This window comes from Pseudomonas sp. NPDC089395, from assembly GCF_044749525.1.
Classification (GTDB): Bacteria; Pseudomonadota; Gammaproteobacteria; order Pseudomonadales; family Pseudomonadaceae; genus Aquipseudomonas.
This window is the reverse complement of sequence record NZ_JBIVID010000002.1, coordinates 452,293-564,731: the sequence shown is the minus strand read 5'-3', so window position 1 is coordinate 564,731 and position 112,439 is coordinate 452,293. Positions and strand designations below refer to the sequence as shown.

General features: G+C 63.6%; 103 protein-coding genes, 3 pseudogenes and 2 riboswitches (1 of these 108 running past the window's edge). Of the genes and pseudogenes, 48 read left to right on the top strand and 58 right to left on the bottom strand.

Annotated features, from left to right (window positions below; translation table 11 throughout):
• Positions 1-48 precede the first annotated feature (48 nt).
• The 5 genes from ACIPZG_RS07585 to ACIPZG_RS07565 all read left to right on the top strand — a co-directional run bounded on the left by ACIPZG_RS07585 (position 49) and on the right by ACIPZG_RS07565 (position 4,021).
• The gene (locus tag ACIPZG_RS07585) at positions 49-369 is read left to right on the top strand and encodes a hypothetical protein (protein WP_008093800.1); all 321 of its coding nucleotides are present in this window, start codon (positions 49-51) and stop codon (positions 367-369) included.
• Between the two features lie 221 nt (positions 370-590).
• Positions 591-1,187, top strand: coding sequence for a paraquat-inducible protein A (locus ACIPZG_RS07580; RefSeq protein WP_400640027.1), 597 nt, complete (start codon positions 591-593; stop codon positions 1,185-1,187).
• Complete coding sequence (locus tag ACIPZG_RS07575; RefSeq protein ID WP_400711783.1) at positions 1,184-1,828, top strand: paraquat-inducible protein A; 645 nt, start codon at positions 1,184-1,186, stop codon at positions 1,826-1,828. Before ACIPZG_RS07580 ends, ACIPZG_RS07575 begins: the two co-directional genes overlap by 4 nt.
• On the top strand, positions 1,812-3,452 hold the full coding sequence (locus ACIPZG_RS07570) for an intermembrane transport protein PqiB (RefSeq protein WP_400711780.1): 1,641 nt from the start codon (positions 1,812-1,814) through the stop codon (positions 3,450-3,452). The genes ACIPZG_RS07575 and ACIPZG_RS07570 overlap by 17 nt, the downstream gene beginning before the upstream one ends.
• Positions 3,453-3,478: 26 nt before the next feature.
• Positions 3,479-4,021 carry a membrane integrity-associated transporter subunit PqiC gene (locus ACIPZG_RS07565; protein ID WP_400711777.1) on the top strand — a complete coding sequence of 181 codons (543 nt, stop codon included), beginning with the start codon at positions 3,479-3,481 and terminating at the stop codon, positions 4,019-4,021.
• An 18-nt stretch (positions 4,022-4,039) separates the two neighbouring features.
• On the opposite strand, the gene ACIPZG_RS07560 is transcribed toward ACIPZG_RS07565, so the two are convergent.
• Genes ACIPZG_RS07560 through ACIPZG_RS07550 form a run of 3 tightly spaced genes read right to left on the bottom strand, consistent with a single transcriptional unit; the run spans position 4,040 to position 8,103 of the window.
• Positions 4,040-5,386 carry a c-type cytochrome gene (locus ACIPZG_RS07560; RefSeq protein ID WP_400711774.1) on the bottom strand — a complete coding sequence of 449 codons (1,347 nt, stop codon included), beginning with the start codon at positions 5,384-5,386 and terminating at the stop codon, positions 4,040-4,042.
• An 18-nt stretch (positions 5,387-5,404) separates the two neighbouring features.
• A complete protein-coding gene (locus ACIPZG_RS07555; protein ID WP_400711771.1) occupies positions 5,405-7,648 on the bottom strand; it encodes a molybdopterin cofactor-binding domain-containing protein in 2,244 nt (747 codons plus the stop codon).
• A complete protein-coding gene (locus ACIPZG_RS07550; RefSeq protein WP_400711768.1) occupies positions 7,648-8,103 on the bottom strand; it encodes a (2Fe-2S)-binding protein in 456 nt (151 codons plus the stop codon). Before ACIPZG_RS07550 ends, ACIPZG_RS07555 begins: the two co-directional genes overlap by 1 nt.
• Positions 8,104-8,416: 313 nt before the next feature.
• Here ACIPZG_RS07550 and ACIPZG_RS07545 point away from each other — a divergent pair, with 313 nt between their 5' ends.
• Positions 8,417-10,603, top strand: coding sequence for an OsmC domain/YcaO domain-containing protein (locus tag ACIPZG_RS07545; RefSeq protein ID WP_400711765.1), 2,187 nt, complete (start codon positions 8,417-8,419; stop codon positions 10,601-10,603).
• A gap of 217 nt (positions 10,604-10,820) precedes the next feature.
• The gene (locus ACIPZG_RS07540) at positions 10,821-11,633 is read left to right on the top strand and encodes a class I SAM-dependent methyltransferase (protein WP_400711762.1); all 813 of its coding nucleotides are present in this window, start codon (positions 10,821-10,823) and stop codon (positions 11,631-11,633) included.
• A gap of 131 nt (positions 11,634-11,764) precedes the next feature.
• Here ACIPZG_RS07540 and ACIPZG_RS07535 read toward each other — a convergent pair whose 3' ends face one another.
• Positions 11,765-12,064 carry a hypothetical protein gene (locus tag ACIPZG_RS07535; RefSeq protein WP_400711759.1) on the bottom strand — a complete coding sequence of 100 codons (300 nt, stop codon included), beginning with the start codon at positions 12,062-12,064 and terminating at the stop codon, positions 11,765-11,767.
• Positions 12,065-12,279: 215 nt separating this feature from the next.
• Positions 12,280-14,400 carry a TonB-dependent receptor gene (locus ACIPZG_RS07530; protein ID WP_400711756.1) on the bottom strand — a complete coding sequence of 707 codons (2,121 nt, stop codon included), beginning with the start codon at positions 14,398-14,400 and terminating at the stop codon, positions 12,280-12,282.
• A 219-nt stretch (positions 14,401-14,619) separates the two neighbouring features.
• On the opposite strand from ACIPZG_RS07530, the gene ACIPZG_RS07525 reads away from it, so the two are divergent.
• Together ACIPZG_RS07525 and ACIPZG_RS07520 are read left to right on the top strand one after the other, a co-directional pair.
• Positions 14,620-15,198: a hypothetical protein gene (locus tag ACIPZG_RS07525; protein ID WP_400640039.1), complete on the top strand. Its 579-nt coding sequence runs from the start codon at positions 14,620-14,622 to the stop codon at positions 15,196-15,198.
• 132 nt (positions 15,199-15,330) lie between these two features.
• Entirely contained in the window at positions 15,331-15,849 is a 519-nt protein-coding gene (locus ACIPZG_RS07520) for a DMT family transporter (protein ID WP_400711753.1), read from the top strand.
• Here ACIPZG_RS07520 and ACIPZG_RS07515 read toward each other — a convergent pair whose 3' ends face one another.
• Entirely contained in the window at positions 15,850-16,758 is a 909-nt protein-coding gene (locus tag ACIPZG_RS07515; RefSeq protein ID WP_400711750.1) for a LysR family transcriptional regulator, read from the bottom strand.
• A gap of 198 nt (positions 16,759-16,956) precedes the next feature.
• Between ACIPZG_RS07515 and ACIPZG_RS07510 the strand changes: the two genes are divergently transcribed.
• Positions 16,957-18,171 (top strand): YeeE/YedE family protein, encoded by a 1,215-nt coding sequence (locus ACIPZG_RS07510; RefSeq protein WP_400711747.1) that lies wholly within the window; start codon positions 16,957-16,959, stop codon positions 18,169-18,171.
• A 63-nt stretch (positions 18,172-18,234) separates the two neighbouring features.
• Here the strand turns inward: ACIPZG_RS07510 and ACIPZG_RS07505 are convergent, their stop codons facing one another.
• The gene (locus ACIPZG_RS07505; protein WP_400711744.1) at positions 18,235-18,438 is read right to left on the bottom strand and encodes a hypothetical protein; all 204 of its coding nucleotides are present in this window, start codon (positions 18,436-18,438) and stop codon (positions 18,235-18,237) included.
• 128 nt (positions 18,439-18,566) lie between these two features.
• Complete coding sequence (locus ACIPZG_RS07500) at positions 18,567-18,896, bottom strand: hypothetical protein (protein WP_400711741.1); 330 nt, start codon at positions 18,894-18,896, stop codon at positions 18,567-18,569.
• Positions 18,897-19,287: 391 nt separating this feature from the next.
• Here ACIPZG_RS07500 and ACIPZG_RS07495 point away from each other — a divergent pair, with 391 nt between their 5' ends.
• Positions 19,288-20,037 carry a FadR/GntR family transcriptional regulator gene (locus tag ACIPZG_RS07495; protein WP_400711738.1) on the top strand — a complete coding sequence of 250 codons (750 nt, stop codon included), beginning with the start codon at positions 19,288-19,290 and terminating at the stop codon, positions 20,035-20,037.
• Between the two features lie 66 nt (positions 20,038-20,103).
• Here the strand turns inward: ACIPZG_RS07495 and ACIPZG_RS07490 are convergent, their stop codons facing one another.
• The 11 genes from ACIPZG_RS07490 to ACIPZG_RS07440 all read right to left on the bottom strand — a co-directional run bounded on the left by ACIPZG_RS07490 (position 20,104) and on the right by ACIPZG_RS07440 (position 32,651).
• Positions 20,104-21,684, bottom strand: coding sequence for an aldehyde dehydrogenase (NADP(+)) (locus ACIPZG_RS07490; protein ID WP_400711735.1), 1,581 nt, complete (start codon positions 21,682-21,684; stop codon positions 20,104-20,106).
• Between the two features lie 134 nt (positions 21,685-21,818).
• Entirely contained in the window at positions 21,819-23,372 is a 1,554-nt protein-coding gene (gene garD / locus ACIPZG_RS07485; RefSeq protein WP_400711732.1) for a galactarate dehydratase, read from the bottom strand.
• Positions 23,373-23,451: 79 nt separating this feature from the next.
• The gene (locus tag ACIPZG_RS07480; protein ID WP_400711729.1) at positions 23,452-24,816 is read right to left on the bottom strand and encodes an MFS transporter; all 1,365 of its coding nucleotides are present in this window, start codon (positions 24,814-24,816) and stop codon (positions 23,452-23,454) included.
• A 103-nt stretch (positions 24,817-24,919) separates the two neighbouring features.
• A complete protein-coding gene (kdgD, locus tag ACIPZG_RS07475; protein ID WP_400711726.1) occupies positions 24,920-25,831 on the bottom strand; it encodes a 5-dehydro-4-deoxyglucarate dehydratase in 912 nt (303 codons plus the stop codon).
• A 352-nt stretch (positions 25,832-26,183) separates the two neighbouring features.
• Complete coding sequence (locus ACIPZG_RS07470) at positions 26,184-26,993, bottom strand: gamma-glutamyl-gamma-aminobutyrate hydrolase family protein (protein WP_008091374.1); 810 nt, start codon at positions 26,991-26,993, stop codon at positions 26,184-26,186.
• A gap of 351 nt (positions 26,994-27,344) precedes the next feature.
• Positions 27,345-28,127 carry an amino acid ABC transporter ATP-binding protein gene (locus ACIPZG_RS07465; protein WP_400711723.1) on the bottom strand — a complete coding sequence of 261 codons (783 nt, stop codon included), beginning with the start codon at positions 28,125-28,127 and terminating at the stop codon, positions 27,345-27,347.
• 22 nt (positions 28,128-28,149) lie between these two features.
• Complete coding sequence (locus tag ACIPZG_RS07460; protein ID WP_400711720.1) at positions 28,150-29,394, bottom strand: FAD-dependent oxidoreductase; 1,245 nt, start codon at positions 29,392-29,394, stop codon at positions 28,150-28,152.
• A gap of 15 nt (positions 29,395-29,409) precedes the next feature.
• On the bottom strand, positions 29,410-30,120 hold the full coding sequence (locus ACIPZG_RS07455; RefSeq protein ID WP_008091370.1) for an ABC transporter permease: 711 nt from the start codon (positions 30,118-30,120) through the stop codon (positions 29,410-29,412).
• The gene (locus ACIPZG_RS07450) at positions 30,117-30,836 is read right to left on the bottom strand and encodes an ABC transporter permease (protein WP_400711717.1); all 720 of its coding nucleotides are present in this window, start codon (positions 30,834-30,836) and stop codon (positions 30,117-30,119) included. The genes ACIPZG_RS07455 and ACIPZG_RS07450 overlap by 4 nt, the downstream gene beginning before the upstream one ends.
• Positions 30,837-31,013: 177 nt before the next feature.
• Positions 31,014-31,766: a transporter substrate-binding domain-containing protein gene (locus ACIPZG_RS07445; protein ID WP_400711714.1), complete on the bottom strand. Its 753-nt coding sequence runs from the start codon at positions 31,764-31,766 to the stop codon at positions 31,014-31,016.
• A gap of 21 nt (positions 31,767-31,787) precedes the next feature.
• Positions 31,788-32,651 carry a MurR/RpiR family transcriptional regulator gene (locus ACIPZG_RS07440; RefSeq protein WP_400711712.1) on the bottom strand — a complete coding sequence of 288 codons (864 nt, stop codon included), beginning with the start codon at positions 32,649-32,651 and terminating at the stop codon, positions 31,788-31,790.
• 142 nt (positions 32,652-32,793) lie between these two features.
• Here ACIPZG_RS07440 and ACIPZG_RS07435 point away from each other — a divergent pair, with 142 nt between their 5' ends.
• The 9 genes from ACIPZG_RS07435 to ACIPZG_RS07395 all read left to right on the top strand — a co-directional run bounded on the left by ACIPZG_RS07435 (position 32,794) and on the right by ACIPZG_RS07395 (position 49,015).
• Complete coding sequence (locus ACIPZG_RS07435; RefSeq protein ID WP_400711709.1) at positions 32,794-33,819, top strand: Ldh family oxidoreductase; 1,026 nt, start codon at positions 32,794-32,796, stop codon at positions 33,817-33,819.
• Positions 33,820-34,046: 227 nt separating this feature from the next.
• Complete coding sequence (locus tag ACIPZG_RS07430; RefSeq protein ID WP_400711706.1) at positions 34,047-35,243, top strand: aromatic amino acid transaminase; 1,197 nt, start codon at positions 34,047-34,049, stop codon at positions 35,241-35,243.
• 294 nt (positions 35,244-35,537) lie between these two features.
• Positions 35,538-36,818, top strand: a complete 1,281-nt coding sequence (locus ACIPZG_RS07425; protein ID WP_400711703.1) for a serine/threonine transporter — start codon at positions 35,538-35,540, stop codon at positions 36,816-36,818.
• A 169-nt stretch (positions 36,819-36,987) separates the two neighbouring features.
• Positions 36,988-37,488 (top strand): thiol peroxidase, encoded by a 501-nt coding sequence (gene tpx, locus ACIPZG_RS07420; RefSeq protein ID WP_400711700.1) that lies wholly within the window; start codon positions 36,988-36,990, stop codon positions 37,486-37,488.
• Between the two features lie 222 nt (positions 37,489-37,710).
• On the top strand, positions 37,711-39,012 hold the full coding sequence (locus ACIPZG_RS07415) for an MdtA/MuxA family multidrug efflux RND transporter periplasmic adaptor subunit (protein WP_400711697.1): 1,302 nt from the start codon (positions 37,711-37,713) through the stop codon (positions 39,010-39,012).
• Complete coding sequence (locus tag ACIPZG_RS07410) at positions 39,009-42,107, top strand: MdtB/MuxB family multidrug efflux RND transporter permease subunit (RefSeq protein ID WP_400711694.1); 3,099 nt, start codon at positions 39,009-39,011, stop codon at positions 42,105-42,107. Before ACIPZG_RS07415 ends, ACIPZG_RS07410 begins: the two co-directional genes overlap by 4 nt.
• A complete protein-coding gene (locus ACIPZG_RS07405) occupies positions 42,104-45,211 on the top strand; it encodes an efflux RND transporter permease subunit (protein ID WP_400711691.1) in 3,108 nt (1,035 codons plus the stop codon). Before ACIPZG_RS07410 ends, ACIPZG_RS07405 begins: the two co-directional genes overlap by 4 nt.
• A complete protein-coding gene (locus ACIPZG_RS07400; RefSeq protein WP_400711688.1) occupies positions 45,208-46,695 on the top strand; it encodes an efflux transporter outer membrane subunit in 1,488 nt (495 codons plus the stop codon). The genes ACIPZG_RS07405 and ACIPZG_RS07400 overlap by 4 nt, the downstream gene beginning before the upstream one ends.
• A gap of 232 nt (positions 46,696-46,927) precedes the next feature.
• Positions 46,928-49,015 (top strand): putative bifunctional diguanylate cyclase/phosphodiesterase, encoded by a 2,088-nt coding sequence (locus ACIPZG_RS07395; RefSeq protein ID WP_400711685.1) that lies wholly within the window; start codon positions 46,928-46,930, stop codon positions 49,013-49,015.
• Here ACIPZG_RS07395 and ACIPZG_RS07390 read toward each other — a convergent pair.
• The gene (locus ACIPZG_RS07390; RefSeq protein ID WP_008091349.1) at positions 49,012-49,272 is read right to left on the bottom strand and encodes a DUF1652 domain-containing protein; all 261 of its coding nucleotides are present in this window, start codon (positions 49,270-49,272) and stop codon (positions 49,012-49,014) included. The two genes, ACIPZG_RS07395 and ACIPZG_RS07390, sit on opposite strands and share 4 nt — an antisense overlap.
• 296 nt (positions 49,273-49,568) lie before the next feature.
• Here ACIPZG_RS07390 and ACIPZG_RS07385 point away from each other — a divergent pair, with 296 nt between their 5' ends.
• On the top strand, positions 49,569-50,798 hold the full coding sequence (locus ACIPZG_RS07385; RefSeq protein WP_400711682.1) for a pyridoxal phosphate-dependent aminotransferase: 1,230 nt from the start codon (positions 49,569-49,571) through the stop codon (positions 50,796-50,798).
• On the opposite strand, the gene ACIPZG_RS07380 is transcribed toward ACIPZG_RS07385, so the two are convergent.
• Positions 50,721-51,371 carry a DUF1345 domain-containing protein gene (locus ACIPZG_RS07380; protein ID WP_400711679.1) on the bottom strand — a complete coding sequence of 217 codons (651 nt, stop codon included), beginning with the start codon at positions 51,369-51,371 and terminating at the stop codon, positions 50,721-50,723. The genes ACIPZG_RS07385 and ACIPZG_RS07380 overlap by 78 nt on opposite strands.
• 160 nt (positions 51,372-51,531) lie before the next feature.
• Here ACIPZG_RS07380 and xerC point away from each other — a divergent pair, with 160 nt between their 5' ends.
• Complete coding sequence (xerC, locus tag ACIPZG_RS07375; RefSeq protein ID WP_400640067.1) at positions 51,532-52,446, top strand: tyrosine recombinase XerC; 915 nt, start codon at positions 51,532-51,534, stop codon at positions 52,444-52,446.
• Between the two features lie 15 nt (positions 52,447-52,461).
• Here xerC and ACIPZG_RS07370 read toward each other — a convergent pair whose 3' ends face one another.
• The gene (locus ACIPZG_RS07370) at positions 52,462-53,652 is read right to left on the bottom strand and encodes a type II secretion system F family protein (protein ID WP_400711676.1); all 1,191 of its coding nucleotides are present in this window, start codon (positions 53,650-53,652) and stop codon (positions 52,462-52,464) included.
• An 11-nt stretch (positions 53,653-53,663) separates the two neighbouring features.
• Positions 53,664-54,089: a type II secretion system major pseudopilin GspG gene (gene gspG / locus ACIPZG_RS07365; RefSeq protein WP_008091342.1), complete on the bottom strand. Its 426-nt coding sequence runs from the start codon at positions 54,087-54,089 to the stop codon at positions 53,664-53,666.
• A 191-nt stretch (positions 54,090-54,280) separates the two neighbouring features.
• Here gspG and ACIPZG_RS07360 point away from each other — a divergent pair, with 191 nt between their 5' ends.
• The 4 genes from ACIPZG_RS07360 to ACIPZG_RS07345 all read left to right on the top strand — a co-directional run bounded on the left by ACIPZG_RS07360 (position 54,281) and on the right by ACIPZG_RS07345 (position 59,592).
• The gene (locus tag ACIPZG_RS07360; protein ID WP_400711673.1) at positions 54,281-54,874 is read left to right on the top strand and encodes a lytic transglycosylase domain-containing protein; all 594 of its coding nucleotides are present in this window, start codon (positions 54,281-54,283) and stop codon (positions 54,872-54,874) included.
• Positions 54,875-54,951: 77 nt separating this feature from the next.
• Positions 54,952-56,409, top strand: a complete 1,458-nt coding sequence (locus ACIPZG_RS07355; RefSeq protein WP_400711670.1) for a sensor histidine kinase — start codon at positions 54,952-54,954, stop codon at positions 56,407-56,409.
• 290 nt (positions 56,410-56,699) lie between these two features.
• On the top strand, positions 56,700-58,199 hold the full coding sequence (locus ACIPZG_RS07350) for a sensor histidine kinase (protein WP_400711667.1): 1,500 nt from the start codon (positions 56,700-56,702) through the stop codon (positions 58,197-58,199).
• Positions 58,168-59,592, top strand: coding sequence for a sigma-54-dependent transcriptional regulator (locus tag ACIPZG_RS07345; protein WP_400711664.1), 1,425 nt, complete (start codon positions 58,168-58,170; stop codon positions 59,590-59,592). The genes ACIPZG_RS07350 and ACIPZG_RS07345 overlap by 32 nt, the downstream gene beginning before the upstream one ends.
• A gap of 157 nt (positions 59,593-59,749) precedes the next feature.
• On the opposite strand, the gene ACIPZG_RS07340 is transcribed toward ACIPZG_RS07345, so the two are convergent.
• The 3 genes from ACIPZG_RS07340 to ACIPZG_RS07330 form a co-directional block, all read right to left on the bottom strand.
• The gene (locus ACIPZG_RS07340; RefSeq protein WP_400711661.1) at positions 59,750-60,046 is read right to left on the bottom strand and encodes a hypothetical protein; all 297 of its coding nucleotides are present in this window, start codon (positions 60,044-60,046) and stop codon (positions 59,750-59,752) included.
• An 84-nt stretch (positions 60,047-60,130) separates the two neighbouring features.
• A complete protein-coding gene (locus ACIPZG_RS07335) occupies positions 60,131-61,483 on the bottom strand; it encodes a GntP family permease (RefSeq protein WP_008100622.1) in 1,353 nt (450 codons plus the stop codon).
• 112 nt (positions 61,484-61,595) lie between these two features.
• On the bottom strand, positions 61,596-62,135 hold the full coding sequence (locus ACIPZG_RS07330) for a gluconokinase (RefSeq protein ID WP_400711658.1): 540 nt from the start codon (positions 62,133-62,135) through the stop codon (positions 61,596-61,598).
• A 208-nt stretch (positions 62,136-62,343) separates the two neighbouring features.
• Here ACIPZG_RS07330 and ACIPZG_RS07325 point away from each other — a divergent pair, with 208 nt between their 5' ends.
• The 3 genes and pseudogenes from ACIPZG_RS07325 (at position 62,344) to ACIPZG_RS07315 (ending at position 64,810) form a co-directional block, all read left to right on the top strand.
• A complete protein-coding gene (locus ACIPZG_RS07325; RefSeq protein WP_400711655.1) occupies positions 62,344-63,363 on the top strand; it encodes a LacI family DNA-binding transcriptional regulator in 1,020 nt (339 codons plus the stop codon).
• Positions 63,364-63,490: 127 nt separating this feature from the next.
• A pseudogene (locus ACIPZG_RS07320) lies at positions 63,491-64,273 on the top strand (PAS domain-containing protein); the annotation flags it as partial.
• Between the two features lie 42 nt (positions 64,274-64,315).
• Positions 64,316-64,810, top strand: coding sequence for a methyl-accepting chemotaxis protein (locus tag ACIPZG_RS07315; protein ID WP_400712207.1), 495 nt, complete (start codon positions 64,316-64,318; stop codon positions 64,808-64,810).
• Here the strand turns inward: ACIPZG_RS07315 and ACIPZG_RS07310 are convergent.
• The 7 genes from ACIPZG_RS07310 to ACIPZG_RS07280 form a co-directional block, all read right to left on the bottom strand.
• Positions 64,785-68,060 carry a transporter substrate-binding domain-containing protein gene (locus ACIPZG_RS07310; RefSeq protein WP_400711652.1) on the bottom strand — a complete coding sequence of 1,092 codons (3,276 nt, stop codon included), beginning with the start codon at positions 68,058-68,060 and terminating at the stop codon, positions 64,785-64,787. The two genes, ACIPZG_RS07315 and ACIPZG_RS07310, sit on opposite strands and share 26 nt — an antisense overlap.
• Positions 68,061-68,073: 13 nt before the next feature.
• Positions 68,074-68,688, bottom strand: coding sequence for a response regulator (locus ACIPZG_RS07305; RefSeq protein WP_400640078.1), 615 nt, complete (start codon positions 68,686-68,688; stop codon positions 68,074-68,076).
• A gap of 217 nt (positions 68,689-68,905) precedes the next feature.
• Positions 68,906-69,148 carry a DUF1272 domain-containing protein gene (locus tag ACIPZG_RS07300; RefSeq protein WP_400711649.1) on the bottom strand — a complete coding sequence of 81 codons (243 nt, stop codon included), beginning with the start codon at positions 69,146-69,148 and terminating at the stop codon, positions 68,906-68,908.
• Between the two features lie 67 nt (positions 69,149-69,215).
• On the bottom strand, positions 69,216-69,968 hold the full coding sequence (gene cobM, locus ACIPZG_RS07295) for a precorrin-4 C(11)-methyltransferase (protein WP_400711646.1): 753 nt from the start codon (positions 69,966-69,968) through the stop codon (positions 69,216-69,218).
• A gap of 32 nt (positions 69,969-70,000) precedes the next feature.
• Positions 70,001-70,393, bottom strand: coding sequence for a cobalamin biosynthesis protein (locus ACIPZG_RS07290; RefSeq protein ID WP_400712204.1), 393 nt, complete (start codon positions 70,391-70,393; stop codon positions 70,001-70,003).
• A gap of 17 nt (positions 70,394-70,410) precedes the next feature.
• Positions 70,411-71,103, bottom strand: a complete 693-nt coding sequence (locus ACIPZG_RS07285; RefSeq protein WP_400711643.1) for a CbtA family protein — start codon at positions 71,101-71,103, stop codon at positions 70,411-70,413.
• A gap of 10 nt (positions 71,104-71,113) precedes the next feature.
• Positions 71,114-71,299, bottom strand: a complete 186-nt coding sequence (locus tag ACIPZG_RS07280; protein WP_008089280.1) for a CbtB-domain containing protein — start codon at positions 71,297-71,299, stop codon at positions 71,114-71,116.
• A 95-nt stretch (positions 71,300-71,394) separates the two neighbouring features.
• Positions 71,395-71,619: riboswitch (cobalamin riboswitch) on the bottom strand.
• 165 nt (positions 71,620-71,784) lie between these two features.
• Positions 71,785-71,997, top strand: a riboswitch (cobalamin riboswitch).
• 99 nt (positions 71,998-72,096) lie between these two features.
• Here ACIPZG_RS07280 and cobW point away from each other — a divergent pair.
• From cobW to ACIPZG_RS07260, 4 genes are read left to right on the top strand one after another with little or no spacing between them, the layout of a single operon-like run.
• Positions 72,097-73,164: a cobalamin biosynthesis protein CobW gene (cobW, locus tag ACIPZG_RS07275; RefSeq protein WP_400711640.1), complete on the top strand. Its 1,068-nt coding sequence runs from the start codon at positions 72,097-72,099 to the stop codon at positions 73,162-73,164.
• A gap of 3 nt (positions 73,165-73,167) precedes the next feature.
• A complete protein-coding gene (gene cobN / locus ACIPZG_RS07270) occupies positions 73,168-76,929 on the top strand; it encodes a cobaltochelatase subunit CobN (protein ID WP_400711637.1) in 3,762 nt (1,253 codons plus the stop codon).
• 1 nt (position 76,930) lies between these two features.
• Complete coding sequence (locus tag ACIPZG_RS07265; RefSeq protein WP_400711634.1) at positions 76,931-77,932, top strand: ATP-binding protein; 1,002 nt, start codon at positions 76,931-76,933, stop codon at positions 77,930-77,932.
• Positions 77,933-77,967: 35 nt separating this feature from the next.
• Positions 77,968-78,600, top strand: coding sequence for a VWA domain-containing protein (locus tag ACIPZG_RS07260; RefSeq protein WP_400711631.1), 633 nt, complete (start codon positions 77,968-77,970; stop codon positions 78,598-78,600).
• 105 nt (positions 78,601-78,705) lie between these two features.
• On the opposite strand, the gene ACIPZG_RS07255 is transcribed toward ACIPZG_RS07260, so the two are convergent.
• Positions 78,706-78,972, bottom strand: coding sequence for a hypothetical protein (locus ACIPZG_RS07255; protein WP_008089269.1), 267 nt, complete (start codon positions 78,970-78,972; stop codon positions 78,706-78,708).
• A gap of 123 nt (positions 78,973-79,095) precedes the next feature.
• A complete protein-coding gene (locus ACIPZG_RS07250) occupies positions 79,096-79,317 on the bottom strand; it encodes a hypothetical protein (protein WP_400711628.1) in 222 nt (73 codons plus the stop codon).
• On the opposite strand from ACIPZG_RS07250, the gene ACIPZG_RS07245 reads away from it, so the two are divergent.
• Positions 79,316-80,641, top strand: a complete 1,326-nt coding sequence (locus ACIPZG_RS07245) for a sigma 54-interacting transcriptional regulator (protein ID WP_400711625.1) — start codon at positions 79,316-79,318, stop codon at positions 80,639-80,641. The two genes, ACIPZG_RS07250 and ACIPZG_RS07245, sit on opposite strands and share 2 nt — an antisense overlap.
• A 114-nt stretch (positions 80,642-80,755) precedes the next feature.
• On the opposite strand, the gene ACIPZG_RS07240 is transcribed toward ACIPZG_RS07245, so the two are convergent.
• From ACIPZG_RS07240 to ACIPZG_RS07195, 10 genes are all read right to left on the bottom strand, one after another.
• Entirely contained in the window at positions 80,756-82,957 is a 2,202-nt protein-coding gene (locus ACIPZG_RS07240) for an LTA synthase family protein (RefSeq protein ID WP_400711622.1), read from the bottom strand.
• Between the two features lie 139 nt (positions 82,958-83,096).
• On the bottom strand, positions 83,097-84,377 hold the full coding sequence (locus ACIPZG_RS07235; RefSeq protein ID WP_400711619.1) for a hypothetical protein: 1,281 nt from the start codon (positions 84,375-84,377) through the stop codon (positions 83,097-83,099).
• A 48-nt stretch (positions 84,378-84,425) separates the two neighbouring features.
• Positions 84,426-85,172, bottom strand: coding sequence for a hypothetical protein (locus ACIPZG_RS07230; protein ID WP_008089261.1), 747 nt, complete (start codon positions 85,170-85,172; stop codon positions 84,426-84,428).
• A 32-nt stretch (positions 85,173-85,204) separates the two neighbouring features.
• The gene (locus tag ACIPZG_RS07225; RefSeq protein ID WP_400711616.1) at positions 85,205-85,885 is read right to left on the bottom strand and encodes a C39 family peptidase; all 681 of its coding nucleotides are present in this window, start codon (positions 85,883-85,885) and stop codon (positions 85,205-85,207) included.
• Between the two features lie 101 nt (positions 85,886-85,986).
• Positions 85,987-87,570 carry a heme utilization protein gene (locus ACIPZG_RS07220; RefSeq protein ID WP_400711613.1) on the bottom strand — a complete coding sequence of 528 codons (1,584 nt, stop codon included), beginning with the start codon at positions 87,568-87,570 and terminating at the stop codon, positions 85,987-85,989.
• A 60-nt stretch (positions 87,571-87,630) separates the two neighbouring features.
• A complete protein-coding gene (locus tag ACIPZG_RS07215) occupies positions 87,631-88,209 on the bottom strand; it encodes an adhesin (protein WP_400640092.1) in 579 nt (192 codons plus the stop codon).
• A gap of 1 nt (position 88,210) precedes the next feature.
• Positions 88,211-88,648, bottom strand: a complete 438-nt coding sequence (locus ACIPZG_RS07210; RefSeq protein ID WP_400711610.1) for a hypothetical protein — start codon at positions 88,646-88,648, stop codon at positions 88,211-88,213.
• Between the two features lie 296 nt (positions 88,649-88,944).
• Positions 88,945-89,496, bottom strand: a complete 552-nt coding sequence (locus ACIPZG_RS07205; protein ID WP_400711607.1) for an AAA family ATPase — start codon at positions 89,494-89,496, stop codon at positions 88,945-88,947.
• Positions 89,493-90,056 (bottom strand): nicotinamide riboside transporter PnuC, encoded by a 564-nt coding sequence (gene pnuC / locus ACIPZG_RS07200; protein ID WP_008089249.1) that lies wholly within the window; start codon positions 90,054-90,056, stop codon positions 89,493-89,495. Before pnuC ends, ACIPZG_RS07205 begins: the two co-directional genes overlap by 4 nt.
• Before the next feature lie 96 nt (positions 90,057-90,152).
• Positions 90,153-91,787, bottom strand: coding sequence for a methyl-accepting chemotaxis protein (locus tag ACIPZG_RS07195; protein ID WP_400711604.1), 1,635 nt, complete (start codon positions 91,785-91,787; stop codon positions 90,153-90,155).
• 298 nt (positions 91,788-92,085) lie between these two features.
• On the opposite strand from ACIPZG_RS07195, the gene ACIPZG_RS07190 reads away from it, so the two are divergent.
• Entirely contained in the window at positions 92,086-92,916 is an 831-nt protein-coding gene (locus ACIPZG_RS07190) for an undecaprenyl-diphosphate phosphatase (protein ID WP_400711602.1), read from the top strand.
• Positions 92,917-93,279, top strand: coding sequence for a DUF1294 domain-containing protein (locus ACIPZG_RS07185; protein ID WP_400711599.1), 363 nt, complete (start codon positions 92,917-92,919; stop codon positions 93,277-93,279).
• Between the two features lie 8 nt (positions 93,280-93,287).
• On the opposite strand, the gene ACIPZG_RS07180 is transcribed toward ACIPZG_RS07185, so the two are convergent.
• Positions 93,288-93,647 (bottom strand): MmcQ/YjbR family DNA-binding protein, encoded by a 360-nt coding sequence (locus ACIPZG_RS07180; RefSeq protein ID WP_400711596.1) that lies wholly within the window; start codon positions 93,645-93,647, stop codon positions 93,288-93,290.
• Positions 93,640-94,542, bottom strand: coding sequence for a LysR substrate-binding domain-containing protein (locus tag ACIPZG_RS07175; RefSeq protein WP_400711593.1), 903 nt, complete (start codon positions 94,540-94,542; stop codon positions 93,640-93,642). The genes ACIPZG_RS07180 and ACIPZG_RS07175 overlap by 8 nt, the downstream gene beginning before the upstream one ends.
• A gap of 134 nt (positions 94,543-94,676) precedes the next feature.
• Here ACIPZG_RS07175 and ACIPZG_RS07170 point away from each other — a divergent pair, with 134 nt between their 5' ends.
• Together ACIPZG_RS07170 and ACIPZG_RS07165 are read left to right on the top strand one after the other, a co-directional pair.
• Positions 94,677-95,288, top strand: a complete 612-nt coding sequence (locus tag ACIPZG_RS07170; protein WP_400711590.1) for an FMN-dependent NADH-azoreductase — start codon at positions 94,677-94,679, stop codon at positions 95,286-95,288.
• Between the two features lie 136 nt (positions 95,289-95,424).
• Positions 95,425-96,462, top strand: coding sequence for an alpha/beta hydrolase family protein (locus ACIPZG_RS07165; RefSeq protein ID WP_400711587.1), 1,038 nt, complete (start codon positions 95,425-95,427; stop codon positions 96,460-96,462).
• Here ACIPZG_RS07165 and ACIPZG_RS07160 read toward each other — a convergent pair.
• From ACIPZG_RS07160 to ACIPZG_RS07145, 4 genes and pseudogenes are all read right to left on the bottom strand, one after another.
• On the bottom strand, positions 96,433-97,626 hold the full coding sequence (locus tag ACIPZG_RS07160; RefSeq protein ID WP_400711584.1) for an MFS transporter: 1,194 nt from the start codon (positions 97,624-97,626) through the stop codon (positions 96,433-96,435). The genes ACIPZG_RS07165 and ACIPZG_RS07160 overlap by 30 nt on opposite strands.
• Positions 97,627-97,836: 210 nt before the next feature.
• Positions 97,837-99,423, bottom strand: a complete 1,587-nt coding sequence (locus tag ACIPZG_RS07155) for an ABC-F family ATPase (protein ID WP_008089163.1) — start codon at positions 99,421-99,423, stop codon at positions 97,837-97,839.
• A gap of 20 nt (positions 99,424-99,443) precedes the next feature.
• Positions 99,444-99,674 (bottom strand): annotated as a pseudogene (locus ACIPZG_RS07150) (site-specific integrase); the annotation flags it as partial.
• Between the two features lie 28 nt (positions 99,675-99,702).
• Positions 99,703-99,881 (bottom strand): annotated as a pseudogene (locus tag ACIPZG_RS07145) (Crp/Fnr family transcriptional regulator); the annotation flags it as partial.
• Between the two features lie 65 nt (positions 99,882-99,946).
• On the opposite strand from ACIPZG_RS07145, the gene ACIPZG_RS07140 reads away from it, so the two are divergent.
• The 6 genes from ACIPZG_RS07140 (at position 99,947) to ACIPZG_RS07115 (ending at position 104,202) form a co-directional block, all read left to right on the top strand.
• A complete protein-coding gene (locus tag ACIPZG_RS07140) occupies positions 99,947-100,180 on the top strand; it encodes a hypothetical protein (RefSeq protein ID WP_400711581.1) in 234 nt (77 codons plus the stop codon).
• 659 nt (positions 100,181-100,839) lie between these two features.
• Positions 100,840-102,027 (top strand): NnrS family protein, encoded by a 1,188-nt coding sequence (locus tag ACIPZG_RS07135; protein WP_400711578.1) that lies wholly within the window; start codon positions 100,840-100,842, stop codon positions 102,025-102,027.
• A 9-nt stretch (positions 102,028-102,036) separates the two neighbouring features.
• Complete coding sequence (locus tag ACIPZG_RS07130) at positions 102,037-102,477, top strand: CopD family copper resistance protein (protein ID WP_400711575.1); 441 nt, start codon at positions 102,037-102,039, stop codon at positions 102,475-102,477.
• A 218-nt stretch (positions 102,478-102,695) separates the two neighbouring features.
• Positions 102,696-103,124 (top strand): anti-virulence regulator CigR family protein, encoded by a 429-nt coding sequence (locus ACIPZG_RS07125; protein ID WP_400711572.1) that lies wholly within the window; start codon positions 102,696-102,698, stop codon positions 103,122-103,124.
• A gap of 168 nt (positions 103,125-103,292) precedes the next feature.
• A complete protein-coding gene (locus ACIPZG_RS07120) occupies positions 103,293-103,661 on the top strand; it encodes a hypothetical protein (protein ID WP_400711569.1) in 369 nt (122 codons plus the stop codon).
• 181 nt (positions 103,662-103,842) lie between these two features.
• Positions 103,843-104,202: a hypothetical protein gene (locus ACIPZG_RS07115; protein WP_400640108.1), complete on the top strand. Its 360-nt coding sequence runs from the start codon at positions 103,843-103,845 to the stop codon at positions 104,200-104,202.
• A gap of 22 nt (positions 104,203-104,224) precedes the next feature.
• Here the strand turns inward: ACIPZG_RS07115 and osmE are convergent, their stop codons facing one another.
• Complete coding sequence (gene osmE / locus ACIPZG_RS07110) at positions 104,225-104,587, bottom strand: osmotically-inducible lipoprotein OsmE (RefSeq protein ID WP_008095652.1); 363 nt, start codon at positions 104,585-104,587, stop codon at positions 104,225-104,227.
• A gap of 143 nt (positions 104,588-104,730) precedes the next feature.
• Complete coding sequence (locus ACIPZG_RS07105; protein ID WP_400640109.1) at positions 104,731-104,949, bottom strand: hypothetical protein; 219 nt, start codon at positions 104,947-104,949, stop codon at positions 104,731-104,733.
• Positions 104,950-105,140: 191 nt separating this feature from the next.
• On the opposite strand from ACIPZG_RS07105, the gene ACIPZG_RS07100 reads away from it, so the two are divergent.
• Together ACIPZG_RS07100 and ACIPZG_RS07095 are read left to right on the top strand one after the other, a co-directional pair.
• Positions 105,141-105,929 carry a lipopolysaccharide biosynthesis protein gene (locus tag ACIPZG_RS07100; protein ID WP_400711566.1) on the top strand — a complete coding sequence of 263 codons (789 nt, stop codon included), beginning with the start codon at positions 105,141-105,143 and terminating at the stop codon, positions 105,927-105,929.
• 86 nt (positions 105,930-106,015) lie between these two features.
• The gene (locus ACIPZG_RS07095) at positions 106,016-106,516 is read left to right on the top strand and encodes a methylated-DNA--[protein]-cysteine S-methyltransferase (protein ID WP_008095646.1); all 501 of its coding nucleotides are present in this window, start codon (positions 106,016-106,018) and stop codon (positions 106,514-106,516) included.
• A 19-nt stretch (positions 106,517-106,535) separates the two neighbouring features.
• Here ACIPZG_RS07095 and ACIPZG_RS07090 read toward each other — a convergent pair whose 3' ends face one another.
• Entirely contained in the window at positions 106,536-107,051 is a 516-nt protein-coding gene (locus ACIPZG_RS07090; RefSeq protein ID WP_400711563.1) for a DUF3016 domain-containing protein, read from the bottom strand.
• A gap of 74 nt (positions 107,052-107,125) precedes the next feature.
• Here ACIPZG_RS07090 and ACIPZG_RS07085 point away from each other — a divergent pair, with 74 nt between their 5' ends.
• Positions 107,126-107,815 carry a metallophosphoesterase gene (locus tag ACIPZG_RS07085; protein ID WP_400711560.1) on the top strand — a complete coding sequence of 230 codons (690 nt, stop codon included), beginning with the start codon at positions 107,126-107,128 and terminating at the stop codon, positions 107,813-107,815.
• A 141-nt stretch (positions 107,816-107,956) separates the two neighbouring features.
• On the opposite strand, the gene ACIPZG_RS07080 is transcribed toward ACIPZG_RS07085, so the two are convergent.
• Positions 107,957-108,097, bottom strand: a complete 141-nt coding sequence (locus ACIPZG_RS07080) for a hypothetical protein (protein WP_400711557.1) — start codon at positions 108,095-108,097, stop codon at positions 107,957-107,959.
• A 297-nt stretch (positions 108,098-108,394) separates the two neighbouring features.
• Here ACIPZG_RS07080 and ACIPZG_RS07075 point away from each other — a divergent pair, with 297 nt between their 5' ends.
• Entirely contained in the window at positions 108,395-109,018 is a 624-nt protein-coding gene (locus ACIPZG_RS07075) for a LysE family translocator (RefSeq protein ID WP_400711554.1), read from the top strand.
• Here the strand turns inward: ACIPZG_RS07075 and ACIPZG_RS07070 are convergent.
• The 3 genes from ACIPZG_RS07070 to ACIPZG_RS07060 form a co-directional block, all read right to left on the bottom strand.
• The gene (locus ACIPZG_RS07070) at positions 109,015-111,384 is read right to left on the bottom strand and encodes an autotransporter outer membrane beta-barrel domain-containing protein (RefSeq protein ID WP_400711551.1); all 2,370 of its coding nucleotides are present in this window, start codon (positions 111,382-111,384) and stop codon (positions 109,015-109,017) included. The two genes, ACIPZG_RS07075 and ACIPZG_RS07070, sit on opposite strands and share 4 nt — an antisense overlap.
• Positions 111,385-111,519: 135 nt before the next feature.
• Entirely contained in the window at positions 111,520-111,795 is a 276-nt protein-coding gene (locus ACIPZG_RS07065; RefSeq protein ID WP_009686637.1) for a peptidylprolyl isomerase, read from the bottom strand.
• A 36-nt stretch (positions 111,796-111,831) separates the two neighbouring features.
• Positions 111,832-112,439, bottom strand: the final stretch of a protein-coding gene (locus ACIPZG_RS07060; RefSeq protein WP_400711548.1) for an acetoacetate--CoA ligase. The gene runs 1,351 nt beyond the window's last position; only the last 608 of its 1,959 coding nucleotides appear in the window; the start codon falls outside the window, past its right edge — the gene reads right to left on this strand; it ends in the stop codon at positions 111,832-111,834.

Sequence of the window (112,439 nt, the reverse complement as noted above, 5' to 3'; positions counted from 1 at the left end):
GGTGATTTTCTTGCCCTGCTGCCCTGATTGAGAAACGGAGATTCGCCGATGACCGCCACCGACCGTCTGAGCCTGCTGCAGTTCGAGCACCTGGGCCTGGACGATGTTGCCGCTGCAGAATTCAAGATTGCGCTGAAGGAATTGCGCAATCTGGCGCTGGAAGACCGCTACGAGCACCATGCTGCCCTGCACCTGGGTGATATCGCTGACGCTGAAGACCACCAGCAACTGGAAGAAGCCCGCAACTGGGGCATCGGCTTCCTGCAGGGGCTGATCTGCTCCAGAGGCCTTGCGCAAGGCCAGATCGACGCCTTGCGGCGTGTCTTCCAGGCGGCAGCGGAGCGCTCGCTGGCGCGTATTCGCGGCTGATTCGAATTTCGCTCGGGCCTTGTTCCATCAGGGCCTGACGCGGCTGCAGGGCATCGACACGTCGCTCGATGCACCGGCCTGCTGGCTGCACCCTTCTCGGCACAAATCGTTTTCCTTTCCCCTGCACAAGTACATTTTCCTACTAGGCTTGCACGTGTCAGCGTGCGTGAAGGCCTGGAGTGACTGCCTGTAACAAGACGTCCTAGGGAAAGAGCATGAGCATGAGTGGGCCCCGGAACCTGATCATCTGCGAATACTGCGATGCGGTGTATGAGCGTGCGCCCGTGCAACGGCATCAGCGGGCGCTGTGCACCCGTTGTGGCGGCGTCCTGTACCGGCATTCCAGCCTTGGCATTCAGCAGCGTCTGGCCCTGAGTGTCACAGGCGCTGTGTTGCTGGTGTTCGCCAACCTGTACCCGGTCATGACCATCGGCATGCAGGGCCTGTCCAACTCGGCCACCCTGTGGGATTCGGTGTTGATCCTGAGCAGCGGCAGCATCACCTTCATTGCCCTGGTGATGGCCTTGGCCATCATCTTCGCCCCCATTTTGCAGATCGCCTTGCTGTGCTGGGTACTGAGCTTTGCCCTGGCCGGTCGTCGAGCGCCCGGTTTTGCCATGTGCATGCGCTGCCTGGAAGGCCTGCGCCCCTGGAGCATGCTGGAAGTCTGTCTGCTGGGGGCACTGGTGGCGGTGATCAAGCTGGCGGGCCTGCTCGATGTCATTCCGGGCATTGGCCTGATCGCGTTGGCCGCGCTGAGCGTACTCATCATCTATATCGCCGGGCGTGACATACGCGACCTGTGGGAGCAGGTATGAACACGCCCGCGCAAGCCGAGGACCTGGACCTGTGCCTGTGTCACGGCTGTGGCCAGGCCTGCGACCTGAGCGACGGTTCGCACAGCTGTGAGCGCTGCGGTGCTGCGCTGCACCCGCGCAAGACCAATGCCATCACCCGCGGTTGGGCCTTCCTGTTCGCCGCGCTGGTGTTCTATGTCCCGGCGAACCTGCTGCCGGTCATGCACACCGAAATGCTCGGCAGTGGCAGTGACAGCACCATTGTCGGCGGCGTGATCGAGTTCTGGGAGGCGGGCGCCTGGGATATCGCGCTGATCATCTTCATCGCCAGTATCGGCGTGCCGGCCATCAAGTTCTTCTCGCTCGGCCTGCTGTTGTTCACCGCTCAAAGCGGTTCCAGCTGGGCCCGCCGGCAGCGTTCGCAGTTGTATCGCGGTGTCGAGCTGATCGGCTACTGGTCCATGCTCGATGTGATCGTGGTGGCGCTGGTGGCGGCGCTGGTGCAATTGCGTGGCCTTGGCACCATCGAACCCCGGCCGGGCATCCTGTTCTTCGGCATGGTCGTGGTGCTGACCATGTTCTCGGCAATGAGTTTCGACCCACGCTTGATCTGGGATGACCCTGGCAACGACGGAGGCGGCACCGATGGCGCAAGCGAGTGACAGGCAAGAAGGTGCAGGGCAAGCGCAGATCCGTACCCGGCGCTGGAATGTGTCACTGGTATGGATCGTGCCGATCCTGGCGATCCTGGTCGGGGCTTCATTGGTAGTGCGCAACTGGATGGAGCAGGGGCCGGTGATCTCGATTTCCTTCCGTTCCGGGGAAGGCCTGGTGGCGCACAAGACCCAGGTCAAGTACCGCAGCGTGGTGATTGGCGAGGTGACCACGGTGGACCTTGCCGACGACCACAAGAGCGTGCTGGTCAAAGTGCAGCTGTCCAACGAAGCCAAATCGTTCGCGACCAAGGGCGCGCGGTTCTGGGTGGTCCGCCCACGGATTGGCGCGGGAGGGATTTCCGGGGTGGATACCCTGCTGTCAGGCAGTTTCATCGGCGCCGATGCCGGTGAGTCGAAGTCACCGGCGAAAAAATTCACCGGCCTGGAACTGCCGCCAGCGATCACCTATGGCGAAATTGGCAAACGCTTCATCCTCAGAGCCCGCGACCTGGGCTCCCTGGATATCGGCTCGGCGATCTACTACCGCAAAATCCCGGTCGGTGAAGTGGTGTCCTACAACTTGCGCGAAGATGGCAAGGGCGTGGAGATCGGCGTGTTCGTGCAAGCACCCTACGATGCCTTCGTGACCAAGGACACGCGCTTCTGGAATGCCAGCGGTGTCGACATGCAAATTGGCGCCAATGGCCTGAAGGTCGACACCGAGTCGATTTCGTCGATCCTGGTGGGTGGGCTGGCGTTCGGCTCTCCCGATTTCGCGCCGGACGCCGAGCCCGCCGAGGACCAGGCGCGTTTCCGTCTGTTTGCCGACCGGGAGATGGCACTGTCGCCGCCCCATGGCCGGCCGCAGTACCTGCAACTGCGCTTCGACCAGGCCATGCGCGGCCTGTCGGTGGGGGCGCCGGTGGAGTTCAAGGGCGTGGAATTCGGCAAGGTCACGTCGATCCAGCTCGACTACGATCAGGCCAAACAAAGTTTCCCCGTAGTGGTCGATGCGGTGATCTATCCGCAGCGCCTTGGCCCTGTGCACCAGAAGATGCTCGGCGTGTTCAAGCAGACCCCCGGCGACCTGGCCGGGGCACGGCGGCTGATCGGCACCTTCGTCGAGCATGGCCTGCGCGCCCAGGCGCGCAGCGGCAACCTGATCACCGGGCAGATGTTCATTTCCCTGGACTTTTACCCCGATGCGCCGAAAGTCGCGTTCGACATGACGGCCGAGCCCATTGTCATCCCCACGCTGCCGGGCAGCCTGGAAAAACTGCAAGAGCAGCTGCAGCACTTCATCGAGCGCGTCAGCAAGTTGCCGCTGGAGAGCATCGCCAACAACCTCGACGGCAGCCTGCGTGAGCTGCGTGCCAACCTCAAGCAGTTCAATGGCCAGACGTTGCCGGGTGTGAAGACCACCCTCGACGAGATGCAAAAGACCTTGAAAAGCGCCAATTCGACCCTTGCCGAGGACTCGCCGCAACGCGAACGGCTGGGCGAGACGCTGAACGAGCTGGAGCGCATGTCGCGCTCGTTGCGTGACCTGTCCGACTACCTGGGCCGGCACCCCGAATCGTTGATCCGTGGCCGCCCCAAAGCGGCCGGCGCAGAAAACTTGAAACCTTGAGGGCGCAGGCCAGAGGAGTGCTGCCGATGCATCGATTGCGCAATCTGTGTGGAGCCGGTTTGCTGATCTGGCTGTCGGGGTGCAGCAGTACCCCGAACAACTACCACACGCTGGTGCCGGCGCAGCCGGCCCAGGGAGGGAGGCAGCACATCATGGTCGACCGGGTCAGCCTGCCGCCCCAGGTGGATCGCTCGCAGCTGGTGGTGCGTCAGGGCGCCAGTGGCTTGGCGATCCTTGAAACCGAGTGGTGGGGCGCCAACCTGGTGGATGAATTTCGCAGCGCTTTGCAGGACATGCTGGGCGGACCGGTAGCGGGATCCACCGCGCTGCTGCGTGTGGATGTGCAGCGCTTCGACAGTGTGCCGGGCCAGTACGCTTCACTGGATACGCTGTGGCGCCTGAAAAAACCGGCCGAGGCTGAGTTGACCTGTCGCACGTCGGTGCAGACGCCCGCCGACAACAGCATCACCAGCCTGGTCAATGCCCACCAGGCCAACCTGCGCAAGCTGGCCGAAGCGGTGAGGGCGGCCGCGGCGCCGGGCAGGAGCGCTTGCCCGAGCACGCAGTGAACCTCTCACTCATCCCCTTCAGCGCATGTGCAGAATGATCGGCCTGCTGCTGGCGGGGCCGGTGTGGTCGCGCAGCTTGCCAACCGCCTGTGCAGCCACCGCACCGCCGTGGTTACCCCAGGTGCTGCGCACAAAGCTCAGGACCTCGGCAATTTCCTGGTCCGACAGCTGTTCGCGGAAGGCCGGCATGCGGTAGGCATCCGGCAAGCCCGCCGCGACGATGCGCTGCGAGCCATTGAGGGTGATGTTGATCGCCGATGCATCCTCCTTCGCCAGCGCCGAGGTCGCGCCGGCCAGCGGCGGCATCCATTCGGCCTGGCCCTTGCCGTCCAGGCCATGGCAGGTGGCACAGCGGGTCACATAGGTGTGGGCGCCGGGACTGTCCAGGCGCTCGCCGGCCGCATTGGCCTGATACTGCCAGGGCGTACCGTCGCGCTTGGGGTCACCGGGCAGCGACTTGAGGTAGCGGGCAATCGCCGCCAGGTCGTCATCGGTCATGAACTGCGTGGAGTTGTTGAACGCTTCGGTCATCGAACCAAACACCACGGCGTGCTGGTTACGCCCGGTCTTGAGGAACTGCACGATCTGCGCCTCGCTCCAGCGGCCCAGGCCTGTGTTGGGGTCGCTGCGCAGGCTGGGGGCGTACCACCCATCGAGCAAGGCACCGGCGAGGAAGGGCGCAGCGCCTTCGTCCAGGGCTTTTTCGTTGAATGCCAGGCCACGCGGGGTATGGCAACTGCCGCAGTGACCGGGGCCCTGGACGATGTAGGCGCCGCGGTTCCACAACGCGTCCTGCCCCGGCTTGGCCGCATAAGGCGTGGTGGCAGCGAACAGGCCGTTCCACAAGGCGATGGGCCAGCGCAGGTTCAAAGGCCAGGGGATGTCGCTGGGAATATTGGCCTGCTCCGCGGGCTGCACACCGTTCATGAAAAAGGCGTACAAGGCGCGCACATCGTCATCGCTGAGCTTGGCGTACGAAGGGTAGGGCATGGCCGGGTACAAGCGCCGGCCTCCCGGCGCGACGCCGTGGCGTACCGCGCGGTCGAAGTCGGCAAGGCTGTAGTGGCCGATTCCGGTGGCGCGGTCGGGGGTGACATTGGTGGCATGAATCGCACCCAGCGGGGTGGCCATTTCCAGCCCACCGGCAAAGGGCTTGCCGTCTGGCAGGCTGTGGCAGGCCACGCAGTCGCTGAGCCTGGCCACATACTCGCCGCGACTGACCAGTGCCGGGTCGCTGCCGGGGGGCTGTTCAGCGGCGAAGGGCGAGGCAGGCTCGCGGGTCACGTACCAGGCCAGCAGGCCTGCACCGAGCAGGCACGGCAACACCAGCCAGCCTGCAACTCTTGCCAATCGGCGGTGGGTCATGGGGCGGTCCTTGTCCTGTCAGCTGAAGGTGTAGCGGCTCAGGGGCAGGCTGCGGATGCGCTGGCCGGTGAGCTGCGCTACCGCATTGGCCACGGCGGGCGCCACTGCAGGCAGCGGCGGTTCGCCGATACCGCCCATCTTCTCGCCGCTTTCGACGATGCGCACATGCACCCGGGCCATGCGCGAGGCCGGCAGGATCGGATACAGGTCGTAATTGCGCGCCCGCGGCTGGCCATCGACGTACACCGCTTCCTCGACCAGCGTCTGCGACAGACCAAGGGCCACGGCGCCATTGACCTGGGCTTCGATGATCGCCGGGTTGACGATACTGCCGGGGTCGATGGCTTGCCAGATGTCGTGCACCTTGACCTGACCCTGTTCGATCGACACTTCGGCAATCACTGCCGCTTGCGAGCCGAACGGCGATGCCATGGCCACGCCCCGCGCGCGCTTGCTGCCGTCTTCGGCGGTGAACGGGCCGCGCTTCCAGCCCCCCGACAGTTCGCCGACCGCTTGCAGCAAGGTGGTCAGCCGCGGGTTGTCGCGCAACAGGTGCAGGCGCAGCTCGAAGGGGTCCTTGCCGCCCCTGTCGGCCAGTTCATCGAGAAACGCCTCATAGAAGAAGTCGTTCAGCGAATTGCCTACCGAGCGCCAGTAACCCAGCATGGCCGGGCCTTTGACATAGACCTGCGCGATGCGCTTGTTGGCGATGGCATACGCCTTGCCCGACAGGCCTTCGAGCGCGGTCGGGTCGATCTGCTCGCCTTGCTTGCCAGCCAGGGCTTCGGTCGGGCCTTCGGTGGCGCTCACTGCTTCCAGGGCGATGGGCAGGCCGTCGGCATCGAGCCCGGCGCGGAACTTGACCACGGCCACGGGCCGCAGCACATCGCGCAGGAATTCTTCTTCGCGGCTCCAGATCAGCTTCACCGGCCGGCCAACGGCCTTGGCCAGTTCGATGGCCTGCGGGTAGGGATTGGCCGAATCATAGAGAAAGTGGCGGCCAAAGAAACCGCCGAGCAGCGGTGAGTGCAGGGTGATTTGCGCAGGGGAGAGGCCGGTGCGCTTGGCGATGTCGTCACGGAACATGTCCGGTGCCTGGTTCGGCAGCCACACTTCCAGCGACCCGTCCGGGTTGAAACGCGCCAGTGCGCTCGGCGGTTCCAGCTGGGCATGGTTGAGGTACTGGTTGTGGTAGGTGGCCTCGACCTGGGTCTTGGCGTTGGCCAAGGCACCGTCGATATCGCCTTCGCGTTCATCGTCGCGGGCCGGGCCCTGCTGGGCCGCCAGGTGCTCGCGCCAGGCGTCGCTGGAGAAGTCTGCCGGCATGGTTCGCACCTTGCTGTCTGCCGTGGGCTCCCGCCAATCGACCTGCAGCGCCTCGACCGCGCGCTTGGCGTGCCACCAGCGTTCGGCGACCACCGCCACGGCGCCAGGCAAGCGGTGCACCGAGTGCACGCCAGGCAAGCCCTTGACCTGTTCTTCGTTACGCAGATCGCCCACGGTCATACCCAGGCGCGGTGCGTGTTGCACGGCCGCGTGGAGCATGCCATCGACCTTGATGTCGATGGTGTATTGCGCCTTGCCGGTGGACTTGTCGTAGGCGTCGACACGCCGAACCGGCTTGCCGATCCAGCGAAACTGGCTGGGGTCGCGCAGCTTGACGCGGGTGGGGTCCGGCACCGGCAGGTCCATGGCGCGCCCCGCCAGCTCGCCGTAGGTCAGCGCCCGGCCAGAGGCGGCGTGCAGCACCTTGCCGGGTTCGGTCGACAGTTCGTTGAGCGGCACCCCCCATTGCTCGGCGGCAGCCTGCATCAGCATGGCCCGGGCCAGGGCTCCGAGGCGGCGCATGGTCGGGTAGCTCATGCGCACCGACATACTGCCGCCGGTGATGCGCATGCCGTTTTCCATCACTACATAGGTTTCGCCGGGCGGGGCGCTGTCGACCAGGAAGGTGGCGGGGTCGGCGTCCAGTTCTTCGCCGACGATCTGCGCCATGGCCGTGTAGGTGCCTTGCCCGCCCTCCATGAACGGGCAGAGCAGGCGCACGCTGCTGTCCGGGCGGATCTCCAGGAATGCCGGCACCTGGGTGCCGCGCTCCACGGCCGTTGCCGCCTGGACCCGACCGCCACCCAAAGGCAGCCCGAAGCCGAGGACCAGGGCACCCACGGCGGTGCCGGCGAGGAAGCGCCGGCGCGACAGGTTCACGGTTTCGCCCGGTGGCAGGTCAAGAAGCGCTGCCGGGGTATCGATTGGCACGTTCATCAGGCCTTCTCCCCTTGGGCGAGTGCATGCAGGGCGGCATGGATGGCGTTGTAGGTGCCGCAACGGCACAGGTTGACCATCGCTGCCGCGATCTGCTCATCGCTGGGTTTGGCGGTTTGCTTGAGCAGCGCGGTGGCCGCCATCACCTGCCCGGACTGGCAGTACCCGCACTGGGCCACCTGATGCTCGACCCAGGCGGCCACTACGCGCTTGCCCACGGCATCGGCCTCGATGGCTTCGATGGTGGTCACCTCACGGCCGACCACGCCGGCCACCGGGGTCACGCAGGCGCGCACCACGTTGCCGTCCACCAGTACCGAGCAGGCGCCGCACTGGGCCAGGCCACAGCCATACTTGGTGCCGGTCAGACCCAGGTCGTCGCGGATCACCCACAGCAGGGGCGTGTCGGCGGCAGCCTCGACCTGGTAGGTCTGCTGGTTGATACGAAGTTCCATGGCTCACCTGCTGATCATCGGTTGTGGTCGATTGCGCTCTGCTGGGGAATACGTTGTTCCCCAATCCAGAAACGCTAGCACAGGGTAGGAACCGTTCGTCTGCCTAGGGCGGCAGGTCCAGAGGATCAGGCAAGCATTCCGTTGAAATGCGCAAACCCGAATCTGAAAGTTTGCGAGCTCCCACAGAATCCCCTCCCTACCTGAGCTCGGTATCTGTGGGAGTGGCCAGTGCCGACAAACAGGACTTCCAGCCGAAAAAACCGGATAATGCCGGCCAATTTCGTTTTGCACGCTTAAATCACGGTAATCCCGCATGGAAATCAAGGTCAATTTTCTCGACAACCTTCGTCTGGAAGCCAAGTTCGACGACTTCACGGTGATCGCCGACCAACCGATTCGCTACAAAGGCGATGGTTCGGCGCCAGGCCCGTTCGACTATTTCCTTGCCTCGTCGGCCCTGTGCGCCGCGTACTTCGTCAAGCTGTACTGCCAGACGCGCGATATCCCCACCGAGAATATCCGCCTGTCGCAGAACAACATCGTCGACCCGGAGAACCGCTACAACCAGATCTTCAAGATCCAGGTCGAGCTGCCCGAAGACATTTCCGAGAAGGACCGCCAGGGCATCCTGCGCTCCATCGACCGTTGCACGGTCAAGAAAGTGGTGCAGACCGGCCCTGAGTTCATCATCGAAGAAGTCGACAACCTCGACGCCGATGCCCAGGGCCTGCTGATGCCGGTGGCTGACACCACCACCTACATCCCCGGCAAGGACCTGCCCCTGGAGCAGACCATCGCCAACATGTCCGGCCTCCTCGCCGGGCTGGGGATGAAGATCGAGATCGCCTCGTGGCGCAACATCGTGCCCAACGTCTGGTCGCTGCACGTGCGCGATGCGCAATCGCCAATGTGCTTCACCAACGGCAAGGGCTCGACCAAGGAGGCCGCGCTGGCCTCGGCGCTGGGCGAGTTCATCGAGCGTTTGAACTGCAACTTCTTCTACAACGACCAGTTCTGGGGCGAGGACATCGCCAACGCGCCGTTCGTGCATTACCCCAACGAGCAGTGGTTCAAGCCAGGCCCCAAGGATGCGCTGCCGGCCGAGATCCTCGATGCATACTGCCTGGAGATCTACAACCCGGACGGCGAGCTGCGCGGTTCGCACCTGTACGACACCAACTCGGGCAATACCGCCCGTGGCATCTGCTCGCTGCCGTTCGTGCGCCAGTCGGACGAGCAGGTGGTGTATTTCCCGTCCAACCTGATCGAAAACCTGTTCCTGAGCAACGGCATGAGCGCCGGCAATACCCTGGCCGAGGCGCAGGTACAGTGCCTGTCGGAGATCTTCGAACGGGCGGTCAAGCGTGAAATCCTCGAAGGCGAGCTGTGCCTGCCGGACGTGCCGCAAGAAGTACTGGCCAAGTACCCGGGCATCCTCGCTGGCATTCAGGGGCTGGAAGAGCAGGGCTTCCCGGTGCTGGTCAAGGATGCCTCGCTCGGCGGTGAGTTCCCGGTCATGTGCGTGACCTTGATGAACCCGCGCACCGGCGGCGTGTTCGCCTCGTTCGGCGCGCACCCAAGCTTCGAGGTGGCGCTGGAGCGCAGCCTCACCGAGTTGCTGCAAGGGCGCAGCTTCGAGGGCCTCAACGACCTGCCGCAGCCGACCTTCGAAAGCCATGCGTTGACCGAGCCGAACAACTTCGTCGAGCACTTCATCGATTCCAGCGGTGTGGTGTCGTGGCGCTTCTTCAGCGCCAAGGCCGATTTCGAGTTCGTCGAGTGGGACTTCTCCGGCCACGGCGAAGACTCCAACATTCAAGAGGCCGCGACCCTGTTCGGCATCCTCGAGGACCTGGGCAAAGAAGTGTACATGGCCGTGTACGACAACCTCGGCGCCACCGCCTGCCGCATCCTGGTGCCAGGTTACTCGGAGATCTACCCGGTCGAGGACCTGATCTGGGACAACACCAACCGTGCCCTGGGCTTCCGTGCCGACATCCTCAACCTGCACAGTCTCGACAACCGCGCGCTGCGTGCGCTGCGCAAGCGTCTGGACAACTGCGATGTCGATGACTACACCACCATCACCACCCTGATCGGTGTCGAGTTCGACGACAACACCGTGTGGGGCCAGCTCACCATCCTTGAGCTGAAACTGCTGATCTGCCTGGCGTTGCAGCGTTTCGAGGACGCCAAGGAACTGGTCGAGGCCTTCTTGCAGTTCAACGACAACACCGTCGAGCGCGGCCTGTTCTACCAGGCGCTGAACGTCGTGCTGGAAGTGGTGCTGGACGACGAGTTGGAAATGCAGGACTACGAGGCCAACTTCCGCCGCATGTTCGGCAACCCGCGCATGGACGCGGTGCTGGGTTCGGTGGACGGCAGCGTGCGCTTCCATGGCCTGACGCCGACCAGCATGAAGCTCGAAGGGCTGGACCGTCACCTGCGCCTGATCGAGAGCTACAAGAAGCTGCACACCGCGCGAGCCAAAGCGCTCTGACGGCGCTGCCCAGGGGCGCCATGCGCCCCTCTTATAGCGGCAACGTCTTATCCCTATTGCCAATCCGTATTGCCAGTCAGGCATTAGCGCTTGCTGCATCCCCGTGCCGGCGTTTAGCTATCTGCCGGCCGTAGCAGGCCACACACTTTACCTACTGCATGGCGCGTAGACCGCCAGAAGGACCTCGGCCGCGCTCACAACAAGAAGGCGCAGACGAATGAGCACTCCTTTGGATACCCATGCACTGAAGGCCCGACAGCAGGCAGCGTGGGCCAGCGGTGACTACGCTGTGATTGGTACTACCTTGCAACTGGTGGGCGAACGGCTTGCCGAGGCCTGCGACCTGCGTTGGGACGAGCAGGTGCTGGATGTGGCGGCGGGCAATGGTAACGCCACCTTGGCCGCCGCTCGGCGCGGTTGCCGAGTCACCTCCACGGACTATGTGCCCGAGCTGCTCAAACGCGGGGAAGAGCGTGCCCGCGCCGAACGCCTGAACGTTGCGTTTCAGGTGGCCGATGCCGAGGCCTTGCCGTTCAAGGACGCCACCTTCGATGCCGTCGTTTCGACCTTTGGCGTGATGTTCGCCCCCGACCAGGCCCAGGCCGCACGGGAGCTGGCCCGGGTCTGTCGTTCCGGTGGCCGGGTAGGGTTGGCCAACTGGACGCCGCAGGGTTTCGTCGGCCAGATGTTCAAGACCCTCGGCCGGCACATGCCACCGCCCGCCGGGGCGTTGCCGCCGTCACGCTGGGGCGATGAAGAACAACTTCGCGCCATGTTCGAAGGCGCGATCGGCGCCATGGACATCACCCGCCAGCATTTCAACTTCCGTTACCGCTCGGCGGCGCATTTCATCGAGGTATTTCGCACCTGGTATGGGCCTGTGCACAAGGCTTTCGCAGCGTTGCCGGCGGATGCCGCTGCTGCACTGGAAAGTGACCTGACCGCATTGCTCAATGAAAACAATCAGGGCGGGTCATCGTCGCTCGTGGTGCCCAGCGAATACCTGGAAGTTGTAATCATGAAGCGTTGAGTACTGGCTTTTCGAGATCCGGGGTAGGCTGCCCAGGTCGCGGCCTTCGACCGTTACGTGGCCGCCACTGGCCAGCCTGTAGTTGATGACTGAATGCTTTCCCGCTCAGCGGATGAGAACCTGAGTAACGACTAGTTCTTGCACTTGGCCATGACGACCTGGCAGGTGTTCGGGGTTCCCCCGGAGCGGCCTGCATAGCGAATGCAATTGTTCATCGACTTCTGCCTTGCGATGCTCAGGGTGTTGCCCCAGGCCAGGCCGCCTTCGCCTTGCGTCGGAACCGCCTTGGCAAAACAGTTCGAGCCGGGCGCTGCCGCGTAGTGGCGCGCCTTGCTGCTTTTGCTCGAACACCCTGCGGTCAGCGCCACGCACAAGGCAAGCAGGGCATGCGCAGCCCAGAACGCGTAGGGTCGTGCGGGGTGAGCGCTCATGCCTTTGCCTCTGTTGGGGCGGGTTAATGCTTTGAGGATATGTCAAACAAGCGAAGCGGTGAACCAATCGGACGACGTGGCGATCCGCAAGCCCTGTCGCCTGTTCGGGCCCAATCGCCGGCAAGCCGGCTCCCACAGGTACTGCGCAGTCCTTGAACTGCATGGGATTCCTGTGGGAGCCGGCTTGCCGGCGATTGGGCCGAGCCTGCTCTAGATCAGAAGCGGTAGTTCAGGCTGGCTTCCAGGGTGCGTGGCGCACCTGGGGTGATCAGGTCCACCGAGCCGTGCGCCGAGGCGTAGTAGTCGCGGTCGAACACGTTCTTCAGGCGCAGCGCCATGTCCCACTCGGGCTCGCCGTAGAGCAGGGCGGCGTCGAAGGTGGTGTAACCCGGCATGACCACGTTGTTGTCGAGTGCGGTGTAGCGCTCGTCGACGTAGTTGGCACCCGCCGCCACACGCCACTGCGGGGTGAGCGTGCGCACCAGCCACACGTTGGCGCTGTTGCGTGGCGTCAGGGTCGGCACCTGGCCTTCGTTGGGCACGCCATTGGTCTTGCTGTTGGACTTGGTGATCTCGGCATCGAGGTAGGCATAGCCGGCATACACCTGCCATTTGTCGGTCAACTGGCCGCTGACCGTGGCCTCGAAACCATCGGTGCGCTGCTCGCCAGCCAGCACGGTCAGGTTCGGGTTGGCCGGGTCGGCGGTCTTCATGTTGGTGCGCTCCAGGCGGAAGATGGCCGCCGTCACCGCCAGGCGGCTGTCGAGCAAGTCCCACTTGGCGCCGATTTCGTAGTTGGTGGTTTCTTCCGGCTCCAGGTGTTCACTGCTTGGGCTGACCGCGAACACCTCGCCCGAAGGCTGATAGCTGCGGCTGACCGACACGTAGTACGACTGGATCTGGTCCGGCTGATACACAAGGCCCGCGCGCGGGCTCCAGGTCTTGTCGGTGCGGTCGAGGTCGACATTCTGCACGCGGTCGTCGTCGTACTCCTGGCCGAAGATGTCATAGCGCACACCGACCAGGGCTTTCCAGTGCTCGTTCAGCTCGATCATGTCCTGCACGTACAGGCCGGTAGTCTCCTGGTAGTTGGTGCCCTTGGAGGACAGGTTGGCGGCATGCTCCGGTACCGGCACCAGGCCGTCGCCAAAGACCGGTACCTGGGCCACGTTGTTCTGGCTGAACACCCGTTGGTACTTGTCCTGGAAGCCGACTTCCACGCCGTACAACAGGTTGTGCTGCATGCCCAGCAGCTGCGCCTGCTGCTTGAGTTCGGTCTGGTTGAACACGCCGTATTCGTCACGCGCGACGTTGCCGCGGTTGAGCTTGATCAGCAGCTCGCCATCGGGGGAGGTGACGAAGCGGGTCGGACTGGTGTCGGCCAGGGTGTTGTTGCGGTCCAGGTCGTAACGGTAGTAGCGGCTGGTGTTGGTCAGGGTCAGGTCGTCATTGATCCGATAGTCCAGGCTTGCGGTCAGCGAGAACACTTCGCTGCGGGCATAGTCCTGGTCGGCATCGCCGGAACCGAAGCGTTTGTCGCGGTCGACGTCCACTGGGCGGTCGCCCAGCGCCGGGATGCCGAAGTCGATCAGGCGTTTGTCATACAGGTAGGTGGCGCCGAGGTTCAGCTCCAGGTCGTCGGACAGCTTGAAGTAGGCCGACGGGGCAATTGCCTTGCGGTCGATGTAGCCGTCGTCGCGGAAGGTGTCGCTGTCTTCGAAGGCACCGGTCATGCGGTAGGCCTGGTTGCCCTGCGGGTCGGCCCAGCCGGTGTCGAACTGGGTGCGGCGCTTGCCTTCGCTGTCGAAGGTCACGCCCACCTCGCGCTTGGGCGCGAAGTTGGGTTTCTTGCTGATGCTGTTGATCAGGCCACCGGAAGAGCCACGGCCGTAGAGCACGGCGGCCGGGCCTTTGACGACCTCGACGCGCTCGATGTTGGACAGGTCGCGGAAGTACAGGGCGTCATCGCGCACGCCGTCGATGTACATGTCGCCAATGGCGCTGAAGCCGCGGATGGTCACCTGGTCGCGCTGGCCGTCGCCGTTGGACATGCCGATCCCGGGCACGTTTTTCAGCACGTCTTCCATGGACTGGGCGCCTTGGTCCTTGATCACGCTTTCCGGCACGACGTTGACGGTTTGCGGAATGTCGCGCAGCGGGGCGTCGATCTTGAGCGCGCTGCGGCTGTCGTTGGCCTTGTAGCTCTGCTGCTCGTAGGCACTGGTGACGGAGGTGGCGGGCAAGGCGAGTTCGCCTTGGCTTTCAGCATGTACCGCAGGCACCACCAGCAGGCCCAGGACCGAGAGGGAGGCCGGGGCAACAGACTTCATTGTCATGAATCGTGACTCGATTGTTGATCTGAGGTCACGAATAGTAACGATTTGTAAATGTAAAGCAAGTGTAAAGAATTCTTATTTGCTATCGCAATAGCGTCGAGGTCAGGATGCAGCGAAATGACATGGGACAAGGGCAGAGTGCCGCGCAGTGGCTATGCTTGTTTGCGCGTGAACTTCTCACGCACACGACTCCGCTCTTGATCACAGGGATGCAGGCCTATGAATTCTCTTAGCACTCTCGCGCGTGCCGTTGCGCTCGCCAGCTTGGTTGCCACTGCCAGTTTCACCGTGCAGGCAGCCGATATTCCGATCGCTAGCGAAGCGCTGGAAAGCCATATCAAAACCGAGGTCACGGCCATCGACCAGGCAACCCGCCAGGTCACGGTGAAAGGGGCGGATGACAAGCCCGTGACGTTCCAGTTGACGGAAAAGGCCAAGGCCCTGCCGAATCTGAAAGTGGGTGACAAGGTCGACATCTACGTCACCCGTGCGGTGGCGTATGTGCTCAATACCGAGGTTGGCGGGGCGCCGAAAGCCAGTTCGGAATCGGGTACCATCCGCGCCACCGAGGCCAATCCGAACCCGGGGGGCGAGGCGTTCCGTCAGGTGAAGGTCACTTCGAAGATCGAGGCGATCGACCTGAAAAAACACGAGGTGACCCTGATGCCGCCGGAAGGCAAGGTGCAGGTGGTGAAGGTCGAAAACCCGGATCTGCAAGCGCGCATGAAGAACCTCAAGAAAGGCCAGACCGTCGACGCGATCTATACCGAGGTGCTGAGGGTCGAGACCTCGCGTTGAACCTCAGGGATAACCGGTACAGCTGAATTGACTTATCCATATCACGAATAATCAGGGTGCACCGGTTCGATTTCCATTCGCTCTGTCAATTCACCCATGATGCACTCATCCTGACTGCCGATGAGTGCATCCATGTCCAACAAAACCCTGCTGCTCGCGTTCCTTCCTTTGCTCATGGCCTTGATCGCCGGTGCCGTCCTGCCTTTCCAGGCAGCGGGTAATGCGGCCGTCGGCCGTGCGCTGGGGCACTGGTTGTGGGGCGCGTTCACGTCGCTGACGGTCAGTTCGCTGGTGGTCATCGCGGCGCTGCTGATTCTGCGGGTGCCCATGCCCGATCTGGGCAAGGCCCTGCAAGGCCCCTGGTGGCTGTGGATTGGCGGCGTACTGGGTGCCCTTTACGTGGCGGGCGCTGCAGCCTTGATCCCTCGCTTGGGGACTGCGGGTTTCCTGGTACTGGTGGTGGCGGGGCAGATCCTCACTTCGGTGATCGTCGATCACTTCGGCCTGATGGGCGTCACCAGCAAGCCGATCAGCCTGGCCCGAGTGGCCGGGGTAGTGCTGATCCTGGCCGGGGTGTTTCTGGTTCAGGGCAGTTGGGCGGCAAGCCCGGCGGGTAACGGCCCGGTAATCGCCAAACAGCCTGAAGGTTGATCATTGGCCGGGCTGGCTGCACGCCCATACCGCCTCTCGCAGCCAGCGATGGCCTGGGTCGGTGTCCTTTCTCGCGTGCCAGGCTTGCTGATAGGCAAAAGTGGGAATGGGCAAGGGTGGGCTGAACTGGCGCAGGGTCTGGTACTGGCGCATCGGGCCAACGGCACGCTTGGCCACGGTCAGTACCAGGTCGGTGCCGCCCAGCACCTCGACCGCAGCACTCCAGTGCGGCAGCGCCAGGGCGATGCGCCGGCGCAAGCCCTGTGCAGCCAGGGCGCGTTCGATTTCGTCGTGGGCGTCCGGGCGCATGGCCATCAGCACGTGGGGGCGCGCCAGCCAGTCGTCGAGCGCCAGGCCACCTTTGGCGGGCAATACCTGCCGGTCGGCGACGCTGATGAAGCTGTCCTCGAACAGGGTTTGCGCGGTGATGGCTGGCGGCAGCTCAGGGAAGATGCCCAGGGCGAGGTCGAGTTCGCCATCCTGCAGCTGCGCCAGCATGGTCTCGCGGCTGGCTTGGCTGATCGCCAGGTCGACACCTGGCGCCACCCGGCGCAGGTGACGGACCAGCGGGGGCAGGATGATGCGCGATGAGTAGTCGGACAATGACAGGCGAAAGCGCCGTTGCGCCTGAGCCGGGTCGAAATGCGGCGTGGCGAGCAGGCCGTTGAGGCTGCCGAGGGCGTCTTGCAGGGGCTTGGCCAAGGCCTGGGCACGCGCGCTCAGGGTCATTTGGCCATGCTGGCGGATCAGCAGGGGGTCGTCGAAATAGGTGCGCAATTGCGCCAGGGCGTGGCTGACCGCCGGCTGGCTGCGGTGCAGGCGCAGGGCGGCGCGGGTCACATGCTTTTCGCTGAGCAGTGCATGCAGGGCCAGCAGGAGGTTGAGGTCGATCTTGCGCAGTTCATCCATGGGGCGAATGGTCGGGTGGCTTTTGGGGAGGTTATATCAGCCTAACAGATGTATTGGCCTCATCGCCGGCAAGGCGGCTCCCACAGGTACAGCACTGACACTGGAATCTGTGTGGAAGCCAGCTTGCCGGCGATGAGGCCAGAACAGGTACAACGGCGTTATACTCGCCGCCCGTTTCACTGTAATCCGAGCATTCCCATGGGTCTCTCCGCAACCGCCACACCCGCACCGCGCCGCCTGGGCGCGCCCTTGATCGCCCTGGCCCTGTTGCTGGCCGGCGCCTGGTTCCTCAACCTCAACGCCGGTTTCAAGCAGGTGCTGCTGCTGATCGTTGGCGCCGCGCTTGGCCTGACGCTCTACCACGCCGCCTTTGGCTTTACCTCGGCCTGGCGGGTGTTCATCAACGAACGACGCGGCGCGGGTCTGCGCGCGCAGATGGTCATGCTGACCCTGGCCGTGCTGTTGTTCTTCCCCGCCCTGTCCGCTGGCAGCCTGTTCGGCAATCCCGTCACCGGTCTGGTAGCCCCGGCCGGGGTCTCGGTGGTGTTCGGCGCGTTCATCTTCGGCATCGGCATGCAATTGGGCGGCGGTTGCGCCTCCGGCACGCTGTTCACCGTAGGCGGCGGCAATGCGCGGATGCTGGTGACACTCTTGTTCTTCATCATCGGCTCGGTCACCGCCACGCACCATGCTGACTGGTGGTTCGCACTGCCATCGTTCCCGGCCACCTCGATCGTTCAGGTCTGGGGTGTTGGCCCGGCGTTGCTGGCAAGCGTGGCAGTGTTCGCGCTGATCGCCTGGGCCACCGTGGTACTGGAAAGGCGCCGCCACGGTGCCCTCGAAGCGCCGGTGAGCAGCGAACACCGGGGCCTGCGTCGCTTCCTGCGCGGTCCGTGGCCACTGGTCTGGGGGGCTGTGGCACTGGCGTTGCTGAACTACGCCACCCTGGCCCTGGCTGGGCGCCCATGGGGCATTACCTCGGCCTTTGCCCTGTGGGGGGCAAAGACCCTCTCCAGCCTGGGTGTGGACGTCGGCAGCTGGGTGTTCTGGCAGGCGCCGGCCAACGCCAAGGCCCTGGCCGCACCGCTGTGGCAGGACATCACCACGGTCATGGACATCGGCATCGTGCTCGGTGCGCTGCTGGCCGCCGGCCTGGCCGGCCGCTTCGCGCCGAGCCTGAAGATTCCGCTGCCGTCGCTGATCGCCGCGGTGATTGGCGGCCTGTTGCTGGGTTATGGCTCGCGCCTGGCCTACGGCTGCAACATTGGCGCCTACTTCAGCGGCATCGCCTCGGGCAGCGTGCATGGCTGGTTGTGGCTGGTGGCTGCCTACACCGGCAACCTGATTGGTGTGCGCCTGCGTCCGCTGTTCTTTGCCGGGGAGCGCCGGCCGGTGGCACTCACCGGCTGCTGAATAGATTGCTTCACCCGGTGCGGCAATCATCTGCACCTGCCCTGATTGTTCGATTCCTGCCGGCTAAATCAGCCTGAGCCGGTCTTCCACGCCCTCAAGGAATCGAACATGGCTACCCGTATCGCCCTCAGCGCCACCGGCGGCGCTGAGGTCGTGCAACTCCAACACCTGCAAGCCCAGCAGCCCGGCCAACAATGCAGGCGCAACTTGCGCAATAAATTGCTTAGAGTTCAGTAGCTTACGATCATTTTCTGAACGGTGGCTCACGCGTGCGGGTGCTGCCGCAATGGCGCCGGACGTGGCAGCAGGTATCTACTTGTGGGTGCGCCCCTCGGCGCGCAATCTTCTCGACCTAATATGAGAAATGTCTGTTAAGCATATGAAAAATAAATTATTTATTTTTTGGCTAGCGCATGCTGAACACATTGCTCGTAGTAGGTTTGCTTGATCGCAGGCGGCTTCAATTGGGAGCGGCTGTTGTAGGTCTGTTCGGTAATGCCGAAGGCCGTCATGCGCATCCATGGCTTGGGGAACCTGCGCTTTTGCAGCTTGTTGCGCGTAGCGTACAGGGTGACGCCGGAAAGCTTGGCCTGCTGGGCCTCGGCGGCAATCTGCGAACCCCAGTCACAGACCTGGCGATCATTCTGGCTCAGCGTCCTGGCGTGGGCGCCGAAGGCGGTCGAGGCCAGCAGGCAGCCGGCCATCGTTGCTAGAAATACTCGCATGTTGCTGTCCTAAGCATCTGAAGATGAAGGGAGTTTGCCTTTGGATTGGCAGGCTGGGGGCCAGCACTTTGCCTCTAAGGGTAATGGCGGTGCGCAGGGATGTAGGGGGCGGAAATTGAGCGCCGCTTGCGCGGCGCATCGCGGATGAATCCGCTCCTACACACGCGGCGGGTTTCCATGCACCAGGCTGGCAACCATGACCTGTCAGGCATAGGCACGTTGCAACAAATGTAGGAGCGGATTTATCCGCGATGCGCTGCGCGGGCGGCGCGCGATCTGCGCACCACTGATGCATATGAACCGAGCCTAATAAATACCCCATCGCCCATATGTGATCGTACAACTGCTTGCGCTATCATGACGGCTGTCTTTCGAGGTGAAATACAGGGACATGACAGAGCAGCAGGTACAAGCACGGACCCGGCGCAAACCGCGCAGTCTGGCCCAGGAACTGGTCACGGTGCTGACCGAGCGCATCCGCAGTGGCCAGCTCAAGCGCGGCGACAAACTGCCGACCGAATCGCAGATCATGGCCGAGGAAGGCGTCAGCCGCACCGTGGTGCGTGAGGCGATCTCGCGGCTGCAGGCCGCCGGGCAGGTCGAGACGCGCCACGGTATCGGCACCTTCGTGCTGGACATGCCTGCCACGGGCGGGTTCCGCATCGACCCCGCCACCGTGGTCACCTTGCGCGAAGTGTTGGCGGTGCTGGAACTGCGCATCGCCCTAGAGATCGAGTCCGCCGGCCTGGCCGCGCAGCGGCGCAGCGATGAAGCGCTGGCCGGCATGCGTGCGGCGCTGGATGAGCTCAACGAAGGGGCCGCGCATGCCAACGATGCGGTGTCGGCGGATTTCCAGTTCCACCTGCGCATCGCCCAGGCCAGCGGCAACCATTATTTCGCCGATATCATCAACCACCTGGGCACCAGCATCATTCCACGGACCCGGCTCAATTCGGCGCGCCTGGCGCATGATGACCAGGCGCACTACATGGGCCGCCTGATGCATGAGCACGAAGCTATCTACGAGGCCATTGCCCGGCGCGACAGCGAGGGGGCGAAGATGGCCATGCGCATGCATTTGAGCAATAGCCGTGAGCGGTTGCGCCAGGCGCATGAAGAGGCCGAGGCGCAAGGGGTCTGATTTTCGCGCTGGCCAGTACAGACAAAAGAAAGCCCCGCATTTGCGGGGCTTCTTGCATCAGGGCACTCAGATCGCCCCATCACTCCACTGCCCATTCACCAGGCGCCGCAAGCCCAGCGGGTTGCCATCGCGCAGCGCCTCGGGCAGCAGCGCCTGTGGGTAGTTCTGGTAGCACACCGGGCGCAGGAAGCGGTCGATGGCCAAGGTGCCGACCGACGTCCCACGGGCATCGGAAGTGGCCGGGTAAGGGCCGCCGTGCACCATCGCATCGCACACCTCGACACCGGTCGGATAACCGTTGACCAGGATCCGGCCGACTTTCTCTTCCAGCAGCGGCACCAGCCAGGCAAAGGCTTCGAAGTCTTCCGGCTCGCCGATCAGCGTCGCGGTCAGCTGGCCGCGCAGGCCGAGCAGGGCGGCGCGCAATTGCGCATTGTCCTGCACCTCGACCGCCACAGTGGTCGGGCCGAACACTTCTTCCTGCAGCAGCGGGTCGGCTTCCACCAGCAGGCGGGCATCGGCCTTGAACAGCTGGGCACGCGCCTGGCTGCCTTGCTGGGGCTGGCCGGCCAGATGGGTAATGCCGGCGTGTGCCTGCAGGTGCTCCAGGCCGCCGACGTAGCTGCGCAGGCCACCGGCATTGAGCAAGGTCTGCCCGGCCTGGGTATCCAGGTACTGGCCGAGGTCGGCAAGCAGCTGGCTGTACTGCGGCGATTGCAGGCCGATCACAAGGCCTGGGTTGGTGCAGAACTGCCCAGCACCCAGGCAGACCGAGCCGGCCAGCTCGCGGGCAATGGCGGCGCCGCGCTTGGCCAGGGCGCCGGGCAGGATGATCACCGGGTTGATGCTGGACATTTCAGCGAACACCGGAATCGGCTGCGGGCGCTCGGCGGCCATGCGGCACAGGGCATCACCGCCCTTGAGCGAGCCGGTAAAGCCGACTGCCTGGATCGACGGGTGCTTGACCAGCCACTCGCCGACGCCACCCCCGAAGACCATGTTGAACACGCCCTTGGGCATGCCGGTACGTTCGGCGGCGCGCTGGATCGCGCAGCCGACCAGGTCGGCGGTGGCCATGTGGCCGCTGTGCGCCTTGAACACCACCGGGCAGCCGGCGGCCAGGGCAGCAGCGGTGTCACCGCCGGCGGTGGAGAAGGCCAGCGGGAAGTTGCTGGCGCCGAACACCGCCACCGGGCCGACGCCAATGCGCATCTGGCGCAGGTCTACACGCGGCAGCGGCTGGCGCTCGGGCAGGGCCAGGTCGATGCGGGCACCCAGGTAGTCGCCACGGCGCAGTACCTGGGCGAAGAGGCGCATCTGGCCGCTGGTGCGGCCACGTTCGCCCTGGATGCGCGCGGCAGGCAGGGCGGTTTCACGGCAGACGATGGCGACGAAGGCGTCGTCCAGTTCATCCAGCTCGGCGGCAATGGCTTCGAGGAATTCGGCGCGGCGCGCAGGCGCCAGCTGGCGGAATTCGGCGAAGGCTGCGGCGGCTGCCTGGGCGGCCTGATCGACTTCGGCCTCGGTGGCCTGGGCGAAGCTGTAGGACAGGGCCTCGCCGGTGGTGGCGTCCAGGCTCTGCAGGCGCTGAAGGCCGGCGGCGCTGCGCTGGCCGGCGATGAAGTTGTGGCCAAGAATCTCAGGCATGGGGTGCTCCAGTGATGAAAAGATTTATCGCGGGGTGGGTGTGGGAGCCGGCTTGCCGGCGATCACCGGCAAAGCCGGTGCCACGCACCGCAGTGCCTGCATCGCCGGCAAGCCGGCTCCCACAGGGCCAGGTTTCAGGTAATGGGGGCCGGATTGAACAGGGTGATGTCGTTGTGCAGGCGGTGCTGTTCGGCCCAGGTCTGCTTGCGGCCACTGGCCACGTCCAGGTAGTAGTGGAACAGCTCCCAGCCCAGCTCCTCGATGCTCGCCCGGCCACTGGCGATGCGCCCGGCGTCGATGTCGATCAGGTCGGGCCAGCGCTGGGCCAGTTCGGTGCGGGTACAGACCTTGACCACCGGGGCCATGGCCAGGCCATAAGGCGTGCCGCGGCCGGTGGTGAACACGTGCAGGTTCATGCCGGCTGCCAGCTGCAATGTGCCGCAGACAAAGTCGCTGGCCGGGGTGGCGCAGAAGATCAGGCCCTTGCGGTTGACCCGCTCGCCCGGGCCGAGCACACCCTGGATGGCGCCGCTGCCCGACTTGACGATCGAGCCGAGGGATTTCTCGACGATATTCGACAGGCCGCCTTTCTTGTTGCCAGGCGTGGTATTGGCACTGCGGTCGGCTGCGCCTTGCTGCAGGTAGCGGTCATACCAGTCCATCTCGCGCACCAGGGCGTCGGCGACTTCCTGGTTCTCGGCACGGGAGGTGAGCATGTAGATGGCATCGCGCACCTCGGTCACTTCCGAGAACAATACGGTGGCGCCGGCGCGCACCAGCAGGTCGGCGGCATAGCCCAGCGCCGGGTTGGCGGTGATGCCGGAGAATGCATCGCTGCCGCCGCACTGCATGCCCAGGATCAGTTCGCTGGCCGGCACGGTCTGGCGGCGGCGCTGGTCCAGCTTTTTCAGGCGGGTTTCGGCCAGGCCCATGATCTGCTCGATCATCTCGCTGAAGCCGAGGCTGGCATCCTGCAGGCGGTACAGCCAGGGTTCGCTGAGGTCAACCGAGGGATCGTTGTCGTGCATCACCTGGCCGGCCTGCAGCTTCTCGCAGCCCAGGCTGATCACCAGCGCCTCGCCGCCCAGGTTGGGGTTGCGCGCCAGGTTGCGTACGGTGCGGATCGGGATGTAGGCGTCGCGGGCGTTGATCGCCACCCCGCAGCCGTAGCTATGGGTGAGGGCGACCACGTCGTCGACGTTGGGGTACTTGGGCAGCAACTCGGCGCGGATGCGCTTGACCGCATGCTCCAGCACACCGGTCACGCACTGCACGGTGGTGGTGATGCCGAGGATGTTGCGGGTACCGACGGTGCCGTCGGCGTTGCGGTAGCCTTCGAAGGTGAAACCCTCCAGCGCTGGCAAGGGGGCGGGCACCGCGTCGCAGCGGGGCAGGCTGTCCAGCTCCGGGGCGGCGGGCATGGCCAGCTGGCTTTCCTGTACCCAGCTGCCCTGGCGCAGGTCTTCCAGGGCGTAGCCGATGATCTGGCCGTAACGGCGCACCGGCTCGCCCTTGGCGATAGGCACGGTAGCGACCTTGTGGCTCTGCGGCACGCCCTCGACCAGGGTCAGGCCGTCGGCGAAGCGGGCGCCTTCGCCCAGGCCGCCGTCGTTGACCACCACCACGACGTTATCGTCGTCGTGCAGGCGGACGTAGCGCGGCGAGTCGGAATGTTCGATCAACTGCATGATGGGGCCCTGTCTGTCATGTGTGCTCAGGCTTTGTACTGCTGCCCGCGCCCGGGGTCGCCGGGGCGGGCGTGTTCACTCAGTGACGCGCGTCGGCCAGCTCGCCGCTGGCGGCAGGCTGGGTTTCAGGCTTTGCGTCGTCACGCAACTCGATTCGCTTGATCGGGCCGACGATCACCAGGTAGCTGAACACCGCCACCAGGGCGTTGGCACCCACGTAGACCAGGGCCCACTTGAACGAACCGGTGGCGCTGATGATGTAGCCGATGACGATCGGCGTGGTGATCGAGGCGATGTTGCCGAAGGTGTTGAACAGGCCACCGGACAGCCCGGCGATCTGCTTGGGCGAGGTGTCGGCGACCACCGCCCAGCCCAGTGCCCCGATGCCCTTGCCGAAGAAGGCCAGGGTCATGAAGCCAACCACCATCCACTCGGCGTCGACGTAGTTGCAGAACACCATGGTGGTCGACAGCAGCAGGCCGCAGACGATCGGCAGCTTGCGCGAGAAGGTCAGCGAATTGCCACGACGCAGCAGCCAGTCCGAGATCACCCCGCCAAGCACGCCGCCGATGAAGCCGCACACCGCCGGCAGCGAGGCGATGAAGCCGGCCTTGAGGATGGTCATGCCGCGCTCCTGCACCAGGTACACCGGGAACCAGGTCAGGAAGAAATAGGTGATGGCATTGATGCAGTACTGGCCCAGGTACACGCCCAGGAGCATGCGGCTGGTCAGCAGTTGCTTGATGTAGCCCCACTTCGGGCCCTCGTTGTTGCCGCGCTTCTGGTCCATGTCGACCAAGCCGCCGTTCTGCTCGATGTGTTCGAGTTCGGCGGGGCTGATGCGTGGGTGCTGGCGCGGGTTGTGGATGGTCTTGAGCCAGACCATGGAGAACACGATGCCCAGTGCGCCCATGACCACGAACACGTGCTCCCAGCCGAAGCTGAACACGATCCAACCCATGATCGGGGCGAACAGCGCGGTGGCGAAGTATTGCGCCGAGTTGAAGATCGCCGATGCCGTGCCCCGCTCCTGGGTGGGGAACCAGGCCGCGACGATACGGGCATTGCCCGGGAACGACGGGGCTTCGGCGAAACCGACCAGAAAGCGCAGGGTGAACAGGGTGACCACCGCCCAGGCGACCGGCAGGCCGCCGACAAAACCTTGCAGCAGGGTGAACAGCGACCAGGTGAAGATACTGAAGGCGTAGACGTTCTTCGAACCGAAGCGGTCCAGCAGCCAGCCGCCCGGAATCTGCCCGGCCACGTAGGCCCAGCCGAAGGCGGAGAAGATATAACCGAGGGTGACGGCGTCAATGCCAAGGTCTTTCTGCAGGCTGGAGCCTGCGATGGCGATGGTGGCTCGGTCGGCATAGTTGATCGTGGTCACCAGAAACAGCATGAACAGGATCAGGTAGCGCACATGCGTCTTTTTCGTCGCTTGCATGCTGGCAATACTCCCACTAGTTATTTTTGTGCGGGCTCACGAGTTGTAGCCGGAGTGGGGGCAGCCCACTCCGGGTGCGGCTATGGCAGGCCGCGGGGTGCGCTTATTGCGGACCCATCTTGTCCATCAGTGCCGCGAGCATTTCGTACTCTTCGGCGGTCAGGTCGGTCAGCGGCGTGCGCACCGGGCCTGCGTCATAACCGGCGATCCGGGCGCCAGCCTTGACGATGCTCACGGCGTAGCCGGCCTTGCGGTTGCGGATGTCCAGGTACGGCAGGAAGAAATCGTCGATCAGCTTGGCCACGGTGGCGTGATCGTCACGGGCGATCGCGTGGTAGAAGTCCATCGCGGTCTTGGGCACGAAGTTGAATACCGCCGAGGAGTATACCGGCACGCCCAGTGCCTTGTAGGCCGCAGCATACACCTCGGCGGTCGGCAGGCCACCCAGGTAGCTGAAGCGGTCACCCAGGCGGCGACGAATCGACACCATCAACTCGATGTCGCCCAGGCCGTCCTTGTAGCCGATGAGGTTCGGGCAGCGTTCGGCGAGCTTTTCCAGCAGGTCGGCGTTCAGGCGGCAGACGTTGCGGTTGTACACCACCACACCGATGTTCACCGATTTGCACACGGCTTCGACGTGGGCGGCAACGCCGTCCTGGCTGGCTTCGGTCAGGTAATGCGGCAGCAACAGCAGGCCCTTGGCGCCCAGGCGCTCGGCTTCTTGCGCGTATTCGATGGCCTGGCGGGTGGAGCCACCGACGCCGGCGAGGATCGGCACCGACTTGGCGCAGGTATCGACTGCGGTCTTGATCACCTGGCTGTATTCGCTGGCGGCCAGGGAGAAGAACTCACCGGTGCCACCGGCGGCGAACAGGGCGCTGGCGCCGTAAGGGGCCAGCCACTCCAGGCGCTTGATGTAGCCAGCCTGGTTGAAGTCGCCCTGGGCGTTGAAGTCGGTGACCGGGAAAGACAGCAGGCCGTGGGAGAGGATGGATTTCAGTTCTTGTGGATTCATTGTTGTAAGCATCCTGTGGCGCTTGGGGTGTAGGGTGTCGTGCTGCGATGGAGGTAAGTTATCGTACAACTTGCGCGATGACTAGTCCCTTTTCCAAAATTTTGCGGTTAGGCAAGGGTGACTGCCACTGGATTTGTGGTGCGGCGCTCGATCTCGCAGGCGCAGAAGATGTCCCGACAACCGCCTAAACAGTCATCGTATCTCTTGAGGGAAGGGGTAAAAAACGATCGCGGAGACAGGCACAAACCCGCCGCCCGCTTCCACGGGAAGTGTTCTGGGACCAGCAGAGGGTGACCGGAGAAGCGGGGGCGACCTTGCGCCGCCCCGCGATCAAAGCTAACGAAGCTGAATGTCAGGCGGCCTGTTGGCGCTTGACCTGGGACTTGCGCACCTGGGCGCGGCAGGCGTCGCCGAAGGCCTGGAAGATCTTGATCGAATCAGGGTTCTTGGCCGCTTGCCACTCCGGGTGCCACTGCACGGCGAACAGGAAGGGCGAAATGCTTGGCGCATGAATCGCTTCGACCAGGCCGTCTTCGGCAAGGGCAATCGGCTCGATGCCGGCGCCGAGGTTGCGCAGGCCCTGGCCATGCAGCGAGTTGACGCGAATCTCGTCGGTGCCGAGGGTGTCACGCAGCCAGCTGCCTGGCTTGATCTTCACGCCATGCACCTGGGCGTACTGCACTTCGACAGGGTCTTCCGGGTTTTCCCGGTGGTCGTTGAAGCCAGGTTCTGCGTAGACCTTCTGGTAGATATCACCACCCAGGGCCACGTTGATTTCCTGCATGCCGCGGCAGATGCCGAAGATCGGCAGGCCGCGCTTGATCGCCGCCTTCACCAGCGGGATATCGAACAGGTCGCGGTTGACGTCCTGGCCTTTGCCTGGGGTCTGGTTTTCCTGGCCGTACAGGCTCGGCTCGATGTTGCTGCCGGCACCGGTCAGGTACACGCCGTCGGCCATGTCCAGATAGGTCTCGAGGTCTTCGATGCCACAGCAGGTGGGCACCAGCACCGGGACGCAATCGGAAAACTCGACCAGCGGGGTGATGTATTTGTGGGTCATGACCTGGTAGTCATGGCCTTTGCGCTCTTGGCTGCCCATGGTCATCAGGACGACGGGTTTGCGCAGGGAGGGTTTCTTGTTGCCAATGTTGCTGTTGGACATATGTCACCTTATGACAGGTTCGACCTGCCGTTGTTGTGCAGGTGCACGGCGCGGGGCCTGGTGTGTCACCTGAAGCCCCGAGCACTGCCGGCTCGTCAGAGGCGACGATTCCGGTCGGGGCTTGTTGATAGCTTGCCAGAGCCGTTCGATATGTCAAACGGCTGAAGGGGCCGTGGGAAGGGGTTTTGCGCCGAATTTCAGGGGGTAAAACCCTTGCGAGCCTGAGGCGGCAAGGGTTTGGCAGGGGGTGAGGTCAATAATATTTAACGACGCAGTTGGATCATTGCAGCCGTGCAATAAAGGGGGCCTTGCGGCCCCATCGCCGGCAAGCCGGCGATGGGGCCAGTGAAGTCAATGAAGAATCTGCGCCAAGAACCCCTTGGCCCGCGCGGTACGCGGTTGGTTGAAGAACACCTCCGGCGGGCTGTCCTCGATGATCTGCCCACCCTCCAGGAACAGCACCCGCTCCGCCACCTGCCGGGCAAAGCCCATTTCGTGGGTGACGCAGAGCATGGTCATGCCGGTACCGGCCAGTTGCACCAGCACATCCAGCACCTCGGCGACCATCTCCGGGTCAAGCGCCGACGTCGGTTCGTCGAACAGCATGATCCGCGGCTTCATGCACAGCGCCCGGGCGATCGCCACCCGCTGTTGCTGGCCACCGGAGAGCTGGCTGGGGTATTTGTGCGCCTGGCTTTCGATACCGACCTTGCTCAAATACATCCGTGCCCGCTCCTCGGCATCCTTGCGCGACAGGCCGCGCACGCTGGTGGGTGCCAGCAGGCAGTTGTCGAGCACGCTCATGTGCGGGAACAGGTTGAAATGCTGGAACACCATGCCGATTTCGCTGCGCACCTGGGCGGCCTGGCGCGTGGTGGCGGCAAGGTCGGTGCCTGCTACCTGGATGCTGCCCGTTTGGGCCACTTCCAGGCGGTTGATGCAGCGAATCAGGGTGGACTTGCCCGAGCCGGACGGGCCACACAGGACGATGCGCTCGCCCTCGCGCACCTGCAGGTCGATGTCGCGCAGTACATGGAAGGCGCCGTAGTGCTTGTTCAGGCCCTCGATGCGGATCAATACCGGGCGTGGGTCGGGTTCGGGGGCAAGGCTGGCAACGCTCAGAGGGGCGGTCATGTTGTTGTTCTCCCGCAGGGTTTCAGTCGAAACGTGCCGCGCTGTAAGGCGCAGGGTCGGTGAAAGGGCGCTCGCCGGTGAGCAGCTCGGCCAGCAGGCGGCCGCTGACAGGGCCAAGGGTCAGGCCGTGGTGGGCGTGGCCGAAGTTGAACCACAGGCCCTTGTGTCGTGGCGCCGGGCCGATCACCGGGCGCATGTCCGGCAGGCATGGGCGGCGGCCCAGCCAAGGCTTGTCGTCCAGGCGCTCGCCCAAGGCCGGGAACAGCTTGCGGGCCAGGGCTTCGCAGCGCTCGAGCTGGATTTCGTTGCCCGGCGCATTGCTGGCGGCGAACTCGATACCGGTGGTCAGGCGCACGCCGCGGGCCATGGGCGCCAGTACGTAGCCGCCCTGGGTGTCGCAGATTGCGTGCTGCAGCTGCGCGTCGCCCTGGGTGGCGTAGTGCATGTGATAGCCGCGCTTGATGCCCAGCGGGATCTGGTAGCCCAGGTGCTGGTAAAGGTCGGCCGATTGCGGGCCCAGGCAGGCCACCACTTCGTCGGCGGTGATCGGCCCGCGCTGGCTCTGGACTTGCCACTGGCCGCCGACCTGGCGCAGGGAGCGCGCGTCACCGTGAAGGAACTGCCCGCCACGCTGGACGAACAGCCCGGCGTAGCCACGGGTCAGGGCGCCCGGGTTGTTCACGGTTTTCGGGTCAAGCCAGTGGATGCCGCCCACCACGGCGCTGTCGAGCTGATGTTCGCGCCCCTGCAACTGGCCACGTTCAAGGACTTCGTACTGCAGGCCGTAGCGCGCCAGCCCCTTGAGCTCGGCCTTGGCCCGTTCGAACAGTGCCGGGTCGCGGTACACCTCGATCCAGCCTTTGGCTTGCACCAGCCCTTGCAGGCCGGCCGCTTCGATGAAGGCGTCGTGCTCTTCGACGCAGCGCTGCACCAGCGGCAGCATGTCGGCGGCTGCGCTGGCCAGGCGTCTCGGCGCCGACTGCTGCCAGTAGCGCAGCAGCCAGGGCGCGGCCTTGGGCAAGTGCAGCAGGCTGTAGCGCACATCCGGCTGACGGTTCAGGCCGTAGCGCAGCAGGGCGCCGAACTGGCGGGGGAAGGCGTAGGGGATCACGCTGGAGCGCTCGATCAGCCCGGCATTGCCATGGCTGGTGCCGCTGCCGGGTTCGTCGCGGTCGATCAGGATCACCTGTCGCCCGCGAGCCTGCAGGTGCAGCGCGGTACTGACGCCAACGATGCCGGCGCCGAGGACAAGGGTTTGGCAGTGCATGGAGGTATCCTTCGGTCAGTTCAGGTGGCGGCCCAGGCGGGCTTCCAGGTGTTTGAGCAGGCGCCGCACCAGCTCCACGACCACCAGGTAGAGCACGGCGGCCCACAGGTAGATCTGGAAGTCGAAGCTGCGCGAGAAGGCCAGCTTGGTCACGCCCATCAGGTCGTAGATCGTCACCAACGAGGCGATGGCGCTGGCCTTGATCATCAGGATCAGCTCGTTGCCGAGCGGGCCGATGGCCACCAGCAACGATTGCGGCAGGATCACCTTGAAGAAGGTGGTCGAGCGTTTCAGGTTCAGTGCCCGCGCGGCTTCGTACTGCCCCGGGGCCACTGCCATCAGGCTGCCGCGGAAGATCTCGGCCTGGTAGGCGGCGGTGTTAAGGGTGAAGGCCAGCAAGGTGCAGAACCAGGCTTCGCGGAAGAACCACCAGAGGCCGACGTCCTGCCAGAAGCCCTTGAGCGAACCCAGGCCGTAGTACAGCAGAAACAGCTGGGCCAGCAGCGGCGAGCCGCGGAAGAAGTAGATGTAGCCCGCCGCCAGGCGTTGCAGCAGCAGGTTGCGCGACAGGCGAGCCAGAGCCAGCAGCAAGCCGAGCACGGCACCCAGGCTGAAGGAAATCGCCACCAGCTTGGCGGTCACCAGCAAGCCATCGACGAAGCGCGGGCCATAGCGCTCCAGCAGGTCAGGGTCGAGGACCAGACTCAGCAGTTGTTCGGCACTCATGCGCGTGCTCCTTGCAGGTGGCGGTTGCTGCGCCGTTCGATGTAGGCGAACACCCGCCCGGACAGCGCCGAGAACAGCAGGTAGCCCACGCAGGCGACGCCATAGAAGAACATCGGCTCCTTGGTCACGCTGACCGCCAGGTTGGTCTGGCGCATCAGGTCGACCAGCGAGATGGTCGACACCAGCGAGGTGTCCTTGAGCAGCGACAGCCAGTTGTTGGAAAGTCCCGGCAAGGCGATGCGCGTCAACTGGGGCAGCACCACCTTGAAGAACCCCGTGCGCTTGCTCAGGCCCAGCGCCGAGCAGGCTTCCAGCTGGCCTTTGGGCAGGGTCTTGAAGGCAGCCAGCCAGATTTCGCTGGAAAACGCCGCGAACACCAGGCTGAAGGCGATCATCGCGGCGAGGAAGGTGTTGATCAGGAACTCGCCTTCATAGCCCATGGCGGCCAGCAGCTTCTGCGCGGCGATCTGGCAGCCGTAGTAGATGATCAGCAGGGTGAGCAGTTCGGGCAGGCCGCGGAACACGGTCGAGAAAGTGGTGGCCCAGGCGCGCGGCAGGCGTTTGCGCGAGCGGGCCGCCAGGGCCACGGCCAGCCCCAGTGGCAGGCCGATGGGCAGGCAGGCGAGGGCCAGCGACACGGTGACCAGGGCACCGGCCAGCAGCGCCTGGCCCCAACCACCACTGGCGAAGGACAGCAAGGACAATTGGTCGAGCATGACATACCCCTTGAATGGACTGCTCCAAGCGCGGTCTCTGTAGGAGCGGCCTTGCGTCGCGAAAGGGCTGCGCAGCAGCCCCAGAGATTCATGGGGCGCCGCCGAAACCCTGGGGCCGCTTTGCGGCCCTTTCGCGACGCAAGGCCGCTCCTACAGAAAATGCGCCAATAGGCGGGATCAGTTGTAGATATCGAAGGCGAAGTACTTGCTGGCGATCTTCTGGTAAGTGCCGTTGGCGACGATCTCGGCCAGTGCGGTATTGAGCCGCTGGCGCAGCGCCTCGTCGTCCTTGCGCACGGCAATGGCGGCATCGGCCTTGGTCCCGGCCACGTCACCGAGGACTTTGCAGCAGTCCTGGCCGTTCTTGTTCATCCACTCGTGCAGCGGGAACTTGTCGGCGATCACCCCGTCCAGGCGGCCGGCGGCGAGGTCGGCGTTAGCTTCGTCCATGGTCGGGTACAGCTTCACGTCGGCGCCGGCCTTGGCGTAGACGTCCTCGGCGTAGATCGCCTGGGTCGAAGACGACTGGGCACCCACGGTGAAGCCATTGAAGGTGGTCTGGGCGTCGCTGATCTTGCTGTCCTTGGCCACGGCGACGGTCAGCGGTGTGCGGTAGTAGTGGTCGGTGAAGGCGATTTTCTTGCGCCGCTCCTCGGTGTCGATCATCGAGGCGACCACGGCATCGTATTTGCGCGCCATCAGCGCCGGGATGATGCCTTCCCAGTCCTGGGCGACCAGGGTGCACTCGACTTTCATCTGCGCGCACAGGGCATGAGTGATGTCGATGTCGAAGCCGTGCAGCTGGTTATCGGCATCGACATAGTTGAAGGGCGGGTAGGCGCCCTCGGTGGCGAAGCGCAGGGTTTCGCCACTGGCTGCACCCGCCAGCAGCAGGGCACACGCACCCACCATAGCCATGGTCTTGTTCATCTTGCACCTCTTGCACTCTTGCTATTGTTGTTTGCCCGCCGTGTAACCGACGAACTCGTTATGTAGAGCGGCAGTCGCTTCCAAGCGTTTTTCAACATCAGGCCCGAGTTTCCGGCAGACCTCGTTGACCATCAGGTGCACCCACGACAGCATCGCCGAGGTGGATTCCCAGAACAGATTGAACTCGGTGGGGATGCGGAACACCTCGTCGGCGTTGGCATCGGCCCAGTCACAGAAGGTGTCGGTCACCAGGGTGACCGGGATGCCCGCCTGGCGTGCCTTCTGGCACAGCAACAGGGCGTGGCGGGAATAGCGGCGCGCCTCGAACACCACCAGGGCGCTGTTTTCCGGTCGCCCCAGCAGCACTTCGCCAAAATGCCCGGCGCTGCCATCGACCACCTGCACGCCGTCGCGCAGGTAATGCAGCAGGTGCGCCATGCACTGGGCGACCCCGCGCTCGGTCTGAAAACCGGCGACGAATACCCGTGGCCGTTGGGCCAGACGTTGGGCTGCGCGATGCCAGGGCTCGCTGCGGCTGTATTCATGCACCCGCACCAGCGCGGCGATTTCCAGCTCCAGGCTGCCAGCGCTGGCCGTGTCGTCGTGCTGCTGGCGGTATTCTTGCAGGCGATCACCGACCAGCCACGGGCCATCACCCAGGTCGCTCTGCAGGTCTTGCTTGAGGGCCTTGAGATGGGCATAACCGAGGGCACGGCAGAAACGCCCGACACTGGATTCGCTGACACCGAGCTTGGCGGCGATGCTGGCCGAGGTCTGGAATGGCAGTTCGTGGAGGTTGGCGAGCATGTAGCTGGCAATCTTGCGGCCCGAGGCGGCAGCCCCTTGCAGGCTGCTTTCCAGGCGTTGCTTGAGCGATTGGTTCATGCTGCTGCTCCGGTGAGGCGTGAAACAGAAAATGGATGTTTTCTGTCATCAAGTCAATATTTGACAGATAGCTGTCACTTGCAGGAAAGTTTTTGTCGTTGCCAACGCTGTTGCCATTCCAATTCCAAGAAAGGAGCTTCAGATGTCCGCACCTTCCAACAGCCCTGTCGTGCGCGTGCCGTTCAGCCAATTGCAGGGGCTGCTGCAAGCGATTCTCAAGCGCCACGGCTGCAGCCAGAACGTGGCCGGCGTGCTTGCCCATAACTGCACCAGCGCCCAGCGCGACGGTGCCCACAGCCATGGCGTGTTCCGTATTCCAGGTTATGTCTCGACGCTGGCCAGCGGGTGGGTCAATGGCCAGGCCACGCCGCAGGTCACCGACGTGGCGCCGGCGTTCGTGCGGGTCGATGCCGGGGGTGGCTTTGCCCAGCCGGCCTTGGCCGCGGCGCGCGGCCTGCTGGTGGAGAAGGCGCGCAATGCCGGTATCGCCGTGCTGGCGATCCACAACTCGCACCATTTCGCTGCGCTGTGGCCGGACGTCGAGCCGTTCGCCGATGAGGGCCTGGTGGCCTTGAGCGTGGTCAACAGCATGACCTGCGTAGTGCCGCATGGGGCGCGCAAGCCGTTGTTCGGCACCAACCCGATCGCGTTCGCCGCCCCGTGTGCGGGGCATGACCCGATCGTCTTCGACATGGCCACCAGTGCCATGGCCCATGGCGACGTGCAGATCGCCGCGCGTGCCGGCCAGTCATTGCCCGAGGGCATGGGGGTGGACGCCCAAGGGCTGCCGACCACCGATCCGAAGGCCATCCTTGAAGGTGGGGCCTTGTTGCCGTTCGGCGGGCACAAGGGGTCGGCCTTGTCGATGATGGTCGAGTTGCTGGCGGCGGCGCTGACCGGCGGGCATTTCTCCTGGGAGTTCGACTGGTCGGGGCATCCGGGGGCGAAGACGCCCTGGACCGGGCAACTGATCATCGTCATTGATCCGAGCAAGGCTGAAGGCGAGCGGTTTGCCCTGCGCAGCCGCGAGCTGGTCGAGCAGATTCAGGCGGTGGGGTTGACGCGGATGCCAGGGGAGCGGCGTTATCGGGAACGGGAAGTTGCCGAGCGGGAAGGGGTGGCGGTGACCGAGCGGGAGTTGCAGGAGCTTGAGGCATTGGCTGGCTGAACGGGCCTCATCGCCGGCAAGCCGGCTCCCACGCCGATCGCGCCTGGCTGGCTGGGCTTGGTATGCGAGCCGGCGCGCCGGCGATAGGGCCAGTTGCCTCACCACCAGGCCCTGCCATGCAATCTTGCATAGACAACCTTGCACATTAGGTGATGTTCCTTCCCCGCGACTGCGGGTATCCTCAGGGCAGTCATTCCGAACTGTCCTGATCCAAGGAGCTGCACGCTGTGTTCAAACATGTCGATGCCTATGCCGGCGACCCGATCCTCTCGCTGATGGAAACCTTCAAGGCCGACCCGCGCGCCGACAAGGTCAACCTGAGTATCGGCCTGTACTACGATGAGGCCGGCGTGGTGCCGCAACTGGCGGCGGTGGATGCGGTGGAAAAACGCATCGCAGGCCAGGCCCATGAGGCTTCGCTGTACCTGCCGATGGAAGGCCTGGCCAGCTATCGCCAGGCGATCCAGGCACTGCTGTTCGGCGCCGATCACCCCGCCGTGACCGGCCAGCGCGTGGCCACCGTGCAGACCGTCGGCGGTTCCGGTGCACTGAAAGTCGGTGCCGACTTCCTCAAGCGTTATTTCCCGCAGTCGGAAGTCTGGGTCAGCAATCCGACCTGGGACAACCACCGCGCCATCTTCGAAGGTGCCGGGTTCAAGGTGCACACCTACCCGTACTTCGACCAGACCACCCGTGGCGTCGACTTCGACGGCATGCTGGCCACCCTGCAGACCCTGCCGGCCAACAGCGTCGTGCTGCTGCACCCGTGCTGCCACAACCCCACCGGTGCCGACCTCGAGCCGCAGCAGTGGCAACAAGTGGTGGAAGTGGTCAAGGCGCGTGAGCTGATTCCGTTCCTCGACATCGCCTATCAGGGCTTCGGTGTAGGCCTGGCGGAAGATGCCTTCGCCATCCGCGAAATGGCCCGTGCCGGCGTACCGTGCCTGGTCAGCAACTCGTTCTCGAAAATCTTCTCGCTGTACGGCGAGCGGGTAGGGGGCCTGTCGGTGGTCTGCGACGACGCAGCCACCACCCAGAGCGTGCTCGGCCAGCTCAAGGCGACCGTGCGCCGCAACTACTCCAGCCCGCCCAACTTCGGTGCTCAGCTGGTGGCCGGCGTGCTCGGCGATGCGGCCCTGAATGCCCAGTGGGCGGAAGAAGTGGAAGTGATGCGCAAGCGTATCCTCGACATGCGCCAGGCGCTGGTCGATGCCCTGGCCGTGCTGCTGCCGGGTCAGGACTTCCAGTTCTTCCTGCGCCAGCGCGGTATGTTCAGCTACACCGGGTTCAGCGTCGAGCAAGTGCGCCGCCTGCGTGACGAGTTCGGTGTGTACCTGATCGACAGCGGCCGGGTGTGCATGTCCGGGTTGCGCCCGGCCAACCTGCAACGGGTTGCCGAAGCGTTCGCCGCCGTTCAGAAGTGATGTGACAAAAGGGGCCGCGTTGCGGCCCATTCGCGGGACAAGCCCGCTCCCACAGGTTCTCTGCAAGCCTTGAGTGCAGGGGTTGTGGGAGCGGGCTTGTCCCGCGAATGGGACGCGAAGCGGCCCCTTTTTTCTCCAGTTGTCATGACAAGTGCAACCGTCCCTCGGGTGGGGCTTTCCAAAGTGCAACCATCAGCGCACAATCGCGCCCTTCTTTATTCGGTTGAGTAGGGCGAGTGGTCTATTTCGCCATTCTCAGCCTGTTGCAGTCTTGCGAGTGGAGCTTCACCCGGAATGAATGAGCAGGCCTCTAGCGTTGAACAACGCTTTGCAGAATCGACCCCCGCCACCCTTGGCAGCTGGGCGCGTCAGGACACCACTTGGATGTTGGGCCTGTTTGGCACCGCCATCGGCGCCGGCACGCTGTTCCTGCCGATCAACGCCGGCCTCGGCGGTTTCTGGCCGCTGCTGATCCTGGCCGCGCTGGCCTTCCCCATGACGTACTTCGCCCACCGTGGCCTGACCCGCTTCGTGCTCTCCGGGCGCAGTGGCGGCGATATCACCGAAGTGGTCGAAGAGCATTTCGGCATCAAGGCCGGTGCACTGATCACCGTGCTGTACTTCTTCGCCATCTTCCCGATCCTGCTGATCTACAGCGTGGCCCTGACCAACACGGTCAGCAGCTTCATGGCGCATCAGCTGCACATGACGCCGCCACCGCGGGCGCTGCTGTCGTTCGTGCTGATCCTCGGCCTGCTGGCCATCGTGCGCTGCGGCGAACAGGCCACGGTCAAGGTCATGAGCCTGCTGGTCTACCCGTTCATCGTCGCCCTGGCGCTGCTGGGTCTGTACCTGGTGCCGCACTGGACCGGTGGCATTCTCGACAGCGCCAGCCAGCTACCGTCGGGTTCGGCCTTCCTGCACACCGTGTGGCTGGCGATTCCGGTGATGGTGTTCTCGTTCAACCACTCGCCGATCATCTCGGCCTTTGCGGTTGACCAGAAACGCCGCTACGGCGAGCACGCCGACGAGCGCAGCGGGCAGATCCTGGCTCGTGCCCACCTGCTGATGGTCGCCATGGTGCTGTTCTTCGTGTTCAGCTGCGTGCTGACCCTCGACAGCGCCCAGCTGGCCGAGGCCAAGGCGCAGAACCTGTCAATCCTGTCCTACCTGGCCAACCACTTCAGCAACCCGACCATTGCCTTCGCCGCGCCGCTGATTGCCTTCATCGCCATCGCCAAGTCGTTCCTTGGTCACTACATCGGCGCCAGCGAAGGCCTCAAGGGCATCATCGCCAAGACCGGCGCACGCCCGGCCGCCAAGACCCTGGACCGTGTGGTTGCGGCGTTGATGCTGGTGGTGTGCTGGATCGTCGCCACGCTCAACCCGAGCATCCTCGGCATGATCGAATCGCTCGGCGGCCCGATCATCGCGGTACTGCTGTTCCTGATGCCGATGTACGCCATCCGTCGTGTGCCCTCGATGCGCAAGTACAGCGGCGCGATGTCGAACGTGTTCGTAACGGTAGTCGGCCTGGTCGCGCTGACCTCGGTGGTTTACGGCCTGCTGGCCTGATACAACCCCCTGTTGTAAAGAGTGTCCGGTTGGCTTGTCGCCAGCCGGACATTTTTTTGTCCACAAGAATTGTCTGGCAATAGAACAATTTTATCGTTCCCCATAGGCACTCGGTCGCCTTCATGCTTAACTCAGGGTCTTTTTCAAACCCCGCATAAGGATTTCGTCCATGGCTCAAGTGACTCTCAAAGGCAACCCGGTTCAAGTCAAAGGCAACCTGCCGCAGGCCGGTGCCCAGGCGCCTGCCTTCTCGCTGGTAGGTGAAGGCCTGGCCGACCAGTCGCTGAAGAACTTCGCCGGCAAGCGCAAGGTGCTGAACATCTTCCCAAGCGTCGACACCCCGACCTGCGCCACTTCGGTACGCAAGTTCAACGCCCAGGCCAATGACGTGGCCAACACCGTGGTGCTGTGCATCTCCGCCGACCTGCCGTTCGCCCAGGCCCGTTTCTGCGGCGCCGAAGGCTTGGAAAACGTGAAGAACCTGTCGACCCTGCGCGGTGCCGAGTTCCTCGAGAACTACGGTGTGGCCATCGCCGACGGCCCGCTGGCCGGCCTGGCTGCCCGCGCCGTGGTGGTGCTGGACGAGAACGATAAAGTGCTGCACAGCGAACTGGTTGGCGAAATTGCCGACGAGCCGAACTACGACGCGGCGCTGGCTGTACTGAAGTAAGGATTGCGCCGGCCCTGACAGCGCAACGCTGCAGCCACCTGCCATCCAAGCAACACCCTGTAATGGCCCGGAACATGTTCCGGGCCGTTTTCATTTAAAGTTCAGCGTTTTGGCAACGTCAGGCAAAGGTAAACCTCTGGTAAAGGCCCTTTGCTAAAACGATGCCAGTGCTTATCGTTCACCCTCCTAAAGTCGTCATTTCGAACAAGGTTCGTTCAACCCATGCAAGCTTCTGTCTCCCGATCCCCCCGTCGCTGGCTCGTCGGCCTGCTGATCCTGCTGCTGGTGGCCCTGCTGGCCTGGTGGCTGTGGCCCGCAACGCCTGCTCATAAAGAGGCGGTGGGGGGGCGCCCGGGCAAAGGCATGGGCATGGGCGGACGCCCAGGGTTCGGTGGCTCCACCGACCCGGTGCCGGTGCGCGTCGAGCCGGTACGCCAGGGCGACTTCCCGCTCTACTACAAGGCCCTGGGCACGGTCACCGCGACCAACACGGTCAATGTGCGCAGCCGGGTCGCCGGCGAACTGGTGAAGATCCACTTCAAGGAAGGGCAGCAGGTCAAGGCCGGTGATCTGTTGGCCGAAATCGACCCACGCTCCTACCGCATCGCCTTGCAACAAGCCGAAGGCACCCTGGCGCAGAACCAGGCGCAGCTGAAGAACGCCCAGGTCGACCTGGCGCGCTATAAAGGCCTGTATGCCGAGGACAGCATCGCCAAACAGACCCTCGATACCGCCGAAGCCCAGGTGGCGCAGTTCCAGGGGCTGGTCAAGACCAACCAGGCCCAGGTCAGCGATGCCCGGCTGAACCTCGATTTCACCCAGATCCGCTCGCCCATCAGTGGCCGTGTAGGCTTGCGCCAGCTCGACCTGGGCAACCTGGTGGCCGCCAACGACACCACCGCCCTGGTGGTGATCACCCAGACCGAACCGATCAACGTGGCCTTCACCTTGCCGGAAACCGAACTGAACACCGTGCTCGAGCGCTACCGCAGTGGCGCCAGCCTGCCGGTCGAGGCGTGGGACCGCAGCGACAGCAAGCTGCAGTCCAGCGGTGTACTGGGCAGCATCGACAACCAGATCGACACCACCACCGGCACCCTGAAGTTCAAGGGGCGCTTCGAAAACAAAGACCTGGCCCTGTTCCCCAACCAGTTCGTCAACGTGCGCCTGCTGGCCGACACCCTCAAACAGGTGGTCATGGCCCCGGCGGCGGCGATCCAGTTCGGTAACGACGGCACCTTCGCCTATGTGGTCAACGCCGAGAACACCGTCAACGTGCGCAAGCTCAAGGTAGGGGCCACCGACGGTCAGAACAGCGTGATCCTCGAGGGCCTCAAGCCCGGTGAGCGCCTGGTGCTGGAAGGCACCGACCGCCTGCGCGAAGGGACCAAGGTGGAAGTCGTCGAAGACAGCTCGCAAGTGCCCACCACCCCCGGCCAGCACTTGCAGGGTCAGGACGCCAAGGGCTCGGCGCAGACGGGCGAAGCACAGCCTGGTAAAGCAGCAGGCAAGGCGGGCGCATGAACCTCTCGCGCCTGTTCATCCTGCGGCCGGTCGCCACCACCCTGAGCATGCTGGCCATCGTCCTGGCCGGTCTGATCGCCTACAAGTTGCTGCCGGTCTCGGCGCTGCCGCAGGTGGACTACCCGACCATCCGGGTCCTGACCCTTTACCCCGGTGCCAGCCCCCAGGTGATGACCAGCGCGGTCACCGCACCGCTGGAGCGCCAGTTCGGCCAGATGCCCGGCCTGACTCAGATGGCCTCGACCAGCTCTGGCGGCGCCTCGGTGCTGACCCTGCGCTTCAACCTGGACATGAACATGGACGTTGCCGAGCAACAGGTCCAGGCCGCGATCAATGCGGCCAGCAACCTGTTGCCCAGCGACTTGCCGGCACCGCCGGTGTACAACAAGGTCAACCCGGCCGATACGCCGGTGCTGACCCTGGCGATCTCCAGCAAGACCATGCCCTTGCCCAAGCTCAACGACCTGGTCGACACCCGCGTGGCGCAGAAGCTCGCGCAGATCAGCGGCGTGGGCATGGTCAGCATTGCCGGCGGTCAACGCCAGGCTGTGCGGGTCAAGGTCAACGTCGATGCGCTGGCCGCCAACGGCCTCAACCTGGAAGACGTGCGCACCCTGATCGGCGCCTCCAACGTCAACCAGCCCAAGGGCAACTTCGATGGCCCGACCCGGGTGTCGATGCTCGACGCCAATGACCAGCTGCGCTCCCCCGAGGAGTACGCCAACCTGATCCTGACGTACACCAACGGCGCGCCGCTGCGCCTGAAGGACGTCGCCGAAATCGTCGACGGCGCCGAGAACGAGCGCCTGGCCGCGTGGGCCAACCAGAACCAGGCGGTCCTGGTGAACATCCAGCGCCAGCCGGGTGCCAACGTCATCGAGGTGGTCGACAGCATCAAGGAACTGTTGCCGTCGATCACCGATAACCTGCCGGCCGGCCTCGACGTCTCGGTACTGACCGACCGTACCCAGACCATCCGTGCCGCGGTCAAGGACGTGCAGCACGAACTGCTGATCGCCATCGTCCTGGTGGTCATGGTCACCTTCGTCTTCCTGCGCCGCTTCAGCGCCACCCTGATCCCCTCGATCGCCGTGCCGCTCTCGCTGATCGGCACCTTCGGCGTGATGTACCTGGCCGGGTTCTCGATCAACAACCTGACGCTGATGGCCCTGACCATCGCCACCGGTTTCGTGGTCGACGATGCCATCGTCATGCTGGAGAACATTTCCCGTCATATCGAAGAAGGCGAGACGCCACTGCAGGCGGCCCTCAAAGGCGCCCGGCAGATCGGCTTTACCCTGATCTCGCTGACCTTCTCGCTGATCGCGGTACTGATCCCGCTGTTGTTCATGGCCGATGTGGTCGGCCGGCTGTTCCGCGAATTTGCCATCACCCTGGCGGTGGCCATCCTGATTTCCCTGGTGGTGTCGCTGACCCTGACCCCGATGATGTGCGCGCGTCTGCTCAAGCGCGAGCCAAAGGAAGAAGAGCAGGGCCGTTTCTACCGCGCCAGCGGCGCCTGGATCGACTGGCTGATCGCGCACTACGGCCGGGGCCTGCAGTGGGTGCTCAGGCACCAGCCGCTGACCCTGCTGGTGGCCGTGGCCAGCCTGGCGCTGACCGTGGTGCTGTACCTGGCGGTGCCCAAGGGCTTCTTCCCGGTCCAGGACACCGGGGTGATCCAGGGCATTTCCGAAGCGCCGCAATCGACCTCGTTCGCCGCCATGAGCGAACGCCAGCAGGCCCTGAGCAAAGTGATCCTGCAAGACCCGGCGGTGCAGAGCCTGTCTTCCTACATCGGCGTGGACGGCGACAACGCCACGCTCAACAGCGGCCGCCTGCTGATCAACCTCAAGCCCCATGGCGAACGTGACGTGACGGCTGGCGAGGTCATCAGCCGCCTGCAACCGCAACTCGACAAGCTGGTCGGTATCCGCCTGTTCATGCAGCCGGTGCAGGACCTGAGCATCGAAGACCGGGTCAGCCGTACCCAGTACCAGTTCAGCCTGTCCTCGCCCGACGCCGACCTGCTTGCGCAGTGGAGCGGCAAGCTGGTGGAGGCGCTGCAGCAACGCCCGGAGCTGCAGGATGTGGCCAGCGACCTTCAGGACAAGGGCCTGCAGGTGTTCCTGGTGATCGACCGGGACATGGCCAGCCGTTTGGGCATCAACGTGGGGCAGATTACCAACGCCCTGTATGACGCGTTCGGCCAACGGCAGATCTCGACCATCTACACCCAGGCCAGCCAGTACCGCGTGGTGCTGCAGGCGCGTGACGCGGCGACCCTCGGCCCGCAGGCGCTGGAGTCGATCCACGTCAAGGCCAGCGATGGCGGCCAGGTGCGCCTGTCGGCGCTGGCGCGCATCGAACAGCGCCAGGCACAGCTGGCGATTTCACACATCGGCCAGTTCCCGGCGGTGATGATGTCGTTCAACCTGGCCCACGGCGCGTCCCTGGGTGAAGCGGTCAAGGTGATCGAGCAGGTGCAGCAGGAGATCGGCATGCCGGTCGGCGTGCAGACCCGCTTCCAGGGCGCCGCCGAAGCCTTCCAGGCGTCGCTGTCGAGCACCTTGCTGCTGATTCTCGCGGCCGTGGTGACCATGTACATCGTGCTTGGCGTGCTGTACGAGAGCTACATCCACCCGGTGACCATCCTCTCGACCCTGCCGTCGGCGGCGGTCGGTGCCTTGCTGGCGCTGATCCTCAGTGGCAATGACCTGGGCATGATCGCCATCATCGGCATCATTCTGCTGATCGGTATCGTCAAGAAGAACGCGATCATGATGATCGACTTTGCCCTTGAAGCCGAGCGCAATCAGGGCATGAGCCCGTTTGACGCCATCTACCAGGCCGCGCTGCTGCGCTTCCGGCCGATCCTGATGACCACGCTGGCGGCATTGTTCGGTGCCGTGCCACTGATGCTGGCCACCGGCTCCGGCGCCGAGTTGCGTCAACCGCTGGGCCTGGTGATGGTCGGCGGGTTGCTGGTAAGTCAGGTGCTGACCCTGTTCACCACGCCGGTCATCTACCTGTACTTCGACCGTCTGGCACGCCGCTGGCGCCCGGCCACCGACGTCCAGCAGGCCCAGGCATGAACCTGTCCGGACCCTTCATTCGCCGGCCCGTGGCGACCATGCTGCTGAGCCTGGCGATCATGCTGCTCGGTGGCGTCAGCTTCGGCCTGTTGCCGGTGGCACCGCTGCCGCAGATGGACTTCCCGGTGATCGTGGTGCAGGCCAACCTGCCCGGCGCCAGCCCCGAGGTGATGGCGGCCACGGTGGCCACGCCGCTGGAGCGCAAGCTGGGCACCATCGCGGGCGTCAGCACCTTGACCAGCAGCTCCAACCAGGGCTCGACCCGGGTGATCATCGGTTTCGAGCAGGGGCGTGACATCGACGGTGCGGCGCGCGAGGTGCAGGCGGCCATCAATGCCACCCGCAACCTGCTCCCCAGCGGCATGCGCAGCATGCCGACCTACAAGAAGTACAACCCGTCCCAGGCGCCGATCATGGTGTTGTCGCTGACCTCGGACGTGCTGCAGAAGGGCCAGCTGTATGACCTGGCCGATACCATCCTGGCGCAAAGCCTGGCCCAGGTCATCGGGGTAGGGGAGGTGCAGATCGGTGGCAGTTCGTTGCCGGCGGTGCGCATCGCGGTGGAGCCGCAGCTGCTCAACCAGTACAGCCTGTCGCTGGACGAAGTGCGCACGGCCGTGGCCAACGCCAACCAGCGTCGACCCATGGGCTTCGTCGAAGACGCCGAGCGCAACTGGCAGGTGCGTGCCAACGACCAGCTGGAAACCGCCAAGGACTACGAGCCGATCGTGATTCGCCAGCAGAATGGCGCGATCCTGCGCCTCTCCGACGTGGCGACCATCACCGACAGCGTCGAGAACCGCTACAACAGCGGCTTTTTCAACGACCAGAGCGCGGTATTGCTGGTGGTCAACCGCCAGAACGGCGCCAACATCATCGAGACGGTCGAGCAGATCAAGGCCCAGTTGCCGGCCCTGCAGTCGCTGCTGCCGGCCAGTGTCCAGCTGAACGTGGCCATGGACCGCTCGCCGGTGATCAAAGCCACCCTTGCGGAGGCCGAGCACACCTTGCTGATCGCCGTGGTGCTGGTGATCCTGGTGGTCTACCTGTTCCTTGGCAGCCTGCGCGCCTCGCTGATCCCAAGCCTTGCGGTGCCGGTATCGCTGGTGGGCACGTTCGCGGTGATGTACCTGTGCGGCTTCTCGCTCAACAACCTGTCGCTGATGGCGCTGATCCTCGCCACTGGCCTTGTGGTGGACGATGCCATCGTGGTGCTGGAGAACATCTCCCGGCATATCGAGGACGGCGAGCCGCCCATGCGCGCGGCGTTTCTTGGCGCCAAGGAAGTAGGCTTCACCTTGCTGTCGATGAACGTCTCGCTGGTGGCGGTGTTCGTCTCGATCCTGTTCATGGGCGGCATCGTGCGCAACCTGTTCCAGGAGTTCTCGATCACCCTGGCGGCGGCGATCATCGTCTCCCTGATCGTATCGTTGACCCTCACACCCATGCTCTGCGCCCGCTGGCTCAAGCCGCATCGCGCCGAGCCGACTCGCCTGCAGCGCTGGAGCGACTCGCTGCACCAGCGCATGGTCGGCGCCTATGACATCAGCCTGGGCTGGGCCTTGCGGCACAAGCGGCTGACCCTGGTGAGCCTGCTGGCGACCATCGCCATGAACATCGCCTTGTACGTGGTGGTGCCGAAAACCCTCATGCCGCAACAGGACACCGGCCAGTTGATAGGCTTCATCCGCGGCGACGACGGCCTGTCGTTCAGCGTGATGCAGCCGAAGATGGAGATCTACCGTCGCGCCTTGCTCGCCGACCCTGCGGTGCAGAGCGTGGCCGGATTCATCGGCGGCAACAGCGGGACCAACAATGCCTTTGTCCTGGTGCGCCTGAAGCCGATCAGCGAGCGCAAGCTCGACGCGCAGAAAGTCATCGAGCGGTTGCGCAAGGAACTGCCCAAGGTGCCGGGTGGGCGGCTGTTCCTGATGGCTGACCAGGACCTGCAGCTCGGTGGCGGTGGTCGCGACCAGACCTCCTCGCAGTACCTCTACACCCTGCAGAGTGGTGATCTGGCGGCGCTGCGCGAGTGGTTCCCGAAGGTGGTCGCGGCGATGCGCGCGCTGCCTGAGCTGACCGCCATCGATGCCCACGACGGCGCCGGCACCCAGCAGGTGACGCTGGTGGTCGACCGTGATCAGGCCAAGCGCCTGGGCATCGACATGGCGATGGTGACCACGGTGCTGAACAACGCCTACAGCCAGCGGCAGATCTCGACCATCTACGACAGCCTGAACCAGTACCAGGTTGTGCTGGAGATCAACCCCAAGTTCGCCTGGGACCCGAGCACGCTGGAGCAGGTGCAGGTCATCACCAGCGACGGCGCACGCGTGCCGCTGTCGACCATCGCCCACTACGAGAACAGCCTGGCCAACGACCGGGTCAGCCACGAGGGCCAGTTCGCCTCGGAAGACATCGCCTTCGACGTTGCCGAGGGCTACAGCACCGACCAGGCCATGGCCGCAGTGGAGCGGGCAGTGGCCAAGGTGGGCCTGCCAGAGGAAGTGATCGCCAAGCTTGGGGGTACCGCCAACGCCTTCGCCAAGACCCAGGAAGGGCAGCCGTTGATGATCCTCGGCGCGCTGGTGCTGGTGTATCTGGTGCTGGGTATTCTCTACGAAAGCTACATTCACCCGCTGACCATTCTCTCGACCTTGCCCTCGGCCGGCGTTGGCGCCTTGCTGGCGCTTTACGTCACTGGCGGCGAGTTCAGCCTGATCTCGTTGCTGGGCCTGTTCCTGCTGATCGGCGTGGTGAAGAAGAACGCCATCCTGATGATCGACTTGGCGCTGCAGCTGGAGCGCAACCAGGGTATGACACCGGAGGAGTCGATCCGCCGGGCCTGCCTGTTGCGCCTGCGGCCGATCCTGATGACCACCCTGGCGGCGATCCTCGGCGCCTTGCCACTGCTTCTGAGCCGCGCCGAAGGCGCGGAGATGCGCCAGCCGTTGGGCCTGACGATCATTGGCGGGCTGGTCTTCAGTCAGGTTCTGACCCTTTATACGACGCCGGTGGTGTACCTGTACCTCGACCGCCTGCGCCACCGATTCAACCGTTGGCGCGGCGTGCGCACCGACGCCGCTCTGGAAACTCCGCTATGACTTTTGCCCAGACTCCACTTCACCGTGCCTTGCAGCTGCTGACCCGGGGACGAGGTTCGCGCCTGGTCGGCGCCGGCCTGTGCGTGGCGCTGCTCAGCGCCTGTACCTTGAGCCCGGACTATCATCGCCCCGAGCTGAGCACGCCTGCGCAGTTCAAGCAGGCCGAAGGCTGGACCCAGGCCAGCCCGGCCGATGCCATCGCCCGTGGCGCCTGGTGGGAGCTTTACGGTGATGCCAGGCTCAATGCACTGGTGGATGAGCTCAACCGCAGCAACCAGACCGTCGCCCAGTCCGAAGCCCAGTACCGTCAGGCCCAGGCCTTGGTGCGCAGCAGCCGAGCCTCGCTGTTCCCCAGCCTCGACATGAGTGCCGGCAAGACCCGCTCGGCGCAAGGCACCGGCAGCTCCAGTTCGAGCCTGTCGAACAACAGCAGCGGCATTCGAAATACCTACAATGCGCAACTCGGCGTGAGCTGGGAAATCGACCTGTGGGGCAAGCTGCGCGAGACCCTGAACGCCGACGAGGCCAGCGCCGAAGCCAGCTTCGCCGACCTCGCGGCGATCCGCCTCAGCCAGCAGTCGGAGCTGGTGCAGAACTACCTGCAGTTGCGTGTGATCGACGAACAGAAGCGCCTGCTGGAAGCCACCGTGGCAGCTTACGAGCGCTCGCTGCGCATGAACGAAAACCAGTACCGCGCCGGTGTTGCCGGCCCGGATGCAGTGGCGCAGGCGCGTACCCAGCTCAAGAGCACCCAGGCCGACCTGATCGACCTGATCTGGCAGCGCGCCCAGTTCGAGAACGCCATCGCCGTGCTGCTGGGCCGGGCGCCGGCGAATTTCGCCCTGGCCGACAGCAAGGACATCCCGGCATTGCCGCAGATTCCGATCAGCCTGCCGTCGCAGCTGCTTGAACGCCGGCCTGACATTGCCTCGGCCGAGCGCAATGTCATGGCGGCCAACGCCAACATCGGCGTGGCCCGTGCCGCCTATTTCCCGGACTTGAGCCTGAGCATGAGTGGCGGTTACTCCAGCAGCAGCTTCAGCAACTGGATCGAGCTGCCCAACCGTTACTGGTCGGTGGGGCCGCAACTGGCCTTGACCCTGTTCGATGCCGGCAAGCGCAGCGCCGAGGTGGACCGTACCGTCGCGGTGTATGACCAGACCGTGGCGCAGTACCGCCAGACCGTGCTCGATGGCTTCAAGGAGGTGGAGAACTTCCTGGTGCAGCTCAAGGTGTATGCCGACGAGGCCGTGGTGCGTCAGGAAGCGCTGGATGCTGCGCGCGAGTCGTTGCGCCTGACCGAGAACCAGTACCGCGCCGGGTTGATCGGTTATCTGGATGTCGTGAACGTGCAGACCACGGCATTGAGCAACGAGCGTAGCGTGCTGGATTTGCTTCAGGGGCGCCTGGTGGCCAGCGTACAGTTGATCGCCGCGCTGGGCGGTGGCTGGGATGCCGAGCAGGCGTACGCCGAGCAGGAGTGATTGGCTTCAACGGCCATTCGCGGGACAAGCCCGTTCCCACAGGCTACCCATTCATCAGGTTATGGCGGGACTCAGTGGGAGCGGGCTTGTCCCGCGAATGGGCCGGTACTGACACACCATTCCATCGGTCTATCAGACCCATTCCCATTCGCAAAAACCCCGTGCGTTTCGCCAAAGCTTGAGTACAATCGTCAGCTTTTCTGGGCCCCTTGTCCCTCCGCTGGAACTCCCAATGCTTACCGGTAGCTACTCCTTTTCGCTGGTGTTGATCTCGCTGTGCGTGGCCATCCTGGCGTCCTATACCGCCCTGGACCTGACCGGTCGCATCGCCACCGCCAAGGGACGGGCGGTCTATCTATGGATGGGAGGTGGCGCCTTTGCCATGGGCATCGGCGTCTGGTCGATGCACTTCATCGGCATGCTCGCCTTCAGCCTGCCCATCGACCTGGGTTATGACATTGGCCTGACCGCGCTGTCGTTGTTGATCGCGGTCCTGTCGTCGGGCTTTGCCTTGTGGCTGGTGAGCCAACCGAGCCTGCCGTACCTGCAACTGGCCTTCGGCGCGTTGTTCATGGGCGCGGGCATCAGCTGCATGCATTACACCGGTATGGCGGCATTGCGGATGCTGCCGGGTATCGACTACGACCCGACGCTGTTCGGTGCCTCGCTGGCCATCGCCGTGGGCGCCTCGGCAGCGGCCTTGTGGATCGCTTTCCGCCTGCGCCAGCACACCCCTTACGTGCGCCAGATCCGAGGCCTGGCGGCCATGCTGATGGGCCTTGCCATCGTCGGCATGCACTACACGGGCATGGCTGCGGCGAACTTCCCGACAGGCAGTTTCTGTGGCGCCCTGGGTGGTGGCTTGCAGGGGGATGGCCTGGTCTATCTGGTGCTGATCACCACCCTGGCGGTGCTCGCGGTGGCCTTGCTCACCTCGGTGCTGGACGCCCGCCTGGAGGCCCGCACAGCGGAGCTGGCTCGGTCGTTGACACTGGCCAACCAGGAACTGACCCAACTGGCCCTGCACGACACCCTGACCGGCCTGCCCAACCGCACGCTGCTGTCGGACCGAATCGAGCAGGCCATCGGCAAGGTCGCGGAGCAGGGGGGCTGTTTTGCCCTGATGTTCATCGACCTGGATGGTTTCAAGCCGGTCAACGATGCCTTCGGCCACCATGTCGGCGACCTGTTGCTCAAGGCCGTCGCTGCACGCTTGCGCGGGCATCTGCACAGCCAGGACACCCTGGCGCGCATTGGCGGCGACGAATTCGTGCTGCTGGTGGAACTGCAGGAGCCGGATGACGCCATGGACGTGGCGGTCAAGCAGGTCAACCTGGTCTCGCGGCCGTATCGGGTGGCCGAACATGACCTGCAGCTCACGGCCAGCCTGGGTATCGTGCTGTACCCAGGCAACGGCGAGGACCAGCTTGAACTGCTGCGCAACGCCGACGCCGCCATGTATCACGCCAAGAGCGCCGGCAAGAATGGCTACAGCTTCTTCGACGTGTCGATGAACAGCAATGCACGCCAGCAGTTGCAGCTGCTGCAGGACTTGCGCATGGCCCTGGAGCAGCGTCAATTCCGCCTGCATTACCAGCCAAAGTTCGACGCCCAGGCCTGCCAGCCCATCGGCGCCGAAGCCTTGCTGCGCTGGGAGCATCCGCAGCATGGCCTGCTGCTGCCCGACCGTTTCATTGGCCTTGCGGAAAAGACCGGGCTGATCATCCCCATCGGCGAGTGGGTGCTCGATGAAGCCTGCCGGCAGATGCGTCAATGGCTGGAGCAAGGCCACGGCGACTGGCGCATGGCGGTCAACCTGTCGGCCCTGCAGTTCTGCCATGCCGGCCTGGTCGACAGCGTCGCCCGTGCCCTGCGCGAAAACGGCCTGCCGGCCAACCACCTGACCCTGGAAATCACCGAAACCACGGCCATGCACGATGCCGATGCCAGCCTGACCGTGCTGCAGCGCTTGTCCGACATGGGCGTGGATCTGTCGATCGATGACTTTGGCACGGGATATTCAAGCCTGATGTACCTGAAGCGGCTACCGGCCAACGAGCTGAAGATTGACCGCGGATTCGTCCGCGACCTGGAGCAGGACAGCGACGATGCAGCGATCGTTTCGGCGATCGTCGCACTGGGGCAGGCGTTGGGGCTGCGGATCGTCGCAGAGGGTGTGGAGACCGACGGGCAACAGGACTTCCTGACCCGCTTGGGCTGCGATTCGCTGCAAGGCTATCTGCTCGGGCAGCCGGTGCCGGTTGAGCAGTTCATGACTAAATTGCAGGTGTTACGCGAGAGCAGCCCGGCGCTGAGCTAGCCGGCGTCGCGCAGTACCTGGGCAGGTACGAACGCCTCCATCTCGGCTTCCACGGCCTCGATGATTCGTTCGACATCCGCAGCCGCCATGATCGCGCTGCACGGGATACCGGCAATGGCCAGCAAGGTTTCCCCCGTGGCCCTGTCGAACAGGCGGGCGATCATGCTGCGGGGCGCATCCATGCTGGCTTCGAAGCCCAGCGGGTGGAAATGCCAGCGCATCACCTGGCAGGCGTTGGGGAACGTCATCTTGTTCATGCCAGCCTCCTTGTCCGTACCTGGAAGCGGTGAGCAGTTGGCCACGCCGGTGGCCGCCGGGAACCTAACCATAGCACCTGGTACGTCGGATACTCCTGAGAAAACATGACGAAATTGTCATTGCATGATCCCTGTCACACAGGGTTCATGTTCGCCGTTTGGCGGCAAATGGCCAGGCAAACGTTTTGCGTGTGCCGAGGCGCAAGAACTACAGGCCAGTTCTGCTATTTTTATCGACATTCGGCGCACAGCGTTTTCGGACAAGCGGTGCGAGCTGGGCAGACAGGGAGACAGTCATGCGCTTTTCCACGCTCACCCAACGCATCGCCGGCGACGCCGCCGCGGCGTGGGATATCCATTATCAAGCCCAAGCCCTGCGCCGTGAGGGGCGCGAGATCTTTCTGCTGTCGGTGGGAGACCCCGATTTCGACACGCCGGTGGCCATCGTAGACGCGGCAGTCAACAGCTTGCGCCGGGGCGAAACCCATTACAGCGATGTGCGTGGCAGCCTGGCGCTGCGCCAGGCCATCGCACGGCGTAGCGGCCCGCAGGTCAGCGCTGATCAGGTCATGGTGCTGGCTGGGGCGCAATGTGCGCTTTATGCCGTTTGCCAATGCCTGTTCGAGGCGGGCGACGAAGTGATCGTTGCCGAACCCATGTACGTCACTTACCACGGCGTGCTCGGTGCCTGCGGCGCTCGCCCGGTGCCGGTGTCGGTCAGCCCGGAGTTCGGGTTTCGCCTTGACCCGCTGGCGGTGGCGCGGGCCATCACCCCACGAACCCGGGGCCTGCTGCTCAACACTCCGCATAACCCCACCGGTGCCGCGATTTCGCCGCAGGACATGGCGCAGCTGGCACACCTGTGCCGTGAGCATGACCTGTGGCTGGTCTGCGATCAGGTCTACAGCGGCCTGCTTTACGAGGGCGTAGCCGTTGACCCGGGCAGCCTGCCGGGCATGGCCGAGCGCTGCGTGATCATCGACAGCGTGTCCAAGTCCCATGCCATGAGCGGCTGGCGGGTAGGGTGGGTGGTTGCACCTCAGACGCTGGTCGCGCACTTGGCCAATCTGGCCATGGTCATGCTGTTCGGTTTGCCAGAGTTCGTCATGCAGGCTACCTGTGTCGCCCTGGAGCAGGATCTGCCAGCGGTGCGGGGCATGCGCGAGGCCTATCGGCAGCGGCGCGACCGGGTGTGCGCGGCCCTTGCCGACTGCCCTGGCGTGCGCGCCCATCGGCCGGCGGGCGGGATGTTCGTGATGCTCGACATCCGTGCCACCGGGCTCAGCGCTCAGGCATTCGCCCAGCGGCTGCTGATGGAGGAGGGGGTTTCACTGTTGCCCGGGGACGCCTTCGGGCCCAGCGCGGCCGGCCATGTGCGTATGGGGTTGGTGCTCGACGCCGAGCAATTGCAGGTGGTCTGCGGGCGCATCCGCGCCTGTGCCCTGCGCCTACTTGCCGAGCAGGCCGGCGGCGATATTGATGGTGAAACCCAGAATCGCCGTGTTGAACACGAAACCTACCAGTGAATGGGCCAGCACCACTCGGCGCATACCGCGACTGCCGACGCCGATGTCCGAAGTTTGCACGGCGACGTTGAGGGTGAAAGAGAAGTAGTGGAAGTCCCAGTAATCCGGGTTGCGTTCGCCATCGGCGAAGCGCAGTGGGGGTTCGTGGTGGTCACCGGTGTAGAACAGCCGGGCATAGTGCAGGCTGAAAATACAACCGATCAATAGCCACGAGCCCGCTACGGTCAAGCCGGTGTACAGGTAGTGCATGGCCAGGTCGCCGCCCTGCAGGCCACGGCTGGACACCAGTTGCAGGGTCACGGCGGCGAGGCTGGCAATCGCGGCGATACAAACGGTGAACAGCACCAGGCCGGCGTTTTCGTCTTCCACGCGGGCGACGTTGCGGACTTTTTCCGGGCTGGCTCGCCAGGTCAGCCACAGCACCAGCAGCAGGTAGAGCCAGACGCCGAGGTTCCAGCCGGCAAGGATGCGCTGCACGAGGTCGTCGGCAGGGATGAGCCAGGCGCTGATGATACCGACCAGTGCCGCGAGGCTCAGGCGGGGGTGGGTGCGGGTCAGGCGGTGCAGTGCCATGGAACCTCGGCGACAGGGAGTCATGGCTACCACGATAGCCTATGGGATAACATTTCCGCTCATGTCCATGCCGAAGCCCCTGATATGCAAGGGAATGGCATGGCCGCTTCACGCCTGGCGCCGGTAACTTCGCGCCAGGCATCGCTACAGGATTCACGTTTTGTCCGATCTTTCGCAAAATCCCCTGCTGCAGTACCTGGCCCGGCTCGCCCCATCCAGCCAGCAGACGATGCGCTACATCCTGCAGGACGCTGCAGACCGCCTTGGCTTTGTCGATTGCAACCTGGCCGAGGTGCCATGGCACCGGCTCGAGCCTGGCCATGTGATCGGCCTGGTGGCGGCGCTGCGCGCCGATGGCTATGCGCCCAACAGCTCGTCGCTGTACGTCAACGCCGTGCGCGGGGTCATGAATGAAGCCTGGCGCCAGGGCCTGATCGACCATGAGCAGCTGCTGCGCATTCGCGAGGTGAAGCCGGCTACCGGCAGCCGCCTGCCACCTGGGCGCAACCTGCGGCGTAGCCTGATTCGCGAGTTGATGGAACTGTGCGCTGCCGATCCACGCCCGCAGGGCGTGCGCGATGCAGCCATCATTGCGCTGCTTTACGGCACCGGCATGCGCAAGTCGGAGTCGGTGGACATCGACCTCGACCAGGTCGATTTCGAGGCGCGCAGCCTGCAGGTGGTGGGCAAAGGCAATCGGCAGCTGATCAAGTACGCGCCGGCCTGGGCATTCGAAAAGCTGCAGGCGTGGCTCGACCTGCGGCGTCAGGCGTTGCCCGAAGGCGCGGCAGACGACCCGTTCCTGTTCAACCGTATCCGCCGTGGCAACCACATTACCCGGGCGCGCATCACCAAGCATGCGATCTACTACATTGCCCGCCAGCGCGGCGCGCAGGTGGGGGTGAAGATCATGCCCCATGATTTTCGCCGGGCGTTCATCACCCGGGTGATCGAAGAGCACGACTTGTCGATTGCCCAGAAGCTTGCCCATCACGCCAATATCCAGACCACCGCCAGTTATGATCGGCGCGATGACAACGAACGGCGGCGGGCGGTGGACCGGTTCGATTACTGAAGCGAACGGGGCGCACTAGTGGATACTTGAGGCCAGTTCGAAGATCGGCATGTACATCAAGATCACGATCAGGCCGATCAGCAGGCCGATGAAGGTCATCAGCAATGGCTCGAACAGCTTCACGAACCATTCGACCCAGCGCCCGATCTCCTGGTCATGAAAATCCGCGCAGCGTTCGAGCATCTCGCCGAGGTTGCCCGATTGCTCCCCAGCCCGCAGCAAGCGCAGCGACACGGGCGTTACCAGCTGCCCGACTTCCAGCGCATCCGACAACGGCAGGCCTTCGCCCACTCGCCCGGTGGCCTGTTCCAGGCCCTGCGCTGCGGCACTGCCCAGCAGTCCGCGGGCCATCGCCATGGCCGTCAGGATGGGGATGCCACCTTGCAGTAGAATGCCCAGGGATCGATAGAAGCGCGCCAGCTCGTACATCAGCAGCCGCGAATGCAAGGCTGGCAGGCGCCGCAACTGGCGTGAACCCCAGCGCCGCACCAGCGGGTTGCGCCGCAGCGCCACCAGCGTGCCGATCACGGCCACTGTCGCCAGCGCCAGGGGCAGCTGCTGGGCGTGCAGGAACAGGCCGATTTGCATCAGCACCCGCGACAACCAAGGCAGCTCGCTGCCCATCCCCTCGAACACCAGGCTGAAGCGCGGCACCACATAGCCGAGCAGAAACAGCACCACGCCACCCCCCACCAACAGCAGCAACAGCGGGTAGACCGAGGCGCCCACCAGCTTCTGCCGAACCAGGTCCAGGCGCTGGCGATAGCCGATGTAGCGGTGCAGGGCATCGCCAAGGGCACCGGTGCGTTCGCTGGATTGCACCAGGGCCACGTACAAAGGCGGGAACACCCGTGGTTGCACGGCCAGCGCCTGGGACAACGAACGCCCTTCATAGAGTTGGCGCACCAATGCCTCCAGGACCTTGCGCGCCCCCCCGGTCGGGGCTTTTTCGGCCAGGCTCTCCAGTGCATCGATCAAGGGCAGGCCGGCGTGCAGCAGCGTGGTCAGCTCCTGGCTGAACAGCACCAGGTCGAAGGCTGCTTCGCGGCGCCAAGGCAGGCCAGGCATGGCGCTCCCCCGGCCGCGCACGCTGACCACCCGCAAGCCCTGATCTTCGGCCTGGCGGCGGGCCTGCTCGGCGTCATCGGCGTCGATCTGCAGTTGCACCACGCCCTGTCTGCCCAGGGCCTTGAGGCTGTAGCGCATGGTCATGCTCCTTACTGCCAGCTGGTGATTTCAGCGTTTTCCCCATCGCCGCCCGGCTGGCCATCCTTGCCCATTGACAGCAGGTCGTATTCCCCGCCGTTCTCACCGGGTTGGCGGTAGATGTAGGGGCGGCCCCAGGGGTCCTGCGGCACGGCTTTCTGCAGGTAAGGGCCCGACCAGCGTGATTCGCCGCTAGGGGCGGCGGTCAGCGCCTGGAGCCCTTGCTCACTGTTGGGGTAATGGCCCACCTCCAGGCGATACAAGTCCAGGGCCTTGCCCAAACCTTCGATCTGCGCCCGGGCCACCTTGGCCTCCGAGCGCCCGAGCTGGCTGAAGTACTTGGGCGCGACGATGCCGGCCAACAGGCCGAGCACCACCAGCACCACCAGCAGTTCGAGCAGGGTGAAGCCACGTTGGCGATTGGGTTTGCGCTGCATGGTGAAGCCCTCCTGCATGGGGACATGCTTTTTCAGGGTTTTGCTGGCGCATGCAACTGTCGTGCACGTCTGCCTCGGGCCCTTGCGCCATGCGCCATGGCAACCGGCACAGTGCTTGCGTCGTAACCGCAAAGCCCGGTTTTTACGGGGCATTTCCCCCACATCGGGGGCACGGCGGGGAGGCGACCGACATGCGTGGAATTATCCTGGGATTGCTATGGCTGGCGGCAGGTGCCGCCCAGGCCGATGTGTACATCTCCATCGATGCCAAGGGCGGCTATGTGCTGAGTAACGTCCATCGACCCGGGCGCCACTATGACCGGGTGATCAGCGAACCGATCGCCCAGGCCGGCCCGGCCAATGCCCAGTTGATCACTGGGCGGCCCTATGCCGAACTGGTGGCGGCCGCAGCGCGGGCGCACAATGTACCGCAGGCCTTGCTGCATGCGTTGATCAAGGCGGAGTCCGGCTACAACCCCAAGGCCCGTTCGGCGGCTGGAGCGGTCGGCTTGATGCAGCTGATGCCGGATACCGCGCGGGAAATGGGGGTGGAAAACGCCCTCGATCCCGAGGACAACGTGCAGGGCGGCGCCCGCTACCTCAAGCGCATGCTGAAGTTGTTCGACAATGACATCACCTTGGCCGTGGCCGCCTACAACGCCGGACCCGATGCAGTGCTGCGCCGCGGCGCGGTGCCGCCGTTCGCCGAAACCCGGCGCTACGTGCCCAACGTGCTGCGTGAGTACCGCAAGCTGCAGGGGCTGGCAGCCGACGCCCCGCTTTGACTGAACACCAATAGGCGCGCCGGTTACCCAACTCTGGGCTATAACCTCTCAACAGGTGCCCTGCAGTGGAGCTCGACATGGACATCGTCCGCGGTTCCGATACACCCGAAGTGCACGACCACGGGGAGGCGGCAACCGCGCGCAAGCCCTTCAACCTGCTGCGTTGGTATGCCTGGGTCAGCCTGGCCATCATCCTCTCGGTGGCGGCGGGGCTGGGGCTGATTTCCAGCCGGTTCATCATCAACGAAAGCGTCGAGCGCGATGCCTTGTTGACGGCCCAGTTCATCACCTCGATCGCCGACGCCGAGGTGCGCCACGTGGCGATTGCCAACGTGCGCACCATGGGCGAGCTGCTCGATCCACGTACCGACCGGACGGCCTTGCCAGACGTCGACCCCGAAGCACGGCGCAAGGCGCGGGGTGAATTCCTCGACCACATCGCCCATTTGCCTGACATGTTGCTGGCCAATATCTATGCCCCGGACGGCACGGTGATCTGGTCCACCAACCCCGCCCTGACGGGCAAGCTCATCCAGGGTGACGACGACCTGGACCGGGCCTTCGAATACAAGATGCGAGTCTCGGCCAGCTACCACAATTTCGAGCAAGCCCGTGCCGAGCAGAAGTTCGTGATACCGCCCGAGCAGCTGTTCATCGAAAACTACATTCCCTTGTTCGACGCCGACGGCGAACGCGTCACGGCGATGGTGGAAATCTACAAGGAACCCCATGACCTGATCGTGCGCATCGAACATGGGCTGATGCTCATCTGGCTGGCCATCACCGTCGGAGCCGGGCTGGTGTACGTCGGGCTGTACGGCATCATGCGCCGCGCCGCGCGGGTCATGGAGGTGCAGCAGAAGCGACTGATCAACAACGAAACCTATGTGGCCCTGGGCGAAGTGTCCTCGGCGGTGGCCCACAGCCTGCGCAACCCCCTGGCGAGCATTCGTTCAAGTGCTGAACTGGCCCAGGCGTTCGACGAGGGCCCGGTACAGCGCAACGTCAACGACATCATCAGCCAGGTCGACCGCATGTCACACTGGATTCGTCAGTTGTTGCAGTCGTTGCGACCGCTCAATGACGACCCCGTGTCGGTTGACCTGCCGCAAGCCTTGCAGGAAAGCCTGCAGGCGTTTGCCGTGCCGCTGTCACGCAGTGGGGTAGCCCTGGACCTTCAACCGCTGCCGACAGTGGAGGTGTTGGGCCAGCCGGCATTGCTCAGGCAGGTCTTCAACAGTTTGATCGCCAATAGCCTCGAAGCCATGGAGCAAGGTGGTCGCTTGCGGGTAGAGGTGGTCAAGCAGGATCGACGCAGCCTGACCTTGCGCCTTTCCGACAGCGGCAAGGGCATGAACGAACTGCAGCAACGCATGGCATTCAGGCCGTTCTTCACCACCAAGCAAGGTGGGTTGGGTGTGGGCTTGGTGCTGGTCAAGCGCATCATGGAGCGCTACGGCGGCTCGGTCAGGCTGAGCAGCAGCGAAGGCCATGGCACCCGTGTTTCACTCACTTTCCGATTGGCAGATACTTAATTAAGCATTTATAAAAGCTACATAATTAATTGATTTTTAACGATTACATTTAAAGTGGGTAAAAAATCCCCAATAGTGGGGGCAGAAATTCGGACTCAATTGATAACCGTTTTGTAAGGCATTGAAATATAAAAATATAAAGTTGCGTCGTTTCACTGGCTGGCTTTTTGCAGCGAATTACGCGCATCAACTGGCAGCTGCGGTTGCCTTGGTGAGCGCCATCCAATTGCTACTTGGCGTAGCAGGGCGTTGATGGCGTTCTGAACGGAATCCCGCGCGGGAACAAAGCAATGCAGCAGACGCTGGAAAACGATGTTCCCGACAAGGCTGGGGTACCCCCCGGTGGCGGCATCGCCACACCGCTCAAACAGTTCAACTTGCTGCGTTGGTTTTCCCTGATCAGCCTGCTCATCATTGCCTCGGTGGCCGGTGGCCTGGGCTATGTATCCACGCGCTTCGTGGTCCGTGACAGTGTCGAGCGAGATGCCATGCTCACGTCGCAATTCATCCAGGCCATGGCCCAGGCCGAGGTGCGCCACTCGCAGCTGCCACCGGGTACTACCATGGGTGAGCTGCTCGACTCGCGCCTGGACCAGCAGCACCTTCAGTTCAGCCCCGCACTGGCGGAGTCGACCCGCGTCGAATTCCTCGACCATGTGGAACACCTGCCCGACACCTTGCTGGCCAATGTCTATGCCCGCGACCGTACGATCGTGTGGTCGACCAATCCTGTGCTGATCGGCAAGCGCATTGACGCCGACAGCGATCTGGACCATGCCTTCCGCTCGCGCAAGGCCGTCTCGGCCAGTTACCACAAGGCCGAGGATGATCGCGAGGAGCAGAAGTTCCTGCGTGATCCGCAGTACCTGTTCATCGAGAACTACATTCCCTTGTTCGACAGCCAGGGCGAGCAGGTGCTGGCCATGGTCGAGATCTACAAAGAGCCCCAGGACCTGATCCGGCGTATCCAGCGGGGTTATGTGGTGATCTGGGCTTCGACACTGGTGGGCGGGGCGTTGATCTACTTCGGCCTGTTCTGGATCGTGCGCCGCGCCGCGCTGATGCTGCACCATCAGCAGGAACGGTTGGTGGCCAGTGAAACCTACGTGGCCCTGGGCGAGATGTCTTCGGCAGTGGCCCACAGCCTGCGCAACCCCTTGGCCAATATCCGCTCCAGTGCCGAACTGGCCCAGGAGATCGCCAACCCGCAGGCGCGCAAGAACATCAATGACATCATCAGTCAGGTCGACCGCATGTCGCGCTGGGTTCGCGAACTGCTGGTGTCGCTGCGCCCGACCAGCGACCAGGCCGAAGCGGTGGACCTGGTGGCAGCCATCGAAGACACCCACCTGGCCTTTGCCCAGCAGATCGAGCGCAACGGCGTGCGCTTCAGTTTCGAAGGACCGCAGAGTCAGTGGGTGGCAAGCCAGCCCCTGCAGTTGACGCAGATTCTCAACAGCCTGTTTTCCAATGCCCTGGAGGCCATGCCCAAGGGCGGGGAATTGCGCGCCGAAGTCAGTGTGCAGGATGGCCAGCGCGTACAGCTGCTGCTCAGCGACACCGGCAAGGGCATGACCGAGCAACAGGAACGGATGGTGTTCAAACCGTTCTTCACCACCAAGCAGGGCGGGCTCGGGGTTGGCCTGGCCCTGGCCAAGCGCATCATGGAACGGTTTGGCGGCTCAGTCAGCCTGAGCAGCCGCGAAGAGGAAGGAACCCGCGTCAGCCTCACTTTCAATATCGCAGCGGGAGGGGACCATGGAGCAGAGCATCCTGGTAGTCGAGGATGATGACATCCTCGGCGATAACATTCGCACCTATCTGAGCCTCAAGGGCTACGAGGTGACGTTGTGCAACAGCGCAGAGCTTGCGCTCGAGCAGATCAAGCGGGCCCAGCCCGATGCGGTACTGACCGACAACTCGCTGCCCGGTATGAGCGGGCACGACCTGCTGCGCAAACTGGTCGCCCAGGCGCCGGACCTCAAGGTGATCATGATGACCGGTTACGGCAACGTCGAGGATGCCGTGCAGGCCATGAAGGAGGGCGCTTTCCATTACCTGACCAAACCGGTGGTGCTGGCCGAGCTCAAGTTGACCCTGGACAAGGCCCTGGCCGCCGACCGGATGGAGCGTACCCTGTCGTTCTATCAGGACAGGGAGGCGCAGAAGTCCGGACTGCAAGCGTTGATCGGCGAGTCGCCGGTCATGCAGACGCTCAAGCACACCCTGCGCCAGGTACTCGACGCGGAGCGCCGCATGGCCAGTGAAGAGCTCCCTCCGGTGCTGGTCGAAGGCGAAACCGGTACCGGCAAGGAACTGGTCGCCCGTGCCTTGCACTTCGATGGTTCGCGCAGCAAGGGACCGTTCATCGAGTTCAACTGCGCCTCGATCCCCGCCAACCTGCTTGAGGCGGAGTTGTTTGGCCACGAGAAGGGTGCGTTCACCGACGCCAAGGAGCGGCGCATGGGGCTGGTCGAGGCGGCCGACGGTGGCACGTTGTTCCTCGACGAGATCGGCGAGATGGACCTGGTGCTGCAGGCCAAGCTGCTCAAGCTGCTGGAAGACCGCAGCATCCGGCGCATTGGTGCGGTCAAGGAGCGCAAGGTCGACTTGCGCGTGATCAGCGCCACCAACTGCAACCTCGAGCAGATGGTGCAGCAAGGCAAGTTCCGCCGCGACCTGTTCTTCCGCCTGCGCATCATTGCGCTGAAGGTACCGCGCCTGCACGCCCGCGGGCAGGACGTGCTGCTGTTGGCGCGGCACTTCCTGGCCCATCACGGTCGCCGTTATGGCAAGCCGAACCTGCGCTTCAGCGCCGAGGCCGAGAACCTGATGTTGGGCTACAGCTGGCCGGGCAACGTCCGCGAGTTGCGCAACATGCTGGAGCAGACTGTGTTGTTGGCGCCCAATGAAGTGGTCCAGGCGCACCAGCTCAACCTGTGCATGACCTTGGTCGACGAGCCTATGGCCGCGCCGGCGCCGACGCTTTACGAGGTACCGCGGCATGAGCCGGAGCCGGGCACCAGCCTGCCGGACATGGAGCGCGACCTGGTGTGCAAGACGCTGGATCGCACCGACTGGAACGTCACCAAGTCAGCGCGGATGCTGGGGTTGTCGCGGGACATGTTGCGTTACCGGATCGAGAAGCTGGGGCTTACCCGGCCTGACAAGCGGCAGTGGTGAAGCTGGGGCGCTTTGCGCCCCAATCGCCGGCAAGCCGGCTCCCACGGGAATCGCGCCTGCCTGTGAAATTGAGCAAGACAGCGGCCCCCACAGTGATAGACACCGCCTTACCTTGTGGGAGCCGGCTTGCCGGCGATTGGGCTGCAAATCAGCCCCTTCACCGCTGGCTACCGTCCGAACTCCCTTGCCCACCCATACCCTCCGACCCGCTGCCATCCATCCCCGGCAAGTCGCGGTTGTCATTCTGCTTGGCGGGTGGGCTTTGCGGATCATTGCCCTGGATACGCGGATCGGTATCCCGCGGCATGGGCTTTTCGATCGGATTGAGTGTGCTGTCGACACCCGGCTGGGGCGCCGGGTTGTGCGGGTCGTCGGGGTAGGTCGTCCCGGTGCCGACCGCCAGGGCCAGCGGGGAGGCGAGCAGGGCAGCGAGCAACAAGCTTGTGCGGATCATGGGCAGGCTCCTTGGCGAGGGTAGGGCTTGTACTTCTGTTCGGCCCTACCCAGCGCGCCAAGGTGCCATCACCCCGATCAGCGGTTACACCACCGCCGCCAGCATCATGATGAAGATGATGCCGACCACGGAAAGAATGGTCTCCATCATGCTCCAGGTCTTGAAGGTTTCAGCCACGGTCATGTTGAAGTACTGCTTGACCAGCCAGAAGCCGGCATCGTTGACGTGCGACAGGATCAGCGAACCCGCGCCGGTGGCCAGTACCAGCAATTCCCGATTGACCCCAGGCACCAGGTCGATCACCGGGGCGACAATGCCGGCACCGGTGATGGTGGCCACCGTGGCCGAGCCCGTGGCGATGCGAATCACCGCAGCCACCAGCCAGGCCAGCAGGATCGGCGAGATCTGCGCCTGTACTGCCATCTGTCCGATCACGTTGCCGACCCCGGTATCCACCAGCATCTGCTTGAAGCCGCCACCGGCACCGACGATCAGCACGATGGCAGCGGTCGGTGCCAGGCTCTGGTCGAGCATCTTCATGATCTGCTGACGGTTGAAGCCTCGGGCGGAGCCGAAGGTGTAGAAGGCCAGCAGCAGGGCGGCCAGCAGGGCGGTGATGGGGTGGCCGATCAGGTCCATCCACTGGCGCACGATATGCTCGGCCGGCAGCACCACGTCGGCGAAGGTCTTGAGCAGCATCAGCACTACGGGCAGCAGCACGGTGACCAGGGTGATGGTGAAGCTGGGCAGGTTGTTCTGATCGGACTCCTTGGCGATCTGGTCCATCAGCTCCTGGGACGGGTTGCCGGGGATGTAGCGGGCAATGAAGTTACCGTACAGCGGGCCGGCGATGATGGCCGTCGGCAGGGCCACCAGCAGGCCATAGAAGATGGTCTTGCCGATGTCGGCGTGGAAGATACCGATCGCCAGCAGTGGTCCCGGGTGCGGTGGCACCAGGCCGTGGACCACGGACAGGCCGGCCAGCAGCGGGATACCGATCTTGATCAAGGACACGCCTGAGCGCCGGGCGACGATGAACACCAGGGGCACCAGCAGCACGAAGCCGATTTCGAAGAACAACGGAATGCCGACCAGGAACGCGGCGAACATCATGGCCCAGTGCACATTCTTCTTGCCGAATGCGCGGATCAGGGTCTGGGCGATCTGGTCGGCGCCGCCGGAGTCGGCCATCAGCTTGCCGAGCATCGTGCCCAGGGCAAGGACGATGCCGACGAAGCCGAGCACGCCACCGAAGCCATCCTGGAACGACTTCATGACCTTGGCCACCGGCATGCCGGAGGTCAGGCCGAGAAAGCCGGCGGCCAGGGTCAGGGCGACGAAGGGGTGCACTTTGAAATGGGTGATCAGCAGGATCAGCCCGATGATGGTTACCAGGGCGTCGAGCAGCAGGTAGGTATCTGTAGCCAGTCCGAACATGGTGGTTGTGCCTCGGTCTTATCGTTGTTTTTTGGGCGTAGCTTTACTGAACTTTCGCCGCCTGCAAGCGGCGAGATAGCGCTATCTCAGGTGAGCCGGATAAACCGCCGGTTCAGGCGGTCCGCGCCAGGGTCCGCTCACCGCAGGGCTTTAGCCAGGCGTCGACAGACTCGGCGAGGGCCGCAACCGGTTGCGTGGCATCCAGTGGCAGGGTGAGGGCTTCGCCATGGGGCGGTTCAAGGGCGGCGAACTGGCTTTCTATGAGGCTCGCCGGCATGAAGTGGCCGGGGCGGGCGAGTACGCGCTTTTCTGCTTCGGCCGGGGTCAGTTCGAGGAACACGAACGCCAGCTCGGGCATCGCGTCGCGCAGGGTATCGCGGTAGCGGCGTTTGAGCGCGGAACAGGTGAGGATGGGACGCTCACCGGCCTTGACCGTGGCTTGCAGCTCCTGGCCCAGGCGCACCAGCCAGCCGGCGCGGTCGTTGTCGTCCAGGGGGATGCCAGCGCTCATCTTGCGGATGTTTTCGGCAGGGTGAAACGCGTCGCCTTCGATCAGGCGACCGCCACTTCTGGCAGCGATGGCGGCGCCGATGCTGCTTTTGCCGCAGCCGGCTACGCCCATCACCACAATGGCGGACAGGGGAGCATTCATTCAGTACCTCCTGCGGGGTGAGGTAGCGCTGTCTCGGTATAGACGAAACGCCACTCCCCGGTGTTATTGATTTTGTCCTTACGCAGTATGGACGCTTGGCAGAGTGCGTGTAGTGGCTGCTACCAAAGATTACATTGCCTGCGTCCTGAGACAGCGCTACCTTAGTGGCCGTTCCCCTCCCTTGGCAAGTAGTAAAATTACAACATCCATGTCCCGTATAGGCTCTCGCACCACCGGTCGTCCCACGCTGGCAGAAGTCGCCAGGCTTTCCGGGGTTTCCCCGATTACCGCATCCCGCGCCTTGCGCGGCGTCAGCACAGTGGCACCGGCGCTGGTGGAAAAGGTCGTCGCCGCTGCGGCGAGCCTGGGTTACGTCGCCAACCCGGCGGCGCGCGCACTGGCGTCGGCACGCAGCCAGTCGGTGGTGGTGTTGATTCCGTCACTGTCCAACCAGCTGTTCATCGACACTTTGGAGGCTATCCATGAGGTGATGCGACCGCGTGGGCTGGAGGTGTTGATCGGCAATTATCACTACGATATCGACGAAGAAGAAAACCTGATCCGCAATTACCTGGCGTATCAGCCGTGCGGCATGCTGCTCACCGGTTTCGACCGCAGCGAAGCCTCGCGGCAGATGCTGACGGCCAGTGGTGTGCCTTGTGTGCACATGATGGAACTGGGCGGGGAGGCTGGGGCCCTGTCGGTGGGCTTTTCGCAGCAGCAGGCCGGACGCGCCGCCGCGCACCATCTGATCGAGCGTGGTCGTCGGCGCCTCGCTTTCATCGCCGCACAGCTTGACCCGCGGGTGATGCAACGTGCCGAAGGTTTCCGCCAGGCCCTGGCCGAAGCCGGCCTGCAGGCCACCGAGTTGGAGATTCTGGCGCCGCAGCCCTCGTCGATCGGGTTGGGCAGCGAACTGTTCAGCCAGTTGCTGACCAAGGCGCCCGACGTGGATGGCATTTTCTTCTGCAACGACGACCTCGCCCAGGGCGCGGTACTGCAGGCGCTGCGCCAGGGCATCGAGGTACCGCGTCAGGTGGCGATGGTCGGGTTCAACGACCTGCCGGCGTCGGCGCACATGGTGCCGCGGCTGACCTCGATCCGCACGCCGCGGGCTGCCGTTGGTCGGGGGGCGGCGCAGGCGTTGCTGGCCTTGCTCGACGGCAAGCGGGTAGCGACCGAACAGCAGGATATGGGGTTTGAGTTGATGGTGCGGGAGAGCTCCTGAGAGGTCTGACCTCTGTTAGCGCAATGTTACAACCATGTGACTAATCATTAAGTAGTAGCATTGTGCTTGCATGCCGTGGGCGCCGATCTATGCTCAGGAAACCCTGCGCACATAGGACCCTGGCGCCATGTTCGACTTCCACCGCAAGTCCGATCTGCTCGAGATTCAACGCACCCGCCAAGCCCTCGCCGAAGCGCAAGCCAAGCTCGCTGCGATCAGCCGCAACATGGCGATGATCGAGTTCGCGCCTGACGGCACGATCCTCGATGCCAATGCTCAGTTCTGCCAGGCCATGGGGTACAGCGCCGAGGAACTGCGCGGCAAGCACCATCGGTTGTTCTGCGACCCGGCCTTTGCCAAAAGCGCCGAATACCAGCAGTTATGGCGCGATCTGGGCGAGGGCAGGGCCATCAGTGGCACCTTCGAGCGCCTCGACAAGGCAGGTCGCGAGGTCTGGCTGGAAGCCAGTTACATGCCGGTAGTGGATGAACGTCAGCAGGTCACCAGCATCATCAAGGTGGCTGCCGATATCAGCCAGCGGGTCAAGGACGAACATGAAAGCCAGAGCCAGCTCAAGGCCATCGGCCGTTCGATGGCCGTGGTCGAGTTCAACCCGCAGGGTCGGGTGATCAAGGCCAACCAGAATTTCCTCACGACCATGGGCTATCGCCTGGAAGAAGTGGTCGGCCGTCATCATGGGCTGTTCTGCCAGCCCCATGAGCGTGAATCGGCCCAGTACCGCGAATTCTGGGCCTCGCTGAATCGGGGCGAATACCATTCCCATCGCTTCGAGCGGGTCAACAAACAGGGCCAGACGGTGTATCTGGAGGCGTCCTACAACCCGATCTTCGACAGCAAGGGGCGGTTGTACAAGGTGGTCAAGTTCGCCAGCGATATCACGGCCCAGGTCAGCACCCAGCAAAGCGCCGCCGACGCGGCTCATGCCAGTTCAGTGCAGACCGATGCTTGTGCGCGCAAAGGCACCGAGGTGGTACAGCAGACGGTGCAGGTCATCGAACAGATTTCCCAGGAGCTCAATGACGCCGCGCGCAGCATCGATGCCGTGAGCAAACAGTCGGACGTGATCGGGCAGATCGTGCTGACCATTCGCGGCATCGCCGACCAGACCAACCTGCTGGCCCTGAACGCTGCCATCGAGGCGGCGCGTGCCGGTGAACATGGCCGCGGTTTTGCCGTGGTCGCCGACGAAGTGCGCAGCCTGGCGGCGCGCACCAGCAAGGCGACCTTGGAAATCGTCGATGTGGTGCGACAGAACCATGACCTTTCGCTGACGGCAGTGGCCAGCATGCAATCGAGCCTGACGCGCACGGGGCGCGGCGTGGCCTTGGCCAATGAGGCCGGGACAGTGATCATGGAGATTCAGCAGGGTTCACGCCACGTGGTCGACGCCATCAGCCAGATCAGTTCGACGTTGCAATTGCACTGAGCGAGTCGGCCAATTCGCGCTGAAGCGCCAGCAGGCTGGTTTCCAGCTGCTGGCGCAGCGCCTGGGTGGGCAGGCCTTGCGCCTGAGCGTGCTCGATGGCCTCGCAATCGCTCACTACACCGCGCACCTTGAGCATTTTGGCACCGCCTTTGATTCGGTGGGCGATGCGGCCCAGGGTGTCGCTGTCCGGTGTCGCTCCTAGCGCACGCAGTGAGGCGAGGTCTTCGCTGGCACTTTGCGCCAGTTGTTCGAGCAGATGTCGGATCAGTTGCGGGTCGTCCTGGGTCAGGTGACGCAGTTCGCTGAGTTGGAACCCGCTGGCCCGCACGGTCGAGGTGTCTGCGTCGGTCCGGACCTGCGGCAGGTGCATTTTCAGCGTGCGCAGGCCAATCGGTTTGAACAGGCAGTCATCCATGCCGCTGGCCAGGCAGCGCTCACGCTCTTCGGCCTGGGCGTTGGCGGTGACCCCAAGGATCCTGCAGCCGGGTGCTCCCTGTGCGCGCTCCAGTTGGCGAATCCTGCGAGTCAGCTCATGGCCGTCCATCACCGGCATGCTGCAATCGGTGATCACCAGGTCGAATGCCGCCGCTTGCCATAATGCCAACCCCGCTTCGCCATGCTCGGCCAGGGTTACCCGGTGACCGAGGGTGTTGAGCTGTTTCTCCAGCAGCAACAAGTTGGCGGGGTAGTCATCGACCACCAGGATGTTCAGCGGCCGGCTTTCGCGTTCCGGGTGTGGCTGGGCAAGCTCGACGGGCGGGGGCTCGGCAGCGGCTGGCAGTTGCAGCTTGACGTGCACCCGGGTGCCCACGCCTTCGACGCTTTGCAAATGCAGCTTGCCGCCCATCAGCTCGGCCAGGGTACGGCTGATCACCAGGCCCAGGCCGGCGCCCTGGTGTGCCCGTGGGCCTTCGGCCTGGGCAAAGGCACTGAACAGCCGGGCCTGGTCTGCCACGCCAATGCCGATTCCGGTGTCACGTACGCACAGTTCCACCTGGATGGCGTCGCCTGTGGTGGTCGGCTGTAGTTGCAGGCTGGTGTGCACCTCGCCCCGATCTGTGAACTTGATGGCGTTGCTCAGCAGGTTGGACAGGATCTGCTTGATGCGCAGCGGGTCTGCCAGTACCCAGGCAGGGCCCACCGGCAGCTCGCTTTGCAGGTAAAGGCCCTTGCTGCGGGCATTGCCTTCGAAGACCCGCAGGGTGCCTCGCACCAGTTCGACCAGGTCGGTGGCCACAGGCTGCAAGGTCATGTGCCCGGACTCGATGCGCGAGATATCCAGAATGTCACCGATCAGCCCTAGCAGGCCGACCGCCGAATCGTGCGCGGTGCGCAGCGTCGCAGGGTCACTGCGGCCGGCGCCGCTGTCCTCCAGGGCCAGTTCGAGCAAGCCGATCACCGCATTCATCGGTGTGCGGATTTCATGGCTCATGGTGGCCAGGAAGGTGCTTTTGGTCTGGCTGGCCTGTTCTGCATCGTCCTTGGCCTGGCGCAATTGTTCGAGCAGGCCGCGGCTGAGGGCCAATTGCGCCTGCAATGCATGTTGGGCTTCGGTACGCTGATGGATCAATTTGCGCAGGTAACTGTTCCAGAACACCACGCCGGCCAGTAGCAGGGCCGAGAGCACCAGCACCTGCAGTGCCAGCGTGCGGTAGTTGCGCCATTGACTGTCGCTGACCAACGAACTGGTGCGCCAGCGGTTGACCAACTGATCCAATTCTTCGGGCGGGATGCTCAGCAGTGCCTTGTCCAGGATGGCCTGCAGCTGGGGTTGATCAGGGGCGACGGCGAAGGCTGCGACCGCAGGTTCGTCGCCCAGGATGCCGGCGATGCGCAACTGGTTCTTGAATACGTGGTTGATGTAGTACGTGGCATTGATATGGCTGCTGTACGCCACATCGGCATTGTCGTTGGCCACCGCTTCCATCAGCGCCAATGGGTTGGCCGCTTCGACTACCTTGGCATTCGGGTACTGGCGCAGCACCTCGTCGCGCAACGGCGAACCGCTCAGCAGGGCGATGCGCTTGCCATCGAGGTCTCTGCTGTTCAGCGGCCATGCCGCCCGACTGCGCGTCACCAGTACCCGTGGGCTGACCAGGTAAGGCCGGGTATAACGCAACTGGTTGGCACGATCGACGCCATAACCCAGTGCACCGATCATTTGCGCTTCACCTTGCGACACCTGCTTGACCATGGTCTGTACGGCAGGACGCTCCATGAACCTGAACTGTAGCCCGGTGCGCAAGGTGATCTGCTTGAGCAGGTCGACGGTAATACCGCTGGTGCGTTGTTGGGCATCGTTGAACGTCAGCGGTGCCAGCGCCGGGTCGACCAGCACGCTGACCGTCGGGTGGCGTTCGATCCAGGTCTTCTCTTCATCGCTCAGTGCAAAGAGGTGGCGCTCCAGCAGCAGGCTGGTGTTGCCACTGGTCCATCGCCGCAGGATGGTCAGGCGCTCGCTTTCGGTAATTTGGTCCAGGGCGGCGTCGATCAGGCGATGCAGGCGCGGGTTGTCGTTGGCCAGGGCAAAGGAAAAACTGCCGGGCCTGGCCTGACAGAAATGATCGATTTTCACCGTGCCCTGGTAGCTTTTGCCGATGAGGTAGTCGGTGCTGATGGCATCGCCCAGGTAAGCATCCGCCTCGCCGAGCTCGACGGCCGCCAGGCCTGCCAAGGTCGAGCGGTAGAGGCTCAGTTGTGCCTTGGGGTAAAGGGCGCGAACCGTCTCGCCGGGCAGGTAATGGTCGACCATCGCCAGACGCAGGCCGGCGAGGTCCCGGTTGTTTTTCAGGCTGCGGCCTTCACGGATGACGATCACGGGCAGATCGTCGGCATAGGGCAGGCTGAGCTTGAGTTGGGCATCGGCCGCTTCGAAGCCGTTGGAGCTGCCCAGCAGGTCGATCTTGCCCTCACGCAGGGCAGTGATCGCTTCATGGCGGCTGGCAAAACGCCTGACTTGCACGGGGATACCCAACTGCTCACCGATCAGCCCCGCGAAGTCGGCACTCAAGCCTTCGTAGTCGGACGGGCTGATATTGATTTCAAACGGTGGGTAGTCGGGGCGCGAACTGCCCAGCAGCAAAGCTTTGCGCTGCTGCAGCCACTGGCGGTCCTGGCTGTCCAGGCGCAGCGGCTGGGTGGCACTGGTGGCGCGTGCCAGCAACTGGCGTGGCTCGGCGTCGGCGAGTGTTGGCAGGGGGCAGCAGGCCAGGCTCAGGAGCAGGAGCACGCCGGCCGAGAAGCGATTCATGGCGGGGTTGCGCTCAGTTGACGTGGTTGCGTTTGGCCAGATCGACCATTTCCACCAACGATTCGGTCTTGAGCTTTTCCATGATGCGCCCCCGGTATGTGCTGATGGTCTTGGCGCTGAGGTTCATGCTGCTGCCGATGTGCTTGTTGTTTTCGCCTCGGGCCAGGCGTCGCAGCACTTCCATCTCCCGGTTGGACAGGCTTTCGAGGCGTTTGGGTTCGCTGTCCAGTGTATTGCTGTTGACCGACATCTGCGGAAACGTGGAATAGCCCTTGACCAATGCCTTGAGGGCGAAAATCAAGGCATCATGGTCTTCATCCTTGGTCACGAACGCGCCAATGCCGGCATCCAGGCAGCGGCGCACGTAGAGGTCGCTAGCTTGCCCGGTCAGCACCATGATCTTGGGGGTTGGTTCCAGCTGCTGAAGGCGCTTGATCACCTCCATGCCATCCAGGCCCGGCAGGCCGATGTCCAGTATCACCACATCGGGCCGCAGCTCACGCGCTACTTGCGCCACTTCGCTGCCGTTGCCTACCTCGCCAACCACACGGAAGCGCTCACGCTCCAGCAGCAGGCGCATGGACAGCCTGACGATGGGGTGGTCGTCGACGATCAACACTGTTGTCATGTAGTTAACTCCTGTCGGAATGTGGTCCGTTTCCTGTGCTTAATCAGGAATACGTCTGCAAGTTCTTTCTGCAGCGCAGCACGATACGGCCATTCCGATTCCTTGGTAATGGCGAGTATAGAACTGTTGAACAAGCAAGCAGGAGTTGTGGAAAATTCCTACAACATGTCGGAAGAGGCATCGCCCGGGCGCGGCGATGCCGGGTGCCGCTGGGCCGTTACTTGCAGGCCGAGTGGGGCTTGAGGACGCGATGCGTCGATGCCGGGTTGTTGCTCAATGCCAGGCCAACCCGTGTGGGGCGGGGCAGCAACTGGCCAGAGCAGTTCGGGCAACGGCCCTGGAAGCGTGTTTCGGTGCAGTTACGACAAAACGTACATTCGAACGAGCAGATGAATGCCTCTGGGCTATCGCCCGGCAAGTCGGCATCGCAGCATTCGCAATTGGGGCGTAGCTCCAGCATGGGCGTGACTCCGGTACGCAGGGGACAGATTTGCAGTCTGCTATGGCGGGCGTACCGGTGGCAATGCTCACCCGCCGGGGCGGTACAGATGCGCGTGCCCGGCGCGGTACAGGGCCGACGCGGCGAACGGTGTGTCGCCCAGTACCTGGCCGACGAGGATCAGCGCGGTACGGCGAAAACCTTTGCTGGCGACCTGCTCGACGATATCGGTCAGGGTGCCGAGAACCCAGTCCTGGTCCGGCCAGGTGGCGCGATGGACCACGGCGATCGGGCACTCTGCGCCATAGTGGGGGCGTAGTTCCTCGACGATTCGTGGCAAGTGCTTGACGCCCAGGTGAATGGCCAAGGTCGCACCATGGCGGGCCAGGTCGCCCAGTTGCTCCCCGGCCGGCATGGGTGAGCTGTCGCCGTAGCGGGTCAGGATGACCGTCTGCGCCACGTCCGGCAGGGTCAGTTCGCAGCCCAGCAAGGCGGCACTGGCAGCGGTCGCCGTGACCCCGGGAATGATCTGGTAGTCGATGCCCAGTTCACGCAAGTGCTGGATCTGTTCGCCGATTGCACCGTACAGGCTGGGGTCGCCACTGTGTACACGCGCGACATCCTGGCCCTGTGCATGGGCAGCTTGCATGGCCTCGATGATCTGTTCGAGGTGCAGTTCGGCACTGTTGATGACCGTCTCGGCCTGGTGGCCTGCGAGTAACGCCGCCGGTACCAGGGAGCCGGCGTAGATGATGACCGGGCACTGTCGGATCAGGCGCTGCCCCTTGACTGTGATCAGATCCGGGTCGCCAGGGCCGGCACCGATGAAGTAGACCGTCATGGAAATTCCTTGCAGAAGAATGGTTGAAGCGATTATCCGCCACAGGCCAGGGCGACGGTAGCCGGGCCGTGGCTTTGCCGCGTGACCCGCAGGCTGGCCGAGCCAAGCTCGCGGCTGGCCAGCGCCAACGCCGTGCTTTCGGCAACGCCCCAGCAGCCGCTGTGGGCGTAGGCCGGTGCTGAGCGATGGCTGAGCAAGGGTTCGAATGCCTGTAGCTGGCCGACATCGAATACCACCAGGATCAAGCCGTGACGCAGGGCCAACTGGCGCAGCCCGGGTTCGTCGGCTTTCAGGCTGATAGTGGCGATGCCACGTAGCGCATCCAGCGCCAGGCCTTGTGAAGCCAGGCTCTGGCGCAGCAGGGTGTCGAGGACATCCACCGGGCAGCCGCGGCGGCAGCCGAAGCCGGCATACAGCGCCGGCAGCGGCGTTTCAAGGTCCATCAGGCTTGTTGGGCACGGCGGTAGAACCAGGCGCTGAGCAGGCCCAAGGCCAGCCAGAACGCGGCATTGGTGAGCCACGAGGCTATCTTGAACTGGGTTTCCAGAGCCTCGGGTGCCAGGCTTTGGTGCACCTCAGGCTGCGGCGCACCGATGACGTGAGGCACGACCAGCAGAACCACGCCGGCGGCTTTGAGCAGCCAGTGCCGGGCGAACACCAGCAGTGCCAGCCCCAGTGCGGTAGCGGCTGCGGTGCCGATCCACCAACTCTGGCGTTGGCCGAGGTCGGCGGCGGCGGTACCGGGTAACTCGGGCGGCAGACCCAAGGTCGGGGCCAGGCAGAACACCGCGAAGCCGGCCAGGCCCCACAGCGCACCTGTGCTGACCCGATTGGGTTCGCGCAGGCTGTACAGGGCGACCAGGATCAGGGCGAAGCCAACGGCCACTACCAGGTTGCCCCCGGTGGTCGAGAGCATGCGTTGCCAGCCATCTTCCGGCGACCAGGCCTCTGCACTGTGTTCATGGGCCGCAACGGCCCCGCCGTCATGGCTGTGGTGTTCGGCGGCGGGGGCTGCCGACTCGTAGGTTTCCGCCTGGAGAATCAACGGGGCGACCCAGAAGCTTTGCAGCAGGGTCAGCAGCAAGGCTGCGAGCAGGCCGCTGAACCCAGCGGTGCGGGCAATGCGCTTGATCATGGGGCAGGCCTCAGTGGCAGGGGAATGCGGCGCTGTGGCGGGTGTCGTGGGCGGCGTTGTGCACGGCCTCGATGTGCGAGAAACCGGCGAAATAGACCAGGCACAGGCCCAGCAGGCTGGCACCTACGGCAATGACGACGCGCTGGCTGAGGGTGACGGGGGTGGCGATGCTGTGCTTGGCGCTGGAAATGGGCATGACGCGTTCCTCTGTTGTTTTAAGCTCAACGGGCAAGCGCGGCAGCCCCGGACGCGAAGCGCCCAAGGGAATGCGACAGCGCCCGCCCACCGCGGGGTGTTCATGTGACGCCAGGCCGGTCTCCGGGCTTGCGAGGAGGAGCAGGGCTCCTTGGAAAGCGTCACCTTCCCATGCCGAACGACGTGGCACAGTGGTCTAGACGCTTCGCTCGCTTACCGTTGCGGGGGCAGCACCGGCCTGGTCCGGCCCTGCTCGAGGGCCTGCGACGCACCGGTTTCCCGTTTCACCCCCGAGGGGGCACCTGAACGCAAGGCGTAAGGAGAGCACGGGGCAGGGTTTCCGTCAATTGGTTGCATGTTGTTACAGGGTTTGGCTTAGGCCTTAAGTTTTGGGGTGGGGCAGAAATCGAGCGCCGCCCGCGCGGCGCCCGATCTTTGCACCACCACAAAACGCAAGCCATGAGTTGACCACCCGCCACCCCCCGCGTAGCCTTGCCGCTTCGAGGTTCTTCGGCCAGGCCGAAGCTAAGACGGGAACGCGGTACAAGCCGCGGCTGCCCCCGCAACTGTAGGCACCGGCAACGGATCGACACAGCCACTGCGCCAAAGGCGCGGGAAGGCGTCATCCCGCCAGCCCCCTGATTCATGGGGGCCGGAACGGTGCAAGCCAGGAGACCTGCCTCGTCACGTTTTCGACTTTCAACCGGGCGGGGTGATCCGGTGGCGAACGAGCCCGGCCGGCCTGGCCCGCGGCTTTCGTCCCGTGTGCCCGCGCCAACCTGCCAAGGGCAACGCGACATGAAAACACTGGCCAAGCTCCCCGTCACCATCGTCACCGGCTTCCTCGGCTCGGGCAAGACCACCTTGCTCCGCCACATGCTCGACAACGCCCAGGGCCGCCGCATCGCGGTGATCGTCAACGAATTCGGCGAGCTCGGCATCGACGGCGAAATCCTCAAGCAGTGCAGCATCGGCTGCACGGAAGAAGAGGCCACTGGCCGCGTCTACGAGCTGGCCAACGGTTGCCTGTGCTGCACCGTGCAGGAAGAGTTCTTCCCGGTCATGCGTGAACTGGTTGCCCGTCGCGGCGACCTGGACCACATCCTCATCGAAACCAGCGGCCTGGCGCTGCCAAAGCCGTTGGTACAAGCCTTCCAGTGGCCGGAAATCCGCACGGCCTGCACCGTCGACGCGGTGATCACCGTGGTCGACAGCCCGGCCGTGGCTGCCGGCACCTTCGCCGCGTTCCCGGACCAGGTCGACGCCCAGCGCAAGCTCGACCCCAACCTGGACCACGAATCGCCGCTGCATGAACTGTTCGCCGACCAGTTGGCCAGTGCTGACCTGGTGGTGCTGAACAAGGCCGACCTGATCGACGCCGAAGGCCTGGCCAAGGTCCGCGCCGAAGTGGCCGAAGAGCTGCCGCCAGCGGTCAAGGTCATCGAGGCCAGCAGTGGCCGCCTGCCACTGGACGTACTGCTGGGCGTGGGCGCCGAATCCGAGGTGCACATCGATGGCCGCCGCACCCATCACGATTCGCACCACGACGGCGATGACCACGACGACCATGACCACGACGCGTTCGACTCCATCTCCATCGACCTGCCGGAAGCGGACGAAAGCCTGCTGCTCGACGCCCTGACGCAACTGGTGGTGGAGTTCGGCATCCTGCGAGCCAAAGGCTTCGCCGCCGTTCCCGGCAAACCGATGCGCCTGCTGGTGCAGGGCGTGGGGACTCGCTTCGACAAACACTTCGACCGCGCCTGGCGTGCCGACGAGCCGCGCCTCACCCGCCTGGTGCTGATCGGCCAGGACCTCGATGCCGTGCAGCTGGAAGCGCGCCTGCGCCAGGCCCTGGGCGCCTGACCCATGCATCTGCTGCGGACCCAGCCCGGCGGCTTCGTGCCGGACGACAGCATTGCCGACCTCGGCCAGACACCCGCCGAACTGGTGATCCTCTGCAGCGGCGATTCGCACCTGGCGTTGCTCGCCGAAACCGCCGAGCAACTGCCGGATGACTTTCCCAGTCTGCGTCTGGCCAACCCGATGCAGGTGCAGAACCATGCCTCGGTCGACCTGTATGTAGAAGAGGTACTGCGCCACGCCAAGGTCATCCTGGTGTCGTTGCACGGCGGCGTCGGCTACTGGCGCTACGGTGTCGAGCAATTGGTGACGCTGGCGGAGCGCGGTGTGCAGTTGATCCTGGTGCCGGGCGACGACCGCCCGGACCCGGAACTGACCGATCTGGGCACGGTGACTGGCGCAGCGGCAGAGCGCCTCTGGCACTACCTGCGCCAAGGCGGCAAAGCCAATGCCGTCAACCTGTTCAGTTGCCTGGCCAACCAATGGCTGGGGCGCGATTACACCTGGAACGAACCCCAACCCTTGCCACGCACCTCGGTGTATCACCCCACCAAGGCCAGTGCCACGCTCGAAGACTGGTACGGCGAGTGGCACCCCGAGCAACCGGTGGCACCGCTGCTGTTCTACCGTTCGCATTTGCAGGCGGCCAACACCGCCTTCGTCGATGTGTTTTGCCAACGCCTGCAGGCAGCCGGGCTCAACCCGCTGCCTATCGCCGTCGCCAGCCTCAAGGAAAGCGCCTGCCTGGAGCAGGTCGAACAGTGGCTGGATGAGGTCGGCGCCGAGGTGCTGGTCAATACCACCGGTTTTGCCATGTCCAGCCCGGAGCGCCCCAACCTGCGCCCGCTGCGTCGCGATATTCCCGTGCTGCAGGCCATCTGCGCGCAAGACAATCAGCCGGGATGGGAAGCCAGCGAGCAGGGACTGGGCGCCCGCGACCTGGCCATGCACATTGCCTTGCCGGAATTGGACGGGCGCATCATTACCCGGCCGGTCAGCTTCAAGGACATGGCCTGGCGCAGCGAGCGCAGCCAGTCCGACGTGGTCTGCTACCGGGCCCACCCCGAGCGCATGGACTTCGTCGCCGAACTGGCGCGGCGCTGGGTCGAGCTGTCACGCCTGCCCAATGGGCAAAAGCGCGTGGCTTTGGTGCTGGCCAACTACCCGACCCGCGATGGGCGCATCGGCAATGGCGTTGGGCTCGACACGCCAGCCGCTGCCTTGAACATACTCCAGGCCCTCAAAGCCGAGGGTTACCCGCTGGGTGAGCTGCCGCACAGCGGCACGCAGTTGATCCAGCAGTTGCTCGGTGGCGTGACCAATGACCTCGAACACCTCGATCAGCGCCCATGCGCGCAGAGCCTGAGCCTGGCGGACTACCAGGCAGCGTTCGAGCGCCTGCCCGCCGCCAACCGTCAGGCCGTGCTCGAACGCTGGGGCCCGCCCGAGCAGGACCCGATGTACCGCAGCGGCCGGCTGATGGTGGCCGGCCTTCGTTTCGGCCTGACCTTCGTCGGCATCCAGCCGGCGCGCGGCTACCAGGTCGACCCCAGCGCCGTGTACCACGACCCGGATCTGGTACCGCCGCATGGTTACCTGGCGTTTCACTTCTGGCTGCGCCATGCCTTTGCCGCCGATGCGGTGATCCATGTTGGCAAGCACGGCAATCTGGAATGGTTGCCCGGCAAAGGCGTGGGCCTGTCCGCCGAGTGTTGGCCGGACGCCTTGCTGGGCCCGCTGCCAAACATCTATCCGTTCATCGTCAACGACCCGGGTGAGGGCGCCCAGGCCAAGCGCCGCACCCAGGCGGTGATCATCGACCACCTTATGCCCCCGTTGACCCGCGCCGAAACCTACGGCCCCTTGCGCCACCTGGAGCAGCTGGCCGACGAATTCTATGAAGCGCAGTTGCTCGACCCACGGCGGGCCCGTGAGTTGCAACGCGATATCCTCGAACTGGTCAAGGCCAACCACATCGACCGTGAGCTGCAACTGGAAGGTCAGCTGGAGGATGCCGCCGTGTGGCTGCCGCGGCTGGACACCTACCTGTGCGACCTCAAGGAATCGCAGATCCGCGATGGCCTGCATGTGTTCGGCCAATCGCCCCAGGCTCGGCTGCGGGTCGATACGCTGCTGGCCCTGCTGCGGGTGGAGCGCGGTGACGGTCGCGGCGGCAATGCCAGCCTGCTGCGCACATTGGCCAAGGCATTGGCACTGGGCTTCGATCCTCTCGACTGCGACCTCGGCCAGCCCTGGGCAGGTGCTCGGCCGGCGCCGCTGCAGGCTGTGAGCGAAGAGGCGTGGCGCACCTGCGGCGATACCCGTGAGCGCCTCGAACTGTTGGCGCTGAAGTACATCGAGCAAGCACTGGAAATGGCCCTGCAACTGCCCGACGAGCCGCAATGGCAACCCGTGCAGGCGGTGCTCGGTGCGTTGTGCGAACAGGTTGCCCCGAACCTCGACGCGTGCGGGCCCGCAGAGATGAACGGCTTGCTCGCCGCCTTGGCGGGGCGCTTCGTGCCAGCCGGCCCTAGCGGTGCACCCAGCCGTGGCCGCCTGGATGTGCTGCCCACGGGCCGCAACTTCTACACCGTGGATGTGCGCAACCTGCCCACCACCACAGCCTGGCGTCTGGGTTTCGCGTCGGCGAACCTGATCCTCGAACGGCACTTGCAGGACCATGGCGACCACCTGCGTCAACTCGGGCTCTCGGTGTGGGGCACGGCGACCATGCGCACCGGTGGCGACGACATCGCCCAGGCTATGGCATTGATGGGCGTGCGGCCGGTGTGGGCCACGGGCAGCCAACGCGTCGACGATTTCGAGATTTTGCCATTAGGCCTGCTCGACCGACCGCGGGTAGACGTGACCTTGCGGGTTTCGGGTTTTTTCCGTGATGCCTTCGGCAACCTGATCCGCCTGTTCGATGCGGCAGTGCAAGCGGTGGCGGCACTGGACGAGCCTGCCGATCTCAACCCGTTGGCCGCCCGCGTGCGTCACGAGCGCGACGCTCTGCAGGCGCAGGGCATCGCGCCTGAGCAGGCGGCGCGCGAGGCCGGTTGGCGGGTGTTCGGCGCCAAGCCGGGTGCCTACGGTGCCGGCGTGCAAAATGCCATCGATGGCCGGCTGTGGCACAACCGCGATGACCTGGCCCAGGTGTACCTCAACCACGGTGGCTACGCCTATGGAGCCGGTGACGATGGCACCCCGGCACGCGCGCAGTTTGCCCGGCGCCTGGGCCAGGTTCAGGCCGTCCTGCAGAACCAGGACAACCACGAGCACGACTTGCTCGATTCCAACGATTACTACCAATTCCAAGGCGGCATGCTGGCGGCGTCCGAGACTTTGTCCGGGGCGACGGTGGCGAGTTATCACGGCGATCACAGTCAAGTTGACCGACCGCGTATCCGCACCCTCAAGGAAGAGCTGAACCGGGTGATTCGAGCCCGCGCCCTCAACCCCAAGTGGATCGACGGCGCCAAGCGCCATGGTTACAAGGGCGCTTTCGAGCTGGCGGCGACGGTCGACAACCTGTTCGCCTTCGACGCGACCACGCACTTGATCGACGATCATCATTACCAGTCGCTGGCCGATGCCTATGTGCTCGACCCAGCGACCCGCGACTTCATGCGCGAGCACAATCCCGAGGCGCTGCGCGACCTTACCGAGCGCTTGCTGGAGGCCCAGCAGCGGGGACTCTGGGAGCAGCCTGGCGACTACCGCGAAGCACTCGAGGAACAATTGCTCGATGGCGAGGAACAGGCTTGAAATGAGTGAACCCGTGCAATTTCCCCTGGCGGCCGTGGTCGGCGCCGACGACCTGAAGCTTGCGTTGTGCCTGACCGCCATCGACCCCAGGATCGGCGGCGTGCTGATCGAGGGGCCGCGCGGCATGGCCAAGAGCACCCTGGCGCGTGGCTTGGCGGACCTGCTCGGCGAGGGGCCTTTCGTCACCTTGCCGCTGGGTGCCAGCGAAGAACGCCTGGTCGGCACGCTCGACCTGGATGCCGCGCTGGGGCAGGGCAAGGCGCAGTTTTCCCCCGGTGTACTGGCGCATGCCGATGGCGGGGTGCTGTATGTCGATGAAGTCAACCTGCTGCCCGATACCTTGGTGGACCTGTTGCTCGACGTTGCCGCCAGCGGTACCAACCGTATCGAGCGCGATGGTATTTCTCACCGGCACAGTGCGCGTTTCGTCCTTATCGGCACCATGAACCCCGAAGAAGGCGAGCTGCGCCCTCAGCTGCTTGACCGCTTCGGGCTCAATGTCGTGCTCGAAGGGCTGCCAGCCCCAGAGGCTCGGCAGCAGATCATTCGCCGTCGCTTGGCCTTCGACACTGACCCACAGGCCTTCTGCGAGCAGTGGGCCGTGGCCCAGGCGCAACTGCGTGAGCGCTGCCAGGCCGCTCGCCAGGGGCTGGCAGCGATTGCCCTGGACGATCAGGCGCTGGCCTGGATCACTGAGCGTTGTTATGCCGCTGGCGTCGATGGCCTGCGTGCCGACCTGGTCTGGCTGCGCGCCGCCCGCGCGCATTGCGCCTGGCGCGGTGGCAAGGCGATCGAGCTGGTCGACGTCGAGGCGGTGGCGGAGTTTGCCTTGCGCCACCGGCGCCGGCAGTTGCCCGAGCCCGCCGCCGATTCCACGCCGCCTGCGGCTGCCGGCCGCGATACGCAAAGCCAGAGTGGGCAAGGGGATTGGGGGGCACTGCCGGCTCAACCGGTCACCAGCGGTGCCAGGCGCGAGGTACCGAACTGGGCAAAAAAGCCCTGAGCATCCGCCCACCGGGCAACAAGGTGGCGGATGCCATGCCCCGTGCTGGAAAACTGGCTGGCGCCAGCCGTGGCCGCGCGCGTGCGGCGAGCAAGGGCCGTGTGGCTTGGCTGCCGACCTTGCTCAAGGGGCGCCCGCTGCAGCGGCGCGACCTGTGCTGGCAGCAGCGTCAGGCTCAGGCCACCGAGTTGTGGCTGGTGATCGTCGATGCTTCGGCCTCGACCCGGCGCCACCAGGCGCTGGCGCACGGCAAAGGCCTGCTGGCCGAATTATTCGACCAGGCTTATCGCCAGCGAGCCCGGCTGGCGCTGATGACCGCCAGCGGCGGTGCGCCCCAGTGGCAACGCCAGGGGCTGAAAGCCTCGACCGCCCTGCAACCTTGGTTGCAAACCTTGGGGGCCGGGGGAGGAACCCCATTGATCGCGGCGCTGGAGCAGGCGCGTCGCTGGCTGCAGGCACGGCAAAACGCCTACCCACAAGAGCTTCAGCGTTGTCTGGTGTTTACCGATGGCCGTCTGCAGCGCTGGAAGGATGTGCAACCCATGCCGTGTGCGACGTTACTGGTGGACATGGAATTGGCGCCGGTTCGCCTGGGGCGAGCGCGGCAATTGGCCGAACAACTTCAGGCTGAATACCAGCACCTGGAACAGTGCAGGGTCATGCAATAAGGCAACTGGCGCGACACTATGTCGCAACTGAAAAGTTGCTCGCAGGCGAATTTAAAAGTTGCACAAGTGCGTGACAGGCACGCACTTGCTGGTCAGTCGGTGATATTACTTCGGCATCGACCAAGGCTGCAGGTCATAACCCTTCTGGGACAACTCGGCGCGCACTTCCTCGATCAGGCAGGCCCATTGTGCCGGGTCGGAATAGATACGCGAAGACACTTGCTTGCTCCCGATACGGGTGCTGGTCCGGTCGATCACGGCCAGGCTCAGCTCACCAGTACCGTTGGGTGCATCCCAGGCTACGCACTGGAAAGGTTCGAAGGCGTGGTCGGCAATCAGCAGGGCTTCGTTGACACGGAGCGGGGCATTCATGGTTCGGTCTCTCTATGGTCCCAAACAGCGTAATGTAGGTCCGCGTTACTGCTATGTCGCTTCAGCTTATCGCGATCTGCAGTGCGGGGTTATTCGTACTGATGCTCCAAGTTGGTAGGGGAGTCACACAGCCTTGATACTTTTTTTCAAATTTGAACTGTTTTTATTGACCTGCGCCGCCTGTGACGTCGATAAATTTGAAAAATTCCCACATGGCTTGGCCAGCGCAGAATCGGGCAGACAGACGGTAGTGGGCACCGTCAAGTTCGTTGCTACTGTTAAAACGGCGCCGCAACTTACTGTTTTCATGTAAAAAACCACAAATTGGCGCCAAGGAACGGTCATGCACGCTACCGCCGCCCTGCGTCGTTTGCTCATCGTCGACCCGTGCGATGATTGTCACCGCTTGCTGCCAGGTCTTGAGAGTGGTGGTTGGGATGTTCACAGCTGTAGCCTGGACCTGGCACTGGAGCACCGCTGCGACCTTGGTCTGTTGCGCTTGCAGGAATCGCACCTGCGCCACCCGGACGCGGTCAAGGACATGATCAAACGCAGCAATACCGAATGGATCGCGGTGCTCAACGCCGAACAACTGCGGATGCAGAACGTCGGTGACTTCGTCTGTGAGTGGTTCTTCGACTTTCATACCTTGCCATTCGACGTTTCCCGCGTGCTCGTCACCCTGGGGCGTGCGTTCGGCATGGCACGCCTGCGTGGCAAGGGCGCGGTACCGGTCGATGGACTGGAGCACGAACTGCTGGGTGACAGCCGGCCTATCCTTGAGCTGCGAAAGCTGCTGGGCAAGCTGGCGCCTACCGAATCGCCGGTATTGATCCGGGGCGAGAGCGGCACGGGCAAGGAATTGGTAGCACGTACGTTGCATCGCCAGTCGCAGCGCTGCGAAATGCCGTTTATTCCCATCAACTGCGGCGCCATACCCGAACATCTGATCCAGTCCGAGTTGTTCGGGCACGAGAAGGGGGCGTTCACTGGCGCGCATCAGCGCAAGGTAGGGCGGATCGAGGCGGCCCACGGTGGCACGCTGTTCCTCGACGAAATTGGCGACCTGCCACTGGAACTGCAGGCCAACCTGCTGCGTTTCTTGCAAGAAAAGCATATCGAGCGGGTGGGTGGCAGCCAGCCGATACCGGTCGATGTGCGGGTGTTGGCCGCCACCCACGTGGACCTGGAAAAGGCCATCGAGCAAGGGCGTTTCCGGGAAGACCTGTATTACCGTCTCAACGTCTTGCAGGTAGTGACTGCGCCATTGCGTGACCGGCATGGCGACTTGTCGATGCTGGCCAATCACTTTTCACACTTCTACAGCCTGGAGACAGGCCGTCGGCCGCGTTCTTTCAGCGATCATGCCTTGGCCGCCATGGGGCGGCACAATTGGCCGGGCAATGTGCGGGAACTGGCCAACCGGGTGCGACGGGGTCTGGTGCTGGCCGAAGGGCGGCAGATCGAAGCCCAGGACCTGGGCCTGCATGTTCACCAGCAGGAGGAGCAGCCGCTGGGCACGCTGGAAGACTACAAGCACCGTGCGGAGCGTCAGGCGTTGTGCGACGTGCTCGACCGGCACAGCAATAACCTCAGCATTGCCGCGAAGGTACTGGGTGTATCGCGACCCACGTTCTACCGGCTACTGCACAAGCACCAGATCCGGTGACCCCTCAGCGCAGCGGAACCTGCAGAAAACCTGTGGGAGCAACTGTGTTGCTCTATGTCCAAAAGTTGACGCGATTCCTGTGGGAGCCGGCTCCCACAATGATCGGGTTGATACTCAGCTCGACTGCGCGATATGCCCGTCCGAGAGCTCCTCGACCGTCTCTTCCTCACCCGGCAATGCCGTGATCACACTGAAATCGCTGATTTCGACTTCACCCCCGCCATACCCCAGCAAGTGGAAGGAAAATGCCTTGCGCACTATGGGGTTGTCGAAGCCGAATTCCATCTCCAGTGGTTCATCGGCCGTCACCCGAATCTCCTCTGGCAGGCCCAGCGGTACATCCTGCTCCAGCTCCTTGGCCTTGAGCTGGATGTAGGCGACGTGCTGTCGATCGAGTGCTCGCACCTTGATCCGCACCCGGGTATGCGAGCCTTCGGGCATTTCCAGATACTGCGCGCCAATCAGGTTGTCGGCCCAGTCATCGAGAATACGCGCCTGCAATTGGATAGCCGACGGGCCACCGAACTGGTAACGCAGGTTGAGCGGTGTCTGCAACAAGGACTGGTCGAGGACCCCGGCAAGGGCGCCGAGCTGTGGCCCCATGTGGTCGTCGGCCGGGCCGAGGTAGCGGGCCTGGTCGGCAATGAAGCCTTGGCTCGCGTAACGGCGGCAGCGTTGCTGGAAGTCGCATTCGGTGAATACGCCTTGGCCATCGTGGTAGCGCAACATGCCGTTGGTGTAGGAAATCATCTCCCGCCCGCTGTCGTAATCGCGCAGCAGTGAGCGCCCGGCCAGTGCGACCGGGATCGGCAAGGCAAAGTAGTCGAGCAGGGAGGTGGCCAGGTCGACGTGGCCGTAGGTGCCCTGCTTGAGGTGCGGCAGTTGCGCCTGCTCCGGTGCCAGGATCAGGTTGAAGCCCCAGGAGGAGGCCAGGCGTACCCCGTCGATGCCGTGGGATTCGTCGGAGGTCACCACCACCAGCGTGTCCTTGAGCACGCCCTGGCGCTCGAGGTTGTCGAGAAACGCCCCTAGCGCATCGTCAAGGTAGGCCACCGCGGCCTGCTTGGCGGTGTCGTAACGCGCCAGGTAGTCGGCCGGCGCCGAATAGGGCTGGTGGGTACCCACGGTCAGCAGGGTAAGCATCCACGGGCGGTCCTGTTGGCGCAGTTGCCCGACGTAGTCCAGGGCACCCTCGAAGAATGCCTGGTCATCCTTGCCCCAGGGGAACTCCAGGTAGTTCTCGTTGCTGAACCATTCCAGACCATGCACCGAGTCGAAGCCGATGTGCGGCATGATCCGGTCCTTGGCCATGAATCGCAGGCCGGCGCCCTGCAGGTAATGCGTGCTGAAGCCTGCCTGACGCAGCTGGGCCGGCAGGCAGGCCTGGTTACGTTGTTGCTGGGTGAGCAGCTCCATCCCTTTGGGCGTGCCGTTGGCCAGTTTGTCGTAGTCGCCGCAGAGCATGGCATACAGGCCGCGGATGGTCTGGTGGGTGTGCAGCACGTAGTCCGGGGTGTTCATGCCGCGCTCGGCCCAGCGGCTTAGGTTGGGCATCAGTTCTTCGTCGAAGCGGCTGTGCAGGGCCTGGCGGTTCGCACGTACATAGGCGCCGGGGATGCCTTCAAGGGTGATCACCAGCAGGTTGCGAGCGCTTCCGGGGGCGCTGAGCAGTTTCTGGCCATGCAGGTCGGCCTGGGTCAGGGCGGCACTGGAGAGGGGCGTGACGGGCTGTTCCTGGCCTGTCCAGGTGAGCGTCCGCCGTTGCAGGTCGTTGACGCCTGCGGACAGCAACTGGTGAGAGAGATTGTATTGGCGCCACTGATCGGCATCGGAAGGCGTCAGCTGTTGGCTGCCCCAGTGCAGGCCGAACAGCAGCACAGGGATGGCCAAGGCCCAGCGCGGCAGCGCGGCAGGGCGATGTGCCCGGCCTCGCCAGGTGATCGAGCACCAGGCCAGCAGGCCCGCAGCCATCAGCCAGGGCAACCAAGGGTGGGCGAGGCCGCCGCCGGTGGAGTTTTCCATGAACTGCGGGTCGATCAGGTACGCCAGGTCGCCACTGTTGGGCAGCCGGCCGACAGCGCTCACCAGCTCTGCGGATGCCACCCAGAGTGCGGCCCAGGCCAGCAGCACAGGCAGTGCCAGCCACCAGGGCCGGCGGTGCAGCAACAGCAACAGGAGGCTACCGAAGGCCAGGTCCGACAAGTAGCCGAGCGGATTGGACCACCCAAGGAGGGCGCGCGCAGCCAATGGGATCACCAGCACCAGGGTTGCCAGGGCGACGAGCCGAGTGCGCGAGTGGCCGAGCTGGATATTCACGAAAACTTTCCTTAATTACCGTCAAAACGTCACATAGCTATGCGTGATGATAACAGTCCGGAGTCAGGAAAGCGGTTGGCTACAAAGTTGGTTACCAAAACCAGGCCCTCGCTGCAGGCCTGGCATTGGCAAGACCCGGTCAGAAGTAGTACGGGAATTTCAGGCTGAAGGAGAAGTCTGGCGAATCGTCCGTCAGGCCAATGGCGAGGTTGGGCACGATGGTCAGGTTGTTGGTGGCGGCGAAGGTCAGGCCGATGTTGAAGTTCGCCGAGTTGTAGTCGCTGTTGCTGATCGACTGCCAGTCGCCGCCGTCGGGTTTGATCTTGCTCTTGCTGGCAAACTGGTCGGTGACCGAGAACGACATACTCATCTTCTCGTTCAGGGCGAACGCGATACCACCGCCAATCTGCCAGGAGTCGCCGAGTTTCACGTCGCCCGGCACCTTGGTGTTGACAGTGGGGCTGATGTCGCTGAACGAATCTTCCATGTTGTAGGTGTACGACAGGCTGCCGAAGAGCACGGCCGGGTCGAAGGTCTTGACCAGCGAGATACCGGGTGTGATGGCCCACACGCCATTACCGGTTGGCAGGTCTTCAGGAATCGCGAGGTTGTCGTTGGCGCTATCCTGGATAAGCTTGATGCCGTAGGGATCCTTGCCGGTAGGCGCCTTGATCCGCAGCGTGGCGACGGTGTCTGGCCAGTTTTCCGACTCGTCGATGAACTTGTAGGCCACCCCGACGTTGACGTCGCCGATGGTCGGGTCACGTTTCACCGAGCCATCGGAACTCACCCCGGCTGCACCGCCCGCGCCGCCGGAGGAGTAGGTCGACTCGCGATAGACAATGGGTACGTTGATGTCGAACTGCCAGCGTTGGTCGACGTTGTAGCGTGCCGTCAAGTCCAGCGTCCAGTTGTCGGCCTTGATCCGGTCGATGTTGATATTGCCCAGGAAAATCGAATCGAGCGCCAGAAATCCGTTGAGCGTCAGGGCACGGGTGTCGTAGTGGGTATAGGTCAGACCGGTCTCGACACTGAACTTGCCGCCGCCAAAGAAGCCGCTGGCTTCGTCATACAGGTTGGAAACGCTTTGCGCCGGTTCCGAGTCCTCTTTGAGCGATTGGCCGTAGGAGCTGCCGGTGGTGCCCGGTGCCCCGGAAGCCACGGTCTGTGCACCCTTGACGCCTTCGGCGGGTGACTTGGTCAAACGCTTGGGCGCGGGAGTAGCAGGGGCTTCCTCGACCTGACGCAGGCGTTGTTCCAGCACCATCAGTGCATTCTGTTGGGCTTCGTAACGTTGTTTCAACGCGATCAATTCTTGTTTCAGCGCTTCGACCTGAGGGTCGGTTGCCGCTTGTAGCAGAGTGGCCGGGGCCAAGGTCGTCAAACAAACGAAAGCTCTCAACGTCAACAAACGATGCATGGATTAGCCGTCCCTTCTGACTACTTGTTCGATGAGACAGAGCGTAGATCAGTATCCGCCGGTACGAAGGCCTTTGAGCTGATCGAGGTTGGCGTTCATCGGGCCAGCCGTTGCAGGGCTGTCGCGCAGCACGACATTGAGCTCCGTCAAGTTGCGCACCTGGTTGCCAGCGCCGAGCAGGGTGGTGTTCTGCATCAGCCCACCCTGGCCCAGACGCTGCAGTGCGCTGCCCTGGTTGTTGTTGGCGACGATGCCGAGCTGTACGCCGGTGCCACTGGCGGAAACACTCAGTGAACCTGCGCCATTGGCGCCCACCAGCGTCGTGCCCGCCGCCAGGGCCTGGCCTTGCGTTTGCGTGGCAGGTGCTTCGTTGCCCTTGGTGACCGTGATACCGACGTTGTTGTAAGCCGAGTTGTAGTCACCGGCGGCACGTACCACCTGGGTCACGCCTTCGGTGGTATTGAGCCCGCTGCCACCGGTAACGGTACCGGTGCCCGGGCTCTGCGATTGCGAATTGCCGGTGCCTTTTTCATTGATCATCGAGACATAGAACTGCGGTTGCAGGGTGGAATGCTGGATTTGCATCGAGGAGGTAGCACCGATCACCTCGCCGTTGGCGTTCTGCCAGGTGCTGGTCATGACCACGCCAAAACTGACGATGCGCCCCGGCAACACATAGCGGCCGCGCAGTTCTGCCAGCTCCTGATCCTTCAGTTCGATCGGTTTGAACGTCTGTGCCTGGGTCGGCAGGCTGGCGGCCAGGCAAACGACTGCGAGCCAGCATGAAGTCTTCATGGGATGCTCCCGGGGCCTCTTGCCCCTTGTCATTAGAAGAAGTCGCTTTGGATGAAACCGAAGTCCATCAACTCGGCATCCTTCACCGGGGCGAAGTTGTTGATGCGGTTCTTGGCGCTCAGTGGCAGAGGCGGGTCGAGCAAAATGTTGGACTTGTCGTACCCTTGGCCGATGACGGCGAAGATGATGCCGTTCCAGCCTTTGACGAAATCATCGAGTTTGAAACGTTTGTGGCCCAGTACCGGGTCGCCGATGTAAACCCAGCCGTTGTCGACTTTCTGCATGACCACGAAGTGCTTGTAGCCGCGGATGTCCATCAGCACCACCACCGGGATGCGGATGCTGTGCAGGGTGTCGGGGGCTACCCGGTAGCCGCGGGCGCGCATGCCCAGGCTTTCCACGTAGCGCTTCATGTCGAGCATCGAGAAGCCCTGGGTACGTACCAGGTCATGGTCGGCGTTGGCCAGCATGCCCTCGATCACGTGTTGTTCGTCCACGTCCAGCCAATAGGCCTGGCGCAGAATGGTCGCCAGCGATGCGGCGCCGCAACTGAAGTCGGTTTTCTGTTGCACAAGGTCGGCGAACTTGCGCTCGCGAATGCTCTGGATGGGTTTGTAGATCACTGCACCACCTGGCAGGACGGACAGCGGCATCTGGGCTGCTTCGCTGACACTGGCCATGCACAGCAGGAATGCCAAGGCGATAATGCGCATGTTCCATGCCCCCCTGTTTTTGTAGAAAGCTTTTGTAGAACGCTTTTAGTAGAACGCTTCTGGTAGAAAGAGGCCCCCCGAAGGGGGCCTCAAGGCTGCAGTTACATCGAGGTGTTGGAGATGGCCAGCGAGTTGCTCTGCTGGTTGCCCACACCGGCTGCCACGTTGACGCCCAGGTTGCCGCTGCCGCCATTCACCGAGCCACTCAGGGTTGCGGTGTTGGTTACAGGGTTGGCCCAGCCAGTCGGGGTCAGCACTTGGAACGAGACGGTGTTTTCCATCGCGTACTCGCTAGCTTCGCTGAAGCTCTTCGAGATGCTGTCCGAAGACTCGGAGGCCTTCTCGCCAGATTTCTCGAAGGACGAAGCCTGAGCTTTCTCCCATGCCGACTCGTTGGCCTTCTCGTAGGCAGTATCGCGAGACTTGTCGTAGGACGAGTCACGGGTACGGTCATACGACGAGTCACGGGTACGGTCATACGACGATTCGCGGCTGCGATCAAAGGAGGAGTCACGGGCCCTGTCGAAGGACGAGCTCAGAGACTTGTCGAACGACGAGTCGGTGGACGACTCATGCGACTTGTCGATCGATGCATCAAGCGAAGCATTGAGCGATGCGTCGAAGTCGGAGCTGCGCGAGCGAGTGAAGTTGCCGAAGGTTTGCGACGAAGATGCACTGCCGTTGGCACTGGCATCGAGCGAAGCGTTCAGCGAAGCGCTAGACGAAGAGCTGTGGTCGCTGCTCGACGAGCCATTGGCTGCCCAGTTGTTGGAACCGCTGGCGCTGCTGCTGTTGCTGCCACTGGCGCTGCTGCTGTTCGAGCCGCTGGCACTGCTGCTGTTGCTGCCACTTGCGCTGCTGCTGTTGGAGCCGCTGGCGGTCATGCTGGTCGAACCGCTGGCGCTGCTGCTGCGCGAGCCGCTGGCTTCGCTGCTTTGGTTGCCGGCCACGCTGAAGCTCGAGCTGGAGCTCTTGTCGACGCTGGCGTCGAACGAACCGCTACGAGAGGACGAACCGCTGCGCGAGGTGGTGAAGGACAGTGTGTCGATGGTGTAGGTACGGTCGGCACGGTTTTCGACGGTCAGGCCAGGTCCGTTCTGGTTGGCCGAAGCGGTGGCAGTGGAGTTGCCGATAGCGGCAGCGTTGTTGGCAATGGCCATGGTATTTTTCTGCTGGTTCAGGTCGCCGCCAGCGATGTTGATACCAATGTTGCCGCTGCTGCCGTCAGCCGAGCCGCTCATGACCGCAGAACTCTGGGTCGACCAGTTCTTGACGGTGTTGTTGTTGCTGAACTGGCGCACGCTTGCGGTGGCTTCGGAGTTGCCGAAGACGAAGCTGTTGTCGATCGCGGAGTTATCGGACGAGGTATTGGCAATGGCCGCGGCGTTGTCTTGTTGGTTGCCGTTACCGGCCGCCACGTTGACGCCGACGTTACCACTGGCACCGGTGCCGGAGCTGCTCATTTCGGCTTCGTTGACAGTGCCTTCATTGAGGATACGGTTGCCCGTACTGCGCTGAACATCATTGGCTTCGGCAGTGGCGTTGGTATACACCGCTTTTGCCGGTGGGGTGTGGTTATTGTGGTGGCCATGGCCACGTCTGTCGTTCTGATCCGCTTGTGCAGCAACAGCCATGACCGCAGCAATTGCGAAAACCAGAGGCTTGATTGCCATCGAGGGTTTCATGGTGTTTCTCCGTCTTCTTTAGGTTAAGTGTTGTTCTTACCTTTTACCTACCTATTCGGGTCAGTTCGCGACCCGTACGCTCAGGGTGTTTGCCGTCTGGTTACCCACCCCGGCGCTCTGATTCAGCTGAATGACCCCACGGCTACCGGTGAATGCCTGGTCACCTGTGGTGACCTGGCGATAGCCAGGGGAGGAATCAGTTGGATCGGAGCTGTTGATCAGCGCCACGTTTTGCTGCAGCAGGACGCTGTCGTCGATACTTTGCGGTTGTGTACTGAGGCTGATGCGCAGGGCGTTGGCCTGCTGGGTGCTGGCACCGGCGCTCTGGTTAACACCCAGGGCGCCGCTGCCGTGACTGAAGGCGTCGCCCTGGATGCTGGCACGGGCATCCATGTTGGGGTCGACGATGGATATCTGGCGTTGCCGGATCTGCGTGTTGGCAGCGGCCGTGGTGCCGGTGGCCAAGGCCCGGGCGTTGGCTTGTTGCTGCAGGTCGCCTGCCGCCTGGTTGACGCTCAAGTTGCCTTGGTACTGCGCGCCGGAACTGTCGATGTTGGCGCTGTTGATCACGGGAACCGGGGATTGGGCGAGGGCCGTTGCACTGCAGAGGGTGGCCAGGATTAACAGCGATTGCCTCATCTCATTTGCCTCCGGTCAGGATCTGCAAGGGCGCCAGGCCACGCTGGACACTTGAGTTGACCATGTTGGAAATGCCGTTGCCGGAGCCTGTACCGCGACCCGCCGCCAGGTTGGGGAGTTGGGTCTGGTTGCCGATGTTGCCGCCCACATTGTTGGTCTGCTGGGTGATCAGCGAAGAAATCCCGGTACCGCTGGTGATGGTGGCAAAGTCCCCATCGCTCAGTTCGTTGGTCTGCTTGAGCACGTAGGCGGAGGGGTTGGCGTTGGCGGTGGTGGGGTAGGGGTCGGGCGCCAGGGGGGCGCGAGTGGCGATGCGGGGTTGAACATCGCGGGTGATGACGATGATTCCATTTTCGGCCTGTACCGGCACGCTGAAGCTTGCGCCCAAAGCACAGCCGACCAGCAGCAGACGGCAGATGCCATTGTCCAGTTTTCCCATGACTGCAATTCCTTCTTCAGCGCGGGCCTGATTAGGCGTTGCGAGGAGGAGAGCAGAAGGCGTGCCGCTTTTGGTTATTCCTTGATAATCAAAGGCCTGCAGTAACTTGTTGGCGGTTGTGAGAGGTTGTTGTTTCAGCGTTGAGACAGATTTTCCGCAAAGTGGGCTGTTTTCCGGTATGGATGTTGCTCATGCGGCGCTTTCGCACACTGTTTCATCGGCTTGACACTCCCACCACCAAAAGTGGGTAAGTCCGCAAATACGGGGGTCAAGGCCCTCTGGGGTGTGTCAGAGGGTTAACACTCGGTGGGGCAAACCGGGGTTTTTCCCTGCAACAGGCCCTGCACGGCACGTAATGCCGCCGCACTGCGCCGGGGCCAGTCACCCTCGATCACCTGCACCGTTTGCCGATGGCGCTGCAACCACTGAAGGCTGTCGGTGAAGAAGCGATGCCGGTCGGCAAGGTCCGGCTGGCTGCGTTGGCCATCGGCCACCCAGCCCACATCATGGGGGCTGAGCAACAGGTGCAGATCGTACTGACGAGCAAGCAAGGCTTGTTCCAACCAGGCGGGGCAGTCCTGAAACAGCGCGCGGCTCCACAGCATGTTGCTCAATAGATGAGTATCGAGGATCAGCAACTCCGGAGCCTGTTGCCGTGCCTGATCCTCCCAGGCCAACTGGCCCTGGGCGATGGGGGTGATATCGGCGTAGCAGGTGTCGCGACATTCCCGGTCGATGAAATGGCGCACATATTCGCCCACCACCACACCGCCGAAATGCGCCTGGATCTCGCCACTGAGCCAGCTCTTGCCGCTGGACTCGGGGCCGCACAGCACCAGGACCTTCATGCCTGCAGCGCCGGGTCGCGGCGCCACTCCAGCCAGCCGCGCACGGCGATCAGGGTCAGCACGGCGAAGAAGCCGGCGGTGAAGTACAGCTGCTGGTGCAGGTACTGGCCGACATAGACCACGTCCACCACCATCCACAGTGGCCAGCACTGCACGCGTTTTTGCGCCATCCACAGTTGCGCGACCAGGCTGAAGCCCGTCAGCGTGGCGTCCAGCCAGGGCAGGGCGGCATCGGTCCAGTTGGCCATGGCCGCGCCCAGCGCCACGCTGATCAGCAGGCCGCCCACCAGCCCTGCGGCCAGCGCCGGTGTTTGCAGGCGCGAGACGTGGCGGGCATCCTCGACGCGGCCCGGGCGCGTCCATTGCCACCAGCCGTACAATTGCAGCGCGGCATAGGCCAGTTGCAGCAGCATGCCCGAATACAGCTTCACCTCGTAGAACAGCCAGCCATATATAAGCACCATCACCAGACCGATCGGCCAGCACCAGGCATTCTGCTTGACGGTGAGCCAGACGGCGGTGACGCCGAGCACGGCGGCGATGAGTTCGAGGCCGGACATCGGCGCTCCTTGGCGACTTGAGGGGGGGCGCGATTGTAGCCTGTGGGCGAAGGGAGGTGTAGAGCGGCGCATGCACCGGCCACTCCGGGTCCTTCGCTAAACCTTGAACTGACGCAGCAATTGCTCCAGCCCTTCGCTCAAGCGCCCCAAGGCCACGCCCGCATCACTGGACTGACGCGCCGCTTCGGCGGTCTGCTGAGACAGCCCGGCGGTATCCAGCACATTGCGATTGATTTCCTCGACCACGTGCGACTGCTGCAACGTCGCGCTGGCGATCGACGCGTTGAGCGCGGTGAGGCTGTGCAGCGCCTGGTTGATGGCGCTCAGGCTGGAGCCGGCCTCGCGGGCTTGCTCGACGGTCTGGCGCGACGCCTCGCTGCTGGTATCGATGGCCTTGACCGCAGCGTCCGACTGCTTTTGCAGGTATTCGATCATGGTGTGTATCTCGGCGGTCGATTGAGCCGTGCGTTGGGCCAGCAGGCGCACTTCGTCGGCCACCACGGCAAAGCCGCGGCCCTGTTCGCCGGCCCGCGCGGCTTCGATCGCTGCGTTGAGGGCGAGCAGGTTGGTCTGCTCGGCAATGGCGCGAATCACCTCCAGCACGCCACCGATCTTGGTGCTATGACCCGCCAGGTCGCGGATCACCTGTACCGCCTGGTCGATGGTCAGGGACAGGCGGTCGATCTGCCGCAGGCTGCCGTCGATGGCTTGCTGGCCATGCTCGACCTGCTGCTGCGCGGCCTGCATTTCGCCGGCTGCCTGTTCGGCAGTCTTGGCCACGTCCTGAACCGCGTAGGTGACTTCGTTGACCGCGGTCGCCACCTGGTCCATCTGCAGCGACTGCTGGGCGCTGTGTTGTTGCGCGGCGCCGGCATTGTCGCCGACATGCCCCGCGGAGTGGGCCAGGGCATGGGCGGCATCCTGCAACTGGCCGACCACGCCCTGGAGCTTGCCGTTGAAACGGTTGAAGTGCTCGCCCAATTGCGTGATTTCGTCGCGGCCATGGGTGTCCAGGCGACGGGTAAGGTCGCTTTCGCCGCTGGCGATGTTGCCCATTGCCTGCACCGCCTCCTGCAACGGGCGGGCGATGCTGCGGGCGATCAGCATGACCACCAGGGCCATCAGCAAGGCAACGCCCACGCCGACCAGGGAGGCGTCACGCAACTGGCGCGCGAATTCGGCCTGAACGTCATCGACATACACGCCCGAGCCGATGACCCAGCCCCACGGCTGGAACAGCTGGATGTACGAAGTCTTGGCCACGGGCTCGCTGGCCCCGGGTTTGGGCCAGCGGTAATTGACCGGACCCGCGCCCTGGCTGCGGGCGAGGGCGGCCATTTCATTGAATACGGCAAAACCGTCCGGGTCGCGGATGGCGGAAAGGTCCTGGCCATCGAGCTTGGGGTTGGCCGCGTGCATGATCATCTTCGGCCCCAGGTCGTTGATCCAGAAGTAGTCGCCCTGGTCGTAGCGCAGCGCCCGCACCACTTGCAACGCTTGCTGCTGGGCAGCCTCGCGGCTGAGCGTGCCGGCGGCTTCCAGCCCCTGGTAATAGGTGAGCACGCTCGCGGCGGTCTGCACCACATGGCGGGTCTTTTCTGCCTTGGCCTGGTACAGATCGCCGTGGATCTGGCGCAGCATCAGCAGGCCGAGGACCACCAGCATCCCCACCGCAACCAGCAGGATCAGCCACAGGCGGCGACTGATCGACATAGACCTCAAGGTCTTCATGAACGGCACTCCCGCATTGTTCTTGTTATTCAGTGCATCCAAGCATGCTTTGCCGACAGCCTGTATCCGACTAATGGCTAAGTGCCATTTAGTTGCGGCGTTACAGCATGCCGCGCGAGCCATCGCCAGGCTGCTCTGCTAGGATTTCGGCCGCGCAAGATGAAACCTTTAGGCGGGGTGAACTTTTCTACTGGCGTAATACCCAACAGTCGCTGTAAAAGAGCCGCGCCGCGAGCGGCAATCACAAGCAAATCAAGAACAATGGGCCTGCAGACAGCAGTGCTTCAACGGGGGAATGATGGATTTTTGGACTGCCTTCCAGGCAATCATCTTAGGCGTGGTCGAAGGACTGACGGAGTTTCTGCCGATTTCCAGTACCGGCCACCAGATCATCGTTGCCGACCTGATCGGATTTAGCGGTGAGCGGGCCATGGCGTTCAACATCATCATCCAGCTGGCGGCGATCCTGGCGGTGGTGTGGGAGTTTCGAGGCAAGATTCTCGAAGTGGTGTTCGGCCTGGCCAGCCAGCCGAAGGCGCGGCGTTTCACGGGCAACCTGCTGCTGGCGTTCATGCCGGCCGTGGTGCTGGGCGTGCTGTTCGCCGACCTGATTCACCATTACCTGTTCAACCCGATCACCGTGGCGGCCGCGTTGGTCGTGGGTGGCGTGATCATGCTCTGGGCCGAGCGGCGTTCGCACCGCGTAGAGGTCGATCACGTCGATGACATGCGCTGGTCGCACGCCCTGAAGATCGGCTTCGTCCAGTGCCTGGCGATGATCCCGGGTACCTCGCGCTCTGGCTCGACCATCATCGGCGGCCTGCTGTTCGGCCTGTCTCGCAAGGCGGCTACCGAGTTTTCGTTCTTCCTGGCAATGCCGACCATGGTCGGTGCGGCGGTGTACTCCGGCTACAAGTACCGTGACCTGTTCCAGCCCAGTGACTTGCCGGTGTTCGCCATCGGCTTCGTGACCTCGTTCATCTTCGCCATGATCGCGGTGCGTGGGCTGCTCAAGTTCATCGCCAACCACAGCTATGCAGCGTTTGCCTGGTACCGCATCGTGTTCGGCTTGCTGATCCTGGCGACCTGGCAGTTCGGCTGGGTCGACTGGGCGACGGCGAACGGCTGAATGCGGATCAAGCTACTGGCGCTGGCAGTGCTGTGCCTGCTGCCCATGGCAGGGGCGCTGCAGATGGCCTGGAGCGGGCAATCGTGGTTGCCGCTGGGGCTGTACCCGGCGGTTAGCCTGGTCACTGTCCTGCTGTATTGGCAGGACAAGCACCAGGCCCGCACTGCCGGCTGGCGTACACCCGAAAAGGTGCTGCACGCCAGTGAACTGCTCGGCGGCTGGCCGGGGGCGCTGGTGGCCCAGCAACTGTTTCGGCACAAGACGCGCAAGGTTTCCTATCAAGTCGTGTTCTGGATCATCGTGGTGGTTCACCAGGTGTTCTGGGCCGACTGGCTGTTTCTGGGCAATCACCTGCTGTCGTAGTGCTCCGCTCACATCAGCAAACCCACCTGCAAGCGCTTCGGTAGCCGCCGCACCACCAGCTGGTGCGAGCGCTGCAACAGGTCGCACAGCTCCTCGCGTTCCATCGGGTAGGGGGGCTGCATGATGACCCAGTGCGCCCGCGCCAGGTACGGCGCCGGCCGCACCCCAGGGCGGTCGCAGTAACCCAGAAACTGCTCGTTGCCCACCTTGAACGATAATCCCGCCCCGGCCAGCCCGATGACCGCGAACATCTTGTTGCCCGCCACCGAGAACACCCGGATCCCACCCCATTTGTAGTCTTCCCGTGTCCCCGGCAGGTTCAGGCAGAAGGCTGCCACCTGGTCCTCGGTCATCTTGTGCTTAGACATAACGCTCTCCACAGGCTTCGAATGAGGTGGCCAGGTGGTCGATCCACACCCGCACTGCCGGTAACAGCCCACGCCGGTGTGGGTACACCGCCTGCAAGTAGCCCCCTGGCAACGACCACTCCGGCAGCAGCCGCACCAGCTCCCCGCGTGCCAGCTCTTCTTCGCAGAACATGCTCGGCAGGGCCGTGAACCCTAGCCCGGCGCGCACGGCAGCATTGCGTACCACGAAGTCATCGATCGCCAGGCGTGGCTCCAGGGCAATTTCCTGCTGCCGGCCATTGGGCCCGAGTAAACGAAAGTGCACCAGCCGGTCGGCTTCGGCAGCGCCCAGCACCGGCAGGGTAGCCAGTTCGGCAGGGTCACGCACATGGTCGGCAAAGCCCGGTGCGGCCACCAGCTGCATCTGCGCCTGGCGCAGGCGGCGGGTGACCAGCGCCGTGTCTTCGTCGCCCAGGTCGCGCACACGCAGGGCCACGTCGATGCCTTCGGAAATCAGGTCGACTCGGCGGTTGAGCAGCACCATGTCCAACTGCACCTGGGGGTATTGCTGCAGAAAGCGGCTGATCACATCCGGCAGGAAGGCATGGGCCAACGCCACCGGGCAGGACACCCTCAGGCGACCGCGCGGCTCGCTGCTCATGCTGGCCACTACCTCGTCGGCCGCCTCGGCCTCCATCAACATGGCCTGGCAATGGTGCAGGTAGCGTTCACCGACCGTGGTCAGCTTCAGCTGCCGCGTGGTGCGTTGCAGCAGGCGGGTGCCGAGACGTTCTTCCAGCTCTGCGATGCGCCGCGACAAGCGCGACTTGGGAATGCCCAGCTGACGCCCGGCGGCGGCAAAACCACCGGCTTCGACCACTTGGGCAAAATAGAAGAGGTCATTGAGGTCTTGCATGAGGGCTGTCTCACTGTTCTACCTGTGGGACAAACTAACGCATTTTTGCCGACTTATCAGCTATTCGCCGCCTAGGTAGGATTCTCCCCATCGTGATCGCCCACCGCCGCGGTCTTCATTCACAGGAGATTCCCATGAAACTGTTGCATATCGATTCGAGCATCCTGGGCGACAATTCCGCCTCTCGCCAACTCAGCCGCGAAGTGGTCGAGGCCTGGAAAGCCGCTGATCCGAGCATCGAGGTGGTGTACCGCGACCTCGCTGCCGATGCCATCGCCCACTTCTCGGCGGCCACCCTGGTGGCGGCAGGCACCCCGCAAGACATGCGTGATGCCGCCCAGACCTTCGAGGCCAAGCTCAGCGCCGAGACCCTGGAAGAATTCCTGGCCGCCGACGCCGTGGTGATTGGCGCGCCGATGTACAACTTCACCGTGCCGACCCAGCTAAAAGCCTGGATCGACCGCGTCGCCGTTGCCGGCAAGACCTTCCGCTACACCGAAGCTGGACCTGAGGGCCTGTGCGGTGACAAGAAAGTGGTGCTGGTGTCCACGGCCGGTGGCCTGCACGCAGGTCAGCCTAGCGGCGCCGGCCACGAAGACTTCCTCAAGGTGTTCCTGGGCTTCATCGGTATCACCGACCTGGAAATCGTCCGCGCCCATGGCCTGGCCTACGGCCCGGAACACCGCAGCAAGGCGATCGATGCTGCACAGGCGCAGATTGCCAACGAGCTGTTCGCGGCGGCCTGATCTGGCCAGCCTGACTGCACCGGCCTGTTAACCCACAGGCTGGTGCAGGCGCATTTTTCATCCAGCTTTCATCTGCTGCTCGCTCGACCGGCCCTATCCTCTGGTGATCCCCTCGCTCCGCTCGGGTAGCCGGCCAATGAACATCCTCCGCTGCTTGCTGGCACCGTTGCTGTGCGTCGGCCTGCTGGTCCATGCCGAGGCCGCCCCGTGGGTCGCGGGCCTGCACCACATGACCCTGGACGATCCGGTCGATGCGCGCCCGATGCAGGCCATGGCGTTCTACCCCGCCCATGGCACGCCCCGCAGCCTGCGCATCGACGGCTACCCCGTCGACGTCGCAGAGGAAGCTCCAGTTGCTTCGGGCCAGTTCCCGTTACTGGTGCTTTCCCACGGTAACACCGGCAGTCCCCTGGCCTTGCATTACCTGGCGACATCTCTGGCCCGCCAGGGGTTCGTGGTGGTGGCGGTGGTGCACCCAGGCGACAACGCGCGCGACCACAGCCGCCTTGGCACCTTGAGCAACCTTTATGGACGACCGCTTCAGGTCAGCGCCGCGATCAGCGCAGCCCGCGTCGATGTGCTGCTGGGGCCCTACCTGAACGATGGCAAGGTTGGCGTGATCGGCTATTCGGCCGGTGGCGAGACGGCGCTGATCCTGTCAGGTGCGCGGCCCGACCTTGACCGCCTGCGCAAATACTGCCTCGAACGCCCCAACGATGCCGACGCCTGCAAGACTCACGGAGTGCTGATCGCCGACCGCAACGAACTGGTCCCCCAGGCTGACTCACGGGTGGGAGCGGTGATGTTGATGGCGCCTCTGAGCTTGATGTTCGGCCGTCATGCCCTGGCCGGCGTAAAGGTCCCGGCACTGATCTACAGCGGCGACAGCGACCAGTTGGTGGCGGTGGACCGCAATGCCGAGGCGCTGGCGCGCAAATTGCCCGTGACCCCGGACTATCGCCTGCTCGCCGGCGCCGGGCATTTCGTGTTCATGGCCCGCTGTGACGAAGAGCAGCATGCGCGTATGCCGGTACTGTGCAAGGATGCCGAGGGTGTCGATCGGCGTCATATCCATCATTCCCTGCAGCGCGACACCGCGGCCTTCTTCAGCCAGACCCTGGGCGCGCCAGCGTATGCAGGCCGTTCAGGCGCGACGGCCGCGCCGCGCCAGTAGCAGTATCAGGCCAACACCGGCCAGGGCGAGCAAGGCCGCTACACAGAAGATCGAGGCATAGCCCAGGTGCATCGCCACCGCGCCCATCACTGGCCCTGCGATGGCCAACGCCATGTCGAAGAACACCGCATAGGCGCCCAACCCGGCACCGCGACTGCTGCTCGGCACCTGCTTGATCGCTTCGACACCCAACGCCGGGTACACCAGTGAAAGCCCGAACCCGGTAAGCCCGGCACCCAGCAGTGCCCAGGCAGGCGAGGGCGCCAGCCACAACAGGCCCAAGCCGAGCACCTCGGTGGCCATGCAGGCGACGGCCACGTTATAGCCGCCAAAACGGTTGACCGCGTTGACGAACAGCAGACGCGAAATGATGAAACACAGGCCAAAGGCACTGAGGCACCAGGCCGCGCCGATCCAGCCGCGCTCCAGGTAATACAGGGTAACGAAGGTGGTCAGGGTGCCATAGCCGATCGACGCCAAGGTCAGCCCAAGGCCGCACGGGGCCACCCGGCCGAACGCCGACCAGAAGGGCAGGCGCTCCCCGCGCACTACGACCACATCGGCGCGCTTGCGCAGCACCAGCAAAGCGAAGCCGGCCAGCACCAGCAGCGCTGGCCCCAGCACACTGAAATCAAAGCCATCGACCGCCACCACGCCCATTGGCGCGCCAATCGCGATGGCACCGTAGGACGCGATGCCGTTCCAGGAAATCACCCGGGCCGTGTGCTCCGGTCCCACTTGGTTGATACCCCAGCTCAGTGTCGCGACGCCGATCAGGCCTTGGGCAAGCCCGAGCAGTACGCGCCCGCCTAACAGCAAGGTCAGGCTCACCAGTGGAATGCTCAGGGTCCAGGCTGAAAGCAGCGTCAACACTCCGCAACCGGCGATCCCCAGCAAGCCATAGCGAATGGCCTTTTTGCCGCCCAGGGTATCGGCCACGCGCCCGGCGAAGGGACGGCTGAGCAGGGTGGCGAGGTATTGCAGGGCGATGGTCACCCCGGCGATCACCGCGCCAAAACCGAGCTGATCGTGCACATAGCTGGGCAGCACCGCGATCGGCAAGCCGATGCAGAGGAAGGCAATGAAGGTGTAGAAGACGATCGACAGGATCTGCTGGGTGATGCCGAAGGTGTTGCTGGCGGGGGCGGGTTGCTGCGCGGTCATGGGCTCGTTCGCGGGCGGGCGGGGCGTGGCTTCATCATGGCCGTTGCGCGAAAGAAAAGAAAGCAGGCTAACTAATGTTTTGTCGGCTTGTTCAAGCCAGTAACAGAGGCGCTGCCCTCATCGCTGGCAAGCCAGCTCCCACACCGGGCTGCGGTGCTTTTATGTGGGAGCCGGCTTGCCGGCGATGAGCTCATTACAGCCTCAGCTGATTCAGACCAAGACGCCCTGGCTACGCAGGTAATCGTCATAGGTGCCGCTGAAGTCCACTACGCCATCGGGCGACAGCTCGATGATGCGGGTGGCCAGCGACGACACGAACTCACGGTCATGGCTGACGAACAGCAGGGTGCCCGGGTAGTTCTCCAGCGCCAGGTTCAGCGCTTCGATCGATTCCATGTCCAGGTGGTTGGTCGGTTCGTCCATCACCAGCACGTTCGGCTTTTGCAGGATCAGCTTGCCGAACAGCATGCGGCCCTGTTCACCACCGGAAATCACCTTCACCGACTTGAGGATCTCGTCGTTGGAGAACAGCATGCGCCCGAGGGTGCCGCGAATGACCTGTTCACCGCTGGTCCACTGCCCCATCCAGTCGAACAGACTCAAGTCGTCTTCGAAGTCGTGGGCGTGGTCCTGGGCGTAGTAGCCCACTTCTGCGCTGTCGGTCCATTTCACCGAGCCGGCATCGGGCGTCATCTCGCCTACCAGGGTGCGCAGCAGGGTGGTCTTGCCGATACCGTTGGGGCCGATGATCGCAACGCGCTCGCCGGCTTCGACGGTAATGTCGAAGTTCTTGAACAGGACTTTTTCGTCGAAGGCCTTGGCCATCTTCTCGACGACTACCGCCTGGCGGTGCAGCTTCTTGGTCTGCTCGAAGCGGATGAACGGGCTGACCCGGCTCGAAGGCTTGACCTCGGCCAGCTGAATCTTGTCGATCTGCTTGGCCCGCGAAGTCGCCTGCTTGGCCTTGGAGGCGTTGGCCGAGAAGCGGCTGACGAAGGTCTGCAGCTCGGCGATCTGGGCTTTCTTCTTGGCGTTGTCCGACAGCAGCTGCTCGCGCGACTGGGTCGCTGCGGTCATGTACTCGTCGTAGTTGCCCGGGAACAGGCGCAGCTCACCGTAGTCCAGGTCGGCCATGTGCGTGCACACGCTGTTCAGGAAGTGACGGTCGTGGGAAATGATGATCATGGTGCTGTTACGCGCCGTCAGAATCGTTTCCAGCCAGCGGATGGTGTTGATGTCCAGGTGGTTGGTCGGTTCGTCGAGCAGCAGCACGTCCGGGTCCGAGAACAGTGCCTGGGCCAGCAGCACACGGAGCTTCCAGCCTGGCGCCACTTCGCTCATCGGGCCGAAGTGCTGTTCCAGCGGAATCCCCAGGCCCAGCAGCAGCTCACCGGCACGGGATTCGGCGGTGTAGCCGTCCATTTCGGCGAATTCGGTTTCCAGCTCGGCGACGGCCATGCCGTCTTCCTCGGTCATTTCCGGCAGCGAGTAGATGCGATCGCGCTCGGCCTTGACCTTCCACAGCTGACCATGGCCCATGATCACCGTGTCGATCACGGTGAATTCCTCGTAGGCGAACTGGTCCTGGCGCAGCTTGCCCAGGCGGGTGTTCGGTTCGAGCATGACCTGGCCACCGGACGGCTCCAGGTCGCCGCCGAGGATCTTCATGAAGGTCGACTTGCCGCAACCGTTGGCGCCGATCAGGCCGTAGCGGTTGCCGTTGTTGAATTTGACCGAGACGTTTTCGAACAGCGGCTTGGAGCCGAACTGCATGGTGATGTTAGCGGTGGAGATCAAAGGGCTTACCTATCAGTAACTTACGACGCTGGATTTTCAGCTGATACCGATTTGATACCAATCTTGAGTGTTTCCAGCTCGCTCCAGTCGGAGCTTGAGTTGAGCCAACGGGCATGCGTCGACAGCAGCATCTGAACGCTGTGACCCAGCTGTTGGGCGATAAATGCGGGGTTGAGGCCGGACATTGAGCACATTGTCGCATAGGTGTGACGGCAGTTGTATGGGGGGCGACGCTTGATCCCCAATTCCTTGGGGAGACCTAGGGCGCGCTGGTGGGCTGAGTCGCTGGCAGGGCAGGCGATAGGCATGTCCGGCGCTTTGCACGATGGCGCGGCTGGGGGGCTTTCGCCACCCATGAACACGGCGATGCCGACCAGACCTTCATTGCCCACCACCGAGATCTCGGCCGAGGCCCCGTTTTCCATCACATACAGCAGCGAGACAATGGCATCGGCAGGAACTGATTTGAACGGTCAGCCTCTCAATGCCAGCTACCATGAGGTTTCACTCAAGGAGTGGAGCTATGGCCGATAAATATGTTGGGAAAATAGTTGGGATGGGCACGGATAATGTGAGGTACGTCATTAACATCTATCAGGATGAGACTGTAGAGCGCTCGCCAAATGGCATGATTCGACATGCAGGCCTAAAGCATTTTGAAATGCAGTTTGGGGGTGCCGTGCATAAGATTTCCGAGACTGAATACGAAATTGCAGCGACGGGGGTGAGGGTCACTGTACAAGAGGGTGACAGCTAGGAAGACGTCGCGGATAAAACCGCTCTTGCAGGTGCACCTCTGCCCTCAACACTTGCGCTGTATCTGTGGGAGCGACTGTCTTGCTCCATTTCTAAAACTTGACGCGATTCCTGTGGGAGCGGGCTTGTCCCGCGAACACCGGCGAGGCCGGTGCCATGCTCCGCGCTGCCTGTTTCGCCGGCAATGAGGCCGGTATTGACAGAAGTCCTTTCTCCGGGTCGATCGCACAGGCCTGATTGTGGCGCTAATGGGCAGCTGTTCCCCTCGCCACGCAGCCATGGTCGGGTGCGGCAGGATGTTGGAATGGGAATTGCTGTGATCCAGAAACATTGATCACAGTGCAGAGGCAACAATGACTCAGGATGACTGCTATTACATGATCTTCGTTGTTGCTGCTGTCCTGATCTTGGATCTGTTAGCGACTTTAGTGTTTCTGAAGCTCCTCGTTTGACCCACTCGCGGGCTCAGCCACACCCCGAACCGGGGCATCTTGGCAATTTGTTCCGAGAAGGGCTAATACAAACGCCCAGCGCTCGGTGTTCTGCGCAGTAGGGTTGATACCCACTGCGGACACCTCTTCCTTGTGATCACTCCTTGACACCGATCACGGGCGGCACAACTGGATTTGGCATGATGCCAATGCCGCTGGAGGATGAATCATGCAGATTCTCGATGCACGTAAGGCCATGCGCGTACCACCGCTGTTTCGACTCGGCTTCAGGCCTTTCTTCCTGCTGGGCAGCCTGCTCGCGCTTGTAGCGATTCCTCTGTGGATCACCGCATTGCTGGGTATGCAGGCTCTGCCACAGCCCATGGGCGGATGGCTGGCCTGGCATCGCCATGAACTGGTGTTCGGCTTTGGCGGTGCCATCATCGTCGGCTTCCTGCTCACCGCAGTACAAACCTGGACGGGGCAGCCCAGCCTGTCCGGCAAGCCTCTGGCCGCTTTGGTGGCCATATGGGTGCTGTCCCGGCTGGCCTGGTGGCTGGGTTCACCCGCGTTGCTGATCCTGGCCAACCTAGCGTTCCTGGTCGCGGCGACAGGGGTCATGGCTCGCCTGCTCTGGGCGGTGCGCCAGCATCGCAACTACCCGGTTGTCGCCGTGCTGGCACTGTTCACGTTGGCCGACCTGCTGGCGCTGGTCGGGGTCGCTCAGGGGCAGGATAGCTGGCAGCGGCAGGGCGTCTGGGCCTCGGTCTGGCTGGTGGCGGCGATGATGGGGTTGATCGGTGGCCGGGTGATTCCCTTCTTCACCCAGCGCGGATTGGGGCGGGCGGCCATGGTCCAGCCCTGGCCTTGGCTGGACTGGGCGCTGCTGGGGCTCACCGCGTTGCTGGCGGTCCTGCATGCCGCCGGTGCAGGACTGGCGCCGCAGCCATGGCTGGCGTTGCCATTCGCCGCGCTGGCGCTCGGTCATGGCATCCGCCTGGTGCGCTGGTTCGACGCCGGACTGCTGCGCGTGCCGCTGTTGTGGTCGCTGCATCTGGCCTATGCGTGGATTGTCCTCGCTTGCATGGGCATGGCGCTGTGGCATGGCGGGCTGGTCGCTGGTGCCAGTCCGGCGCTGCATGCGCTGACGGTCGGTGCCACGGGCGGCATGATTCTGGCGATGTTGGCGCGGGTGTCGCTGGGACATACCGGCAGACCGCTGGAATTGCCTCCCGGGCTGGCCCTGGCCTTCTTGCTGCTCAACCTGGGCGGGTTGCTCCGCGTCTTCGGCGTCGGATTTCTGTATGTGCCGTCGCTGTGGCTGTCGGCCACCTGCTGGGCCTGCGCCTTCGGCCTGTACCTCTATCGCTACGCCCCCATGCTCTGTCGCACCCGCGCTGACGGCCATCCCGGATGAGGAGCTGAAATGGTCTATCTGCTGCTGAAGTTCGCTCACCTGGCCGCTGCCGCCTTCTTTATGGGTGGCGTGTTCTTCGAAGTGATGATCCTCAGCCGGGCTGCCCGCAGCCTAGAGCCCGGGCCGCGCGAGCAGCTGTCCAGGGCGCTGGGGCAACGGGCGCGCAAGGTCATGCACTGGGTGGTGCTGGCGCTGTTCGGGGCCGGCCTGGGGTTGGCCTGGCATTATCGCACCGCGCTGGCCGAGCCCTTCGCCAGCAGCTTCGGTACGCTACTGACGGTGAAGATCTGCCTGGCCGTGAGCATCCTCGGGCATTTCCTCGGCGTGGTCTTTCTGATGCGCACAGGCCGCATGACCCCGGCACGTTCGCGGCTGATCCACCTCAGCGTGTTGGTGCAGATGCTGGTCATCCTGTTCCTGGCCAAGGCGATGTTTCTGCTGAGCTGGTAGGTGTCCTCAGCAAGGGCTCCCAAGCCGCCGTCAGACGACCAAAGGTGCGAAGATTAATCGAACGCGCGGGCCAAGATCCTTCTCGGGATCCGGCCTTGGACGAGGAGTCGCCCAGGGAGTGAACCTGGCTTGGCTGCAGCGGTCAATTCCGCGGTACTTAGCGATGTTTCGAGCATCGTATATCGTGTAGAGACATCCCATTTCGCAAGGAAACACAAATGGCGACGCGTCGATTTGCCGTTGCAGCAGTCACTTCAATTGCATTGGCACTGGGCCCTTGCCTGGCCTTCGCGGACCCCGGTAAAGGCAAGGGACAAGGCCACGGAAACTCCGGTGGAAACAAGAACAGCGCCGCTTACGATGATAAGCATGGAGCGCCTTCAATAGATCGAGGTGATGTACTTGGCATTCTGAGCGGATACCGCAGCTACTGGACGCCGGGAAAAGCGTTGCCCCCAGGTATCAAGAAAAACCTGGCTCGCGGAAAGCCCCTACCGCCCGGTATCGCTAAGCAGCTCGATGGCAGATTGATCAGCCAGCTTCCCTACTATGAGGGCTACGAGTGGATGCAAGCGGGCGCCGACCTGATACTTGTTGCCGTTGCCACCGGGATCATCTATGAGGTACTGGATCGCGCGCTGGATTGAGTGAGCGAAGCGCTGCCGCGTGCGGGAGCGCCCTCTGACCGATATAGCGAACAAGAATATTACCCGCACACTCTGAGGGGTAATATGGGTAATCACAAAACTAAAACAAGGGTTACACGTATTCGCTACCTTGTTCGACCTTTTTGATGGGGGCCAGGAGTGTGTCGCGTGAAGCGCTCAACGCCGGTAGCAAGCGCAATATTGATGTCGGCCTTTGCAACGATCTTCATGACGGGATGTGCACAAAACCCTGATGTTCGGGCGGGCCACGATTACACCTCAGGCACCACCGAAAGAAGCGCACCTGATTACCTGGGGTGCGTAAAAGGCGAATTGCAGAGCGATGCAACTACGTTCGAAGTCGGAACGGGTGATTCGGTCAAGCTCTTCGTCGATAGCACGGATCCTGACAAGGCCAACGGCCTGATAGAAGTGCAGGGGGGCGGTGCCCATCGGCAATTCACAGCCTATCAACGGGATGCCTGGTATGACCATGGGCGACTGCTCGATGCTGCGCTGATGTGCAAGAAGGCCTAGCGGCTGTTCCTGTATCACGGAAGAACAAAAAGCCCGCCCTCTGGAGTGCGGGCTTTTTGTGATGGGTGCTGATCCATCAGCGCCGTGCATTCTACGGGAGTTGTCGGCGTTTTGAATTCGACGGAAGTCTTGCGTGTGCACTACCTTGGTTGATTAGTACTTTGCCAAGAGCGTGGTTAAAATGCGTCAGGTCCTTCTCGGTCAATTGCAAATGCTCAATTTTCGTATTCTTTTCTGTGCCGCGCTGGGTGTCAGCCTGGTGGGTTGTGCCAATCCCGGCAAGCCGACGGCCAGCAAGCTTACCCACAAGACGCCCAGCGAATATGCGGCGTGTGTGTTGCCAAAATGGCAGGCAGTGGCACCGCTCACCACGCAGAAGTCCATCGCCCATGGCTACCGGCTGATTGCGCCCAGCGCGGTCACTTCGGACGAGGTGCTGGAAGTCGTCGAGTACCGCGAAGGTAGCCGTGCCACCTTCTACAAAGGGAGTTTCCTGTCGGGCGACAAACTGCGCCGGGCCGCAAGGGATTGTCTGGAGTGATCCCTGGCGACCCGCGCGGTCGCTAGTAACCAGAACCTCCCACACCGCCCATGCTTGGCAGCGGCTGCCTGGCCCGGTATTGCGCATTGCTCCATTCGGCACAGGTCATGAAATCGGTCTTGTCGACCTTGCCGTTGGCGTCGAAGCTGACGTTGAAGGGTTGTTTCTGGCCTGACTTGGCCAGCATGTAGTCGAAACACGTACCCGGTACGACTGTGCGGTCTGACACTGCATCGGGCTTGCCACCGATTTGCATGACCTGATCCTTGCTCATCCCGGTATTCACTTTCGACACCAGCGGGTTGTCCTGGTAGAGCGAGGCGTTGGTTGAGCACCCGGCCAACGCTGACAAGGCGAACATCAGTGCGTATGTCGATTTGTTCATGACAGTGCTCCCGTATTGAGAACGCCGGAAAGGCACTTCATCGATCCAGTCGGCTCTTCATCATACGCTTGTGCTGCCGCCCCCGGCGTTTGATCAGCAGGGGGCAGCAACAGGTCCGGACACTGGCTGATCTATTGGCCGGTTCAATGCCCCGGCAGTGGTTGCTCGATATTCTTGTTCAAGCGCTGGCATTGCAGTTCTGCTGCGGTCTTGCTGGGGTAACTGGGTTTGAGGCGCTCCTTCGCCTGGTTGTCATAGATGTCGAAGCCACCGCATACGGTCGCCGCGTAATACCTGCTACCGACGCGAAAAGACTCCTTTTCGATCGGCACAGCCGGAACGATAACGAATCTTGGTTGCATGTTTCGTGCCTCCCCAGGCAGAGACCTAAGTATTAGTTCGTGCGTGGGTAACCATCAAGGTTGCTCATGAATATTTGGATTTGCGAAATAAGACTCATTAGTCGCAGTCTGTAAGCGTTTTGTAAAAGAGTTCTCCGAAGGCTCTGGGGCGCGTATCCTGTTGAAATAATTCAGACCTGATGATGTACCTGATGAACCCACTTCCGTCGCAGCTCAATGCGCAACGCGGGGCGTTCTCCAGTTTCGAGGCGTGTCGCAATACCCAGAAAGGCCCCGTGATCATTCTTGCCTCGGGCGCTTCTGCCAAACAATTCCCGTTGGCAGAGTTCGCTCACCTGCCAGTGATTGCCATGAATGGTTCAGTCTCACTCACCGCAGCGTGTGGCGTGAAACCGTTCTTTTATGTGTGCACCGACAAGAGCTTTCGCAAGCAACAACCGGCACTGTTTGCCCAGGCCTTGCGCGACAGCCAACGCCTGGCGCTGTGGCCGGAACAGTTCGTCGATGCCGACGTGCCCCCCGATACACAGTGCTATCCCTTGCACAAGGCCGACAACCCAGGCGTGCTGGATGGCTTGCGTGGGCATGGCGACAGGCATGTCTGCAACCGTTCGATATGGAGCAAACGGGCGCGTTCGATCGCCTTCAGCAAGGACATGTCGAGCGGCTACTACGATGCGCGCACGGTGGCTTACGTCGCCCTGCAGCTGGCTTATCACCTGGGTTTCGAGCAGGTGCTGCTGGTGGGCGTGGATCTCGACCAGAATGCGGGTCGCTTTTATGAGAACGGCACGGGGGAGCGTTCGCCCTGTGGGCTCGATCAGCACTGGGATAGCCGCATCCTGCCGTCGCTGACCTTGATGGCCCAGCAGGTGGTAAACGAGCACTTCCGTGTCTACAACCTGTCTGCGACCTCGCGCATTCCCCCCTCGTTGATCCCCAGGATCGACCTGGCTGAAGCACGTCGCATCGCTATCTGAGGATTTGCCGCACAAGAAACGGAGTGCGCCAGCCAGCGTGCGGCGTTAGAGTGCGCAGAACGTGTCTTGCCATGGAAAACCGCTCTATGTCTTGTGCCTTCACCCTTTTGCAATCCCCGGTCGGCACCTTGACGTTGGTGGCTCGCGGCGAACGGCTGGCTGCCGTGCTGTGGGAAGAGGAGCGTGAAAACCGCGTGCGCCTGGGCGAACTGCACCGGGATGACCAGCACCCGATCTTGCGCGAGACAGCGCGACAGTTGGGCGAGTACTTCGCCGGCACCCGCCAGCGCTTCGAACTTGCGCTGGATTTTGCCGGCACCGAGTTCCAGCGCCAGGTGTGGGCCGCGTTGTTGACCATACCTTTTGGCCAGACCCGAAGTTACAGCGATATCGCCCGGCAGATCGGCAACCCCAGCGCCGTGCGTGCGGTGGGCGCGGCCAACGGCCGCAACCCGATTTCGATCATCGCGCCATGCCATCGGGTGATAGGTGCCTCCGGTAGCCTCACCGGGTTTGCCGGTGGTTTGCCGGCCAAGCAGTACCTGCTGGCACTGGAAGGGCGCCAGAGCCTGGCCCTGGACTTCTGATCGACGCTCCACGAGCCACTCACGTTGCCGGGTGCGGAGCGAAGCGCTGGCGGAACCAGTCGTTCAACATGGCTTTCTCGGCGAACAGGCGGTCATTGCTGCTGGCCATGCGGCCTGGGCGGCTGAGGTACATCTTGTCGCTGACCCGCTCCTGGGCTTGCTGGTCCGGTTTGCCGGGCTGGCTGAGCGTGTAGCTGAGGTCGATGGTCGGCCAGGTGATATCGCGCATGAAGCGCACATCGTAGGCGCGGCTGTGCCACGGCTCGAAACGGCCGGCCAGGTCTATGTCACGGATGTCGATCACCAGCTGCTGGCCTGGCTGCAGGTAGCGCTGGCCAAGGGTCTGCAGGTACTGGGTGAGGGTCTTCATCACGTAGTCGTCGGCGCCGCGTTCGTAGCCGGCGCTGTCTAGGCTTGCGTCGCGGAATTTTTCCGGATGATCGAAACGCACCTCGACCTGCGCAGGTGAGGTGCCTTGTGCCATGCTGTTGAGAGAGAGCGCCATGAGCACGGCACACACCAGGGTGTTACGCATGATGCACCTCCGGGGCGAACTGCGTTTCGCTCCATTTTACGCCTGCCCGGATGCGGCAGCTGAGGAAGATTGTAATGAGCCGGTTTCGGCGGATAGCCGCCAACAGCAAGGGACGCGACCTGGCCGTCGGCGACATCCACGGCCATTTTCAGCGCCTGCAACAGTGCCTGGATCAAGCGGGTTTCGACCCTGAAACGGACCGCCTGATCAGTGTCGGCGACCTGGTCGACCGCGGCCCGCACAGCGCTGAAGCGTTGGCGTGGCTGGCCAAACCCTGGTTTCACGCCGTGCAGGGTAATCATGAATCGTTGGCGATTACCTACCTGTACGGAGGGCGTCTGGACCTGGAGATGTACCGTGCGGCCGGGGGCGGCTGGTTCCTCGATCTGTCCCGGCATGAGCAGGAAGTGTTCGTCGAACAGTTCCTGCAACTGCCCATTGCCCTGGAGGTGCAGACATCAGCCGGGTTGGTCGGCGTGCTGCATGCAGACAGCCCGTTCAACGACTGGGCCGCCTTGCGCGAGAGCCTGCTGTTCGATGACGACGCCCGTGTTCGGGAGGTTTGCCAATGGTCTCGGCAGCGCCTCAAGGACGGTGATACCGAGCCCGTCGCCGGGCTGCGAGCCTTGCTGGTCGGACACACGCCGGTGTTGCAGGCCAAGCGGTTGGGCAATGTCTGGCATCTGGATACCGGCGGCTGGGCCAGTGGCCATTTCACCTTGCTGGACCTGGCGAGCCTGGCGGTGGTCACTCCCGCAGCTTGAACTCGGCAAAACGGGGAAGGCGCCTTGGGCTGCGCCTCCCCAAGGCCTTGCGCTACCTGCTGCTACAGGGATTGCAAGGCAATGCTGGCGGTCTGCGAGTTTTGTTGACTATCGGCGTCCATCCACACCCATTGGGTACCCTCACCCTGCAGGTTCTCGTTGATGCTCTGGAGGACGAGGTGGTGATATTGAGGTGCAGGTGGCCACGTCGCCGGAGCCGAGGGTAATGCGCTGGCCGCCGTTCCAGTTGATCTGTGCGGCGCTGATGCCGATGCTATCCATGTTGTAAGTCCCTATACCGTGTTGAGAGGACAGGTGCCGTCACTCCGCTTCCTTTGCGCAGGGCTCCTTGCACCTGGGCACGTGTTTCGTGCCAAGAGCAGGTATAGATCGACCACGGCGGGTAGCTGATATTGTTTGGCTATCGGTGCTCGCGGCGCTTCAAGCGAACCGCGATAGGTGCCTTGCCAGGCCGTGTGGCACCGGGGCTGGGGCCCGTACAGTTTTTGCGGCTGGCTGTATCTTGACCCTGCAGCCGCTAGTTGTCTGAATGTGAGGCTGATCATCAGGAATACCCAAATGGATCTCTCGAGCCTGTTGCTTTTCATCCCTGCCTGCTTCGCCCTGAACATGGCGCCGGGGCCGAACAACCTGCTGTCGCTGCATAACGCCAGCCGTTACGGGCTACGTGTGGCCTGCGTGGCCGGTGGTGGGCGTCTCGTCGCCTTCAGCGGCATGATCGCCCTGGCGGCGATGGGCCTTGCCGTGGTGTTGCACACCAGCGAATATCTGTTCCTGGCAATCAAGGTGGTTGGCGCGGCCTACCTGTTCTACATCGCCTGGCAGCTGTGGCGCGCCCCGGTGGGCGAGGCGGTGGTGGCCAGCGACCATCCCCGCGGTACCTGGCGTTTGGCGCGCCAGGAATTCTGGGTGGCAGCCGGCAACCCGAAGGCCATTCTGATCTTCACCGCCTTCCTGCCGCAGTTCGTTTCGGTGGGCAGCGCCACGCCGGTGAGTGAGCAATTCTTCTGGCTGGGCGTGCTGTTCCTGCTGCTGGAATGGGCGGCGATTGCCATCTACGCGGGGCTGGGCGCCTACCTGCAGCGCTGGTTCAGCCAGCCCGGTCCGCGCCGGCTGTTCAACCGGGTCAGCGCCTCGCTGCTGGGTTGTGCCGGCCTCGGGCTGCTGGCCGCACGCCGCTAGAACTGCCAACGCACACCCAGGTTCACGCCGCTGGCTTCCTGCTGGCGGCTGTCCAGATTGCTGCTGTACTGCACGCCGCCGTGCAGGCTCAGCGCCTGGCTGACCTGGGCGACCAGCCCCCCTTCGAGCTGCACCGAGGTGTAGCGGTAATCGGTCTTGATCTTGTCCACGCCATCGAACGTCAGCGTGTCGCGGCCCCCGTCGCCGTGCCACAAGTTGAGCTGTGCGTAAGGCTGCAGCAAATGCCCACCGCGGCCTGTGAAGGCGCCCTCCAGACGCAAGCCCAGCCGTCCCGTCAGCTCGACCTGGGCGTCATAGTTGACATGCGAAACACGGTCGTTGGCACTGTCCAGCGAGACTTTCTGGGCAATCAACTGACCCTGCGGTTCCAGGCTCCAGCGCTCGGACAAGCTGATCGGATAGCCGGTTTCCAGCGAGCCGGTCCAGGCATCGCCGTCGATGTTCAGTTTATCGCCGCGATCGGAGCGGGCACGGCCGTCCAGACGGGTGTATTGCAGCACCGCATCGAGGTACCACCGCTCTGGCCCAACCAGTGTCCAGTACCCGCCGACGCTGTCGCCATCGAGCCTCAGGTCACCGACACTGCGGTCCTCCATCGCCAGGGCAAACCCTTTGACGTCGCCTTCCAGGCGACTGTGGCTGACATACACGCCGACATGCTGGCGATACCCCCCGTCACTGACCTTGGCATACAGGTCCTGGCCGACCTTGAAGCCATACAGGTCACCATCCAGGCTCGGAGCGACCGTGCCACTCCATTGCTGGCGCAGGTTGCCGCCATACGCCTGGCCCCAGCTGGCAGGGACGCCGCCCTGGCCTTGGAGCAGCTGCTGGTCGCCCTGGCGCTGGTGGAAGGTGCCGAGGGCCTGGCGGGCGATGATCGCGGCGCCGCGTGGCGCGGCGGCGTAAACGGGCACTTCGGGCCGGTACAGCGGCAAGCTGGCAGCGGCAACCGGCGCCGGCAGATCGGGCTGGCCCGGCGCGGGGGCCGCCACGGGCGGTGTTGCGGCGGGCTGCTCGGTCGGCGTCTGCGGGTCCTCGGGCGGAACGCCAGGCTCCTCGATCGGCGTGCCAGGCACCGGAGGTGTCGGTGCCGGCGTTGCTGCGGGTGCGGGTGGCGCTACCAGCGTCGAACGCAGGTACCAGCTGTTCTCCGAGCCTGCCGTGACACCGCCCTTGAACAACCGGTAATCATAGGCGCCTGCCGACAGCGTCTGGGTCTGGACGAAGGCGGTGTTGCTGCTGGTGGCGCCGTCCCGCGCCTCGACCACCTGGATGCCGTTCTGCGGCGTCGCAGCCCCCGCGCCCCCGAGGTTGTTGACCAGCAGGCGGGTGCTGCCACCGATGGCGCCCTGGCTGACCACCAGCCGGTCGGACGGTGCGCCATCACCGGCCAGCACGCTGTTGACCCGCAACACGCCGTCGTTGCCCTGGTAATCGCCATTGATAGTGAGCCGGCCCTGGGCGTCATTACCGCTGCCCAGGTCGATCGTGCCGGCGTTGACTACCGCCGCACGTTGCCCCTGGGTGAATGCTGTTACGGTGCCCTGACGAGAGAACAAGGTGCTGCTGGCATCGAGGTTCAACGACCCTCTGCCACTGTTGGCGTCCCCCAGGACAAGGCTGTCATCGAGGGTAAGGCGGCTGTTTTCGCCAACGTTGACCGTTTCCCAGTTGGGATACAGGGCGCCGCCGACGATTTCGCTGTTGGCAAAGCCCAGGCTGTCATTGCCATCGCCACCGTCAAGGGTGGCGGTCAAGGTACTGGCGTCGAGGTTGCTGATCGTCGCCTGATCATCCCCCAGGCCCATGTCGACGCGGCCCTTGATGCTGCCGCCGGACCAGCTGAAGACGTCATTCCCGGCGCTGGCAAGGACATTGCCGCTCAGCGTCCCACCCGTGATGGAGATGTTGTCCACGCCACCACTGGTGCTGATGTTGCCACCGATGGTGCCACCGCGCAGGATGATGGTGTCATTGCCGAATCCGCTCACCAGGTTGCCATCGATCGACGTGGCGACGGCCGTGTCCTGGGACATCTCGAAAAAGTTGTCGGCGAGCTTGAGGTCCACTCGGCCGATGCGCCCGCCGCTGAAAATGGCCCGGTCGCCATCTTCGAATGCGCCGACGATGCGCCCATCTGACATGTTGAACGTGTCAAAGCTTTCACCCTGGTTCAACGACTGGACCGTACCGCCAGTCATGGTGAAGTCATCGATGGCCTGGGTCTGCACCACGGCCCCCAAGGTATCGCCGGCGGAAACCCGCAGGTCCTGGGCATGGCCTAGCAGGGGCAGGGTGAGCAGAGGTAGAGCGGCAGGCGCGAGCAGGCGTGAATAACGCATCGGCAGGTCTCCGAGTCCATGTGGGATGGACCACTGCTGGAACCGCGCCATTGGGCGCGGTTCCGGCCCTGCCGGAGTTGTAGAAAATTACCGGATAACCAGCAACTGGCAAAAATGCTAGGTGGCCAAGCGCTATCAGTCGCGATAGAACGTTTGCACCAGGTGATAACCGAACTTGCTCTTGATCGGCCCATGCACCACACGCAAGGGTTTCTTGAAGATCACCTGGTCGATGGCACCCACCATTTGCCCAGGGCGTACTTCGCCCAGGTCGCCGCCGCGCTTGCCCGACGGGCAAGTGGAGAACTTCTTGGCCAGCACGTCGAAGGCCTCGCCGTTGGCGATGCGCTGTTTGAGCTTTTCGGCTTCGTCAGCGGTCTTGACCAGGATGTGGCGGGCTTGAGCTTTCATGGGACACCTGTGCTTCGGGGCAAAAAAAGGCCGCCATTATGCCTGATCACGCAGCTCCGTGCGGTCGCGAAACTGCTCCAGCGCCTCGGGATTGGCCAGCGCGTCGGTATTCTTCACGGGCAGGCCGTGCACCACGTTGCGGATGGCCAGCTCCACCAGCTTGCCACTGACGGTGCGCGGCATGTCATTGACCTGGACGATCACGGCCGGCACATGGCGCGGGGTGGTGTATTGGCGGATCACCTGACGAATGCGCTGGCGCAGCGGCTCGTCGAGCTGCAGGCCCTCACGCAGGCGCACGAACAGCACCACGCGGACATCGCCTTGCCAATCCTGGCCGATGGCCACGCTTTCCAGCACCTGCTCGACCTTTTCCACCTGGCGGTAGATTTCCGCCGTGCCAATGCGCACCCCACCAGGGTTGAGCACGGCATCGGAGCGGCCATGGATGACCATGCCGCCGCTGGCGCGAAGTTCGGCATAGTCGCCTTGCGCCCAGACCCCGGGGAACTGGCTGAAGTAGGCCTCGAAATAACGGTTGCCATCCTCGTCATGCCAGAACCCAAGGGGCATCGATGGGAAGCTGCGGGTACACACCAGCTCGCCTTTTTCTTCAATCACCGGCTGACCATGCTCGTTCCAGA

Coding starts and splice junctions, on each gene's coding strand:
- ACIPZG_RS07345 (WP_400711664.1), top strand. CDS start 58,168: ATGGAGCAGAGCATCCTGGTAGTCGAGGATGATGACATCCTCGGCGAT.
- ACIPZG_RS07160 (WP_400711584.1), bottom strand. CDS start 97,626: ATGACCGCGCAGCAACCCGCCCCCGCCAGCAACACCTTCGGCATCACC.
- cobN (WP_400711637.1), top strand. CDS start 73,168: ATGCATCTGCTGCGGACCCAGCCCGGCGGCTTCGTGCCGGACGACAGC.
- ACIPZG_RS07090 (WP_400711563.1), bottom strand. CDS start 107,051: ATGCGTAACACCCTGGTGTGTGCCGTGCTCATGGCGCTCTCTCTCAAC.
- ACIPZG_RS07185 (WP_400711599.1), top strand. CDS start 92,917: ATGCGGATCAAGCTACTGGCGCTGGCAGTGCTGTGCCTGCTGCCCATG.
- ACIPZG_RS07085 (WP_400711560.1), top strand. CDS start 107,126: ATGAGCCGGTTTCGGCGGATAGCCGCCAACAGCAAGGGACGCGACCTG.
- ACIPZG_RS07495 (WP_400711738.1), top strand. CDS start 19,288: ATGACAGAGCAGCAGGTACAAGCACGGACCCGGCGCAAACCGCGCAGT.
- ACIPZG_RS07330 (WP_400711658.1), bottom strand. CDS start 62,135: ATGAATGCTCCCCTGTCCGCCATTGTGGTGATGGGCGTAGCCGGCTGC.
- ACIPZG_RS07455 (WP_008091370.1), bottom strand. CDS start 30,120: ATGAGTGCCGAACAACTGCTGAGTCTGGTCCTCGACCCTGACCTGCTG.
- ACIPZG_RS07580 (WP_400640027.1), top strand. CDS start 591: ATGAGTGGGCCCCGGAACCTGATCATCTGCGAATACTGCGATGCGGTG.
- ACIPZG_RS07390 (WP_008091349.1), bottom strand. CDS start 49,272: ATGAACAAGATGACGTTCCCCAACGCCTGCCAGGTGATGCGCTGGCAT.
- ACIPZG_RS07445 (WP_400711714.1), bottom strand. CDS start 31,766: ATGAACAAGACCATGGCTATGGTGGGTGCGTGTGCCCTGCTGCTGGCG.
- ACIPZG_RS07450 (WP_400711717.1), bottom strand. CDS start 30,836: ATGCTCGACCAATTGTCCTTGCTGTCCTTCGCCAGTGGTGGTTGGGGC.
- ACIPZG_RS07180 (WP_400711596.1), bottom strand. CDS start 93,647: ATGTCTAAGCACAAGATGACCGAGGACCAGGTGGCAGCCTTCTGCCTG.
- ACIPZG_RS07195 (WP_400711604.1), bottom strand. CDS start 91,787: ATGAAGACCTTGAGGTCTATGTCGATCAGTCGCCGCCTGTGGCTGATC.
- cobW (WP_400711640.1), top strand. CDS start 72,097: ATGAAAACACTGGCCAAGCTCCCCGTCACCATCGTCACCGGCTTCCTC.
- ACIPZG_RS07325 (WP_400711655.1), top strand. CDS start 62,344: ATGTCCCGTATAGGCTCTCGCACCACCGGTCGTCCCACGCTGGCAGAA.
- ACIPZG_RS07130 (WP_400711575.1), top strand. CDS start 102,037: ATGGTCTATCTGCTGCTGAAGTTCGCTCACCTGGCCGCTGCCGCCTTC.
- ACIPZG_RS07230 (WP_008089261.1), bottom strand. CDS start 85,172: ATGAAGACTTCATGCTGGCTCGCAGTCGTTTGCCTGGCCGCCAGCCTG.
- ACIPZG_RS07175 (WP_400711593.1), bottom strand. CDS start 94,542: ATGCAAGACCTCAATGACCTCTTCTATTTTGCCCAAGTGGTCGAAGCC.
- ACIPZG_RS07105 (WP_400640109.1), bottom strand. CDS start 104,949: ATGCAACCAAGATTCGTTATCGTTCCGGCTGTGCCGATCGAAAAGGAG.
- ACIPZG_RS07465 (WP_400711723.1), bottom strand. CDS start 28,127: ATGACCGCCCCTCTGAGCGTTGCCAGCCTTGCCCCCGAACCCGACCCA.
- ACIPZG_RS07435 (WP_400711709.1), top strand. CDS start 32,794: ATGTCCGCACCTTCCAACAGCCCTGTCGTGCGCGTGCCGTTCAGCCAA.
- ACIPZG_RS07540 (WP_400711762.1), top strand. CDS start 10,821: ATGAGCACTCCTTTGGATACCCATGCACTGAAGGCCCGACAGCAGGCA.
- ACIPZG_RS07525 (WP_400640039.1), top strand. CDS start 14,620: ATGAATTCTCTTAGCACTCTCGCGCGTGCCGTTGCGCTCGCCAGCTTG.
- ACIPZG_RS07140 (WP_400711581.1), top strand. CDS start 99,947: ATGGCCGATAAATATGTTGGGAAAATAGTTGGGATGGGCACGGATAAT.
- ACIPZG_RS07205 (WP_400711607.1), bottom strand. CDS start 89,496: ATGAAGGTCCTGGTGCTGTGCGGCCCCGAGTCCAGCGGCAAGAGCTGG.
- ACIPZG_RS07545 (WP_400711765.1), top strand. CDS start 8,417: ATGGAAATCAAGGTCAATTTTCTCGACAACCTTCGTCTGGAAGCCAAG.
- ACIPZG_RS07530 (WP_400711756.1), bottom strand. CDS start 14,400: ATGACAATGAAGTCTGTTGCCCCGGCCTCCCTCTCGGTCCTGGGCCTG.
- ACIPZG_RS07300 (WP_400711649.1), bottom strand. CDS start 69,148: ATGCTGGAGCTACGCCCCAATTGCGAATGCTGCGATGCCGACTTGCCG.
- ACIPZG_RS07370 (WP_400711676.1), bottom strand. CDS start 53,652: ATGCGCTACAGCCTCAAGGCCCTGGGCAGACAGGGCGTGGTGCAACTG.
- ACIPZG_RS07285 (WP_400711643.1), bottom strand. CDS start 71,103: ATGATCAAGCGCATTGCCCGCACCGCTGGGTTCAGCGGCCTGCTCGCA.
- ACIPZG_RS07135 (WP_400711578.1), top strand. CDS start 100,840: ATGCAGATTCTCGATGCACGTAAGGCCATGCGCGTACCACCGCTGTTT.
- gspG (WP_008091342.1), bottom strand. CDS start 54,089: ATGCAGCGCAAACCCAATCGCCAACGTGGCTTCACCCTGCTCGAACTG.
- ACIPZG_RS07115 (WP_400640108.1), top strand. CDS start 103,843: ATGCGTCAGGTCCTTCTCGGTCAATTGCAAATGCTCAATTTTCGTATT.
- ACIPZG_RS07215 (WP_400640092.1), bottom strand. CDS start 88,209: ATGAGGCAATCGCTGTTAATCCTGGCCACCCTCTGCAGTGCAACGGCC.
- pnuC (WP_008089249.1), bottom strand. CDS start 90,056: ATGTCCGGCCTCGAACTCATCGCCGCCGTGCTCGGCGTCACCGCCGTC.
- ACIPZG_RS07520 (WP_400711753.1), top strand. CDS start 15,331: ATGTCCAACAAAACCCTGCTGCTCGCGTTCCTTCCTTTGCTCATGGCC.
- ACIPZG_RS07170 (WP_400711590.1), top strand. CDS start 94,677: ATGAAACTGTTGCATATCGATTCGAGCATCCTGGGCGACAATTCCGCC.
- ACIPZG_RS07515 (WP_400711750.1), bottom strand. CDS start 16,758: ATGGATGAACTGCGCAAGATCGACCTCAACCTCCTGCTGGCCCTGCAT.
- ACIPZG_RS07250 (WP_400711628.1), bottom strand. CDS start 79,317: ATGACCGTTCCTTGGCGCCAATTTGTGGTTTTTTACATGAAAACAGTA.
- cobM (WP_400711646.1), bottom strand. CDS start 69,968: ATGACGGTCTACTTCATCGGTGCCGGCCCTGGCGACCCGGATCTGATC.
- ACIPZG_RS07210 (WP_400711610.1), bottom strand. CDS start 88,648: ATGGGAAAACTGGACAATGGCATCTGCCGTCTGCTGCTGGTCGGCTGT.
- ACIPZG_RS07410 (WP_400711694.1), top strand. CDS start 39,009: ATGAACCTCTCGCGCCTGTTCATCCTGCGGCCGGTCGCCACCACCCTG.
- garD (WP_400711732.1), bottom strand. CDS start 23,372: ATGCAGTTGATCGAACATTCCGACTCGCCGCGCTACGTCCGCCTGCAC.
- ACIPZG_RS07260 (WP_400711631.1), top strand. CDS start 77,968: ATGCCCCGTGCTGGAAAACTGGCTGGCGCCAGCCGTGGCCGCGCGCGT.
- ACIPZG_RS07560 (WP_400711774.1), bottom strand. CDS start 5,386: ATGACCCACCGCCGATTGGCAAGAGTTGCAGGCTGGCTGGTGTTGCCG.
- ACIPZG_RS07585 (WP_008093800.1), top strand. CDS start 49: ATGACCGCCACCGACCGTCTGAGCCTGCTGCAGTTCGAGCACCTGGGC.
- ACIPZG_RS07570 (WP_400711780.1), top strand. CDS start 1,812: ATGGCGCAAGCGAGTGACAGGCAAGAAGGTGCAGGGCAAGCGCAGATC.
- ACIPZG_RS07460 (WP_400711720.1), bottom strand. CDS start 29,394: ATGCACTGCCAAACCCTTGTCCTCGGCGCCGGCATCGTTGGCGTCAGT.
- ACIPZG_RS07380 (WP_400711679.1), bottom strand. CDS start 51,371: ATGGCACTGCACCGCCTGACCCGCACCCACCCCCGCCTGAGCCTCGCG.
- ACIPZG_RS07095 (WP_008095646.1), top strand. CDS start 106,016: ATGTCTTGTGCCTTCACCCTTTTGCAATCCCCGGTCGGCACCTTGACG.
- ACIPZG_RS07565 (WP_400711777.1), top strand. CDS start 3,479: ATGCATCGATTGCGCAATCTGTGTGGAGCCGGTTTGCTGATCTGGCTG.
- ACIPZG_RS07355 (WP_400711670.1), top strand. CDS start 54,952: ATGGACATCGTCCGCGGTTCCGATACACCCGAAGTGCACGACCACGGG.
- ACIPZG_RS07220 (WP_400711613.1), bottom strand. CDS start 87,570: ATGAAACCCTCGATGGCAATCAAGCCTCTGGTTTTCGCAATTGCTGCG.
- ACIPZG_RS07535 (WP_400711759.1), bottom strand. CDS start 12,064: ATGAGCGCTCACCCCGCACGACCCTACGCGTTCTGGGCTGCGCATGCC.
- ACIPZG_RS07550 (WP_400711768.1), bottom strand. CDS start 8,103: ATGGAACTTCGTATCAACCAGCAGACCTACCAGGTCGAGGCTGCCGCC.
- ACIPZG_RS07425 (WP_400711703.1), top strand. CDS start 35,538: ATGAATGAGCAGGCCTCTAGCGTTGAACAACGCTTTGCAGAATCGACC.
- ACIPZG_RS07385 (WP_400711682.1), top strand. CDS start 49,569: ATGCGCTTTTCCACGCTCACCCAACGCATCGCCGGCGACGCCGCCGCG.
- ACIPZG_RS07480 (WP_400711729.1), bottom strand. CDS start 24,816: ATGCAAGCGACGAAAAAGACGCATGTGCGCTACCTGATCCTGTTCATG.
- ACIPZG_RS07310 (WP_400711652.1), bottom strand. CDS start 68,060: ATGAATCGCTTCTCGGCCGGCGTGCTCCTGCTCCTGAGCCTGGCCTGC.
- ACIPZG_RS07490 (WP_400711735.1), bottom strand. CDS start 21,684: ATGCCTGAGATTCTTGGCCACAACTTCATCGCCGGCCAGCGCAGCGCC.
- ACIPZG_RS07080 (WP_400711557.1), bottom strand. CDS start 108,097: ATGGATAGCATCGGCATCAGCGCCGCACAGATCAACTGGAACGGCGGC.
- ACIPZG_RS07575 (WP_400711783.1), top strand. CDS start 1,184: ATGAACACGCCCGCGCAAGCCGAGGACCTGGACCTGTGCCTGTGTCAC.
- ACIPZG_RS07350 (WP_400711667.1), top strand. CDS start 56,700: ATGCAGCAGACGCTGGAAAACGATGTTCCCGACAAGGCTGGGGTACCC.
- ACIPZG_RS07510 (WP_400711747.1), top strand. CDS start 16,957: ATGGGTCTCTCCGCAACCGCCACACCCGCACCGCGCCGCCTGGGCGCG.
- ACIPZG_RS07340 (WP_400711661.1), bottom strand. CDS start 60,046: ATGATCCGCACAAGCTTGTTGCTCGCTGCCCTGCTCGCCTCCCCGCTG.
- ACIPZG_RS07075 (WP_400711554.1), top strand. CDS start 108,395: ATGGATCTCTCGAGCCTGTTGCTTTTCATCCCTGCCTGCTTCGCCCTG.
- ACIPZG_RS07400 (WP_400711688.1), top strand. CDS start 45,208: ATGACTTTTGCCCAGACTCCACTTCACCGTGCCTTGCAGCTGCTGACC.
- ACIPZG_RS07335 (WP_008100622.1), bottom strand. CDS start 61,483: ATGTTCGGACTGGCTACAGATACCTACCTGCTGCTCGACGCCCTGGTA.
- ACIPZG_RS07440 (WP_400711712.1), bottom strand. CDS start 32,651: ATGAACCAATCGCTCAAGCAACGCCTGGAAAGCAGCCTGCAAGGGGCT.
- ACIPZG_RS07165 (WP_400711587.1), top strand. CDS start 95,425: ATGAACATCCTCCGCTGCTTGCTGGCACCGTTGCTGTGCGTCGGCCTG.
- ACIPZG_RS07305 (WP_400640078.1), bottom strand. CDS start 68,688: ATGACAACAGTGTTGATCGTCGACGACCACCCCATCGTCAGGCTGTCC.
- ACIPZG_RS07100 (WP_400711566.1), top strand. CDS start 105,141: ATGAACCCACTTCCGTCGCAGCTCAATGCGCAACGCGGGGCGTTCTCC.
- ACIPZG_RS07255 (WP_008089269.1), bottom strand. CDS start 78,972: ATGAATGCCCCGCTCCGTGTCAACGAAGCCCTGCTGATTGCCGACCAC.
- ACIPZG_RS07415 (WP_400711697.1), top strand. CDS start 37,711: ATGCAAGCTTCTGTCTCCCGATCCCCCCGTCGCTGGCTCGTCGGCCTG.
- osmE (WP_008095652.1), bottom strand. CDS start 104,587: ATGAACAAATCGACATACGCACTGATGTTCGCCTTGTCAGCGTTGGCC.
- ACIPZG_RS07125 (WP_400711572.1), top strand. CDS start 102,696: ATGGCGACGCGTCGATTTGCCGTTGCAGCAGTCACTTCAATTGCATTG.
- ACIPZG_RS07190 (WP_400711602.1), top strand. CDS start 92,086: ATGGATTTTTGGACTGCCTTCCAGGCAATCATCTTAGGCGTGGTCGAA.
- ACIPZG_RS07265 (WP_400711634.1), top strand. CDS start 76,931: ATGAGTGAACCCGTGCAATTTCCCCTGGCGGCCGTGGTCGGCGCCGAC.
- ACIPZG_RS07245 (WP_400711625.1), top strand. CDS start 79,316: ATGCACGCTACCGCCGCCCTGCGTCGTTTGCTCATCGTCGACCCGTGC.
- ACIPZG_RS07555 (WP_400711771.1), bottom strand. CDS start 7,648: ATGAACGTGCCAATCGATACCCCGGCAGCGCTTCTTGACCTGCCACCG.
- tpx (WP_400711700.1), top strand. CDS start 36,988: ATGGCTCAAGTGACTCTCAAAGGCAACCCGGTTCAAGTCAAAGGCAAC.
- ACIPZG_RS07235 (WP_400711619.1), bottom strand. CDS start 84,377: ATGCATCGTTTGTTGACGTTGAGAGCTTTCGTTTGTTTGACGACCTTG.
- ACIPZG_RS07225 (WP_400711616.1), bottom strand. CDS start 85,885: ATGCGCATTATCGCCTTGGCATTCCTGCTGTGCATGGCCAGTGTCAGC.
- ACIPZG_RS07395 (WP_400711685.1), top strand. CDS start 46,928: ATGCTTACCGGTAGCTACTCCTTTTCGCTGGTGTTGATCTCGCTGTGC.
- ACIPZG_RS07405 (WP_400711691.1), top strand. CDS start 42,104: ATGAACCTGTCCGGACCCTTCATTCGCCGGCCCGTGGCGACCATGCTG.
- ACIPZG_RS07280 (WP_008089280.1), bottom strand. CDS start 71,299: ATGCCCATTTCCAGCGCCAAGCACAGCATCGCCACCCCCGTCACCCTC.
- ACIPZG_RS07500 (WP_400711741.1), bottom strand. CDS start 18,896: ATGCGAGTATTTCTAGCAACGATGGCCGGCTGCCTGCTGGCCTCGACC.
- ACIPZG_RS07360 (WP_400711673.1), top strand. CDS start 54,281: ATGCGTGGAATTATCCTGGGATTGCTATGGCTGGCGGCAGGTGCCGCC.
- ACIPZG_RS07070 (WP_400711551.1), bottom strand. CDS start 111,384: ATGCGTTATTCACGCCTGCTCGCGCCTGCCGCTCTACCTCTGCTCACC.
- ACIPZG_RS07470 (WP_008091374.1), bottom strand. CDS start 26,993: ATGTCCAACAGCAACATTGGCAACAAGAAACCCTCCCTGCGCAAACCC.
- kdgD (WP_400711726.1), bottom strand. CDS start 25,831: ATGAATCCACAAGAACTGAAATCCATCCTCTCCCACGGCCTGCTGTCT.
- ACIPZG_RS07065 (WP_009686637.1), bottom strand. CDS start 111,795: ATGAAAGCTCAAGCCCGCCACATCCTGGTCAAGACCGCTGACGAAGCC.